Here is a 110,578-nt window from a genome sequence, read left to right on the forward strand (position 1 = left end):
TTTCATGGTCGAAAAGGAAGTTTCCTTCAACGACGGCACGACTTGGGACACCGCCGACAACCCGGACGGTCCCGAGGCGAGCGTGATGGATGCGCCCAAGTTCCGCATCACCGTCACCAACATGGGCAACGTAACGCTCACCGGCTACACGATCGCCGACGTGAACTACACGTTCAACACGGTGAACGGCGTTCCGATCGACCTTACCGGCGTGACGATCTCCGAGAGCCTCTCGGCCAACGGCGAGCTGGATGTGGGCGAGACCTGGACGTTGATCTACGACCAGCCGCTCGACGTCGGATACCATAAGAATACCGTGACAGTGGACTTCACCGAAACGGGCCCGCAGACCGACGACGCCTACTACTATGTGCTCGCCAACGACGGGCCAGGCGTGCGCACCCCGGGCTTTTGGCAGAACCTCAACAACGGCGGGAAGTTCTGGGACGGCATTGCGGGCAACGAGAAGCAGGGCGATACTTTCCCCGACGGCAACCCGAACGTCGATGGCAATCAGGATCTGCTCTACGCCGTCGACAGCAATAACGACGGGGTAATCAACGGATCCGACCAGAAGGGCCTCCTGATCGGCGACTACAATCGCGACGGGTTCACGGGTGACAATCCGAACACGGTCGAAATCGAAGGCGCCGAAGACACCCTCTTCATCTCGTATGTGGACGCTCTCAAGGTAGTCGGGAACGAGGCGAAGGGAGGCAACGACGGCATCTACACGATCGGCCGCGATGTGGTCGCCACGTGGCTCAACTATCTGGGCGGCAACAACATTGATCCGACCAGCTCGGACCCCGACAACATCGCCAATGCCCCAAAGCACTACATCGACGACGCAATCAACTGGCTGCAGGAGTTCGCAAGCTCGGCCGACAACGATGTGGCGCCCTTCGCGCGGTTCCAGTTCGATGCCGCAGTGAAATCCAGCAGCGCCTTTTGGAAGAACGCGTCGGGCAACCAAGGGGGCCACACCTGGAACACCCACCATTCCGGCGCGGAAATTCACAACGCCCTTGGCGGATACAACGAGAACGGCATCATCGATGGCATGGAATACGCCGGCGATGGAGACAGCGCGCTGCTGAAAGCCGCCTTGGCGGATTATCAGCAAGACCAGGCTAGCTTGCTGCAGTTCCAGAGCGCCTTCGTGGAGACCCCGGATTCCCTTCCGGCCGAAGTGATGATGTTTGCCCAAACCCTCGTGCCGACTTGATCTGGGCTGGGGGAACGTGCAGGGTCTGCTTGAAGCCAGCGAGCCAAAGGGCCGGATAGCCGAGTGGCTGTCCGGCCCCTTGCGCCGCAACCGTTCGCTCTACGTCAAGGTTGGCATAGCGGCGGCGATGATCAACTTCTTCTCGTTGATTGTCGCGGTGTTCACCATGACGGTCTACGACCGGGTGGTTCCCAACAACGCCACGGACTCGCTGATCGGCCTCACGATCGGGCTTGGCATTGTCCTGATCTTCGACTTCCTGCTCAAGCTTCTGCGTTCCTATTTCGTCGACGTTGCCGGCGCCGGGGTCGATCGCGACATCGGACGCGCAATTTTCTCGCGCATCCTCGCCATGCGCCTCGATCTGGGCCGCCGCTCGACGGGCGGGCTTGCAGGGCTCGTTCGCGAGATCGAGACGCTGCGCGATTTCTTCACCTCGGCTACGCTGACTACCCTCGTCGATCTGCCGTTCGTGCTCATCACCCTTGCGGCGATCGCATTGATCGGCGGCTCGCTGGTACTTGTGCCGCTCATCCTCATTCCGCTGGTCATCTTGTCCGCGCTGGCCTCGCAACCAGTGATGAAGCGGCTGGCCCACCGCACCCTCGGCGAGGCGCTGGGCAAACAGGCGGTGCTGGTCGAGACGATCGGTAGCCTGGAGACAGTGAAGTCGGCCAATGCGGGCAACATGCTCGCTCGCCGCTGGGACGAGGCGATGAAGGGCCATTCAGAAGCCTCCCTTCGACAGCGACTGACATCCAACCTGTCGATCAACGTGGCCGGCAGCGCGCAGACGATGGCATACACGGGGATCGTGATCTTCGGCGTCTTCGCCATCGCGGAGCAGCGGCTCACCATGGGTGGGCTGATCGCCTGCTCGATCCTCGCCGGACGGGCGGTGGCGCCGTTGGGAGCCATCGCCAATCTGTTGACCCGGATCAACGCCACGCGCACAGCCTACCGCCAGATCAATGAACTTATGGAGCAGCCGGCGGAAGGCCCGAACAGCGGAGTGGGCCTGACGCCGAGCAACGTTGACGGGGCGATTGAATTCCGCGACGTCGACTTTCGCTATCCCGGCGCCGCCGAGCTGGCGCTGACGGGCGTCTCCTTTCGCATCACGCCCGGCGAGCACGTTGCTCTCGTGGGCCCGGTGGGCTCGGGCAAGTCGACGATCGCGAAGCTGCTGATAGGTTTGTACCCGCCCACTAGCGGCCTCGTCATGATCGACGGGACCGACATCCGCCAGCTTTCGCCGGACGCGATGCGCTCGCGCATGGGCGCGCTGCTGCAGGACAACGTGCTGCTCACGGGCACCATTCGCGAGAACATTCTGCTCGGCCGCGAGGACGTGGACGACGACGAAATGATCCGGGCTGCCAGGGCTTCCTTGGCGCACGACTTCGTCGCTTCCATGCCGAACGGTTACGATGTCGTCCTGGCAGACCGCGGCGAGGGTCTGTCGGGCGGCCAGCGGCAGGCCATCGCCATGGCCCGGGCACTCGTCGGCAAACCGCCGGTGCTGGTGTTCGACGAGCCAACCAGCGCGGTGGATTCGGAAACCGAAGCCCGGCTGATGACCAACTTGCGCAAGGAGTTCGAGGGCCGGACGCTGATCGTCATCACTCACCGCCCCTCGCTCCTCAACCTCGTCAGCCGGGTCATCCTGATGTCGCGGGGGCGGATCGCGATGGACGGAAGCCCCGACAGCATAACGCGCAAAGTCGCGCGCATCGGCCCGAGGTAGTCCCATGCTGGAGTCAGCCCGCTCGTTCTTTCAAGACGACGACATCGCGATCGAGGACGAAGAGTTCCGCGCGCGCAAGTCGGCCAACATCGTCCTCTGGGCGCTCCTGGCGTTCGTTTTACTGTTCTTGGTTTGGGCAAGCCTGGCCTCGGTCGACCGCACGGTGCGCGGCATGGGGACGGTCGTGCCCAGTTCGAAGCTGCAGGTGGCATCCAACTTCGAAGGCGGGGTGATCGAGGAGATCCTGGTCAAGCCGGGCGACACTGTGAAAAAGGGCCAAGTGGTCGTCCGGCTAAGCCCGACCATCAGCAGTGCGGCCTTCGGCAGCTCGGAAGCGAATGTGGAAGCACTGGAAGCCAAGATCGACCGGTTGCAGGCCGAGGTCCGCGGCGGCAGTCCGTCCTACTCCACCGGCGCCGCGGCGCAGGTCGCGGTCGAGCAATCGCTGCATTCCGCACGGATGGCGGAGCTCGGTAGTCTTCAGTCCGCCGGACAGGCGCGGGTGATTCAGGCCGAACGCTCGGTCGCCGAAGCGCGGTCGATACTCGAGGCGCGGCAATCCAACCTGACCACAGCCAATCGAGAGTTGGAGATGCTTCGCCCGCTGGCCGAGCAAATGATCGTGCCCAAGATGGACCTCATCAAGGCCGAGAACGCGGCGCAGATCGCGCGCAATGAGGTTTCGGCTGCGCAAGCGGCGGTCGCTCGGGCGCAGTCGTCCGTCGCGGAAGCACGCGCGATGGGGGCGCAGCAGTTCAGCGACTGGAAGACCCGGGCCGGGATGGAGTTGTCGCAGGCGCAGGCCGAGCTGACCGTACAGCGGCAGAACCTGCCGGCGCTTTCGGACCGGGTCGACCGGACCGCCATACGCGCGCCGATGTCTGGCCGGGTCAACCGTGTGCTGGTGACCACCGTAGGCGGATCGGTCAGCGCCGGTCAACCGATCGTCGAGATCGTGCCCACCGCCGATACGCTGTTCTTCGAGGTCATGATCCGGCCGAGCGATATCGGCAATGTCGGCCTCGGCCAGAGTGCACGGATCGAGATCACTGCCTACAACTCGGCAGTATTCGGCACGCTCAAGGGCACCGTCACCTCGATTTCGCCGGACGCCGTCGCCAACGACAAGGGCGAAACCTTCTACACCGTCGAAGTGCAGGCCAACGGCACCCTCAAGGGAACCGACGGCAAGCCGCTCCGTATCGGACCCGGAATGACCGCCAACGTCAGCCTCCTGGGCGAGAAGCGCTCGATCCTGTCCTACCTGTTCACCCCGATTACCCGCCTGTCGGAGAACGCGTTCCGCGAGTAGATCAGGCCGCCTCGTCGCTCGCGTCGAGGCCGTAGGCGGTATGCAGCACGCGCACCGCGAGCTCGGTCTCGTCCTCGTCGATCATCACGCTGACCTTGATCTCCGAAGTCGAGATCGCCTGGATGTTGATCCCGCGCTCGGCGAGCGCCTTGAACATCGTCGCGGCAACGCCCGCGTGGCTCTTCATGCCTACGCCGACGACGCTGATCTTGGCGATCTTGCTGTCGGTGATGATGCGGTTGAACCCGATCTCCTCGCGCCTGTCCTCGAGCAGCGCCTGCGCGCGCGCGAGGTCGGTCATCGGCACGGTGAAGGTGACATCGGTTTCGCCTTTGTCGCGGCCGACATTCTGGATGATCATGTCGACATTGATCGAGGCGGCGGCGAGCGGCTCGAAGATGTGCGCCACCGCGCCCGGCCGGTCGGGGACGCGGGTCAGAATGATCTTGGCCTCGTTCTTGTCATGCGCGATGCCGGTGACGTGCTGGCGTTCCATTTCGCCTCTCTCCAAGATCTGTTCCATCTCCTCTTCGGAGACGATCATTGTGCCGGGTATCTCGTCGGCCGGAACCGCATCGTCGCCGATGAAGCTGGAAAGGACCTGCACCCGCACCCCTTCCTTCATCGCCAGCCCGACCGACCGGGTCTGCAGCACCTTGGCGCCGACGCTCGCGAGTTCGAGCATTTCTTCGTAGGTCACCGCCTTGAGCTTGCGCGCCTTGGCGACGATCCGCGGGTCGGTGGTATAGACCCCGTCGACATCGGTGTAGATATCGCAGCGGTCCGCTTCGATCGCGGCCGCCACCGCCACCGCCGAAGTGTCAGAACCGCCGCGGCCCAGCGTGGTGATCCGACCATCGTGCCCTACACCCTGGAAGCCGGGGATCACGGCGATCTCCCCTGCCGCCATGCTCGCGAGCAAGGCTTCGCTATCGATGTCCTCGATGCGGGCCTTGGCATGGGCCTCGATCGTACGGATCGGCATCTGCCAGCCGAGCCAGGAGCGCGCCTTGCAGCCGACTGCCTGCAGCGTGAGGGCGAGGAGACCGCTGGTCACTTGTTCGCCCGAGGCCACGACGACGTCGTATTCGGCGGGATCGTAGAGCGGGTTTGCTTCGCGGCAGAAATTGACCAAGCGGTCGGTCTCGCCGGCCATCGCAGAGACCACGACGGCGACCTCGTTGCCGCCCGCGGCCTGCTTGCGCACAATGTTCGCCACGCGCCGGATGCGCTCGGTGCCGGCCATCGAAGTGCCGCCGAATTTCATCACGATCCGCGCCACGCGTGCGAAGCTCCCGCTGGATAGGGCCAGCCCGCGCTGTTAGGGGGGCCGCATGGTCGATGCAACACGCCCCGGCGATACGAAATCTAGGGGCGGCTCAACGATCCGGCCCGATGAAGCCGCCCATTTCGGCCGGCTGGCTGCCGACTGGTGGGACCCGAAGGGTTCCTCGGCGATGCTGCATCGGCTGAACCCGGTTCGGCTGAGCTTCATCCGCGATGCCATCGACCAGCACTGGGGCGGCGATCCGGCGAGCGTGCGGCCGCTTTCCGGCAGGAGCGCGCTCGATGTCGGGTGCGGCGCAGGGCTGCTCTGCGAACCGCTCGCGCGAATGGGCGCGGAGGTAACCGGGATCGACGCCGCGGCCGAGAACGTGCTCGCCGCCGCCACTCATGCGGAGGGTGCCGGGCTCGAGATCCGCTACATGGCGGGCGAGGTCGGCTCGCTCGATATTGGCGCGTTCGATCTCGTGACCAGCATGGAGGTGCTCGAGCATGTCGCCGACAAGCGCGCGTTCGTGACGGCGTTGGCACAAAGGCTGGCACCGGGCGGACTGATGGTGCTGTCGACGCCCAACCGCACCACGCAGTCGCGCGTACTCCTCGTCGGCGCGGCTGAGGCGATCGGGATGGTGCCCAAGGGCACGCACCATTGGGACGATTTCGCCACGCCTGCCGAACTGCGTACGCTGTTGGCCGATGCGGAGCTGACGATGGGTGAGCCCGAAGGCATCGCATTCTCGCCGGCCAAGGGCATGCACCGCTCGCGCGACCTCTCGCTCAATTACATCGTCACGGCCGTGCGGAGCGCATGAGCGTTGCGGCGAGAGCGGGGTCGTCGGTGAAGATGGCATCGACACCCGCGCCGGCGAACAGGCTCCAGGCGGCGGCGTAGTCGCCCGTTTCGGCGTCACCCGCTCCCTTGCGCAGCGCGGCGGGCAGGAAGGCGTTCTCCTTGCGCAAGGTCCAGCCGTGCACCTGGAGGTCCGCCGCGTGAGCGGCCTCGACGAGCCCGGTCGGCTTCCCGTCCGCGCCCACAACCAGCAGCAGGTTGGGGCCGATCACGTCGGCGTACTCGGCGACATGGGCAAGGCCGCTCGGCGTCAGCATCTCGGCATAGGTCATGCCGGGCTCGTCCGCCGGACCGCCCTCTTCTGATACCAGCTGGACCAGCCGGGCATCGACGCGCTTGTCGAGCCGCTGCAGCGCGCCGACCTCGAAGCTCTGGATGAACAGCGGGGCGGTCGCTCCGTCGAGGTTGTGCTTCTTCAGCGCCGACACCAGCAAGTCGACGCTGTCGATACCCTGCTCGAGCAGGAAGGCCGGATGCTTGAGCTCGGGATACAGACCCACGCGGTAGCCGCGCTCGGCTTCCTTGGCCTTCACAAGGCTGACGATCTCGTCGAAGGTGGGCACCTGATAAAGACCGTCGTAACGCGCGTTGCCTGGGCGCAGCGAAGGCAGGCGCTCTTTCGCGCGCAGGGTGCGCAGTTCGGCCAGGGTGAAGTCTTCCGCGAACCAGCCGGCGACTTTCTGACCGTCGATCTCCTTGGTCCGGTTCCTGTCCTCGAACTCCTCGCGGGTAGCGACGTCGGTGGTGTCCGACAGCTCGTTCTCGTGCCGCGCGACGAGCACGAGGTCCTTGGTCACCACGAGGTCGGGCTCGATGAAGTGCGCGCCCGCGTCGATCGCGCGTTCGTACGCGGCAAGGGTGTGCTCAGGCCGCTCGCCGCTCGCGCCCCGATGGGCGATGATGAGCTGGGCCTGCACGGGCACGGCAAGGGCCGCGAGAAGTAGGGCGATCAGGATCCGCATGGGCCTCCCTTTGCTTCAGCCAAGCTGAATATCAGCCGAGCGCGGCGGCGATCGCCGCCCGGGTCTGCCGCTCGCGCGCCGCCCAGTTGCCCGATATAGTCTGGTAGCGCACGCCCGCGCGGCGGAGCATGTCTTCGGCGAGCTCCGCGAATTCGGCGCGCGCTTCGGGAAGGCCGAAGAAACGGGTGGCGTCGTATTCCCACGGCACGTCGGCGGCGAACAGCAGGTAGAGATCGGCCTTGTCGTATGCCATCAGCTCGTCCGGCACCTGGCCGAACAACATCTGCGCCCAGGCGGCGGTCATCAAGGGATCGGTGTCGAGCAGCACCAACTCTGGCTCGCCGGCATGCGCCTCGCGCGTCGCGCGGTCCTGCTGCGCTGCGATGGCGAGCAAGTCGTCGAGGGTGAAATCGGTGCCGACCGTCTCGGCATGGATCCGGCCGTATTCCGGGACCAGCGGACAGCCCCATTCGGCGGCGAGGGCAGCGGCCAGCGAGGTCTTGCCGGTGCTCTCCGCCCCGTGGAAACAGACTTTCATGCCGTTATCGCATCCTCTTTCGCAGCGCGGCTCCAGGCCCGCAGTCCGACTGCCGACAGCACCAGGAAGCCGCCGTAGAGCACCGCAAGCAGGTGCAGTTCGCGGTTCACGTAGAGCGCGATCGATACGATATCGATAACGATCCACGCCGCCCAGTTCTCGACCTTGCGGAAGCTCAGCAGGAACTGGGCCGCGACGCTCATCCCGGCAACCGCGCTGTCGGCCATCGGCAATGCCGCGTCGGTCCAGCGGGCAAGGCCGAGGCCGAGCGCCACGCTGATTGCCGCCGTGGCCAGCATCCAGGCAACGCGCGAGGGCCAGCCCATCCAGCGCACCGGCACTACCGCATCCCCAGCGCCTTTGGCGCGGGTCCACAGCCACCAGCCCCACGCGTTGACGACGAAGAAGAACGCCTGCAGCCCAGTCTCGGCGTAGAGCCTCGCTTCGAACAGCACGATGCCGATGCAGGTCACCATCGCCATCGCGACAGGGAAGTTCCACACCGATCGCCGGATCAGCAGGACGATGTTGGCGAAGCCGAGTACAAACCCGGCGATCTCGAGTGGGTTCACGCGAGCGCCGCTGCCCATTCGGCGGCGTCAAACCCCACCAGCAGCCCGCCCGGGTGATCGACCACCGGGCGCTTGATGCAGGAAGGTTGCGCGACCATCAGGCGGATGGCTTTCTCCGCGTCGAGGCCCTCCTTCTGCTCGGGCTCGAGCTTGCGGAAAGTCGTGCCGCTGCGGTTGAGCAGCCGCTCCCAGCCGAGCGCTTGCACCCAACCGCGGACCAGGTCCTGGTCGGCACCTTCCTTCTTGAAGTCGTGGAAGGTGTAGTCGATGTGCCTGTCCGCCAGCCAGGCGCGCGCCTTCTTCACCGTGTCGCAGTTGGGAATGCCGTAAAAGGTGATCATCGTCGGTCTTTCGAACTGAAGTGGTGAACGCGCGGCTCGGCGCAGGCGAACAGGGTGTAGTCGGCGTAGTATTCCGTCCGGCCCTTGTGCTGAACGGCGCGATGTTCGGCAAGCCGGCCCCAGGCGCGCGCCGAAGCCTCGTCGTCCCACTCGCTTATGGCGACTACCTCGCCGTCCTCGGCGGTGTACGACTTGAACGAGCGATAGCCCGGCTGCGCGGCGGCAAGCGCTTCCATCGCCTCGGCATCGGCCGCGTAGGCGGCGGCGTCCATCGCGGCGCGCTTGCGGTTGCGGAAGACCACCAGGAACATCAGCTGATCTGTGCCGCCGGCTTGTAGGACTTGGCACAGTTAGCACACAGTTCTGACGATGAAACTTTCGGCCTGCGCGGCAGGCGCGGCAAGCGGCAGGTGAAGGGGCCGGGGAGCGTCATTCGCGGCGTGCCTAGCAAGCGCTTGCGATGTAGGAAATCATTCTCGCAGGTGGGCGTCGGCGATCGCAACCGCGAGCGCATCGGCGGCGTCGGCTCCCGCCATCGCCACCCCGGGAAGCAGCACCTTGAGCATCGCCTGGACCTGCGTTTTCTCCGCCGCCCCCGTGCCGACCACCGCCTTCTTGACCAGCCGCGCCGCATGTTCGCGCACCGGCACGCCCGCCCGCCCGCACGCCGCGAGCACGGCGCCGCGCGCCTGCGCGAGCTTCAAGGTCGACTGCGGATTCTTGTTGGCGAACACTTCCTCCACCGCGACCCGGTCGGGCGCATGGACCGCAATCAGCGCGGCGACCGCGTCGTGCAAGTGATGCAACCGCTCGGCCATCGGCGCCTTGGCGTCGGTGGGCACCTGGCCATTGGCGAGGTGCGTGAGGCGCGAGCCCTCGCTGCGGATCACGCCCCAGCCGGTGCAGGAGAGCGAGGGATCGAGGCCGAGGATGATCAAAGGCGGAGGCCGAAGCGCGGTCCGACCTGGATCATAGCCAGATAGAGGACGACCGTCAGCACGCATCCGGCGAGGAGAGCGAGCCAGAAATTCATCCCGCTGCGCAGCAACACCGGGATCACGAGGAACATCGGCAGGCTCGGGAGCACGTACCAGAAGGTGGCCGCGGAATGGACCGCCATGTTCTCGGCGTCCGGACGGGCGTGCCACAGGAAGATCATCCCCAGCACCGAGACGAGCGGCAGCGAGGCCACGATCGCGGCGGTGGCCGGAAGGCGACGGCCGATTTCCGAAATGGTCGCGATCATCGCCCCGGCGAGCAGCGCCTTGGCGATGACAGCCCACATCAGCCGATCTTGTCCATGATCTCGTCGCTGACTTCGTAGTTGCCCCACACGGTCTGCACGTCGTCGTCGTCATCGAGCACATCGACCAGCTTGAGCAGGGTGGCGGCGTTGGCCTCGTCGAGCGCTACGGTGAGGTTGGGCTTCCAGGCGAGCTTTACGCTCTCGGGTTCGCCGAGCACTTTTTCGAGCGCGCCGGCGACTTCGTGCAAGGCCTCCATGTCGGTCCAGATGGTGTGGCCGTCTTCGCCGCTTTCGACATCGTCGGCCCCTGCATCGATCGCCGCCTCGAGCACCGCGTCTTCGCTACCGGCTTTCGCCGGATACTCGATCATGCCCTTGCGCTCGAACCCGTGGCTGACCGCGCCTGATGCCCCCAGATTGCCGCCGTTCTTGCTGAACGCGGTGCGCACGTTGGTGGCGGTACGGTTGCGGTTGTCGGTCAGCGCCTCGACGATCAGAGCGACCCCCCCCGGGCCGTAGCCTTCGTAGCGCACTTCCTCGTAGTCCTCGCCGCCCGCGGCGGCCGCCTTGTCGATCGCGCGCTGGATGTTGTCCTTCGGCATCGACAGCGCCTTGGCGTTGTTGACTGCCAGCCGCAGACGCGGGTTCATGTCCGGATCGGGCGTGCCCATCTTCGCCGCGACGGTGATCTCGCGGCTAAGCTTGGAGAACTGCGCCGAGCGCTTCTTGTCCTGCGCGCCCTTGCGGTGCATAATATTTTTGAACTTGGAATGGCCTGCCATAAGTCCGTTCTTGATGACGAGTTTTCGGAACGGGGGCGCATTAGCCGCATGAGCGGGCAACCGACAAGAGCCGGCTCGTCGCCGGAGCCGGACCAGCGCGGTCGATCGCTCCCCGTGCCGGGACCCTGGCGGCGGTGGGCCGGCTTCGTGCGCCGCCCGTCGCTGCCCGACAAGGCCGATCCTGCATTCCTGCGCGGCGTCAAGACCGTGCTGCCGCTGCTCGCGCTCGACCTGCTTCTGATGGCCGTGCTGCTAGGGGCGGTGGGCGCGGCGACGGCGCTCGGGTTCGAGATGCCCGAGCATATGCTCGGCGAGATGACGCTCTCGGCGCCACTGGTCGTCTTCTTCGTCGTCGGAGCGCCGAGCGGCGAAGAGATCTTATTCCGCGGATGGCTGTCGGGCCGCACCGGTCACATTCTCGGCGCGCTGGCCTTCGCGGCGGCGATCGCCCTGTTCCTTATGGGAGGGCGCAATGCGGCAATGGAAGGCGCCGAGTTGTGGTCGTTCGCCGCACTGGCGCTGCTGGTGGTTTCGGCCCTAGTAGTCTTCCTGTTGCGCGGGCGCCCTGCCCTGGCTGGCTTCAAGCGGCGCTTCGCCTGGTTCTACTGGATCAGCGCCGTTGCCTTCGCGGCCATCCACCTGACCAATTTCGCCGCCGCCGGGCCGTCCATGTTGCCGCTGGTGCTGCCGCAGTTCGCCCTGGCCCTGCTCTTGGGCTACCTGCGGGTCACCCACGGCTTGTGGAGCGCCATCATGCTCCACATGCTCCACAACGCGACCTTCATGGCCTTCGTGCTGATCGGGACTGCCGCGGCCTAGTCCTCGCGGACGACCTTCCCGCCCTTCATCACGAAATCGACGTCTTCCAGTTGCCGCACGTCGGCGAGGGGATCGCCGTCGACCGCGATGATATCCGCCGCCAGGCCCGGAGCGATGCGGCCGATGCCAGGCCGGCCCAGCGCTTCGGCGGCATCCACGGTGGCCGCCTTGATCGCCTGAGCCGCGCTCATCCCGGCATCGACCATCAGCGCGAATTCTTTGGCGTTGTCGCCGTGCTTCGAGACGCCGGTATCGGTCCCGAAGGCTATCTTGACGCCGGCGGCAATCGCGCGGCGGTGGCTCTCGCGCGCCGCCGCGCCGGCTTCCTCGGCCTTCGGGATCGTCGCCGGCGGCAGCATGCCTGCGCGGGCCTGCTCGAGCGCGGTGGCGGGCGCGAGCATCGTCGGCACGAGCCAGGTGCCCTTGGCCTTCATCAGTTGGACGGTCGCATTGTCGAGGAAGGTGCCGTGATCGATCGTATCGACACCCGCTTCGACCGCGGCGCGAGTCCCCTCGGCGGCGTGGCTATGCGCCGCTACCTTGCGCCCCAGCCCGTGCGCCGTGTCGATGATCGCTTTCATCTCCTCGGGCAGCATCGCTCGCCCGAGACCGCCCGAGACATTAGACAGCACGCCGCCGGTTGCCATGAACTTGATGACCTGCGCGCCGAGGCCGACCTGGCGGCGGACCGCGCGGCGGCAGTCGTCGGCGCCGTCGCAGGTGTTCTGAACTTTGCCGGCAACCGCATGTGCGAAGGGTTCGGCGATCCCGTTGAGCGGGTCGCCGTGTCCGCCGGTCACCGAGATCGGCTCCCCCGCGTTGACGATGGTCGGCCCGTCGAGGTCACCGCGCTCGATTGCGTCGCGCAGGGCGCGGATGCCGCGAGCAGGATCGCCGAGATCGCGCACGGTGGTGAAGCCCGCGCGCAGGGTCGTGCGGGCGTTGCCGGCGCCGTACATGACTTCGTCCTCCGGCTCGGTATTTATCGCTAGCAACCGCGCACGCATCGGATCGCCGCCGATGCCCAGCATGTGGACGTGCATGTCGATCAACCCCGGGAGGAGGAACTTTTCCTTGAGGTCGACGAGTTCCGCCCCCGCTTCGGGCGCGACATGTCCGTCGCGCAGTTCGGCGACCTTGCCGTCTCGCACGATTATCGTGGAGGGCCCGCGCGGCGCCTCCCCCGGCCGGTCCAGCACCCGCCCGGCGTGGATGTAAGTAACCCCGGAGCTCTGCGCCGCGGCGGCCGCGGGCATGAGCGCGAGCGCCGCGGCGGCGGCAAAAAGCACGGTTTTCATGATGGCGATTCTCCCCTGTCGGCCGGGTCTAACACGGGCAGAGCCCGCTGCAACCCGCCGCCGGGGTCAGATCGTGACGGCGGTCCCGCTGACGCTGACCATCAGCATCGACCCGGTCTTGCCCAGCACTTCATAGTCGAGATCCACGCCGACGACGGCGTTGGCGCCCAGCGCCATCGCCTCGGCCTTCATCTCGCTGATCGCCTGCTGGCGCGCGCGGCTGAGGACATCCTCGTACTGCCCCGAGCGGCCGCCGACGAGGTCTGTGATCGAGGCAAACAGGTCGCGGAACAGATTCGCCCCGACGATCACTTCGCCGGTTACGATGCCGTGATAGGCGCGCACCGGCCGCCCTTCGACGAGCGCGGTCGTAGTCACGATCATCCCGCCGCCGGGCGTGGACGCGCTGCCGCCGCCCCCGCCCTCTTGCGGCGCTTTCCACGGACTGGGCCGGCTAGCCATTGACGATCGTTCCCCCATTCGGATGCAGCACCTGTCCCGACATGTAGCTCGAATCCTGGCAAGCGAGAAAGAGGAATGCTGGGGCCACTTCGTTGGGTTGGCCGGGGCGGCCCATCGGGGTGTCCTCGCCGAAGGCTTTTAGCTTCTCCTTGCTCGCGCCGCCGAACGGATTGAGCGGGGTCCAGATCGGCCCCGGCGCGACCGCGTTTACGCGGATGCCGTCTTCGATCAGGTTCTCCGACAGCGAGCGGGTGAAGGCGGTGATCGCTCCCTTGGTGGCGCTGTAGTCGAGCAGCTCCTTGCTGCCCTTGTACATGGTGATGCTGGTGCAGTTGATGATCGACGCACCCTGCTTGAGGTGCGGGCGAGCGGCCTGGACCAGATAGAACATCGAGAAGATATTGGTCTGGAAGGTGCGCTGCAGCTGCTCGACCGTGATGTCGGTGATCTCCTTGTCGGGATGCTGCTCGCCGGCATTGTTGACCAAGACGTCGAGGCGGCCCCACTTGTCGATGGTTTGCTGGACTAAGTCTCTGGCCACCTCCGGATCGCCGAGATCGCCGCGATGGATCAGCGCCTCGCTGCCTTCATCGGCGATGCGGTCGGCGGTGAACTGCGCGTCGTCGTCTTCCTCGAGGTGCGAGATTGCGACCTTCGCACCCTCGCGCGCGAAGAGGATCGCGGTGGCCCGACCGATTCCGCTGTCACCGCCGGTGACTATCGCCACTTTGCCCGCGAGTCGCCCCGATCCGGGGTAGCGCGGCTCCCACTCGGGCTTGTCTTTCATCCGGGATTCGTGGCCCGGCATCCGGGGCTCTTCGCCGGTCTCCTCGACGAAAGCCTTCTCGACGGTCTCGGTATCTTGGGTCATCGGTGAACTCCTTCCACCGGACCCAACCGCGCGGGCGCGGGCGCGGTTCCGCGCTTAACCCAGGTCAGCCCAAGCCCAGCGCCGCCTTGTAGGTGTCGAGGATCGCTTCCATTTCGGCTCGGTCGTCGGGCTTCATCTTCCGCAGGCGGACGATCTGGCGCATGATCTTGGCGTCGTAGCCGACCGCCTTGGCCTCGGCATATACGTCGCGGATGTCGTCGCTGATGCCCTTCTTCTCTTCCTCGAGGCGTTCGACGCGCTCGATCAGCAGGCGCAGGCGATCATCTGTGGCGTTGGCCATTTCTAAGTTTGCTCCGGAAAAATGAGAATCGGGTGCCGGTCCGATAGCCAGCGCGCCAGAGCCTTTGAAGCGGGGTGGAAAACTATTCCGCTGCGTTGAGCTGGAGGCTCGCCTCCATCCGCGCAAGCTGCTCGGGGGTCGCCTCGCTCTGGTGGCGCGCCTTCCACTCGGCCGCCGGCATCCCGTGAATGAGAGCGCGCGCGGCGGCCTTGCCGCCTGGGTAGCCGGCGTCGGCGATCCAGTCAGCGAGACAATTGCGGCAGAAGCCGGCCAAGCCCATCAGGTCGATGTTTTGTGCGTCAGTCCGGTGGCGCAGGTGGCGGACCAGCCGGCGGAAGGCTGCCGCCGCCTGCGCATCGGGGAGGTGGTCGAGCGGATCGGGTGAATTCGTAGCCATTGCGGCATCAGTCCTTGTCTTGCCCCACGCGCTTGCCATAGGCGGCACGCATGCAAAAGCTCGAACCGCGCAAGCGCAAGGTCAAGGTCCTCGCCACCGTCGGCCCCGCGAGCCGCAAGCCGGAAATGCTGGCCAAGCTGTTGCGCGCCGGCGCCGACGCGTTCCGCGTTAACATGAGCCACGGCGAGCACGCCATCCATGCCGAGACGATCAAGGCGATCCGCGAGCTCGAGAAAAGCTCGGGCCGGCCGATCGCAATCCTCGCCGACCTACAGGGTCCAAAGCTGCGCGTGGGCTCGTTCAAGGGCGGGCAAGCGGTGATCCGGCACTCGGGGCACTTCACCTTAGACCGCAATCCCGAGCCCGGCGACGAGACCCGCGTCGAACTGCCCCACCCGGAACTGTTCGCCGTGCTCCGCAAGGGGCAACGGCTGCTAATCAACGACGGCAAGATCCGCCTCAAGGTGATCAAAGCCGAGGGCGACAGCATCCTCTGTTCGGCCGAGGTCGGCGGCGTGATATCGGACCGCAAGGGCGTCAACGTGCCCGACGCCGAGGTGCCGATCCCGGCGCTCACCGAAAAGGACCGGCGCGATCTCGCCTTTGCCATCGGCCAGGGGGTCGACTGGATCGGCCTCAGCTTCGTGCAGCGGCCCGAGGATCTTGCCGAAGCGCGCAAGCTGATGGGCGGCTACGGCGCGCTCTGCGCCAAGATCGAGAAACCGAGCGCGGTGCGCCGGCTGGACGAGATCATCGAGCTGTCCGATGGCATCATGGTCGCGCGCGGCGACCTCGGCGTCGAGCTGGAGCCCGAGGAAGTACCGCCACTGCAGAAGCGCATTGTCAATTGCGCGCGCATGGCGGGCAAACCCGTGATCGTCGCGACCCAGATGCTCGAATCGATGATCGAGAGCCCGACCCCCACGCGCGCCGAGGTCTCGGATGTGGCCAACGCGGTCTACGATGGCGCGGACGCGGTGATGCTTAGCGCCGAGACCGCTGCCGGCGATTGGCCCGAGGAAGCGGTGACCATCATGGACCGCATCGCCACCCACGTCGAACGCGACGAGGCCTATCTTGGCAGGGTGCGCTTCCTCGACACGCCGCCCGACCGGACCACCGCCGACGCGCTCAGCCACGCCTGCATGACGATTGCCGATACGGTGCCGGTCGCCGCGGTCATCGTCTTTACCGGGTCGGGCAGCACGGCACGGCGGGTCGCGCGAGAGCGCCCCAGCGTGCCGATGCTGGTTCTTACGCCGAGCGTGAAGACCGCAAGGCGCGTGGGTCTTCTATGGGGCGCGCATGCCGTGGCCACCAAGGATATCGGCAGTTTCGAAGAGATGATCGCCAAGGGCAAGCGCATGGCGCTGCGCCATGGCCTCGGAACTGCGGGCAGCAAGCTCATAGCCCTTGCCGGGGTTCCCTTCGGAACGCCCGGCAGCACCAACTTGCTTCACGTAGTAACTCTGACAGGCGACGAACTTTCCAAACGTACGCCCTAGAGATCAGGGGCTGCTGGGCTCGTCGTCGTCGGTGAGGAGCAAGAACGCCATCCCGGCCGCGGCAATCAGGATGATGATGATGGCAGGCCCGAAGCCGCCGGATAGTTCCGACTCCTCGGATGTAGAAGCCGCGGCGCGTGCCGCAGGGGCCGCCTGAACGGCTACGGGAGCAGCGACGAGCGTCGCTGCAGCAGTGGCGAACGCCAGCTTACGAAGAACCATTTGATTTAGACCCTTTTGTCGCGGTGGAACGGACAGTGCGACAACAGGGTGAAGGCGGCATTGTTCCCACGCAAAATTCGTCCGCGCCGAGCCGTGAGTCTGGAGCGGCGAGGTGTCGCCCCCTCCGCGCGCTAGGACGATGCTGCTGCCAGCCGCGCACGCACGCGATCCTCGCCGAGAACCGGCACAAGAGCCCGCATATCCGGACCGTGCTCACGCCCGGTCAACGCCAAGCGCAGGGGAAGGAAGAGGGCCTTGCCTTTTCGCCCGGTCGCCTCCTTCAGCGCAGAGGTGAGCGTCTGCCAGGGGTCGTCCCCCCATTCGAGGATCTCCGCCGCCCGCGTGAGGTAGGATCGATCCTCATCCGACAGGGCTGACCACTCTACCGGACCATCGATCACGCGCCACCAGTCTGCTGCATCGGAGACCTTCTCGAGGTTCGGGCGGATGGCCAGCCAGGCGTTCTCCCCCATTCCCTCGGGCAGGCGATCGGCGACCGCGAGATACGGTAGCTGGTGGACGATCGCATGGTTCAGCCGCTCGAGCTCGGCCTCATCAAACCGAGCCGGTGCCCGTCCGAAGGTCGCTAGGTCAAACCCTGCGATCAGCGTTTCGCGATCCGCGACCGGTTCGACCGGCTGGCTGGTGCCCAGTCGCGCGAGGAGAGCCACGAGAGCCTGCGGCTCGATGCCGGCTTCCCGCAGGCCCGAAACGGACAGCGAGCCGAGACGCTTCGACAGCTTTCCCTCGGCCCCCATCAGCAGGGCCTCGTGCGCGAAACCAGGAATGTTTCCTGCTGCACCGAAGCCTGCAGCATGAAGCGCGGTAAACATCTGAATTTGCGCGGCAGTGTTGCTGACGTGGTCCTCGCCCCGCAGCACGTCAGTCACGCCCATCTCGATGTCATCGATCGCGCTTGGAAGCATGTATAGCCAGGAACCGTCGGCCCGGCGCACAACTGGATCGGAAAGCTGAGCGGGATCGAAGTGCTGCCGGCCGCGAATGCCGTCGTGCCAATCGATGGACTCGCCGTGATCGAGCTTGAACCGCCAGTGGGGCGCGACGCCATCCGCTGCGAATCGCGCATGGTCGACGTCCGTGAGCGCCAGCGCCGCGCGGTCGTAAATCGGAGGCCGCCCGCGCCCGAGAAGCACCTTGCGTTTGAGGTCGAGCTCCTGCGCGGTTTCGTAGCAACGGTACACGCGGCCCGCGGTGCGCAACCGCTCGAAGGCGTCTTCATAGATCGCCAGGCGCGCCGATTGCCGCTCCTCGCCGTCCCATTCGAGCCCAAGCCAGGAAAGGTCGGCCCCGATCGCGTCGACGTATTCCTCACGGCTGCGCTCGGCATCGGTGTCGTCAATGCGCAACAGGAAGCGCCCGGCGGCCTTCTTGGCGAGCATCCAGTTGTGGAGCGCGGTGCGAATGTTGCCGACGTGAAGCAGGCCGGTGGGGGACGGAGCGAAGCGAGTGACGGTCATGCCCGCGCGCCGTTAGCGCAGCGGCGCGGCTATTGCGAGAACAGCGTGACCCGGCGATCGGTGGTGAAAATCTCCACCGCGTTCGATGGAACTCGGCCAAATCCAGTCGCCGCATCGATCGCCGCGACGATCGCTTTTTCCTGCGGGGTCATTCCGCGGCCGCAGCCCTCGACCGGTACCCGCTTGGTCTCGATCGTCCCGCTTTCGGCAGCGTAGGACCAGGCCACGTTGATGCAGTCAGCAACCATATGGATGCGGTCGGCGGTTATCGACGCGGTTATCCCGTAGGGGGCGTCGATCGCCTGGCCGTCGACCCCAGCGATGCGCCATTCACCAATCAATTCGCTCGCAGGGACCAACCTGGCTGGCTCGCGGGGCTCCACTTGAACAGTGGACGAAGGCGAACTCGCTGGGGCCGCTGCGGCCTTGCCGGTCGGGGTGGCTACGGGCTCCTCGGGCACCTCGGTGGCCGGGGCGCAGGCGCCGAGTGCTAGCAGGGCGGCTAACGCGGACGCTCGCATGGGCTGTCTCCTATCGGCTCAGCAGAAACACCGCGTGCTCGGCACGAAAGTTCGCCGCGAACGGGCCGAGGCTGCGCGTTCCGCTGAAGAACCAGGCCCGCTCGGTGCGGACGCCCATCCGGTCGAGAAGTTCCCGGAAGTCGGCGACGGTCACGTGGTGGATGTTCTGGGTCTCGTACCAGCTCACCGGCAGCGAGCGCGTCACCGGCATTCGGCCCCCCAGCGCCAACGCGGCGCGCATCCGCCAATGCGCGAAGTTGGGAAACGAGACGAACGCCTGTCGACCGACGCGCAGAAGATCGTCCAATAGGCGGTCGGGCCGCGCAGCCGTCTGCAGGGTCTGGCTCAGGATGGCGTAGTCGAAGGTCTTGTCGGGATAATCGGCCAGATCGCGGTCGGCGTCGCCCTGGACCACGCTAAGGCCGCGGGCGACGCTCCGCTCGACCAGAACCGGGTCGATCTCCATCCCCCGCGCATCGCATCCGTGGTCGCGCAAGGCCGCCATCAGCTCGCCTTCGCCGCAGCCGATGTCGAGCACGCGCGTGCCGGAGCGTACGTTGGCGGCGATGACCGCGAGGTCAGGACGCAACAGGGTCATCCGATGAAACCCTTGACCACCCGGTCGAGCGCGGCGTGCTCGAGCAGGAAGCTGTCGTGACCGTGGGGGGCGGATAGTTCGACAAAGCTCACCGCCGCGCCCGCCGCGTTGAGCGCGTGGACAACGTGGCGGCTCTCGGCGGTCGGATAGAGCCAGTCGCTGTCGAAGCTGACGAGGCAGAACCGCGCGGTGGAGCCCGCAAAAGCCTCCGCGAGCAGACCACCGTGTTCCTCGGCAAGGTCGAAATAGTCCATGGCGCGGGTGATGTAGAGGTAGCTGTTCGCGTCGAACCGCTGGGTGAAGCCGCTCCCTTGGTAGCGCAGGTAGCTTTCGACTTGGAAGTCAGCGTCGAAGCCGAACGACTTGGCCTCGCGTTCTTGCAGGTTCCGGCCGAACTTGTCGGTCAGGCCGGCCTCGCTGAGGTAGGTGATGTGCGCTGCCATCCGCGCAACGGAGAGGCCTTTGTCCGGCGAGCGGCCCGAGCCGTAGTAGTCCCCGCCCTGCCAGTCGGGATCGGCCATCACCGCCTGCCGGCCGACCTCGTGAAAGGCGATGTTCTGGGCGGAGTGACGCGCGGTGGTGGCGATCGCCAGCACGCGGGCGGCGCGGTCGGGGAAGTTCGCGGCGAAGCTGAGCGCCTGCATTCCGCCCATCGATCCGCCGACGACGGCGTGCAGCCGTTCGATCCCGAGTTCGTCGAGTAGGGCGACCTGAGCCCGCACCATGTCGCGGATCGTGATGACGGGAAAGCGCATCGCATAGGCCTTGCCCTCCTCGTCCAGGCTCGCGGGGCCCGTTGACCCCATGCACCCGCCGATTACGTTGGCGCAGATCACGTGATAGCGCGCCGTGTCGATCGGCTTGCCCGGCCCGACCATCCGCTCCCACCACCCCGGTTTGCCGGTGACCGGATGCGCGGAAGCGACGTACTGGTCGCCGGTCAACGCATGGCAGATGAGGATCGCGTTCGACTTGTCGGCGGCCAGTTCGCCGTACGTCTCGTAGGCGACTTCGACGCGCTCGAGCGAATGCCCCCCGTCAAGCGGCAGGGGGAGAGGCAGCGTATAGCTCTTCAACGCGGTCTGGGAGGCCATTGCCGCGCCGGTAAAGAGCAAGAGCAGGCATTGGGCAACCACCGCTTTTTCTTTGATGCAAGCGCGGCCCGCCTGCCATAAGCGCGCGGCAATGGCCGATGGACCGCAAATGAAGCCGTGGATCGAGGCGATCCATGCCTACGTACCGGGCAAATCCGCCGGGGCCGACGGGCGACCACTGGTCAAGCTCTCGGCAAACGAGAACCCTTTAGGTACCAGTCCCGCCGCGCTCGCTGCGCGCGGCGATGCCGCGGCGCCTAGCCGCTATCCGGACCCCGACAGCACCGCGCTGCGCGAGGCTCTCGGCGCCAAGCACGGAATCGATCCGGAACGGATCGTGTGCGGAACCGGCTCCGACGAGCTGCTTCACCTCGCAGCCAATGCCTTTGCCGGTCCCGGGGACGAGGTGCTGTTCCCGCGCTACAGCTTCGCCGTCTACGAGATCGCGACTCGAAAATGCGGAGCGACGCCGGTGGAGTCGGCGGACGCCGACTTCGGGTGCGACGTGGATGCGTTGCTGGCCCGCGTGACCGAGCGCACGAGAGCCGTCTTCCTCGCTAATCCCAACAACCCCACCGGTACCTATTTGCCCGCAAGGGATATCGCGCGGCTCCATGCGGGCCTGCCGAAGAACGTGCTGTTCGTTCACGACCAGGCGTATGCCGAATATCTCGAGCCGAGCGAAGACGATGGTGGGCTGGAGTTGGCCGCGGCGCACGACAACGTGTTGGTCACACGTACATTCTCCAAGATCCACGGGCTCGCCGGCGATCGGATCGGCTGGGCGACCGGCGCGCCCGGGCTGATCGACGCGCTCAACCGCATCCGGGGGCCCTTCAACGTGACCAACTCGGGTCAGGCGGCCGCGCTCGCGGCGCTAGCCGACGACGGGTTCGTGAAACGCAGCCGGATCGAGAATGCCGCTAACCGGGCGCATTTCGCCGGCGCGATGGAGCGGCTCGGCAACCACGGCGTCCGGCCGGTGCCGAGCAAGGGCAACTTCGTGCTGGTGCTGTTCGAAGGTGCGCTCACCGCCGAAGCCGCAATGGCGTCGATCGCCGAGGCCGGCTACGCGGTGCGGCACCTGCCCAGCCAAGGTCTGGGGCAAGGTCTGCGGATCACCATTGGTACGCGTGAGGACATGGATACCGTGGCCGAAGCGATCCGCCAGGCGGCCGAGCGCGCCCGGTGAGCTTCGCGCGGGTCGCAATAATCGGGCTTGGGTTGCTTGGGGGGTCGATCGGCCTCGCGGTCGCCGATAAGCTGCCGGGCTGCGAGACCACCGGTTACGATGCTGATCCCAAGGTACGCCGCCGGGCCGCCGAGCGCGGCCTGGTCGGCCGCGTTTGCGAGACCGCAGCGGACGCGGTCGCCGACGCGGAACTGGTCATCTTCTGCGTCCCGGTGGGCGCGATGGGTGAGGCCGCGCAGGCCATCGCGGGCGCCTTGCCGCCCGACGCGATCGTCAGCGACGTCGGCTCCTCGAAAGCTGCAGTGGGCGAGGCACTGCGGCGGGCGCTTCCCGGGGCTGCCGTCATCCCCGCCCACCCGGTCGCGGGGACCGAGAGGAGCGGGCCCGACGCCGGCTTCGCCCATCTGTTCCGCCACCGCTGGTGCATTCTCACCCCGCCCGCCGATGCTGACCCGGTAGCGGTCGCGCGGCTTTCGGCCTTCTGGGAAGCGCTGGGCGCCAATGTCGAGGTGATGGACGCCGCCCATCACGACCTCGTGCTGGCCGTGACCAGCCACATCCCGCACCTCATTGCCTACACCATCGTTGGTACCGCAAGCGATCTCGAAGGCGTGACCCAGAGCGAAGTGATCAAGTATTCCGCCGGCGGCTTTCGCGACTTCACCCGCATCGCGGCAAGCGACCCGGTGATGTGGCGCGACGTATTCCTGACCAACCGCGATGCGGTGCTCGAGATGCTTGGCCGCTTCACAGAGGATTTGAGCGCACTCCAGCGCGCGATCCGCAACTCCGACGGGCAAATGCTGTTCGACCTCTTCGCCCGCACCCGCGACATCCGCCGCTCGATCGTCGAGCAGGGACAGGACGACGCGCGGCCGGATTTCGGCCGCTCGGACCACGAAAGCTAGCGGTTCAGCGCGTTCATCGCGGCATGGACGCGCGCCTCGGCCTCCTCGCGCGGGAGACCGGGCGGAATGGGCTCGCCAAAACGATAGGTGATCACGCCGCGCCGCTTCCACCGCCGGTGGTAAAGCGGCCCGCTGTTCACCGCTACGGGCACGACCGGCAAACCGAGCATTTTGTAAAGGCCGGCGAACCCCGCCTGGAGCGGAGGCTCCGTGCCGTGCGGCACGCGGGTGCCTTCGGGAAAGATCGCCAGCGGGCGTCCATCCGCGGTCAGCGCCTTGGCCGAGGCGAGCATTGCTCGCAGCGCCTTGGCGCCCTGGTCGCGCGCTACTGGCACGACCCCGAACGCCTGGGCCGACGCACCCCACAAAGGGATGCGGAATAGCTGCTCTTTCGCAAAGACAACCGGGTTATGAAGCAACGCCGGCAAGTCGATCGCCTCGAAGAAGGATTCGTGCTTGATCGCGTACATCGCCGCTCCGATGGGCCGCGTTCCTTCCTCCCGTATTTCGATCCCGAGGATCGCGGTAACGCTCCAGCGTTGCCAGCGCGACCAGCCGCGGACGACTTTGCGGAAGGCAGCCGGGCTAAATGGAAGCACCGCCAGCGACCCGCTCGTGTAGAACAGCGAGCCGAAATAGAACACCAGGTAGAACGCGAGACTGCGGACGACATTCATCAGCTTAACCCGGGATAAGTTGGTCTGCCGCGCTCGCCAACAGTTTGTTGTATTCGAGGAACAGGATGCCCAGGCGTGGACGTGACGGCACCGCGTCGCGCACGATGGTGATCTCCGGCGGCAGCGCGTTGGCAAGCTCGCCCGCCGCGCGGCGCATGTGCCAATCGGTGGTCACCAACCGCAGCGATCCGTAGCCGCGCTGCTTCATCCAGTCGGCAGTCTCAGCCGCGTTGCTGCGCGTATCGACGGCGGCAAAGCCCAGTGTGACGCAACATTCCATCGTCCGTCCCGACACCTTGTACTCCGCAGCGAACTCCCCCGGCTTCACTTCCGGGTCCACCCCGGTGACCAGCATCGCCTCGGCCTGCTTGCTGGCGATCAGCTCAAGCCCGCGGGCTATCCGCCCCGGCCCGCCGGTCGGCACGACGACCGCGTCGGTCGTGTAATCGCCCGCCGGTTGCGGCAAAGCCGCGGCGAACCACAGAAAGCCGAAGGCGTAGACTATGGCGAGGAAGGCAGCGGCGCGGGCAATCACAGCATCTTCCTCAAGGCCCCGAGCACGGTCAATCTCGCCGTCAGCATGGCAATGGCCACGCCCGCAAGGGGGATTGCGGCAATCGAAAGCCAGTCGATAGTCCCCAGCCCCCCACCGGCCACCATCCCCGAGCCGAGGGCAGCGAACTGGCGGCCCAGCACGTAGACCGCCGTCATGCCGAGCGCCAGCCCAACCGCGCCGCCCACCGCCGCATCGAACCCAAGCGAGCGCTGGAAGATGCGGGCGATTTGGGCGTCAGTTCCGCCGAGTAGGTGGACAATCTCGATCGTGCCGCGATTGCCGCCGAGCGCGCTACGGGCGGCAAGCCAGACCGCGGCAGCGCTTGTGAGTGCGAGCAGCACTACTAGCGCCAGCGCCAGCAATTGAAGCGAGCGGATCGCGGCGAATACCGGTGCCAGCCAGCTGGATTGTGCGTCGACCCGGGCCGATGGCGCGACATGGGCCAGTACCGAGCGCAGTTCGCGCAGGCGGACACCATCGGCCGGGCCACGCAGCTCGACATCGATCAGAGCCGGGATGGGGACCGCGTCGCGCCCCGCTGCCCCGCCGCCCAGCCATGGTTCGAGTAATGCGCCGAGCTCCGCTTCCGGTACCACGCGGACGCTGGCCACGTCAGGCATCGCGGCAAGCGCCGCCTCGGCGGACCGCGCCTGACGGTCGCGCTCGACCGCCAGGGGTTCGACGATCTGCACGGTCGCCGCGCCGGACAAGTCGTTGCGCGCGCCGCTAGCGAGATTGCTCAGCGCAAGGCCTCCCGCCGCGGCAATCGTCGTCAGGGCCACCATGATGGCGATTACCCACGGCATCGGCCCGGCAAAGCGCGATTGCGGAATGAGCGCGGCGGCCCGCGTTCCGGCAAACGGCACGAGGCTGCGCGCCACCGCACGAGCAATAACGGGCGGCCGCTTCACAACGCGACCTGGCGTGATTCCCGGCGGGGGGGGAAGCGGAGGGCCCCGGTCGGGTCACTCAGCCGTCCCTTGTCCAGCCGCATGATCAATGAATCCGGCACCTTGCGCAGTAGATGGACGTCGTGCGTCGCCACCACCACCGTCGTGCCTAGCCGATTGAGTGCTTCAAACAACCGTAGCAGCTTCAAGGCCATGTCGGGATCGACGTTACCGGTCGGCTCGTCCGCAACTAGCATGTCTGGCCGGCCGATCACCGCACGGGCGATGGCCACCCGCTGCTGCTCTCCGCCGGACAGCGTCGCGGGTCTGGCGTCCAGGCGCTGGGCAAGCCCGACCCATTCGAGCATGTCGCTGACAGGCTGGCGGAGTTCGGCCTCGCGCACGCCGGACACCCGGAGCGGGAGCGCTACGTTGTCGAACGCCGACAAGTGCGGCACGAGACGAAAATCCTGAAACACCACGCCCAGCCGGCGGCGAAACAGCGGCAATCGATGGCGCGGCAGGGTGATTACGTCGGTGCCGAACATGCGGATGACCCCGCGCGATGGGCGTTGGGCAAGGTAGAGCAGCTTGAGCATGGACGTCTTGCCTGCGCCGCTCGCCCCGGTGAGAAAGTAGAACCCGCCGGGGTGAAGCGTGAAAGAGACGTCGCTCAGGACCTCCTTGTCGGCGCCATAGCGCAGCCCGACGTTGTCGAAAGTCACGATGTCCCCCCCCTCCCCGGTCATCGGAGGCGGCTCGTAGAAAGATCGGGGAAACGGGCAAATCGCATGGAAGCGACGGTTATAGCCGCGCTTCCATGTGGAAAAAAGCCGTCTGCAGCGCAAGATGGGCGCGGGGACTCTTGTTGCAACATGGCCGCCTGCGTAAGCAGTTATTTAGGATGATAATTGCCTGCCCCGCCTGCGCGACGCGCTACGTCGTGCCGGACAGCGCCATCGGCGCGGAAGGGCGGACCGTGCGCTGCGCGAAATGCCGTCACAGCTGGTTCCAGGATGGGCCGGCCTTCGAACTTCCTGAACCGGCCGTGGAGGCCCCCGAAACCCAGCCAGAGCCGCCGGCTGTCGGCACGGAGCCGGAAGTTCCTTCGGTCGAGACCGCGACCCATCAGCCTCCCGCGGCGGATCGCACCTTCGAAGATCCCGCCGCCAACGTTGCAAAGGAGCCGGCCCCGGAGCCGCCTCCCCCTCCCGCATTCGAGGAACCGCCGGTTCCGACTGTGATCGAAGCCGCGCCCGCGCCCTATGCGGAGCCTGACGACTACGGCCAGGAAGTCTCGCAGTTCGACTACGAGCCACCTTTCCGCCCGCGCCGCAACATGATGAAGGTGTGGACCGCGGCTGCCGCGCTGTTCGCGGTGCTGGCGATCGGGACGGTCGGTGCGGTCAGCTACTGGGGCCTGCCGGACTGGGTCCCATTGAGCCGCCCCACGTTCGCGCTCGGCCAGCCCGACCTGGTACTGGACTTCCCGCCCGGCCAGCAGGAGCGGCGGACACTACCCAACGGCACCGAATATTTCGGCGCCAGCGGCACCGTCAAGAACGTCGGACGCGAGACGCGCACCGTTCCCGCGATCCTCATCGTCCTGCGCGATGCGCGGGAGCGCATCGTCTATTCGTGGGAGATTGCGCCGCCCAAGCCGAGCCTGGCGCCCGGCGAAACTGTCACGATCAACGAGGCGATTGCTGACGTCCCTCGCTCGGCAAAGATCGTCGAGATCGGCTGGAAACCCGCCTGATCGCTCAGGCGGTCGCCTCGGCAACCGGCAGGTAATCGTAGCCCAGCTCGTCGGCGACTGCCTTGTAGGTAACCTTGCCCGCGTGGACGTTTAACCCTTCGGCCAGGTGAGGGTTGGCGCGCAGCGCTTCTTTCCAACCCATCTCGGCCATCCGCAGCGCATGCGGGAGGGTGACGTTGTTAAGCGCGTAGGTGCTCGTGCGGGCGACCGCGCCCGGCATGTTGGCGACGCAGTAGTGCACCACCTCGTCGACCACGTAGGTAGGCTCGGCGTGAGTGGTCGCGCGGCTCGTCTCGAAGCAGCCCCCCTGGTCGATCGCCACGTCCACCAGCACCGCGCCGGGTTTCATGCACTTTAGCATGTCGCGAGTAACCAGCTTTGGCGCGGCGGCGCCCGGCACCAGGACCGCACCAATGACCAGATCGGCCTCGCAGATCATCTGCTCGATGTTGGCCTGGTTGGAGAAGCGGGTCTTGGCGCGGCTCTCGAAATGGATGCCGAGCTTTTCGAGCACCTCGGGATCGCGGTCGAGGATCGTCACATCGGCGCCGAGACCGACAGCCATCTGCGCCGCGTTGAAGCCCACAACTCCCCCGCCGATCACCATCACGCGGCCCGGCAGCACACCGGGCACCCCGCCCAGCAGCACGCCGCGTCCGCCGTGCGCCTTCTCAAGCGCCGTCGCGCCGGCCTGGATGCTCATGCGCCCCGCCACCTGACTCATCGGCTTCAGCAGGGGCAGCGAGTTGCCGGGACCGGTGACCGTTTCGTAAGCGATCGCGGTGACGCCGCTGGCGACGAGTTCGCGCGTCTGGTCGGGATCCGGGGCGAGGTGGAGATAGGTGTAGAGCACCTGGCCCTCGCGTAACATCGCGCGCTCGACCGCCTGAGGTTCCTTCACTTTGACGATCATCTCGCAGCCGTCGAACACCGTCTTGGCGTCCGGTTGGATCTTCGCTCCGCAGGCGCGGTAATCGCTGTCGGTTGCACCGATCCCCAGGCCGGCCCCGGTTTCGACCCACACTTCGTGCCCGTGCGCGGTCAATTCCCGCGCGCTTTCCGGCGTTAAGCCGACGCGATATTCGTGGTTCTTGATTTCCTTGGGACAACCGACGCGCATTGGGGAACTCCTTCGAGCGGGCCGTTACAATTGCAACCAGTGCGCGGCAAGCGCGAAGGGCGCGCAGGGATATAGGGAATGTCACACGGCCGTCACACAAGGTGCATAGGGCGGCCACGAAAGCGACACGCAACTTTCACAGAGGAATCGCCGTGACCAGCATCCGCTTCATCGCCTCATCCGCGACCATGGCCTTCGCAGCGGCTTCGGGCATGCCGGCTTCCGCGCAGGATGCCGCCGCCGTCGCGCAGGAACTTGCGCAGATGCGCGCGCAGATGGCCGCCATGGCAAGCCGGATCGATACGCTGGAACACCGGCTGGCGACGGCAAAGGCTCAGGCGGATGCGGCGATTGCGGCTGCCGGATCCGCGACCGCCAGTGCAGGCGCAGCCAGCGACGCGGTCAAGAAGCCGGCGGAGACAACCCTGGCGTGGAAGGGCGCACCCGAATTCACCGCGCCCGGCGGTTGGACGTTCAAGCCGCGAGGGCGTCTCCAACTCGACGCGGGAATCGTCAGTAGCCCGCCGGGCTTCAGCGACACCGGCACGGGGTTTGGCACTGAGGTGCGGCGGGCCTATCTCGGCTTCGAGGGCAAGATCCCGGGTGGCTTCGGCTACCGCGCGGAGATCGACGTGGCCAACAGCGGCGTCGAGGTTGCCGATCTCTACCTCACCTACCAGGCTTCGAAAGCCTTGGGCTTTACGGTCGGACAGCAGAAGCCGTTCTGGGGCCTTGAGGAGTTGACCAGCGACCTGTTCACCTCGTTCACCGAGCGGGCGGCGGTCAACACCGCCTTCGGCTACGAGCGGCGGCTCGGGCTGTCCGCCAACTACGCGGCGGGCGACGTTCTAGTGCAAGGCGGGGTGTTCAGCGACAATGTCGCGGACCTCGGCGACGACGGAAACAACTCGTACTCTCTCGACGGCCGGGTGGCCTTTGCGCCCAAGCTCGGCAACGGCCGGCTCCATCTCGGAGGATCCGCGCACTATCGCGAGCTCAACGACGCTGCGTCGGCGGTACGATACCGTGTGCGCCCCTTCATCCACACTCCCGATATCCGCTTCGCGGATACCGGCAATATCTCGGCCACCAGCGAAACGGGCTACGGACTGGAAGCCGCGTTCATCCAAGGTCCGTTCCATGCCACTGGCGAAGCGCACTGGCAGAACGTCAACCGGCCCGGCGCCCTGGCCGACCCCACATTCTTCGGCGGCTACGCCGAGGTCGGAATGTTTCTCACACGCGGCGACACGCGCGGCTACAAAGGCGGCGCGTTCGACCGGGTGAAGCCTAAGAACCCGGTGGACAAAGGAGGCTTCGGCGCGGTCCAAGTCAACTTGCGCTACGACTACCTCGACCTGATCGACGCGGGCATCGTCGGCGGCCAGGAGGATGTTTACGCACTCGGCCTGGCCTGGACACCGACCGATTACACCCGTCTCATGCTTAACTACGGCCACGTCGTGTATGACCGAGCCGCGCTGCCTGCTGCAGGCGGCGACCGCTCCTATTCGGTCGATGCCGTGGGCATGCGCGCGCAGATCGACTTCTAGGCCGCCACGTTTCTGTCATCCACCTGTCACATCGTCCGGCTATCCGCGCGGTCATCAATTCAGAGGGCATCAAAACCATGACCAAGTTCAAGTCTCTCGCCGTAGCGGCCGTTTCGGCGCTCGCCCTGTCCGCCTGCGGCGGGGGTGGCAGTGCAGGGGGCGGCACGCGCGATTCGATCCGCGCGGTCGGTTCCTCGACCGTCTATCCGTTCGCCAAGAAGATCGCCGAAGAGTTCGTCGCGGCCTATCCCGACTTCAAGAGTCCGCTGATCGAATCGACCGGCACCGGTGGGGGCATCAAGCTGTTCTGCGCTGGTGTCGGCGCCCAGCACCCCGACATTGTCAACGCCAGCCGCCGCTTGAAGGCGAGCGAGTTCGAAGACTGCCAGAAGAACGGCGTGACCGACATCGTTGAGGTCCAGGTTGGGCTCGACGGGATCGCCTTCGCCAGCGCGAAGGACGGGATCATGCTGAACCTGACGCCCGAGATCGTCTACAAGGCGATCGCCTCCAAGCCGTTCGGCAAGGACCAAACCGCCAAGACCTGGAAGGACGTCGATCCGTCGCTGCCGGCCGAGCCCATTCTCGTATACGGCCCGCCTTCGACCTCAGGCACCCGCGACGCGCTCAAGGAGCTCGTGCTCCAGAAGGGCTGCGAGAGTGACCCGGCGATGAAGGCGATGAAGGACAGCGACAAGGAACAGTACGAGCAGATCTGCACCGAAGTCCGCACCGACGGCGCCTATGTCGACCAGGGCGAGCAGGACAACCTCATCGTCCAGAAGATCGAGGGCAACCCCAAGGCGGTCGGCGTGTTCGGCTACTCATACCTCGAAGAGAACATCGAGAAGCTGCAGGACCTGCCGATGAACGGCGTCGAGGCGAGTTACGACAACATCTCGAGCTTCAAGTACCCCGGCGCACGCCCGCTCTACATCTATGCCAAGAAGGCGCACATCGGCGTGATCCCGGGCCTCGCCGAGTTCCTGGAGCAATGGACCAAGAGCTGGGGGAAGGACGGCAGCCTGGCCAAGCTCGGCTTCATCGCCGCACCGGATGACGTACAGGCCGCGGCCGCCAAGGCCGCGACCGAGGGCACCGCGATCACTGGCGACATGCTCAAGTAATTCTGCCCATCGGCGCAACAATACGGGGCCCCGCCGGCGCAGACCGACGGGGCCCTGTCTTATTGGCGGTGTCAGGCGATCAAAACTCGATGCTGACCCGGCCGTAAACGAACCGCCCGTTGAAGCCCGAAGGCGAGAACTGGCTGAACGGGATGAAGTAGCCGTTAAGTCCGTAGTTTTGCCCGCCGTCGAGACCGACACGCACCCGATCCGGATAGCTGTCGAGCAGGTTGTTGGCGCCGACCGCGAATTCCAGCCTGTCCATGACCTTGGCGCGGACTTCGAGATCTGTGACCCATTGTTCGCCAAGCACCTGATCGCGCGCCACGTCGATACCGGGGATGAGGACGGTGCCGAACCGGTTGGCCCGGGCTGTCAGGCCGAAGATACCCGAGTCCCAGTCCAATCCGAGGTTGAGTTTCGTGCGGGGCTGGCCCTCGGTCAGACGAAGCGACTCCTGGCGGCCGAACAGCGTCAATCCCGGTAGCGTCGGCAGGGCAGCCCGTTCGGTGATCTCGGTCCGGTTGCGACTGAAGCCCGCGGTGAGGGACAGATTGCCGATCCCCATGTCCGGGACGCGATAAGTACCGACGATCTCGTAGCCCTTCGTTCGGGTGTCGATCCCATTGACGAAGAACCGGGCGGACGTGACGTTGTTGAAGCCGGCTGCCTGGAGCAACGCAATCACCGCGGCCCCACTGAGCGTTTCGGTCACCACAATGCGGTTCTCGATGTCGATGTTGTAGTAGTCGGCCGTGATGTTGAGGCCGGGAACCATCGAGAAGGTGGCGCCGAGCGACCAGTTTTGCGACTCCTCCGGCTCGAGCGGTTGCGATCCGAGCGCAATGGCGATCGGGTCGTTTACCGGCACGGTTAGGATTTCGAGCAAGGTGCCGTTGACGTTGTTGGTAGAGGTTGTCGAATAGTATTGCTGGTGCAGACTCGGGGCGCGGAAGCCGGTTGAGAACGAGCCGCGTAGCGCGAGCCCGTCGATCGGTTCGAGCCGGGCGGCGATCTTTCCATTCAAGGTATCGCCGAAGTCCGAATAGTCTTCGTAGCGCCCCGCGAGTTGCACTGTAAGCATCTCGCCGAAGTCGCTCTCCAGTTCGATGTAGGCTGCCTTCGAGTCTCGGCTTTCGTCCACTTCGTTCGCCGGACGGAAACCCGGGAAAACCTGGGCCCCGGCGGGCGCACCGTTGGCGATGAAAGGACCGCCCGCGTAGCTCTGGAAGTCGCCCGCCACGATTCGGAAGTTCTCGTCGCGATACTCGGCACCTACCGCGAACGAGAGCCCGTCCCCGAAGCCCACGTCGAAAGTGCGTTGGAGATCGGCGTTCACGGTGGTCTGGCCGAAGTTAAGCTGGCCCGCATCGAACTTGCGCTGGCTGCCTTGTCCGAAGCTGACGTTGAAGCTGTTCTCCACGCCGAACTGGAAGCGGTTGGTCCCGTAAACGACGCTGACGTCGTAGTTCCAGGCATCGGCGAACTGGCCGCGCAAACCACCGGCAACCGCGAAATCCTCGATCTCGCTGACGATCAGCGGCAGGAACCCGTCCGCATAGAAGGGCACGAACGTGGTGGTCGAAGCCGAGAAGTCGCGGTTGCGGGCGTCGTTCGCGCGGCGATAGAACCCCGCGCTCTCCGCATCGCGAACGTTGTAGCTGCTGAACGCGTAGAGTTCGGCGCCGGGAGAGAGCTCGTAACCGCCATTGAAGAAGATGGTGTAGTCATTCGTCGCCGCGTCGCCGTAGCGGTGGGTGTACCGGTCGATGGTCAGCTCGCGCGGATCGGCCAGCCCCCCGGCAAGCGCAGGGTACTGCTGCCGCGGATCGGCACCGGCCCGGTTGGTCGGATCGCGGTCCTGGAACTGCAGGGTAACGTTGGCGTAGCCGCCTTCGCCGACGGGCAGTCCGAAGTTGGTAGCCAGCGTGAGCGTTTGGCCGTCGCGGCGCTTGCGCTCGTCACCGGTGTTGGTCAGCTGGTAGACGCCTCCGGCGCCCGCAGTCGCATCGAGCACGGGCTGGCCGTTCGCACCGATTACCGGCCCACCCTGCTCGAGCACGTCATCCATCGTGGTGATGTACTTGCCGTACGTGACCTGCGCCCGATTGCCTTCCCGGCGCTTGAGCTGGACGTTGATGACGCCCGCGATCGCGTCTGAACCGTACTGTGAGGCTGCACCGTCGCGCAGCACCTCGATCCGCTCGATGGCGAGCGGCGGAATGGTGTTGAGATCGACTGCCGCGGAACCACGGCCGACGGACCCGTTGAGGTTCAGCAGTGCCGAGGGGTGCCGGCGCTTGCCGTTGACAAGAACCAGTGTCTGGTCGGGCGCGAGGCCACGCAGGGTCGCCGGCCGCAGCGCGTCGGTACCATCCGTGATCGACGGTTGCGGGAAATTGAAGCTGGGAACTAGCTGGTTGAGGATACGATTGGTGTCGGTGTAGCCTTGGTCCGCCAGTTGCTCGCCGCCAATCACGTCAATGGGCACGGGGCTGTCAGCGACGGTGCGATCGGTTCGGCGAGTGCCGGTGACGATGATTTGCTCTTGCGGGGTCGCCTCGCCTTCGGCGGAGGCCTGGGTTTCGCCTGGGATGTCCTGTGCGAAAGCGGGCTGCGCAAGCGCGACGGTGGCTGCCGCAGAGGCGAGCAAAAGATTGTGGCGGGGTGTCATGTTGGAAGCTCCCTGATTGCATAACGAAATTACAGGGATAGCTCTGGATAGAGCAACAATTAGTCCAACCTACGCCGAAGATGACCAGACTGTGTTGCTCTAGTGATACAAGCGGCACTCCGGATTTGCCCGGTGCGGCCGGGTGAAGCGGGCTAGAACTTCGCTCCCACCCTCAGCCCGACGACCCGCGGCGGCGAGACTGACGATACCAGTAGGTTGCTCGTCGGATGAAAGATAACGAAGTTTGGGTATCGTTCGCCCGAGATGTTGCGGACGAACGCAGCGATTTCGAACCTTTCGCCGCGTGGATGAAACTGCACTTGCGCATCTGAAGTCCAGTGCGCGCCGATGATTTGCTCGTCGAGCAGGGTGGCACCGACGTTTTGCGCCGATACGTAGCGGGTGCGTGCCATGAACTCCAAGTCGGCGCCCCCGAGCGACAATCGCTGCCGCGCGCCTATGTGCATGGTCCATCTGGGCGAGGCGAACGGCCGCTTACCGCTACAATCGACGCTATAGCGATTGGCGGTCGCGGTGAGTGTCGCCGCGCATCCGGTGAGAGGCGGATTGCCCGTACTGACCTGGACGAAGTCGAAATCGAGATACTTGGAGTCCAGGTACTGCACATCGGTAAATAACGTGCTTCCCGACGCCGGACGAAAGGTTGCCTCGACAGCCATTCCCCGGATGCGTGATCGGGCGGCGTTGCGCGTGAAGTTCACGTTGCGCGGCGGGCTCGATAGGTCCGGCTGGACGGAACTGACATGCTGATCCCGGTAGTCCCACCAGAAGAGTTCTCCCGTTATCGCCAGCCTTCGTTCGCGCCAACGGGCGCCCACCGTGTATGACGTGACGCGTTCTGGGGCGTACGTCTCGAAGCCGGTTGCGCTATTGAGCCCGCCCGGACGATATCCCGTTTGAATATCGGCATACGCCACACCGTCCAAAGCGATGTCAGCCTCGACACCTGCCCGCCATGTGGTCAAACCAAAATGGGCAGAGCGGCGCCCATCGGCGCGATCGGTACGAGAAATCGTTGCGCCGGTGGGCGCCCCGGCCACCAGAATCGGCAGAGGCATTCCAACCACCGGGACCGGCAATCCGCCCGTCGACGGGTCGGGCCCGAGTTGGAGAAGCGGAACGCTGGGGCAAGAAGGCTGGCCAGCAACCCTCACCGGACAGGCGAGATTAAAGCTGATCGACGAACCGCTGATCGACTTCTCATCCCATGAGCGTCGGGCGCCCGCCACAAGCCTCAGCCCTGACACCAGGGACAAGGTGCCGTTGGCGAAAAGTGCGCGGCTGCGAGTGGCGTAGCGGGTGTCGCTGATCCCCAGCTGGGTGGAGAAATTCGTGGTGTAACGAGCGCGAATATTCTCGTCTGAAAGGAGGCCACCGGCAAGCCATTTGAGCGGCCCCGCACTTCCAGTCAGCCGCGCCTCGATGCTGAGCTGGTCGTCATGCTCTTGGAACAGGTAACCGAAGGGGGCGCCGGCCGCGATCTGGTCAAAGTCGTTACGGCGCCACGCCGGAAGTACGGTCAGCGTTGCGAAACCTAGCTCGGCCGTAACTTCGGCATGCGCACCGTAAATCTCGTTATTCTGGTACGGCACCGCTGCCTGCGCGTCGAGGTTGCGCCCCAGCGAGGGTAGCGGCACGGTCTGTCGGAACGCCTGCGCTGCAGCGTCGCGATTACCGATCCCGATGGCGAGGTTCGAAGGAACTAGGCGGAAGCGGCCTGCCGCGGCGTCAAAGGCATAATATCCGAGGTAGGTCGTGCCTGCCCCGACCCCGCCTTGTTGCATGAAGTCGCTTGCCACACGAACCGTCAAGCCAGGGCGTAATTCCGCTTGCAACTGCATCCTAGCGGACTGCTGACTTGCACCCTCTGCGAAACCGGAGAGCAGGCTATCCTGCGCGAGGGCCTGTCCCGAAATGCGCAGCGCGCCCGACACCCCCAGAGACAGGTTAGCTGCCGCTTCAAAATTGAGCGTATCGTGCGTGCCATAGCTTGCAATGGCATAGCCGTCGGTGCGGCCAGGCTGAGGGTGCACGGGGATTAGGTTGATCGTGCCTGCTGAGGCATTGCGGCCGTAGAGAACCCCCTGCGGCCCCTTGAGGATCTCTACCCGTTCGAGATCAAAGAACTGCCCTTGGGTCGCATTGGGGCGGGCGACGAAGACCCCGTCGTAATTCCAGCCCACCGCCGGATCGGTCGATGGTGTCAGGGTGAAATTGCCGACGCCGCGCAGAAAGATGATGTTCGCGGTCGGATTGGGCAGGACCGTCAGCGCGGTCGAGAACTCCGCGAGCCGGTCGGCGGTCGTAATGGCCGCATCCCGCACGGTAGCGCCGCTTACGACACTGACGGGTGCGGCGACCGTTGCAAGGGGCTCGCTTTCGCGCATGGCGGTGACGACGATCTCGCTCGGAGCATGGGCGGTCCTTTCTTGCGCGGCGGCGCCCGTGGGCACCGCCGCGCATCCGGCGAGCAGGACGGAATGGGCCGCTCGCATCCGGATTCGTCGCATTCTGCCACCCCCCAGTAGTCTTGCTCCATGCCCGATCATTCTGACGGCGGTTCACGCGCTTGGCGAGGGGCTGCCGACCGATGATTTACCGATGATTTGACGAAGGAGAGTGTGAAACGCCTGAAGTGTGCGGCGAGCCTGCCTGACAATCGGCTAGACCAGCCGTGCGGGCTAGAGAGGGTTGCCGTCCTTATCGCGGTAGATGTCGCGGCGGCCGACGTGGTTGGCGGGGCCGACGAAGCCGTCCTCCTCCATCTTTTCGATCCACTTGGCGGCCGTGTTGTAGCCGACGCCCATCTGGCGCTGGAGCCAGGAGCCACTGGCCTTCTGGTGCTCGAAGACAATCTGGCAAGCCTGACGGTACTTGCGCTCTTCCGGGTTGTCGCTCGCTGTCAGCTCGTCGTCGAAGCTGAAGCCGTAACTATCCTCGGGCTCCTCGGTCACCGCGTCGACGTATTCGGGCTTGCCCTGTCCGCGCCAATGCTCGGCGACCGCCTCAACCTCCTCATCGCTAACGAACGGGCCATGGACGCGCACCAGCGCGCCTGTACTGGGCTTGTAGAGCATGTCGCCCTTGCCGAGCAGTTGCTCGGCGCCCTGCTCGCCCAGGATCGTGCGGCTGTCGATCCGACTGGTGACGTTGAAGCTGATGCGGGTCGGCAGGTTGGCCTTGATCACCCCGGTGATGACGTCGACCGACGGGCGCTGGGTAGCCATGATCAGGTGGATGCCCGCCGCGCGGCTCTTCTGGCTGAGCCGCTGGATGAGAACCTCGATCTCCTTGCCGACGGTGACCATGAGGTCAGCGAGCTCGTCGACGATCAGCACGATCTGCGGCAGCGGCGCGTAGTCGAGCTGCTCTTCCTCGAACAGCTCCTCGCCGGTGTCAGGATCGAACCCGGTCTGCACCCTTCGCCCCAGCGGCTTCCCCTTTGCCGCGGCAGTCTTCACCCGCTCGTTGAACCCGGCGATATTACGCGCGCCGATGCTGCTCATCATGCGGTAGCGGCGCTCCATCTCCTCGACTGCCCACTTGAGCGCGCGCACCGCTTTTGAGGGCTCCGTCACCACCTGGCTGAGAAGGTGGGGTATGTCGTCGTAGCTCTTCAATTCGAGGATCTTGGGGTCGATCAGAATGAGGCGAAGGTCATCGGGGGTGAACTTGTAGAGCAGGCTCAAGAGGATGCAGTTGAGCCCGACCGATTTACCGGAACCGGTGGTACCCGCGACGAGCAAGTGCGGCATCGCGGCCAGGTCGGCGACAATCGGCTCGCCGGCGATGTCCTTGCCCAGGATAATCGGCAGCGCGCCGCGCGCGTTCACGAACGCGTCGCATGCGGCGAGCTCCTTCAGCGCGACGGTCTGGCGGTCGGCATTAGGCAGCTCGATGCCCATCACCGTCTTGCCCGGAATCGAGGAAACGCGGGCGCTGATCGCGCTCATGTTGCGGGCGATGTCTTCAGCCAGGCCGATGACCCGGCTCGCCTTGATGCCCGGCGCGGGTTCCAGCTCGTACATCGTCACCACAGGCCCGGTGCGCACCGCGGTGATCTCACCCTTGACGTTGAAGTCGTCGAGCACCGTTTCCAGCAGTCGCGCATTGCGTTCCAGTGCGAGCTTGTCGAGCTTAGGAGCGGCGTGGGGTTTGGGCTCGGCCAGCAGTTCTAGGTTCGGTAGCTGGTAATTGGCGAACAGGTCGGTTTGCGCCTTCTTGCCGGCGGGCCTTGCGGCTCGCGGCGCAGTGGCAGGGTCGGCGATCGCCGGCGCGCGACGCTCGGCGATCTGCGGGGGCTCCTCTTCCGCGGTTTCCCGCACGTGGCGCGCTCGCTGCTTGGGCATGAACGGCGCATCTGCCAACGCGGGCGGAAGCTCGGGTACCCGCTTGAGAAAGCCCGGAAGCGTCAACAAGGCCACCCAGTCGAGCGCGAACACCCTGGTCACGCCCGCCACGCCGCCGGCCAACGCCAGCAGCGCCAGGCCAAGGATGACCCAGCCTGAAATGCCCTCACCAAGGCGCGCGGCGATTCCCTCGATCGCGCCGGCGCCAAGAAGGCCAGCGATCCCGCCCATCGAGGCCGGCAGCGAGCCGCCCGGGCGGTCGAAGATGAGCGCGAGCACAGTGCCGAGGAGCGCCATCGAGAACAACAAGAGCCCGAGCGGACGCCACCAACGGGTGCGCTCGTCCCGGTCCTCGCCCTCGACCTCGCGCCACAGCTTGCGCGAGGCAACGTAAAGCAGGGGCAACAGAAGGACCCCGGTGACGCCGAACATGAAGAACACGCGCTCTGCGAACCAAGCGCCGATTGGCCCCATCCAGTTCTTGACGTCGTCGCCTGCCGCCGCGGTGGAACTGCTGGGATCGGTCTGGGTGTAGCTGGCGAGCGCCAGCCCGAGGAACAGCATAGCCGCGAACAACGCGGCGGCGCCGGTTATCTGCCCGGCACGGCGCAAGCTGCGGCGAAACGCCGCGCGCCAGTCGGCCGCCGGCGCTTTGCCCGCCCCTACGCCGAGTGCTCGCGTGGCCATTGTTGGTTCCCCTATTCCGTCAGGGGCATACTATCGCAGGCCGGGGAGTCCGGCGTCAAGAATCCTTGACGTCAGGAATCCTGCTTGAGGGCGAGGCCGTCGATCGCCGCCCACCGCGTCCAGCCCAATTCCTTCGCCCGTTCGAAGGTCATGCCGCCGAGCGCGATCACGGGCATTTCGGCGAGCGCGGCGAGCGCATGGAATTTTTCCGGCCCCAACGGCGCGATATTGGGATGGGTGCGGGTGGCGAAGACCGGCGAGAGCATAACCGCGTCGGCCCCTGCCGCATTGGCGTGGGCGATCTCATGGCCGTCGTGTACGGCCCCGATCCGCAGCAGCTCGGGCGCCTCTCCGATGGCCTCCGGCGGGCCGTAGGAGCCGGCGGCACCCCAGGCCCGGGCCTGATCGTCGCTACCCGACAGGATCAGCAAGTGGCCGTGCTCCAGCGCGATCGGGGAGAGTTCGTCAAACCGCACGCGGCGTGCGCGCGGATCGAGGTGATAGTGCCGGAACACGAACGCCGAACGCTGCGGCAGCGCCCGAAGCGCGCGCGGCAGCAGCTCGTCGTTGCGGGCGTCCGATAGCAGCCAGAGATCGGGGAGTGACACGCCCATGACGGCGTTATAGCGCACCACGCGATGAATGCAGCGTTGCGCCTCTCCGCAATCCACGACCAAATTGCACGCGCCGCCGGGATCGCCCGTCGCGAGGGCGACGAAGTAACCCTCGTCGCCGTCAGCAAGACCCATCCGGCCGAAGCGATCGTGCCGCTGCTCGAAGCAGGCCAGCGCGTGTTCGGCGAGAACCGCGTGCAGGAGGCGGCCGCCAAGTGGCCGGCGCTGCGCGAACGCTGGCCCGATGCGAAGCTGCATCTCGTGGGGCAATTGCAGTCGAACAAGGCGGAAGACGCGGTGCGCCTGTTCGACTGCATCCATTCGCTCGACCGGTCGAGTCTGGTCACCGCGCTCGCCAGGGCGTTCGACAAGGTGGGACGCCGCATCGATGCATTCGTGCAGGTCGACGTCGGCGAGGAGCCCCAGAAGGGCGGCTGCGCGGTGCGCGACCTGCCCGCGCTGCTGGCAGAGGCCCGCACCGCCGAGGTGCCTGTGACCGGCCTCATGTGCGTCCCTCCCGCAGGGATCGAGCCGGCGCCGTTCTTCGCGCTGCTCGACAAGCTGGCGCGCGACAACGGCCTTGCCGGCCTCAGCATGGGCATGAGCGGGGACTTCGAAACCGCCATCATTCTCGGCGCTACCCACGTTCGCGTCGGCACGGCGCTGTTCGGCGAGCGCTAGGCGCTCTCCAGCTCCGCCTGCCGCTCGTCGCTCGCGGCAACCAGCAAAGCGGCCTCGATCGCCTTCAGCCGCGCCGACCCGGTGACCTTGCCGCCGGTCAGGTCGGTCACGTAGAACGCGTCCGCCGCCCGCTCGCCGTAGTTCGTGACATGCGCGCTGAACACGAGGAGGCGGCTTTCGAACAGCGCCCGGGCGAGACGGTTCAGCAGCGCCGGCCGGTCGCGCGCGTTGACCTCGATCACCGTGAAGCGGCCCGAAGCCTGGTTGTCGAAGCTGACCACGGGGCGGACATCGAAAGCGGCTGCCCGGCTGTGCGACAGCGGCCGCTTGGCCAGTTGCGGCACCAGCGCGCTGCGATTGGCGAGCGCATCGCCGATCGATCGCTCCAGCCGCTCCAATTGGTTCGCTTCGCTGAACGGCGCCCCGTGCGGGTCCTGGACGAGGAAGTTGTCGACCGCCCAGCCGGTGCGCGTCGTGTGGATGCGCGCGTCGATGATGTTCGCCCCGGCGAGGTGGATACCGCCGGCTATGCGATAGAACAGCCCGGGATGGTCGGCGGCGATGACGGTCACCAGCGTCGCGCCGCGCGACGGATAGACCTCGCAATGGACCGAAAGGTTGCCCGTGTCCTCGTGGCTCCTGCCGTATTGGACCAAATTGAGCGCGGCGATGTCTTCCGGTTCGGCGACCCAATAGCTGTCGTCGAAGCGATCGGCGTAAAGATTCAGCAACCCCGCCTTGTCGCCGAGCAGGGCCTGCACGGCCGCCTTCTTGGCCGCCACCCGTTCCTTGCGACCATGCCGCATATGGCCCAGCCGCAAGTGCTCCTCCGCCGCGTCGTAAAGCTCACCGAGAAGCTGTCCCTTCCAGCTGTTCCAGGTGCCCGGCCCCACCGCGCGGATATCGACCGCGGTGAGGATCATCAGGTGCCGGAGCCGCTCCAGCCCTTGCACCTCGGCGACGAAATCGTCGATCGTCTTGGGATCGGTGAGGTCGCGCTTGAACGCGGTGCGGCTCATCAGCAGATGCTGGCGCACCAGCCAGGCGACGAGCGCGGTTTCCCCGGCATCCAACCCGAAGCGCGGGCAGAGCTGCTCCGCCACGTCCCCGCCGAGGATCGAGTGGTCGCCGCCCCGGCCCTTGGCAATGTCGTGCAGCAGCACGGCGACGTAGGCCGCCCGCCGGCTGGCGACTTCGTGTATCAGCCGCGAGGAGCGCGGATGGTCGGCGGTCAGTTCGCCCTTCTCGATCCGGTTGAGCAACCCGATCGCCCGGATGGTGTGCTCGTCGACCGTGTAGTGATGGTACATGTCGAACTGCATCTGCGCGTTGACCCGCCCGAAATCGGGCACGAAGCGACCGAACACGCCCGCCTCGTTCATCCACCGCAGCACGCCTTCGGGATCGTTACGTCCGGCGAGCACCTCGAGGAACAGCGCATTGGCACGCGGGTCGTCGCGCGTTTCGCGGCGGATCAGCCCGGCATCGCGCCCGGCCTGACGCATGGTGTCGGGGTGAATATCGAGGCCGTTCGCCTCGGCTAGCTGGAACACCTCGATCAGCCGGACCGGGTCCTGTCCGAACCAGTCGTCGGACGGGGCGGCGATCCTGCCGCCGAAGACCCGGTAGCCTTTCAGCTCGCGCGCCCGCGGGGTGAAGCTCGCAAGCAGGCCCTTGCGCGGGCGGCTTTTCGCGAACTGCTCGTCGATGTGGGCGAGGAATACCCCGGTGAGCGCCCCGACCCGTTTCGCCTGCAGAAAGTAGAACTGCATGAAGCGCTCGACTGCGCTTTTGCCGGGCCGATCGGCGAAGTTCATGCGAGCGGCGACTGCGCGCTGCATGTCGAAAGTGAGCCTATCCTCGGGGCGGCCGGTCAGCGTGTGCAAGTGACAACGCACCGCGAGCATGAAGCCCTCGGCGCGGCGGAAGCTCTTGTACTCGGCGGGGCTGAACAGTCCCACTTCGACCAGTTCGGCGGCGCTGCGCACCTTGTGGATATACTTGCCGATCCAGTAGAGCGTCTGCAGGTCGCGCAGCCCTCCCTTGCCGTCCTTGACGTTGGGTTCGACGACGTAGCGGCTGTCGCCCATGCGCTTGTGCCGGGCGTTGCGCTCCTCGAGCTTCTCGGTGACGAACTGCTTTTCGGTACCCTTTACCACTTCGTCGGCGAAGCGCCGGGCGACTTCGTCATAGAGTGCCTGGTCGCCCCACACGTAGCGGCCCTCGAGGAGCGCGGTGCGGATGGTCAGGTCGGCGCGCGCCATGCGCATGGTCTCGTCGACCGACCGGCTCGAATGACCGACCTTCAGTCCCAGATCCCACAGGTAATAGAGCATCGACTCGATGACCTGCTCGCACCACGGTGCGTTGCCGGTGGGATGGATGAAGGCGATGTCGACATCCGAATGCGGCGCCATCTCCGCCCGGCCGTATCCCCCGACTGCAATCAGCGTCAGCCTTTCGCCGGTGGAGCGATTCATCGACGGATAGACGTCGGCGATCACGTGGTCGTGAATGGTCCGCACCAGCTGGTCGATGAGGAACGCGTGGCCCCCGGTGATCTCGTGACCGGCCGAGGGGCGTTCGCTCAATCGCCGGTCGAGTTCGGCGCGCCCGCGATCGAGCGCGGCCTTGAGCGCGGCGACGATGTCGGCGCGCGCTGTCCCGCCTCCCTGCGACCAGCGGGTGGCGATCATCTCGCTGAGCGCGCGGCGATCGATTACCTCGCGCTGGTTGGGAACCCGAACCTGGTTCATCGGCTGTGGCCTTGCGTGGAACGCCCAACCGGGGTGGAACGAAAGCTAGGTTGAGATCTAACTACTTGCTTCTCCTGAGTTTCTCCCGCTCGACCCGTCAACTTCCGGAGGCACGAAAACCGCACGCTTAAGGACATGCTCCGAAAGGACGCATGACCGGTCGCGGAGTCGCTCGGATCGCTGGCGCATGGACACGTCATCCCTTCAAGGTAACGCACCCGCAGGCCTGTAGGAAAACGGAAAACGAGCCGTTCGATCTAGGCGGCCTCTAGGAGCTCGGTGTATTTGGCGCGGAGCGCGCGCTTGTCGATCTTCTCGGTGCCGAGCCGGGGCAATGCTTCGTCGACCTGCCACAGGAACTGCGGAATTTTGAACTTGGCGAGGCGCTCGGCGAGGAATTCCTTCAAGTCCTCCGGATCGACATCGCGGCTATCCATGGTGACGTAGACCGCCGCGGGCACCTCGCCCAAACGTTCGTCGGGCAGCCCGAACACCGAGCATTCGGCGATGTTCGGATGGGCGTAAATCTCCTGCTCGACCTCGATGCAGGCGATGTTCTCGCCGCCGCGGATGATGATGTCCTTCTTGCGGTCGACGATGAACAGGTACTCATCCTCGTCGACGTAGCCGAGGTCGCCCGTGCGGAAGTAGGCGTCGGCGGTGTAGGCCGCTTCGGTCGCTTCCTCGTTCTTCCAGTAGCCGAGGAAATTGCAAGCGGAGCGCATGCTGATCTCGCCCACCTGCCCCTGCGGCAACGGCTTGCCCGCATCGTCCAGGATCGCGAGGTCCACCAGCGGCTTCGACGCGGTGCCGGTCGAGCCGGGTTTGGCCATGTAGTTCTCGTTGAGGTTGCCGCAGCCGACCCCGTTCGTTTCGGTGAGGCCGTAACCGAGCACCGGGTAGCCTTCGGCGAACGCCTCCTTGATCTGGGCGACATGCTCTGGCGGGCGCGGCGCGCCGCCACCGGCGAACGTCTTGCACGCCGAGAGGTCGTATTTCGCGCGGTCCGGGTGCGTGGCGAGTTCGTAACTCATCAGCGGCACCCCGACGAAATAGGTGATCTTCTCCCGCTCGAGCAGTCCGAGCGCCTCGGTCGCGTCCCATTTGGGCATCAGCACCAGCTTACGGCCCATCGCGAAGCTCTGGAGGAACACCGGCACTTCCCCGGTCACGTGGAACAGCGGTACGTTGACCAGCGCGCTCGGCTGCACGCTCGGCATCTCGTTTCGCTCGGTCAGCAGCTGCACGATGGTGGCGGTCTGCGCGATGTAGTTCATCACCGCGCTCACCTTTCCGAGGTGGTCGGAATAGGCGCCCTTGGGCGTGCCGGTGGATCCCGAGGTGTAGAGGATCGTCGCGAGATCGTCCGGCCCGAGCACCCCGAGCATCTGCATCGCGGTGTCGCCCTCGGCCCAGATCGGTTCGAGCCCCACGGCGGGCGGCCCGTCGTGATCGAACACGATGACCTTCGCGCCGTGGTCGATGCCTTCAAGGCGCGCCGCGCGCTGGCGATCGGCGAGGACCAGCGAGCATTCGCAAAGGTCGATGCCGAAGCCCATCTCCTCTCCGGTCCACCAGCCGTTGATGAGCGCGGCGCAGCCGCCGCCCATCAGCACGCCCATGTAGGCGGCGATCCAGTTGGCCGAATTGCGCGCGGCGATCCCCACCCGGTCGCCCCGCTTCATGCCGTGGCGTGTGGCCAGGCCATGGGCGACGCTGGCGGCCTCGGCATAGACCTCGCCGAAGGTCAGGCGCTGCTCGCCGTCGACGATGAATTCGGTGTCCTTATGCTGGTTGGCGAAGTGAGCGAAGTAGTGCGCGATGCTCGGCGGCGCGTTGACGAAGGCGGGCATCTCGACGCCGCGCCGCTCGATCATCTTCGTTTCGAACATCTGCCCGGCGCCCGTGAGAGCCTGGTTGATGCGCTGGATATCCCTGTCGAGCTCGGTCGGCATTCGTTCTTCCTCTGTCCTCTCCGTCGCCTGCCATCGGGGTTTCGCAGGCGCCCCGGCTATGCCAAAGACGCGCCCGAACGGCTGCAATTCCCTTCTTGGGGCGGCTCAAGCGTAAGGACCATTCGTGCTGCTGTCACTACTGGCGGAGACCGCTTCGCAGGCGATTCACTTCGAGGACCTGGGTCTGCGAAGAGGCATCGATCTGGGCTTCTTCGAGCTGCGCTATTACTCGCTGGCCTATCTCGGCGGGATCGTCCTCGGCTATTGGCACCTGACCCGGATGATCAAGGCGCCGGGCAGCCCGATGGCGCAGCGCCATGCCGACGACCTGTTCTTTTACTGCACGATCGGCATCATCCTGGGCGGGCGATTGGGCTACGCGCTGTTCTATTCGCCAGACTTCTACCTGCTCAAGAACCCGCTCGAGTTCTTCAAGCTGTGGGAAGGCGGGATGAGCTTCCACGGCGGTATCTTGGGGGTGGTCGTGGCGATCGCCTGGGTCTGCCGGCAGGGCAAGATCAGCTTCCTGCGCACTGCCGACTACATCGCGGTCAACGTGCCGTTCGGGATGCTGTTCGGGCGCCTGGCCAATTTCGTCAACGGCGAGCTGTGGGGCCGCCCGACCGACGTGTCGTGGGCGATGATCTTCCCCGACGACCCGCTGCAGTTGCCGCGTCACCCAAGCCAGCTCTACGAGGCGGGGCTGGAGGGAGCGCTGCTCATCGCGGTGATGCTCTGGCTGTTCTGGAAGACCAAGGCGCGCTGGCGGCCCGGCCTGCTCGTCGGGGTGTTCACCGCCGGCATCGCGCTCGGGCGGTTCACGGTCGAGTTCTTCCGCGAGCCGGACGCCCAGCTCAGCGAGTTCGCGCGCCAGAGCGGGCTCAACATGGGCCAGTGGCTGACGATTCCGCTGATAATTCTCGGCATCGCGCTGGTCGTGCGCGCGCTAACTCGTCCGCCGCTGGGGGGCCAGGCGGCGCAGCCCGCCGCCGCATGACGGGAGAAACGCCGCTGGCGGAGATTTTCCGCCGGCTGATCCGCTCCAGCGGGCCGATCAGCCTCGCCCATTTCATGGCCGAGTCCAACGCGCGCTACTACGCCTCGCGCGATCCGCTCGGGGCCGGGGGCGACTTCGTGACCGCGCCCGAGATCAGCCAGATGTTCGGCGAGCTGATCGGCCTGTGGTTCGCCGACATGTGGGTGCGCGCCGGCCGGCCGGAGCCGATCGCCTATGTCGAGCTCGGACCCGGACGCGGCACGCTGGCCAAGGACGCGCTCCTGACGATGAAGCGTTATGGCCTCGAGCCCGAGGTACACTTCGTGGAGGCTTCGCCGGCCCTGCGCGAAATCCAGACCGAAGCCGTGCCCCACGCCGTCGTCCACGCGGACCTCGACAGCCTGCCCTACGACCGCCCGCTGCTCATCGTCGGCAACGAATTCCTGGACGCCCTCCCTGTGCGCCAGCTCATCCGCGCCGCCGAGGGTTGGCGCGAGCGGATGGTCGGGCTCGACGGCGACCGCTTCATCTATGTCGGGGGCTCGCAACCGATGGATGCCGCGGTGCCGCACGAATGGCGGGGCGGGCGGCAGGGAACCATCATCGAGACCTCGCCCGCCGCGGCCGCCATCACCGGCGAGATCGCCGGCCGGCTGGCCGAGCAAGGCGGCTGCGCGCTGCTGATCGACTACGGCCACGTCGACATGCGCGCGGGCTCGACCCTCCAGGCGGTGCGCGCGCACCGCAAGGTCGACCCCTTCGAGGCCCCCGGCGAGGCGGACCTGACCGCTCACGTCGACTTCGCGACCCTCGCGCAAGTCGTCGGCGCACGGGGGGCGGCATGGATGGGAACCCGGACGCAGGGCGAGTGGCTTCGCACGCTCGGCATCGAGACGCGGACCGAAGCGCTTGCGCTGCGCACGCCGCAGCGGCGCGGCGAGTTCGTCACCGCGCGCGACCGGCTTATCGCCGACGACCAGATGGGCTACCTGTTCAAGGTGATGGGCATCGCCGCCCCGGGATGGCCCCGAGGCGTGGGGTTCGAACAGGAGTGAACGGCATGCGGCTATTCCCGGTTGCGTTCATCGCAGCGCTGGCCTGCACCCCGCTAGCCGCAGCCGAGCCGATCGACGGCCTGTGGATCACCGCCGAGAAGACCGGGCAGGTGCGGATCGGCGATTGCGGGTCCACGCGGTGCGGGCGCCTCGCGAAGTTCCTCGTCGTGCCGCCCCAGGGCCTCGACCAGCGCGACACCAACAACCCCGACAAATCGCTGCGCGCGCGCAAGCTGCTCGGCCTGCCCATTCTCACCGGGTTCAAGGCGGACGGCAAAGTCTGGCGCGGGACGATCTACGATCCCAAGGCGGGCAAGTCGTACCGCTCGATCCTGCGCCGGCTCGACGGCGGGCGGCTCGAGGTCAAGGGCTGCATCGGACCGTTCTGCCAGACCCAGATCTGGCGCCGGGCCGACTAGCTCCGCATCGACGCGAGCGGAATCTCGAGGTCGACCTCGAGCCCGTCGGCACTGAAGCGACGCTCCATCCTGCCGCCGAGCTGGCCCTCGATCGACATCTGCACCAGCCGCGAGCCGAAGCCTTCGACGCCTGGATCGGTTACCGCCGGCCCCCCGCGCTCGCGCCACGCGATGCGCGAGACGCCCTCTTCCTCGGGGCAATCTATCGTGATCGCGATCGAGCTGCCTTCGACCGAAAGCGCGCCGTACTTGGCCGAGTTCGTCGCCAGCTCGTGGAAGATGAGCGCCAAGGGGGTCGCGGCGCGCGGTCCGATCTCGCACTCTGCGCCGTCTACCGAGATGCGGCCGTTGTCGTCCGCATAAGGGGCCATCAGCTCGCTGAGCAGGCCGCGCAGGCTGTCGCCCTTTACGCCTTCGACCGGGCGGACGAAGTCGTGCGCCCGGCCCAGTGCGCGGATGGCATCGACGAGCTCGGCGGCGAATTCCTTGGCGGTGGGGTGGCGCCGCGCGCGGATCGAGACCAGCCCGGCGACCACGGCGAAGATGTTTTTGATCCGATGGGACAGCTCTTTCGCGAGCAGATCGCGGCTTTCCGACAGCCGGCGGCCGCTGTCGATGTCGGTGAGCGTGCCGTACCAGCGGACGACTTCCCCCGACGAGTCGGTCATCGGAAGCCCGCGCGACAGGGTCCAACGCCAGCTCCCGTCGGCCTGCCGAAGGCGGTACTCGCTCTCGAACGGCTCACCCTTCGCAAAGCTCGCGTCCCAATCGGCGAACGCGCGCTCGGCGTCCTCCTTGTGAATATGCGGCCGCCAATCGTCGGCCAACTTGGGCCGCGCGGCGCCGGTCACTTCGGACCAACGCTGATTAAAATAGTCGAAATTGCCCTGGCCGTCCGCCGACCAGATCACGCTCGGCAACAAGTCGGCAATCTCGCGCATGGTGCGCGCGCTTCCCGCGATGTGCTCGGCCGCGGCGCGTTGTTGGCGCAAGGCATTGAGGCGCTGCATGGCGGAACGGGCCAGCACCTGCAGGCCTTCGCGCTGGAGATCGGTCAACCCTTGTTCCCGAGGAACGGTATCGATCACGCACAGAGCGCCCAGCGGCGCGCCTTCGCGCGAAATGAGCGGGGCACCGGCGTAGAAGCGGATATGAGGATCGCCCACGACCAAGGGGTTGTCGGCAGACTGCGCGTCCTGCGCCGCATCGGTCACGACGAGCGGCTCAGCCCGGTGCATGGCGTGACTGCAGAAGCTGGTCGAACGCGGCGGCTCGACCATGTCGGAGCCGCTGCGGCCGACGAACTGCTGCGTTTCGCCCAGCACCAGCGAAACAAACGCGACGGGCGTCTCGCACAGCCGCGCCGCGAAGGCGGCGATTTCCGACAGCTCGGGATCGCCCTCCGGCCCGATCCCCTCGGCTCCGTGCGCGGCAAGGATCGACAGCCGTGCATCATCCGTGCGGAACTGAGGCGCAGGCGCCGCCCCGGCAGGCCAGGAGGATGGGTCAGTGGTTGGCACGAGGGATCCCTAAGCTGTCGCCCCGATAGTCGAGAATTCTCAAATTTTCAAACGTCTTGCGCCGGAAAACTAATTCGAAGGCAAGTTGTTGGCGCAGTTGAATTTGCCCGGCTCAAGCGGCTCGTCTATGCGCCTCGATACAGAGGAGTTCATCGTCTTGCGTGCCACCCCCCATTTCGATTTTCAGCTCGGCGAAAGCGCCGAAATGATCCGCGAGGCCGCCGCCCGCTTTGCCGACGCACAGGTGGCCCCGCTCGCCGAGCGGGCCGACCGGGAGGACTGGTTTCCGCAGGAGCTGTGGCCGGCGATGGGTGAGCTCGGGCTGCATGGTATCACGGTCGACGAGGAAGACGGGGGCTTGGGGCTCGGCTACCTTGAGCATGTCATCGCGGTGGAAGAGATCAGCCGGGCCAGCGCCAGCGTTGGCCTAAGCTACGGCGCGCATTCGAACCTCTGCGTCAACCAGATCCGCCGCTGGGGCAATCCCGAGCAAAAGGCCAAGTACCTCCCCAAGCTGATCAGCGGCGAGCATGTGGGCAGTTTGGCGATGAGCGAGGCGAGCGCCGGTTCGGACGTGGTGTCGATGAAGCTGAAGGCCGATGCGGTCCAGGGCGGCTACGTGCTCAACGGCACCAAGTTCTGGATCACCAATGCGACCTATGCCGATACGCTCGTGGTATATGCCAAGACCGACGGGCACGCCGGCTCTCGCGGGATCACCGCGTTCCTGATCGAGAAGGACATGCCCGGATTCTCGATCGGCCAGAAGATCGACAAAATGGGGATGCGCGGCAGCCCCACCGCCGAGCTGGTGTTCGACGACTGCGAAGTGCCCGACGAGAACGTCATGGGCCCGGTCAACGGCGGGGTCGGCGTGCTGATGAGCGGGCTAGACTACGAGCGCGTGGTGCTCGCGGGCTTGCAGCTCGGCATCATGCAGGCGTGCCTCGACACGGTCATCCCCTACCTCCGCGAGCGCAGGCAATTCGGCAAGCCGATCGGCGCCTTCCAGCTGATGCAGGCGAAGGTCGCCGACATGTACGTCGCGCTGCAATCGGCGCGGGCCTACACCTACGCGGTGGCCAAGAACTGCGATGCCGGCGCGACGACTCGTTTCGATGCGGCCGGCGCGATCTTGCTCGCCAGCGAAAACGCCTTCCGCGTCGCGGGCGAGGCGGTCCAGGCACTGGGCGGCGCCGGCTACACCAAGGACTGGCCGGTCGAACGCTACCTCCGCGACGCAAAGCTGCTCGACATCGGCGCGGGCACCAACGAGATCCGCCGCATGCTCATTGGCCGTGAGCTGATCGGGGCGGCGGGGTGACCTTCATCTATCTGGCAGCTGCCGCCATGATCATCACAGCGGCGATCCACTCGCTCGCCGGCGAGCGCATGGTCGTCAAGCCGTTGGTCACCGCCGACCACCCGGTTATCCGTGCAAAGGGCCGGCGCGCAATCATCCGCCCGGCCTGGCATCTGACTAGCCTGTTTATGCTGACGAATGCTGTGGTGGTGACGTGGCCGGACGCACCGGGTGGGCTCGTCGGGTTGATCGGAGCGTTCTGGCTGGTCGTCGGCATCTTTGCCTTGGTCAGCTCTCGCGGGCGGCACGTGGGATGGCCTTCGCTTACGGCATCCGGGGTTCTGGCTTTGCTGGGGGCCAACCTATGACGGGTCCCACCCTCACCACCAAGCTCGACCGCGAGAGCGCCGAGGCCAAGGCTCGGTTCGCGCATAACAAGCGCCTCGCCGACGAGTTGCGCGCCAGAGTGGCCGAAGCCGCGCTCGGGGGCCCCGAGAAGCATCGCGAGCGGCATGTCAGCCGGGGCAAGCTGTTGCCGCGCGAGCGGGTCGAGCGGCTGCTCGATCCCGGATCGCCGTTCCTCGAGATCGGCCAACTCGCCGCCAACGGGATGTACGAAGGCGACGTCAGCGGCGCCTCGATGATCTGCGGCATCGGACGGGTTAGCGGGCGGCAAGTGATGATCGTCGCCAATGATCCGACGGTCAAGGGTGGCAGCTACTACCCGATGACGGTCAAGAAGCACCTGCGCGCTCAGGAGATCGCGACCGAGAACCGCCTGCCGTGCGTCTATCTGGTCGACAGCGGCGGGGCCAACCTGCCCTACCAGGCCGAGGTGTTCCCCGACCGCGATCACTTCGGGCGGATATTCTTCAATCAGGCGAACATGAGCTCGCTCGGTATCCCGCAAATCGCTTGCGTGATGGGCTCGTGCACCGCGGGCGGCGCCTACGTCCCGGCCATGTCGGACGAAACGGTGATCGTGCGCGAGCAGGGGACGATCTTCCTCGCCGGTCCACCGCTCGTGAAGGCGGCCACGGGCGAGGAGATCTCGGCCGAGGATCTGGGCGGGGGTGACCTCCACGCCAGGAAATCGGGGGTGGTCGACCATCTTGCCGAGAACGACGAGCATGCGCTGACCATCGTGCGGGATATCGTCAGCCACTTGGGCGCCAACACCGGTGCAGCGAAAGACGTGGCGCTGAAGGACCCGCGCCCGCCCAAATTCGACGCGGAAGACCTCCATGCCCTGATCCCGGACGACGTGCGCGCACCCTACGACGTGCACGAGGTCATCGCCCGGATCGTTGACGGCAGCGAGTTCCACGAGTTCAAGGCGTTTTACGGTTCGACGCTCGTCTGCGGCTTCGCGCACATCTGGGGGATGCCGGTGGCGATCCTCGCCAACAACGGCGTGCTGTTCTCCGAGAGCGCGATGAAGGGGGCGCATTTCATCGAGCTCGCCTGCCAGCGGCGCATTCCGCTGCTGTTCCTGCAGAACATCTCAGGCTTCATGGTCGGCGGCAAGTACGAGGCCGAAGGCATCGCCAAGCACGGCGCCAAGCTCGTCACAGCGGTCGCCACCGCCACCGTGCCCAAGATCACCGTGCTGATCGGCGGCAGCTTCGGCGCGGGCAACTACGGCATGGCCGGCCGCGCCTATGGGCCGCGCTTCCTGTTCACCTGGCCCAACGCCCGCATCTCGGTGATGGGCGGTGAGCAGGCGGCAAGCGTCCTCGCGACGGTGCATCGCGATGCCGACAGCTGGACGCCCGAGCAGGCGGAGGCATTCAAGGCGCCGATCCGCCAGAAATACGAGGACGAGGGCAACCCCTACTACGCCACCGCGCGGTTGTGGGACGATGGGGTGATCGATCCGGTGCAGACCCGCGACGTGCTCGGCCTCGCCTTCGCCGCGACGCTCGAGGCGCCCATCCCCGAGCGTCCCGCCTTCGGCGTCTTCCGCATGTAGCCTCGTCCTTTTGCTTTTCTAACATAAGTTGCTAGCCTCCCCTCGGAGAGTGGGATGAGCAACCGGGTTCCGAAAGTGTCGCTGTTGTCGCGCTTCGTGAGGCGCGCGCTGCTGGCTCTGTACCGGTCGAAAGGCTGGCAACTCGAGGGCGTGCACCCGGGGGTGCCGAAGTTCGTCATCACAGGTGCGCCGCACACCTCCAACTGGGACTTCGTGTTCTTCCTGGGGGCAACAAATCAGCTCGGCATCCGACCGAGCTTCATGGGCAAGAAAGCGCTGTTCCGCTGGCCGATGAAGCGCTTCATGCGCGACATGGGGGGCGTTTCGATCGACCGTTCGAAGCGCGGATCGAACTACGTCGACCAGGCCGCACGCGCCTTCGCCGAAGCAGACGAACTCGCTCTGGTCGTCGCCCCCGAGGGCTCGCGTCGGTCCGATGGCGCGTGGCGCTCGGGCTTCTGGCATATCGCCCGCGCGGCCGGCGTGCCGATCGTGCCGGCATGGGTCGACAACGCGACGATGCGCGGCGGCATTGGCGCGCCGTTGTGGCCCAGCGACGACTACGCCGCCGACCTCGCCTGCCTCGCGGCCTACTACCGCTCGGTGCGCCCCGACTGCGCACGGTTCGACATGCTCGAAGCCTCGCTCGCGCTTCCGCAGGATCTCGCCGCATGATCGAGGCGCTGGCCGCCAACGCGGCGATCCTGCTCGGGGCGGTGCTGGTCCTGTGGCTGGTTGCGGTGCGTATTGACGACGTCTCGTTCATCGACGCCTTCTGGGGCGGCGGCATGGCGCTGCTCGCCGGGGTGAGCTGGCTGCGGCTGGCCGAGCCCGGGCCGCTGGCGACCCTCATCGCCGCAATGGCTGTCCTTTGGGGTTGCCGCCTGGCGATCTACCTGTTCCGCCGCTGGCGGCGCGACGGCGAGGATGCGCGTTACGCCCGCATGCTCAAAAAGGCGCGCGAGCAGGGCCGGTTCGCCAGCGCCGCGCTGACGAAGGTATTCCTCGGCCAGGCCGTGCTGCTGTTCCTCGTCAGCAGCCCGGCCCAACTGGGCATTCTCGCCGCGGGCGGTAGCGAGCCCATGGGTGTCCTTGCATGGCTGGGTCTCGCCTTGTGGCTCGTCGGGGTCTTCTTCGAGTGGGTCGGCGACTGGCAGCTCGCCCGCTTCCGCGCCGATCCGGCCAGCAAGGGCCAAGTCATGGACCGCGGCCTGTGGCGCTATACCCGGCATCCCAACTATTTCGGCGACGTATGCGCGTGGTGGGGCATCTGGCTCGCCGCCGCATCCGCCGGCTGGTGGGTTGCCGCATGGACCGTAGCCGGGCCGGTGTTCCTCACCTTCACCCTCACCCGGTGGTCGGGCAAGCCGCTGCTGGAGGCGGGCCTCACCAAGCGACGGCCGGGCTACGTGGTTTACGTCGCGCGCACATCGGGCTTTTTCCCCCTGCCCCCCAAGAGCCACTGACACGCGACCCCTTCACGCCGCGCCAACGGTTCCCTAGATTGCGGTTCATTAGCATTCGACGGGAGCGATTCATGGGCGGCGCCGGGACGGAACCCGACAGCGAGAAGGCGCGGTTGATCCGCTTCGCCATGCGGCTGATCGAGGAGCGCGGCCACGAAGTGACGCGGAGCGCGCTGGCCTCCGCCGCCGGCGTTTCAAGAGCGCGCGTCGAAGTGCTGTTTCCCGAGGAGACCGACCTCTTCGACGGGGTGGTCGAAACCTGGTTCGCCGAACCGACCGCGATCATGGAAGAGGTCCTCGCGAGCGACCTGCCGCCCAATCGAAAGATGTTCGAGTTCTTCGCCCGGCGCTTCGCCCTGCAGCGCGCGCGCTACCGGGCCGATCCCGCCGCCTTCAAGGTCTATTGCGAGCTCGGCACGACCCATTTCGAACGGGTCCGCAGCTATATCGATCTCGCCGACCACTATCTGTGCGAGCTGATCGCCCAGGCCCAAGCCGAAGGCGCCTTTGCCGGCCTGGCGATCGACGAGGCACTGAGCCTCATCAACCAGATGACCCACCCCTATACAATGGCCGAAATCCTCACGTACCTCGACGAGCGGCTGAGCGAGGAGAAGCTGGGCCGGATCGTCGACACGATCTTCACGGGTCTCAGCGCCGAGGAGCGCGGTGCGCGGGGCGTGACGGGGTTGCGGGCGGCCTAGCCGGCGATCAGCGTGACGCGCCCGGTCGCGGGCACCTTCACCATGTCGCTGGCCCGCAGGTAGGTTTCGATCGCATCGAGATCGAGCGGGCCGACGGTCACGTCGGTGCCCTCCTTCAAGACCGCGAAGTTGTCGCCGCCCGAGGCGATGAAGTTGTTCACCGTCACCCGGTAGGTTGCGGCGGGATCGATCGGTTTGCCATCGAGCGTCGCCGCGATCACCCGCTCGCCGGAAGGCTTGGACGGGTCGAGCGTCATGGCAAAGTTGCCGCTGGCCGCTAGCACGTTGGGCTCGTTGAGATTGGCGAACTGCTGGTCGAGCAGGCGCAGGATCTGCGCCCCGGCCAGCGTCATCGTGACCAGCGTGTTGCCGAAAGGCTGAACCGCGTAGACATCGCCGAAGGTGACCATGCCACCTTCTCGCGCGGAGAGGTCGCTGCGCACCCCGCCGGGGTTCATGAAGGCGACCTGGGCGCCGGCAGCGCGGGTCGCGGCCAATTGCGAGTCCGCGATAAGGTTGCCGAGCGCGCTTTCGGGCCGCCCGCGCGTGGCCGTGCCCGAGATGCGGCCAACCGGACGATTGGCGACCTCCGCAGCGGCCGCTACGTAGCCAGCGACGTAGGCGGCTACCGCGGGGTCCGCGGCCACGCTCTCGAAGGCCGGATTGGCGGGCCTGCCCTCGCCGGCGCTTTGCACCGGTACGTTGCGCGCGGTGACGCCGCTGACGTCGCTGGCGCGCGGGTCGATCGTCAGCGCGATGTCGGTCAGCATCGTCCCGAACGAACCCGCGCTCGTGACCGTGAACCGCCGCGCGGGATCTACGGTGGCGAAATCGCAGACGTAGGCGCGATGCGTATGCCCCGAGATGACCAGGTCGACGCGGGGATCGAGCCGCTCGAGTATCGGACGCAGGTCCCCGGCGATGGCACCACAGCCGGTGAAGCTGGCCCCCGGCTCGGGCACGAGGCCCTGGTGGATCGCCACGACCACCGCGTCGGCCCCCTCGGCAAGCACCTTAGGCACGAGCGCATTGATTGAATCCGCTTCGTCCTCGAACGTCACTCCGGCGATGCCCACCGGGTCGACAATCTGCGCGGTTCCTTTCAGCGTCAGGCCGATCACCCCCACCGCAACGGCCCCGGCGCCGCTGCCGAAGCGCTTGATGCCGTAGCCGGGGAACAGCGTCGTCCCGTCGGGCATGCGCACGTTGGCGGCGAGCATGGGGTAGTCGCTGCCCTTGTAATCACGCTCGACCGCGCACGGTTCGCGCAAGGTCAGTTTTTCGCAGCCGCCCTCGCGCAGCCGCTTCAGCTCCTTCCAACCGCGATCGAACTCGTGATTGCCGACGCTGGTGAAGTCGATCTTCGCGCGGTTCATCACGCCCACGGTCGGCTCGTCGAGAAACAGCGAACTGACGAGCGGACTCCCGCTGATGAGGTCCCCGGCACCGATAGCCATGCTATGTTCGTTCTGCGCGCGGATCTTGGCCATCGCGGATACGAACCAGGCCGCACCGCCGGCGTAGACCTCCTGCTTCCCCCCTTGGCCATCGTCCAGCACGACCGGACGGCGCACCGGCTCGAGATTGCCGTGAAAGTCGTTGAACCCCGCGATACGCACGATGACCGGCGCGGTCGCGGCGGGCGGAACGGTGGCGCAGGCGGCAAGGCCGAGCGCAAGCGAAGACGCGAGAAGCGGGCGAAGCATAGTCCGCAGGTGCCAGCCCCGGAACGCGTCAACAAGGCAAAATTGCGCGCCTTTCCGAAGCGATTGGGGGGAACGGCCCCTCTCCGCCGCCGTTCAGGAGGCAAAGGCGGGAGTGCCAGAACATAGGAGGTCTCCATGCAGACCGATCAGACCGCTGTAATTGCCATTCTCGCGCTCATCGTGGTCGCCGCGCTGGTGCTGTGGTTCCTCTACCGATCGCGCCGGACCGCCGCTTTGCGCGAGCGCTTCGGCAAGGACGAATACGATCGCACCCGGCAGACACTCGGCGGGCGCAGCAAGGCCGAGGAAGCGTTGATCGAACGAGAGAAAAGGGTCGCCGCGCTTGACCTGAGGCCCTTAGGTCCTGCCGAGCGTGAGCGGTTCAGCGGAGAATGGCACGCGGCCAAGGCCCGCTTCGTCGACGACCCCGCCACCGCCGTGCTCGAGGCTGACCGGGCGATCGGCGGCGTGATGGGCGCGCGGGGGTACCCCGTGGACGACTTCGACGCTCGCTATGAAAGCCTGACGGTCGATCACGGCGAAGTGGCGCGCCACTACCGCGCCGGGCATGACATCGCCGACAAGCAGAAGGCCGGCCAGGCGACGACCGAGGATCTGCGTCAGGCTATGATTCACTACGAGGCGCTGTTCGACGAACTCGTCAACGAAGAGCCCGAGCGCCCGGAGGGAGCGGTGACCCGCCAGGCGCAGCCAGTCTAGAAGACGCTACACGTCGAGATTGGCGACGTTGAGCGCATTCTCCTGGATGAACTCGCGGCGCGGCTCGACGACATCGCCCATCAGGCGGGTGAAGATTTCGTCGGTAACGTCGGCGTCCTCGACCTTGACCTGGAGCAGCGCGCGGTTCTCCGGGTCCAGCGTCGTCTCCCACAACTGCTCGGCGTTCATCTCGCCGAGGCCCTTGTAGCGGCTGATCGACAGGCCCTTGCGGCCGGCGGCGAGCACCGCATCGAGTAGTTGAGACGGACGGCTGATCGCGCCGTCGAACGTGACCGGAGCGCTTGGCGCCTGCGCGTCGTTGGCGGCCTCAGTCTCTTCCTCTGCAATCTCGGGTTCGGGTTCCGGCTCGGCGCCGGTGAGGGCGAAGCGGCTCGGCGTCAGGAACGCGGAGGCATGTTCCGCTGCCAGCTTGTGCAGCTTGCGGGCTTCGGCGCTGTCGAGGAACTTGGCCTCGATCTCGTGCGCATCAGTCACGCCCCTCCACGCGCGGGCGAAGGCGATCGAGCCGTCGTCGCGGCGCACGACGCTCCACACCGCCTCGGGATCGCCGCGCCCCAGTAGGCCGGCTGCCCGGTCGAGCGCGGCCATGCGACCCGCCGCGTCGAGCTTGGGATCGAACACGCCGGCGAGCGCCATCTGTTCGATGATAGCGGGATCGTATTTGCGCGGAACGAAGGCGAGCAGGCTGCGCAGTCGCAGCGCGTACTCCACCAGCGCGGCAAGATCGGCGCCAGAGCGGGCGCCTTCGGACGTCTCGAGCGTGCGCCCGGCTACTCCCGCCTCGACGAGGTAGCGATCGAGCGCAGGCTGATCCTTGAGGTAGACCTCGCTGCGGCCTTTGCTCACCTTGAACAGCGGCGGCTGGGCGATGAACAGGTGCCCCGCCTTGACGATGTCGGGCATCTGGCGGTGGAAGAACGTCAGCAGCAGCGTGCGGATGTGTGCGCCGTCGACGTCGGCGTCGGTCATGATGACGATCTTGTGGTAGCGCAGCTTTTCGAGGTTGAACTCGTCGCGCAGGCCCGTGCCCATCGCCTGGATCAGCGTGCCGACTTCCTTTGAGCTGATGATCCGGTCGAAGCGCGCGCGCTCGACGTTGAGGATCTTGCCCCGCAGCGGCAGGATCGCCTGGTACTTGCTGTCGCGGCCGGACTTGGCCGAGCCGCCGGCGCTGTCGCCCTCGACCAGAAACAGCTCGCACTTGGCGGGGTCGCGCTCGCGGCAGTCGCTGAGCTTGCCGGGCAGCGAAGCCACCGACATCGCGCCCTTGCGGCTCATCTCGCGCGCCCGGCGGGCGGCCTCGCGCGCGGCGGCGGCGTCGACGATCTTTTGGATGATCTGCTTGGCGTCGGCCGGGTTTTCCTCGAGCCACTCGCTCATCTTCTCGCCCATCAGCGCTTCGAGCGGCTGGCGGACTTCGGAAGAGACCAGCTTGTCCTTGGTCTGCGAGCCAAACTTGGGATCGGGCAGCTTGACCGAGACGATCGCGGTCAGCCCTTCGCGCATGTCCTCGCCGGTCAGGCTGACCTTTTCCTTCTTCATCAGCCCGGTGCGCTCTGCGTAGTTATTGATCGTCCGCGTAAGCGCGGCGCGGAACGCCGCGAGGTGGGTGCCGCCGTCACGCTGGGGGATGTTGTTGGTAAAGCACAGCACGTTCTCGTAATACGAATCGTTCCATTCGAGCGCGACGTCGATGCCGATGCCGTCCTTGTTCGCGCTGACCGAGATCGGCTCGGGCACCAGTGGCGCCTTGTTGCGGTCGAGGTACTTCACGAAGGCGGCGATCCCGCCTTCGTAGTAGAGGTCGTGCTCGAGCGGCTCCTCGTGCCGTAGGTCGCGCAGCTTGATGCGCACACCTGAATTGAGGAACGCGAGTTCGCGATAACGGTGCTCGAGCTTCTCGAAATCGTATTCGGTGACGTTCTTGAACGTGTCGGTCGAGGCCATGAAGGTCACGCGGGTGCCGTTACGCTCTCGCCCCGGACCCTTGACGATCAGCGGGCCCACCGCGTCGCCGTGCTCGAAGCGCATCCAGTGCTCCTTGCCGTCGCGCCAGATGGTCAGCTCGAGCCATTCGCTAAGCGCGTTGACGACGGACACGCCCACGCCGTGGAGACCGCCCGACACTTTGTAGGCGTTGTCGTCGCTGGTGTTCTCGAACTTACCGCCCGCGTGCAGCTGGGTCATGATAACCTCGGCCGCCGAGACCCCCTCTTCCTTGTGCATGTCGACCGGGATGCCGCGGCCGTTGTCTTCGACCGAGACCGATCCGTCGGGGTTCAGTTCGATCAACACCAGGTCGCAATGCCCGGCCAGCGCCTCGTCGATGGCGTTGTCGGAAACCTCGAACACCATGTGGTGCAGGCCCGATCCGTCGTCGGTGTCGCCGATGTACATGCCGGGGCGCTTGCGCACCGCGTCGAGGCCTTTCAGCACCTTGATGCTGTCGGCGCCGTACTCGTTCTGGTTGGGGGTATTTTCGGGGGTATCTTCCATGCCCATCATATAGGCATCGAAGGTCGATTTAGGAACCTTCCACAGCCCCTTCCATCCACAGCCGATTGGTGCTGAAACGCAACCAGACGAGGCTGGCAGACGAGGCTGGGAGATTCCGATGAAATTCGCGTTGCTTGCGGCGACCGCCGCTGTGCTGGTCGCCGCCCCTGCGGCGGCTCAGATGAAGATCGAGCCGATGGGCCCGCTGCGGGCCGACCAGCAGCGCTTTTTGGAGCTTTACAAAGAGCTGGTGGAGACCGACACTTCGCCGACCACCGGCAACTGCACCCAGGCGGCCGCGCAGATCGCTGCGCGGATGAAGGTTGCCGGCTTCACCGACGAGCAACTGGTCCAGTTCAGCGTGCCCGAGCATCCCAAGGATGGCGGCCTGGTGGCCATCCTTCCTGGCAGTTCCACGACGCTCAAGCCGATGCTGCTCCTCGCGCACATCGACGTGGTCACCGCCAAGCGCGCCGACTGGGAGCGCGATCCCTACAAGCTCGTCGAAGAGGATGGGTACTATTACGCCCGCGGCGTGGTCGACGACAAATTCCAGTCGGCTGTGTTCGCCGACTCGCTGATCCGTCTCAAGGAGAGCGGCAAGACCCCCAAACGGACGATCAAGCTGGCCCTGACGTGCGGCGAGGAAACCTCGGGCGCGTTCAACGGCGCAGAGTGGCTTGCCGCCAACCGCAAGGACCTGATCGAAGCGGAGTTCGCCTTGAACGAGGGCGGCGGCGGCCGCACCGACGGCAAGGGCACGCTCATGGTGCAGACCCTGCAGGTCGGCGAGAAGGTCTACCAGGACTACACGCTCGTCACCACCAACCCCGGCGGGCACAGCTCGCAGCCGGTGCCGCAGAACGCGATCTACGACATGGCCCGCGCGCTCGACCGGATCTCGGCACACAAATTTCCGATCGAGTTCAGCGACACCACCCGAGCGTTCTTCTCCAAAGCGGGCGCGATGCGGGCGGACGATATCGGAAGGGCAATGGTCGCGCTGGTCGCCAACCCGGCCGACACCGCGGCGCTTGCGGTGGTGGAACAGGACAAGGCGCTCAATTCGATGCTTCGGACGACTTGCGTGGCGACCTTGATCGACGGGGGGCATGCCCTCAATGGCCTGCCCCAAAGAGTAGAGGCGAACGTGAATTGCCGCATTTTCCCTGGACACACCCCGGCTGAGACCAAAGCCACGTTGACCAGGTTGATCGACAACGAACGGGTCTCCATCGCCTACCAGAAGGAGGGCAAGCCGCTCGCGACCCCGCCGCCGCTCGATCCCAAGATCGTCGGCCCGGTGGAGAAACTCGCGGCGAAGCACTTTCCGGGCGTTCCGGTGATCCCGGCGATGTCCACCGGGGCGACCGACGCGGTCTACACCGGCGGCGCGGGCATTCCGACCTATGGCGTGCCGAGCGCGTGGGGCAATCCCGACGGAAACGGCACGCACGGCCTGAATGAGCGGATCGAGGTGCGCGGCGTGTACACCGGCCGCGACTACCTGCACGATCTGGTGCAAACCCTGGCCAACCCATGACCGCCGAGGAAATTGCAGGCAGGCTGGCCGAGCCCTTTGGCTCTTTCCCTCAGGTGCTGGCCCAATGGGCATCGGCCCAGCCCCACGAAGCCGCGTTGCGCGACGATACGGGCGAGCTGACCTGGGGCGAGCTGGCGGAGCGGATCGAGCGAATTGCGGCGCGGTTGCAGGGGGATGGCCTCGAGCGCGGTCAGTCGGTCGCGATCCTGGGGACCTCGACAATCCCCTACGCCCTGGTGTTTCTCGCCGCCGTCCGCGCCGGCGGAGTGGCGGCTCCGCTGACGACCAGCGCGAGCGCCGACCAGCTCGCCGGCATGGCTGCGGATAGCGGCGCGAGGCACATCTTCATTGATCGGGCCAAGCTTACCGAATTGGGGGACGACTGCTTTCCCGGCCTGACGCGGATCGTGCTTGACGAAGAGCTTGATGGCTGGATGGCCGAGCCCGGCACGCGGGCTGCCCCGTTCGAACCGGCCGAGAGCGATCCGTTCAACATCATCTACTCGAGCGGCACGACTGGTATTCCCAAGGGCATCGTGCATTCGCACCTGATGCGCTGGCGCCAGTTCTCGCCCACCGCCGCCTCCCTGCTCGCGCCCGGGCTCCCCGTGACGAGCCTTGCCTCAACCCCGCTCTATTCCAACACCACCATGGTCGCGTTCCTCGCACCGTTGCTGGCGGGCGGAATGGTACGCGTAATGGGCAAGTTCGACACCAAGCGCTGGCTGGCCCATTGCCAGGCCGATCGCACCGCGGTGACGATGCTGGTCCCGGTCCAGTACCAGCGGCTGATGGACGAGCACTCGTTCGACGAATTCGACCTGTCCTCGCTCAAGCTGAAATACTGCACGTCCGCGCCGTTCTCGGCCGAGCTCAAGCGCGAGGTGTTGCGGCGGATGCCCGGCGGGCTGATCGAGATCTACTCGATGACCGAAGGGGGCGTGGTCTGCCTACTGCCGGCGCATGAGTTCCCCGACAAGCTGCACACAGTGGGCCGGCCCGCGCCGGGCAGCGAACTCAAGGTGCTCGACGACGAAGATCGCGAGGTGCCGCCGGGAACCCCGGGCAATCTCGTCGGACGCTCCGGCACGATGATGTCGGGCTACAAGAACCAGCCGGGCAAGACCCGCGAGGGGTATTGGACCGACCCCGCCACGGGCGAGACCTGGCAGCGGATGGGCGACATCGGCCGGATCGACGAGGACGGCTTCGTGGAACTCGTCGGGCGGGCGAAGGACATGATCATCTCGGGAGGATTCAACATCTTCCCGAGCGATCTCGAGGCCGTGCTCGAAGCCGATCCCCGCGTCGCCGAAGCGGCGGTGATCGGCATGCCGAGCCGGCGCTGGGGCGAAACTCCGGTGGGGTTCGTCAGGCTCCAGCCTGGCTTCACCGAGGCCCACCTCGCTTCGATCATGAGCGAGTGCAACGCCAAGCTGGGCAAGACTCAGCGCCTCGCCGCGCTTCATCCGATCGAGGAAATGCCCCGAAGCCACATAGGCAAGCTGCTCAAGACCGAGCTTCGTGCGCTTGCGGACACGCTGGATCCGGTCGCGTGACCGGACCCGGCAGTTAGCTGATCGCCGCAGTGAGCGTCAGGCCGCTGACGGCCGTAGCAACGAAGAAGGCGAACACGTGCGATAGGATGCGCATGACTTGGTTTTCCCTGTTGTTTGCCCAGCCGCAACCGACCGGGATACTTTGATGGCGGAGAAATAATATTCCACGTCGCTTTCCACAAATGCCAAGAACTACATCCATGTTGCGCTCCGCGCAACACGGGGTTCACTCGAATGCCATTGAGCAACCGCAGGGTTTCATGGCGGCTTGGAGGGCGAAAAAGACGGGGCGACGGCTGGGAGGGAGAGGGTTGCCGCCGCCCCGCTTTTACTTCGCGGCCGTCGCAAGGGACGGGGGCGAGGGCGCCTCGGGACCCGGGGGGACGTGGCCGGAGGCGCGATGACGGGGGCGCTTTTTTCTTGGGGAGAGCACCGCGCCGCTCGTCTCGGAGCGAGAAATATTATTGCGCCCCGCTTTCCACAAATGAGAAATTCGCGCGAGGTGTTGCGCCGGGCGCAACTATCGCCGCAACTGCCTATATCCGTTCAGGAAAAGGGCGACGGCGACCACCGCAAACGACGCCGCAACCACCAGTGGCATGGCGGGAAAGTGCACCGCCGCGCTCGGCCCGGCGAACTGCCCGAACACCGCCGCATAGAGAGGCGGTCCGACGATCTGCGCGATCGAGCCGATCGCCTGCGTGGCGCCCTGCAATTCGCCTTGGCTCGAGGCGTCGACCGCGCGGCTGTTGAGCGCGTTCAGCGATGGATAGATCAGACCCTGCAAGCCGTTGACCATGATCGCGGCGTAGATCAGCGGCTCGGCGCTTACGAACGAGAACAGCGCGGTCGCGGTCAGTAAGCCGGCTAGGCCCACCAGTACCGCGCCGACCTCGCCGATACGCGGCACCAGCTTGCCCAGCAGCACTCCCTGGACCAGCGCACTGCCCAGACCGACCGCCGCCAGCGAAAGCCCGATCTGCCCCGGGCTCCAGCCGTAGGCCTCGATCGCGAAATAACTCCAGATCGACGGATAAACGATGTGCGCCAGCATCCAGATGCCGATCGCCGCGACGAACCACAGCACCGTCGTGTTCTGCTTGGAAAGCACCCGCAGGGCGGAAAAGGCATTGGCCCGGGCCGGTTCGAACGGCCGACGGCTCTCGGCAGGCAGACTTTCCTTCAGCACGAAGAACCCGAACAGCACGTTCGCGAAGGCGAGCCCCGCGGCAGCGAAGAACGGCAGCCGCGGGCTAATCTCGCCAAGTAGCCCGCCGAGCGCCGGCCCGATGATGAACCCGAAGCCGAACGCCATGCCCATCAGACCGAAGCTCGCCGCGCGCTTCTCCGGATCGGTGACGTCGGCGAGGTAGGCGTAGGCGGCGCTGTAGCTCGCCCCGGTGATCCCGGCGATCATCCGGCCGGCGATCAACCAGCCGAGGGTCGGCGCCAGGCCTTGCAGGAGGTAGTCGAGACCGAAGGCCGCGAGGCACGCGAGCAGCACCGGTCGCCGCCCGAACCGGTCCGACAGGTTGCCGATGATCGGCGCGAACACGAACTGCATTGCGGCGTAACCGGCCGCGAGCCAGCCGGCCCACACCGCCGCGGCATCGACCGGCATGTGCCCGAGCTCCATGATCAGTTGAGGCAGGACGGGCATGACGATGCCGAAGCCGATCATGTCGATCAGCACGACCGCGAACAGGAACCAGACTATCCTGCGCTGCTTCAATGCGCCCCCTCCCTGCAGGCCAAGTAGTATACCGCCCCGGCAGCATCGGCAAATCGGGGTCGCTGGACCTGCGCTGCGCGCTGCATTAACGGCCCACGATGGACGACAGCGCACTTCCCGATTCCATCCTCATCGTCGATTTCGGCAGCCAGGTGACCCAGCTCATCGCCCGCCGGGTGCGCGAGGCGGGGGTCTATTCGGAGATCGCCCCCTTCACCCAGGTCGAGGCGGCGTTTGCGCGGCTGAAGCCCAAGGGCATCATCCTGTCCGGCTCGCCGGCAGGGGTTCCCGAGGAGGGCAGCCCCCGCGCGCCCCAGGCGCTGTTCGACAGCGGGCTGCCGATACTCGGCATATGCTACGGCCAGCAGGTGATGAGCCACCAGCTCGGCGGTCGGGTCGAGGCGGGCAACCAGGGCGAATGGGAGGGCGAGTTCGGCCGCGCATTCCTTACCGTCACCAAGAGCTGCGCGCTGTTCGACGGATTGTGGGAAGTCGGCGAGCGGCATCAGGTCTGGATGAGCCACGGCGACAAGGTCACCGAGTTCGCTCCCGGGTTCGAGATCGTCGCCACCAGCGACGGGGCGCCTTTCGCGGTCATCGCCGACGAAGCGCGGCAGTTCTACGGCACCCAGTTCCACCCCGAGGTGGCGCACACCCCCGACGGCGGCAAGCTGATCGCCAACTTCGTCCACCGCGTCTGCGGGCTGGCCGGGGACTGGACGATGGCCGCCTACCGCGAGACCAAGATCCGCGAGATCCGCGAGCAGGTCGGCAAGGGCCGGGTGATCTGCGGCCTATCGGGCGGCGTCGATAGCTCGGTCGCGGCGATTCTCATCCACGAAGCGATCGGTGAGCAGCTCACCTGCGTGTTCGTCGACCACGGGCTGCTGCGATTGAACGAACGCGAGCAGGTCGAGCGCATGTTTCGCGATCATTATAACATTCCACTCGTCGTTGTAGACGCGGAGAAGCGCTTCATTGACGGCCTCGCGGGGCTCACCGATCCCGAGGCCAAGCGCAAATTCATCGGCTCGGAGTTCATCACCGTGTTCGAGGAAGAGGCCCGCAATATCGGCGGCGCCGATTTCCTTGCCCAGGGCACTCTCTATCCCGACGTCATCGAAAGCGTCAGCTTCACCGGCGGCCCCTCGGTTACGATCAAGAGCCACCACAACGTCGGCGGCCTGCCCGCGCGGATGAACATGGCGCTCGTCGAACCCTTGCGCGAACTGTTCAAGGACGAAGTGCGCGAGCTCGGCCGCGAGCTGGGACTGCCCGACGTGTTCGTCGGCCGTCACCCCTTCCCTGGCCCCGGCCTCGCGATCCGCATCCCGGGCGAAGTCACCAAGGAGCGCTGCGACATCCTCCGCAAGGCCGACGCAGTCTACCTCGAGGAAATCCGCGCGGCGGGGCTCTACGATGCGATCTGGCAGGCTTTCGCGGTGCTGTTGCCGGTGCGCACGGTGGGCGTCATGGGCGACTACCGGACCTACGATTACGTGCTTGCGCTTCGTGCGGTCACCAGCGTGGATGGTATGACCGCCGACATCTACCCGTTTGACGCGTCCTTCCTTAGCCGCGTCGCGACGCGGATCGTCAACGAGGTGAAGGGCGTCAACCGGGTTGTCTACGACTACACGAGCAAGCCCCCGGGCACGATCGAGTGGGAGTAAAGACAAGGGGCGGAGAGGATACTACCGATGATCCGCTCTTCCTTGTCTTCGGCCTGGGATCGGGCTGACTCAATTACTGTCGCAGCGATCGCCGAGTCGCACGCACAGGCCGAGCACGCGATCGTGGTCGGGCTCGCCGGCGCGCAAGGCTCGGGCAAGTCGACGATGGCGCCCCGGCTGCGCGAAGGGTTGGCTCGGCAAGGAATCAACAGCGTAGTTCTCGCGCTGGACGACTTCTACCTGACCAAAGCGGAGCGGCTGGTCCTTGCTCAAGCCGTGCATCCACTGCTCCGCACCCGCGGTGTTCCGGGCACGCACGACCTGGCGCTGCTGCAGACGGCGCTCGACGGTTTGCTCGGCGGCATACGTGAAGTGTCGGTCCCCCGGTTCGACAAGGCTGCCGACGATCGGGACACGCAGCCGGCCCTGCTCCGCGTCGATACTCCCCTCGACGTCATCATCCTCGAAGGTTGGTGCATCGGCGCTCGGGCGCAGCCCGAACAAGACTTGGCCGCCCCGATTAACGCGCTTGAGCGCAGTGAAGACGCTGACGCAAGCTGGCGCCGCTGGGTGAACGCGCAATTGGCGGACGGCTATGCCCGGCTGTTCGATCGTCTGGCGCTACGCATTTACCTCCGCGCCCCCGACTTCTCGGTCGTCGAGCGATGGCGGGCCGAGCAGGAAGCGGAGTTTCCCGTGCCCGGGATGACTCGCGGTGAGCTCACCCGTTTCGTGGCGCACTACGAGCGCATTACCCGCGCGATGCTGGCCGACCCGCCCGCCAACGTCGTGATCCGGCTCGACGATGCTCGACTGCCACAGCTCTAGGGGCGAAACTCGACTCCCGTCATCCTCTCGGATTCGATCCATAGTCGCTCGGCCAGGGCCTCGTCGCGGACATGCGCTTGAACGCCGCTCGTCCGGTCTTCGCGCGTCGCCGGCGAAGCCACCTCGCAGTTCTCGCAGTAGACCCCGCCCTTTCCCTCGAGGAGCGGCGAAGTGGCAGCCCAGACGGTGGTCGAGGCGCCTTGCTCTTCGGTCTTGAAACGCTCGTTGACATTACCCTCGGCATCCACCCAGCCCATCGCGATCTGTTCCTCGTTGGTGAGGTGCCGCTGAAGCGGAGTCATGATGCCGCCCGGGTGGACCGCGAACGCGCGCACGCCGTGCGGCGCGCCCACCTTGTCGAGCTGCAACGCGAACAGCGCGTTGGCGCTCTTGGCTTGACCGTAGGCGAGCCACTTGTCGTAGTCGCGCCGCTCGAAATGCGGATCGTCGAGGTCGAGGCCGTTCAATCGGTGGCCGATCGATGACAGCACCACCACACGCGCACCTCCGTGCGCCTCGAGCAAGGGCCATAGCCGCGCGGTCAGCTGGAAATGCCCGAGGTGATTGGTAGCAAACTGCCCCTCGTAACCGCGCGCATCGCGGATGAGCGGGCTCGCCATGACCGCGGCATTGGCGATCAGGAGGTCGATCGAATCCCATCGCGCGGCGACCGCCTTGGCGAACATATCGATCGATGCCGGATCCGATAGATCGAGCGGCAGCACCCCGACCGAGCCCTGTACCTGCTCCAGCACCTTCTCGGCCTGCTCGACCCGGCGGGCACCGACCACAACGTCGGCCCCGGCACCCGCCAGCGCGCGGACCGTCTCTGTGCCGATACCCGAATAACCGCCGGTCACCACCACACGCCGGCCGGCAAGATCGATGCCTTCGAGCACCTCGCGTGCGGTGGAGCGGTAGCCGAAGGGCGAGCCCACGGGTTGCTGCTGGGTTGCCATGTGCAGGTCTCCTGAATCCTGAGGTCCGGAACGGACCACTCTTATCGAATGTTATCATTTGGCGAGCCCGTATTTATGGCCCGCCTACACCACAATGGAGAGGTCGTATGTACAATGCACGCTGCGCCATGATGGCGGCCGCCGCCGCGGCTGCCCTCGCCGGCTGCGCCACGCTTGAGGAAGAAGCGGTCGACGCCACTTCAGACACTTACACCGCCACGCTGACCGGCGCCAACGAGGTTGGCGGCGGCGATCCCGACGGCTTCGGCCGCGCCGAGATATCGGTCACCGACGGGTTCGGGCAGGTCTGCTGGGAGATCAAGGATGTCGCGGGCATCGATCCGCCGACGGCCGCGCACATCCACTTCGGCCGCGCGGGGGTCAATGGCCCGCCGGTGTTCACGCTCGAACGCTCGAACGAAGGTCGCTGGCAGGGTTGCAAGGACGCCCGCGAATGGACCCAGAACCGCCTCCAGGGCAATCCCTCGGACTTCTACGTGAACGTCCACAACGCGGCGTATCCGAACGGCGCGATCCGCGGACAGCTGGTCGATTGAGCCCAAAAAGCAGGGCCGGCGCGCATCGCTGCACGCCGGCCCCGCTTCAGGTTGGCAGCCTACTCAGTCTACTCGGGTATAAGGCACGAAGTCGCCCAGGAACACGTTGCCGGAATACATCCGCGAACCGGTATCGAGCGTGGTGACGATGTCCTGCCGGCAGAGTTGAGTGCCGTGCATCCGCACCACCATCGCGTCGCGGTCGTCGAGGTCTTCGGCATTGTGCGGGACGTTGACCCAGATTGTCCGCCCACTTCCGTAAACGACCGCGGTCTTGTCGATCACGCGCTGGCTCTGATTTACCCGGGTGTTGATGCAGTTCTTGGGCTTGCCGGCCACACGTCCCTTCAGCAGCTTGGCTAGCTCCTGCTCGCCGGTGAGGCGTTCGCGTGCGACCGTCGGCGCGGCGGTCACGGTCATCGCGGCGAGGGCGGCCAGCGCTAGTGCAGGCTTGAACATGGACGGTCTCCTCTTTTTCTTCACGGGATTTGGGCGTTCCCTACCATGATGCAAGTGAATGGACGCTGACTTGCGTCAGGCCGTCCCTCCCACGGTCAGTCCTTCAATGAGCAGGGTCGGCTGGCCGACGCCGGCCGGCACCGACTGGCCCCCCTTGCCGCATACGCCGACGCCCTCGTCGAGAGCCATGTCGTCGCCAATCCCCGTTACTCGGGTGAGCACGCTCGGCCCGTTGCCGATGAGCGTCGCCCCCTTGATCGGCGTGCCGAGCCTGCCGTTCTCGACGAGGTAGGCTTCGGTGCACGAGAAGGTGAAATTGCCGCTGACGATGTCGACCTGACCGCCGCCGAAGCTCTTGGCGAAGATGCCCTTCTTGACGCGGCCGAGCAGTTCCGCGGGATTGTCGTTGCCGCCGCGCATGAAGGTATTGGTCATCCGCGGCATCGGCGCGTGGGCATAGCCCTGGCGGCGACCGTTCCCCGTAGGGGCCACGCCCATCAGTCTGGCGTTCATGCGGTCCTGCATATAGCCCTTCAGGATGCCGTCTTCGATCAGTACGTTCTCCTGCGTCGGGGTGCCTTCGTCATCGATCGACAGCGAGCCCCGGCGATTCATGATGCTACCGTCGTCGACCACGGTGACTCCGGGCGCTGCGACGCGGGTGCCGATGCGCCCGGAAAACGCGCTCGTGCCCTTGCGGTTGAAGTCCCCCTCGAGCCCATGGCCGACCGCCTCGTGCAGCAACACACCGGGCCAGCCAGGCCCCAGGAGCACGGTCATCTCGCCGGCGGGAGCAGCGACGGATTCGAGGTTGGTCAGCGCCTGGTCGACCGCCACATCGATCGCCCGGCGCCAAGTCTCAGAGTCGAACAGGTCGTTGTATAGATAGCGCCCGCCGATGCCGAAGCTGCCAGTCTCGCGGCGCCCGTTATGTTCCGCGACTACCGACACGTTGAGCCGCACCAGTGGCCGGATGTCCCGCGCGACGAAACCGTCGGGGCGGACAATCTCGATGGCGCTCCAACTGCCCGACAAAGACGCGGTCGCCTGCACAATCCGCGGATCCCGTGCGCGAGCGGCGGCATCGATCTCCTCCAGCAGGCGAATCTTCTTCTCGAGCGGCACGCCGTCGAGCGGGTTGGCATCGGTGTAAAGATGGCGGTTCGATCGTGGGGGAGGCGCTGCGAGCGCGTTCCTCGCCGGATCGAGTAGTCGCAGCGTCTCGCCGGCCCGTCGGATCGCCGACGCGCTGATTTCGCTGGCGTGCGCGAAGCCCGTCATCTCCCCGGAAACGCCGCGAAGGCCGAACCCCGCATCACGGGAATAGTCGCATGTCTTCAACCGGCCGTCGTCGAACACGAAGCTCTCGCTGGCAACAAACTGGAGATAAAGCTCGCCGTCCTCGCAGTTGCGCAGCGTCTCGGCCGCAAGGACTTTGGCCTCCTCGGGATCGAGCAGGCCGGCGGCGTAGAGGAGGGCATGGGGATCAGCGGTCATGCCGCCGATATGGGCCCCGGACGGGCGAAAGGCTAGGGGGCGGCGCCGCTCGCGATATCGGGCAGGCTGGCCTGATCGGCGCCATCGGCGGCGCCACCGGCGAGCACGAAGCGGCGGTCGCAATAGCCGCAATCGACATAGCCGTGCTCGTCGATCTCCAGCCAAACCCGGGGATGGCCGAGCGCGCTAGGCGTATAGCCCGGGCCCGAACGGATCGCATCGGCCCCGTCGCAGGCAACGCGGCGGTCGGTCACTCTGATAACTTCGGGCGGGGGTATGCTCATGAGTGGCGCGGTTACCGATATTGCGGGCGGCGTGCAACGGCCCTACGTGCCCCCCGCATGACCACGCCGCCCGCGATCCGCATCGACAACCTCGTCAAGCGCTATGCCGGAGTAAGGGGAGAGGAAGGCAAGCTGGCGCTCAAGGGCGTGAGCTTCGACGTTCCACAGGGCCAGATCTTCGGCCTCCTCGGCCCCAACGGCGCAGGCAAGTCGACCATAATCAATATCCTCGCCGGGCTCGTTACAAAAACCAGCGGGAGCGCTGAGGTGTGGGGCTTCGACATCGACGACCATCCGCGCAACGCCAAGCGCTCGATCGGCATTGTGCCGCAGGAGATCGTCTTTGATCCGTTCTTCACTCCGTTCGAAGTGCTGGAGAATCAGGCGGGTTTCTACGGTGTGCCGAAGTCCGAGCGCCGCTCCGAAGCATTGCTCGCGGCGGTGCACCTCAGCGACAAACGCGACGCCTATGCCCGCACGTTGTCCGGCGGTATGAAGCGCCGCCTATTAGTGGCGAAGGCGATGGTCCACTCGCCGCCGATCCTCGTGCTCGACGAGCCCACCGCGGGGGTCGACGTCGAGCTGCGCCGCCAGCTGTGGGAGCTCGTCACCCGGCTCAACCGCGAGGGAGTGACGGTGGTGCTGACCACCCACTACCTCGAGGAAGCCGAGCAACTCTGCGATCGGATCGCCATCATCAACCACGGTGAGCTCATCGCCGACAAGCCGACCCGCGAGCTCGTCGGAATGATGGGCGAGAAAGTGGTCGAAATCACAGTCGACCGCGATCTCGCCGCGCCTCCCCTCCACTCCGCCTTCAAGAAGAGCGAGAAGAAAGGCGACCGCACGGTCGAGATCACCTACGACAAGGACACGATCACCGCCGGGCAGGTGCTCGGCTTGGTGCAGGATCAGGGTTTCGTGATCGAGGACGTAACGACGCGCGAGGCGGACCTCGAGGATGTCTTCGTGAGCCTGACCAGTTCGGCCTAGCGGAGCATTCGGTCGCCGAGCCCGGCATCGCGCACATACTGCACAGTCCAGTGGTGCGGCATGCTTTCCTCCATCGGCGTTGAACAATGCCGGCAACGGCTGACCGTCCCACCGTGGATATGGCGCACGGCCTTGGTGTCGACGCTATGCCGACCCAACGCGCACGCGAAATGCGCAATCTTCATATGTCACGACCCTTCCCGTCCCTGTCCCCTGCCAGTTGCTCGCTAACCTTCAGAACGAGAGCGTAAAGATCGTGTCGGCGAACCGTTCATTTATTGCCGCACGTTGATGAATTTGGCAGCCCTTGCGGCCTGTCGAGCGCAAGGGCATGAGGCCGCATGACCGTTCCCCACGATGTCATCGTGATCGGCTCAGGCGCCGCGGGCCTTACGGCCGCGCTGGCGCTTGCCGAGACGCGCAAGGTGCTGGTGCTCGCCAAGGGCTCGCTCACCGGCGGCAGCACCGCGTGGGCGCAGGGCGGCATCGCCGCGGTGCTAGACGCTGGCGACACCTTTGAAGATCATATCCACGACACCATGGTGGCCGGCGCAGGTCTCAACCGCCGCGAGACGGTCAAGCACGTGATCGAGAATGCCCCGGCGTCGATCGCCCGCCTGGTGGAACTGGGCGTGCCGTTCAACGAAGCCAGCGGAGCGCTGCACCTGACCCGCGAGGGCGGGCACAGCCACCGGCGCATCGTCCATGTGAACGATGCGACCGGCTGGGCGGTGCAAGAGGCGCTGCTGAGGGCGGCCGAGGCCAGCCCCAACATCACCCTGCTCGCACACCGTGCCTGCATCGACCTCATCACCGGCCGCAACGCGGAGAAATACTCTGGCTCGGGCCGGGTATGGGGCGTTTATGCGCTCGACGAGTCAACCGGCCAGGTGGAAGCGCATGTCGCGCGTGCGACGATCCTCGCCACCGGCGGCGCGGGGCGGGTGTACCAGTTTTCGACCGCGCCGCGCGGGGCGACCGGCGACGGGATCGCGATGGCGTGGCGGGCCGGCGCGCGCGTCTCCAACATGGAGATGATGCAGTTCCACCCCACCTGCCTCTATAATCTCGAGACCAAGAACTTCCTCATCACCGAGGCGGTGCGGGGGGAGGGCGGTCTGCTCAAGCACCCCGAGACCGGCCATCGCTACATGCCGGACTACGACCAGCGCGCGGAGCTCGCCCCGCGCGACGTGGTCGCCCGCGCCAACGACGACCAGATCAAGCGCTTCGGCCTCGACTACGTGCACCTCGACATCAGTCACCAGCCGCCTGAGTTCGTGCGCGAACACTTTCCAATGATCCACGAGAAGCTGCTCGGCCTCGGCATCGACATGACCGCTGGGCCGATCCCGGTGGTCCCGGCTCAGCACTACACTTGCGGCGGGGTGCTCATCGGGCTCGACGCGCGTACCGATCTGCCGGGCCTGTGGGCCGCGGGCGAGTGCACCGAGAGCGGCCTCCACGGCGCCAACCGGCTCGCCTCAAACTCCCTGCTCGAATGTTTCGTCTTCGGCGAGGCGGCGGCGGAGGACGTCCTCGCCCAGTGGGATAACCTCGACCGTCCGCCCCCCATTCGCGAATGGGACGAAAGCCGGGTGACCGATTCCGACGAGGAGGTGGTCATCAAGCAGAACTGGACCGAAATCCGCCGGATGATGTGGAACTACGTCGGCATCGTACGCACCACCAAGCGGCTGGAGCGCGCGCGCAACCGTATCGAGCTGCTAGGGCAGGAGATCGAGGACTACTACGGCAGCTTCCGTGTCACCACCGACCTCATCGAACTCAGAAACCTGCACCGGTGCGCCGACCTCATCGTCCGCAGCGCGCTCGCCCGTCACGAGAGCCGCGGCCTGCACTTCACGCTCGATTATCCCGAGACCGATCCAATCGCCCGCGACACGGTGCTGGTTCCCTAACTGTTTGACTTGAGCCGACGCGGCTCTAGCCTCGCCGCCGAGGGAGAGGGCAATGGCTACTGCGATACCGGCGGGACAAACCGCGGGCGAGACCTTTCTCGGGCAGCCGAAAGGCGTCGCCTTCCTCGCGATGACCGAGGCGTGGGAGCGGTTCAGCTTCTACGGCATGCGCGGGCTGCTCGTGCTCTACATGGTGCAGGAGCTGCTGCTCCCCGGACGGATCGAGAACGTCGCCGGGATGGGCGCCTTCCGCACATGGGCCGAGGGGTTCTTCGGCCCGATGAGCACGCAGGCCTTCGCCAGCCAGACCTTCGGCCTCTATTCGGGATTCGTCTATTTCACCCCGATCTTCGGCGGGCTGATCGCGGATCGCTGGCTCGGCGCGAAGAAGACCGTGATGATCGGCATCCTGCTGATGACGCTCGGCCACTTCGCGATGGTGTTCGACGCCAGCTTCCTGCTCGCGCTGGTGCTGCTGGTGCTCGGCTCGGGCTGCCTCAAAGGCAACATCGCCGCGCAGGTCGGTCATCTCTATCGGCCGGACCAGGAAGCCGAACGAACCCGCGGCTACACGATCTTCTCGACCGGCATCAACATCGGCGCCACGCTCGGCCCGCTCGCCTGTGGTCTGGTAGCCCAGATCTACGGCTGGCACGCGGCGTTCGGGCTTGCAGGCGTGATGATGGTGGTCGCCGCCGGGTTCTACTTTGCCGGCTGGCCACATTTCATGGACGATCGCCCCGACGGTAAACGCAAGGTCCATCCGCCGATGCAAGGGGGAGATTGGACCACGGTCGTGCTGATCGCCTTCGTCCTGTTGCTCAGCTTCGGGCAATTCCTGTCGTACGATCAAACAAGCAACGTCGGGCTCATTTGGGTGTCGGAGCAGGTCAATCTCGTGACGCCGTTGGGCAAAGTGCCCGAGGCATGGTTCACTGCCGAAGACGCGTTCGCATCGATCGTGATCGTCCCGGTCCTCATCGCGCTTTGGCGCTGGCAAGCCAAGCGCGGGGGCGAGCCGCATGACACTGGGAAGATGGCGACCGGGGCGGTGGTGATGGCCGGTTCGGTGCTGGCGATGGCGGCGGGTGCCTGGCAGGCGGAAACCGCCGGCAAGGCGTCGATCCTGTGGCCGACGCTGGCGTTCTTCCTCTCCGGTGTCGCCTTCATGTTCTCGTGGCCGGTCATGCTCGCACTGGTCTCGCAGCGCGCGCCTGCGGCGGTCGGCGGCGTGCTGATGGCTTCGGTCTATCTGACCGGATTTCTCACCGGGATCATCTCGGGCTGGATGGGCCGTTTCTACGAGCCCATGGGCGCGACGCGATTCTGGCTGATGCACGTGGCGATCAGCCTGGCGGGAGCGGCCCTGTTATGGTTTCTCGGCCCGATACTGCGACGAAGAATGGATGCGCTCGATGCGCGAGCGAAGGAGGCATTGGCATGACGCAGGTCCAGGCGAACGGAATCACCATCGAGTACGACGACCACGGCGATCGCGCCGCGCCGCCGATCCTGCTGGTGATGGGTCTCGGCGCGCAGATGACGCTGTGGCCGCAGGAACTGGTCGACGCGCTGGTCGAGCGCGGTTTCCGGGTGATCCGCTACGACAACCGCGACATCGGTTTGAGCCACAAGTTCGAAGGCGCCAAGGCGCCCGGTATGGTGAAGATGCTGCTGCTCAGCCGGATTGGTTTCAAGCCGCGCGTGCCGTACACTCTCGCCGACATGGCCAAGGATGGCATCGGCCTGCTCGACGCGCTTGGTATCCAGAAGGCGCATATCGTCGGCGCCAGCATGGGCGGGATGATCGCGCAGCACATGGCCTTCAGCCATCCCGAGCGGGTTCTCAGCCTCACCTCGATCATGTCGACCACCGGCAACCACAAGCTTCCCGGGGGGACCAAGGAAGCGATGTCGGTGCTGACTAAGCGTCCCGAATCGATGGATGAGGATGTGCTGGTCGAGCACGGGCTCAAGGTATCCCGCGCGATCGGCAGCCCGGGTTACGCCATGGATGAGGACAAGGCGCGCGAGCGGACCCGTGCCTTGCTCAAGCGCAGCTTCTACCCCGCCGGAATGCCGCGCCAGTTCGCCGCGATCGTCGCCGACGGCGACCGCCGCGAGCGGCTGCGCAGCGTCAAAGCGCCGACGCTGGTGATCCACGGCGAGGCGGACCCGCTGGTGCCGCTACCGGGCGGTGAGGACACCGCGAAAAGCATTGCCGGTGCGAAGCTCAAGACCATCCCCGGAATGGGCCACGACCTTCCGCTCGAGCTGGTCGACGAGATCGCCGATGCGGTCGCCGAACACGCCCGCGCGGCCAGTACGCTACCCGCCTGAGCTAGCGTTCGACGATGCCGGCGATCAGGCCGCGCTCGAGCGCTTCCCCGGCCGGAACGTACCAGTTGTAGAGCGCCTTCTCGAGCAGTTCGTCCATCTTGACCGAGGTCCCTTCGATCAAACGCTCGAAGTTGCCTTTCTCGAGCTCGATGCCGCTTTCGAACTGATGGATCATCGACTGCAGCTTGGGCAGATGCGCGCGGATCGGTCCATCCAGCTCGATCGTCTGCTGCAACTGGCGGCAGTGGATCAGCAGGGTGGTGTCGGTATCGAGATAGCGGTCCTCGGGCGGGAAGGCGGCCATGAAAGTGCACCCCGCTGAATAGACCACCGTCTTTCCCACGAACACGATTCGCCGGCCCTTCAGTCGTTCGCGGGCGGCGTCGACCTCGACAATCATCCGCCGCGCCATCTCTGGGTCGCCGCCCAGCGTGGTCATGTCGATGATCAGCGGACCATCGGCTTTCTCCGCATTTTCGAGCGCTTCGCGCAGCTTGCAGGCCATGGCCTCGTCGACCGGGCCGACGAGGGATATGTCCGCTTTGGCTGTCACCTCGGGTTTTTCTTTTTTACGATCGTCGCGTGCCATCGGTCCTACCACTGATTGACTGTCAGGGACTCAAGGCAGGGCGCCGCGGTTCGTTCCGCTTCTCACCTTTGTTGCCACGGCAAGAGAGTTGGCCTGCCCTCCCCCGCAAAATATTTTTCACCGGGTCCATTTTGACTCTTGCGCACCTCGCGAGTGGTGAGTTTCCGGCGCGTCGCGGCGTTGCAGCAAGCTAATACAGCGGCTCTCAATCAGGCCGATCAAGGTTAATCGCCCGTTGACCCTATTGCGCCGGAGTCGTTGTTGATTCACTATCCATATGGTTGGTGACCGAGGGGGACCCACAAGACCTAGTTTTCGCGCCTCCGCGTACCCATATGCGGCGGGCAGGAAACTGCGGCCCTGTGACTCGCGAGTAGGCCCGTCTGGGGAGCGATCTGGGGAAAAGTAATCCCCCCTCGTTCGCCGGAAAATGATAGTCCGGGTGCTTCGGCCCCGAATCGAACGAATGCGGAACATCGGGGTCGGGAGCCCCGGCCTTCCCAAAGCGAAAGATGGACGGGGCAAGATGGATTTCAGAACTGGGGACGAGGCGGCCATGGGGCTCGAAGAGACGACTGCGGAAGCGATCGAGACCAGCGAAACGGTACCCTCCAAGCGCGCGGCGGTGAAGATGGAACGAGCGGACAAGGGCAGCGAGGCGCTGGTCGCCGACATGGCAAGTCAGGCGATGGGTGCCGCGATGGTCGAGGCGGTGAAGGCCGCGTCGACTAAGGACGACGACAGCAAGAAGATCGCCGATCGGCGCTTCAAGGTCGTCACCGACGAGTCGCGCGATGTGCTCCTCACCGACTTCGGCAAGGAAACGCTCGACGACCGCTACCTGCTGCCCGGGGAGACGTACCAGGACTTGTTCGCCCGCGTCGCCGATGCCTACGCCGACGACCAGGATCACGCCCAGCGGCTCTACGACTACATCTCCAAGCTGTGGTTCATGCCGGCGACCCCGGTGCTGTCCAACGGCGGCACCAATCGCGGCCTGCCGATCAGCTGCTACCTCAACTCGGTCTCCGACAGCCTCGAAGGCATCGTCGGCACCTGGAACGAGAACGTCTGGCTCGCCAGCCGCGGCGGCGGCATTGGCACCTACTGGGGCAACGTGCGCGGGATCGGCGAGCCGGTCGGCCTCAACGGCAAGACCAGCGGCATTATCCCGTTCGTCCGCGTGATGGATTCGCTGACATTGGCAATCAGCCAAGGCTCGCTGCGGCGCGGCTCAGCGGCGTGCTACCTCGACGTCAGCCACCCCGAGATCGAAGAGTTCCTCGAGATCCGCAAACCTTCGGGCGACTTCAACCGGAAGGCGCTGAACCTCCACCACGGGGTGCTGATCAGCGACGCGTTCATGGAAGCGGTGCGCGCTGGCGACGAGTGGAAGCTCACCAGCCCCAAGACCGGCGAAGTGCGCGCCACGGTCGACGCTCGCAGCCTGTTCCAGAAGCTGGTCGAAACCCGCCTCGCCACCGGCGAGCCCTACATCGTGTTCTCCGACACGGTGAACCGGGCGATGCCGCGCCACCACCGCGAACTCGGGCTCAAGGTCTCCACCTCGAACCTGTGCAGCGAGATCACCCTGCCGACCGGCGTCGACCACCTCGGCAACGACCGCACCGCCGTGTGCTGCCTGTCGTCGCTCAACCTCGAAACCTGGGAGCAGTGGGAAGGCGACAAGACCTTCATCGAGGACGTCATGCGCTTCCTCGACAACGTGCTACAGGACTACATCGACCGCGCGCCCGACGAGATGGGCCGCGCCAAGTACTCGGCCATGCGCGAACGCTCGGTGGGCATGGGCGTGATGGGCTTCCATTCCTTCCTCCAGATGAAGGGCATCGGTTTCGAAAGCCCGATGGCGAAAGTGTGGAACCTGAAAATGTTCAAGCACATCGCCGCCAAGGCGGAGGAAGCAAGCATGGTGCTCGCCGAGGAGCGCGGGCCCTGCCCCGACGCCGCCGACGCGGGCGCGATGGAGCGCTTCAGCTGCAAGATGGCGATCGCGCCGACCGCTTCGATCAGCATCATCTGCGGCGGCACCAGCGCCTGCATCGAGCCGATCCCGGCGAACATCTACACCCACAAGACCCTGTCGGGCAGCTTCGTGGTGAAGAACCCATACCTGGAAAAACTGCTCGACGCGAAGAGCAAGAATTCGACCAACGTGTGGAACTCGATCCTCGAGAAGGGCGGCTCGGTCCAGCACCTCGACTTCCTCACGCCCGAGGAGAAGGCGGTCTACAAGACCAGCTTCGAGATCGACCAGCGCTGGCTGCTCGAATTCGCGGCCGACCGCACGCCGTTCATCGACCAGGCGCAAAGCCTCAACCTGTTCATCCCGGCCGATGTCGACAAGTGGGACCTCGCGATGCTCCACTTCCAGGCGTGGGAGAAGGGCATCAAGAGCCTCTACTACCTGCGCTCCAAGAGCGTGCAGCGGGCCGGGTTCGCCGGCGGAGTGGAGGCGGACAACACCGCCGAGCCCGCCAAGTACGAGCTGCCGACCACCGACTACGACGAGTGCTTGGCCTGCCAGTAAGCTAGCGTGGAAAACGACAGTAAAGGTGAGCCGCCGACAATCGTGATCGGCTGGACCGGCTTGCTAATAGCTTTCGCCGTTATGGGCACCGCAATCGCTGGCATCGTTCTTCTGCCCGAGATGCTCGGGCTGGATTTGAGGTGCGGCAACGGCGAGTTGGCCGGACGGCGCACGCGCTTTGCCGAGCTCGTCGGATGTTCGCTCGCCGCCGGTCCCAAAGGTTGGTTCTACCTCGGGGTGGAATGCGGCGCCGCTGATAATCTTCGCCATCTGGTTGCGCGGCAAGCTTAACGCGCCGCGCGGTTAGCCGCCGCACATGCCGATATCGGCTGCGCGGCGACCAAAGAGGGGGAGGCCTACTCCGCTTCCTCGACGAAGTTGGCCGCGTTGGCGGCAGTTGCACTCAGCCGCACCTGATCGCCCTCGACCTCGGCCACCAACCCCAGCGGGATCGTGTGGTGGTGGCCCGAGTGCGCGCCGCCTTCGGCGCCTTCGATCTCGACCGACGAATCGGCCTTGGTGAGCTTGATGTGATCGCCTTCGACCCGATCAACGGTGCCGACGTGGACGCCGTCGGCGCCGATCACTTCCATGTGTTCGCGGATATCGCTGCGTTCGGTCATGTTACTTCCCTTCCGGCGTGTAGGTTTCGCGGTCGGCCGACTGGGCCCAGCGGTCGGGGCGCTGCTGCGCCTCTTCCTGCTCCATCTGCTCCTGCCCGCCGTTCGCGGTCTCGCCGGCGAAGGCGCCCATGCGGTCGGGGTGCTCGGGAGCGTCGCCTTCGATCGCGCGATCGCCGCCGGCCTCGGCCGCCTGGCCCTGCTCCTGCTGCCCGCGCGACGGCAACTCGCCCTGCTCGGCCTGGGCGCGCAGGCGGGCGCCGTCTTCGCGGAAGCCGGTGCGCGGCGGCTCGCCGGGGGCGCGGTGGCTGCTCTGGGTGACGTCGCGAGAATCGTCGGGTTCGTATTCGGACATGGCTGGTCTCCTTGTGAAGGAAAAGCGGCCGGCGCGCGCGAAGGTTCCGCGAAACCAATACGCCCCTCCGGATGGCCGGAGGGGCGCGAGGGTGCGGGACGGTGCCCCGCGAAAAGGGGAAAAACGGAAGCACCGCCCCGCGTTTTCCCTCACTGCGACCGGGTGGGCTCGATCCGGTCCCGGCCGTTAACGTTTCAACGCCTTGCCGCGCGCGCGGTTCCCCCGTGGCGCAGCGGAACAAAAAGCGATCATCGACAGCGTTATCCCCGCATGAATCGGCCGATTTGCCTTCGGAATTCGGGGCCTATCGCTTATATCGGAGGTTCGCGCGGATTGGCTGCGCGTCAGGCCAGGAACACAAGATGTCGCTGCTCGAAGCCCGCAAGTCATACAAGCCCTTCGAATACCCGTGGGCCTACGAGTTCTGGAAGCGCCAGCAGCAGGTCCACTGGCTGCCGGAAGAAGTGCCGCTGGGCGAGGACTGCCGCGACTGGGCGCAGAAGCTCTCCGATCACGAGCGCAACCTGCTCACGCAGATATTCCGTTTCTTCACGCAGGCCGACATCGAGGTGCAGGACTGCTACCACGACAAGTACGGCCGGGTGTTCAAGCCGACCGAGATCAAGATGATGCTGACCGCCTTCTCCAACATGGAGACGGTGCACATCGCCGCCTACAGCCACCTGCTCGACACGATCGGCATGCCGGAGAGCGAGTACGGCATGTTCCTCGAGTACGAGGAGATGAAGGCCAAGCACGATTACCTGCAGCAGTTCGGCGTCGACAGCGACGAGGATATCGCCCGCACGCTCGCCATGTTCGGCGGCTTCACCGAAGGGCTGCAGCTGTTCGCCAGCTTCGCGATGCTGATGAACTTCCCGCGCTTCAACAAGATGAAGGGCATGGGCCAGATCGTCAGCTGGTCCGTGCGCGACGAGAGCCTCCACTGCGAAGGCATCACCCGCCTGTTCCACGCGTTCGTCGCCGAGCGCGGCTGCCTGACCAAGGCGGTGCGCGAGGACATCATCGACTGCTGCCAAAAGACCGTGCGGCTGGAAGACGCCTTCATCGACCTCGCGTTCGAGCAGGGGCCGGTGCCCGGGATGAGCGCCAAGGAGATCAAGCGCTACATCCGCTACATCGCCGACTGGCGGCTGGGCCAGCTCGGCTTCCAGCCGATCTACATGGTCGAGGACCACCCCCTTCCCTGGCTCGCCCCGCTATTGAACGGGGTGGAGCACGCCAACTTCTTCGAAACCCGCGCGACCGAGTATTCGAAGGCCGCGACCAAGGGCAACTGGGGCGAGGTGTGGAACACCTTCGACACCCGCCGCAAGGCCAAGGCCGGCGAAGGCGCGAACGACGTGGGCGCCGCGGGCGACGAGGGGCCGGGGCTGTTCGGGGATGACGCCGGGAGCGTGGCGGCGGAGTAGCTCTAATCTAGTGCTTCTCTTAATAGCTCTAGGTGGCGCATTAAGCGGTCGTATGAAACTGACGTGACCTCGCCAACAAACCTGAGCTCTGCCCTACAGTTTTGCCCGAGGGGCAGCGTAATTATCTCGCCTGGTCCATCGTGCATCCGCTCAGGCTGAGTGTCACGTGTCTCGGGCTTGGGAACTCTTACCTCTGCACTATCAGTCTCATCATCCCCGCGCTGAGGTTCAGAAGCCATTGTTGGCCTCGATAATTCCGGAAGTGACGACAGAGTCTCCCTCAACACGCTAACGAGTTCGCTGGCTCCTGTCTGTGAAAAGCCTAGTTGCCGCACTAGGAATGCATGGACGGGAGCATCTGACTTCGGAAGCTCGCCGTCGAATGGGAAAGCACTTGGGAGAAGGCTTCTGGCTGGTTAGCAGCCCGATGAACCGCTTCGACGTACTCCTCATCATTCATCGGCTGCAAAATGCGCATCGCCAAATCGCTTATGCGCATGTCGCCTCGCAACCCATCGACCAATCCAAACTGCCTAAGCGATCCTAGGGAGCTTGCCGCAGCGCCACTGGAGCTATTAGAGTAGCCTAGGACCTCTGCAGCGGTATCGACATCAATCTGGCGCGCTGCCGGGGGCTTACATCCAGTCGGAGCCGCTCCTCATCGCCGTCGGGGCGGATGCGATTCACGATGGCGAGAGTGCCGCCGTAGTGGATTTGTGGCTCCCGCGCCGACGCGCGCGCTTGGGGCTTGTAAGCACTTTCCGCCATTTGAGGCGCATGGCCTCCTTTTGCATTCGCGGCCGATCACCAAGATGCTTGTTACAGTGCTGATGGCAGACGACGAGATTGTCGTCGCAATCGCCCCCACCAAGGCATCGCGGGGTCAAATGCTCGATGCTCCGACGTTTGTTGGGCCGCTTCGGCGAGTCAGGCATTGCCCTTCCGCACATCCAACAATCTGTCCCATCGCGCAGGAGAAGCCGCGCGATCGTCGCGCGTTTCCACCTACCTGATCGTCGCCACAGGCCCATGAGCCGCAGTATGCGCACCAAAGGTTGCCTGTAGGAAAACGCTTTCTTGCTTCCTCAACACCACCCACCCCTGAACCCGCCGTCATAGCCCCGCGCGCCGCCGTGGGCGGTCATCCAGTCGGCCAGCCGGTCCTCGCTGCCACCCGGCGCGGCGCGTTTGACGATGGCGAGGGTGCGGCCGTAGCGGTCGGTGGGCTCGTCGAGGCGGGTGGTGATGCGGAACGGACCGCGGTTGAGCCAGGCCTGTAGCGCGGCGGTCGAGGCTTCGGCCTGGGCAGCCTCGGCGGGGCAGCGGGCGTCGACCTCGGCGGTGTCGATGCCGGTGACGCGGAACTTCTCGGCGCCGATCTTGAAGGTGTCGCCGTCGATCACGCAGTGCCCGAACCGGCCGCGCCCGCAGCGGTTGAATGCCCCTGCCACTTCCTCCGGATCGCTCTGCAGGAAGCCGGGCGGCTCGTAGAACCCGGCGCTCTGGTGGATCGCCACCACCGTGCCGAACGCGATCAGCAGGAGGAACGGGCGCGTCTCGCTGAACGCCTGGCCCCAGCTCTTGCGCCGCTGGCGGAAGCGCGCCGGGCGCACCCGAGCGAACCGTGGCCGCGCCGCCAGTGGAAACAGCGCGAACGCCACCTGCCCCGCCAGCCCGATCGCGCCGGGCGGCCGCGCGAGGCCGGCGAGCCATTCGCGCGGGGCTTGCCCCGTCGCCAGGCCCAGCAACAGCTCGGCCCCGAGCAGCATCGCGAAGGCCAGCGCCCCCATCGCCAGCGCGGCGGGAGCGGACCTGATCGCGCGGCGGTGGGTCTGCCAGTGCGCCGCCAGCCAGCTCGCCGTCAGCATCACCGGCAGCTCGGCCAGCACCGCCGCCGTCTCGCCCACCCGCGGGGCGAGCCACAGCACGCGCACCGTCCCCAGCGCGAAGCCGAGCACGAAGATCGCGGCGAAATAGACCGCGGCGGCCCGGGCGATGCGCAGTGCTACACTCACCCGCGCGGCCTAGCATGGCCTCAACCATTTTTCTCCGCCGCGCTTCGTGCCATACCCCGCGCGGGTCGCGTGGGAGAGGGAGGTTTCCCGCATGACCGCAGGCCTGAAGCAAGGTGGGCTCGGCCGCCGCGCGCGCAATGTCGAGGAGACGGTGATCAACTTCACCGCGCTCGGCGACTTTCCGCCCGTCCGCTTCCGCCCGCTGGAAAGCGCGCCGGGCGACGTGTTCATCACCTGCTGGGCCAAAAGCGGCACCACCATGATGCAGCAGATGTTCCACCAGTTGCGGATGATCGCCGCCACTGGGGCGGGCGACATGGATTTCGACGACATCAGCCGGATGACCCCGTGGGAGGACACCGCGCCGGTGATCGATTACGATCCCAACGGCCCGCAGCGCGCCGATCCACGCGGGTTCAAGAGCCACCGCGAGTACGAGCGGCAGCCCGCCGGGCGGCGCTACGTCGTCACCCTGCGCGACCCGAAGGAGACCTACGTCTCGTTCCACCGCTTCTTCGATGGCTGGCATTTCGAGCGCGGCGCGGTGACCCTCGAAGAGTTCTTCCCGCTGTGGATGACCGGCGGCCCGGGCGGGTGCGACTATTTCACCCACCTCTTGAGCTGGTACGCGCGGCGCGACGAGCCCGACACGCTGCTCGCCACCTATCGCTGGGCGGTGAAGAACCGGCCGGCGATGATCCGGCGGCTCGCGGCGTTCATGGGGATCGAGCCGAGCGAGGCGATGGTCGCCGAGGTCGAGCGGATGACCGCCCGCGAATTCATGTACGCGCACAAGGACAAGTTCGACGACGCGATGGTCTCCGCCGCGCTCGAGGCCAAGCTCGGCATTCCCGCCGACAGCGATTCGACCAAGGTCCAGGCCGAAGCCAGCCAGGCCGCCGCCCTGCCCGCCTCGATCGCCGCGCAGATCGACGCGCTGTGGGCCGAGCGCGTGGCGCCGGCGACCGGGCACGCCGACTTTGCCTCGCTCGCCGCGAGGTGGACCGGGCGGCCGCCGGCTAGGCCCAAACCGTTTTCCTACAAGCGGCAAATCTGCTCCATCCTCGTCGATGGACAAGACACCCAAGCCCCACCGGCACCGCCGCCGCCGCATCCCGGCCTTCCACCCCGTTCCCGTTCGCCCGCGCGGCGACGGGTGGACGCACGAGCGGCAGGCCCAATTTATCGGCATGCTGGCGCAGACCGGATCGGTAGCCGCTGCGGCCGAAGCGGTCGGGATGCGGCGGGAAAGCGCCTATCGCCTGCGCCGGCGCCCCGGCGCGGCGGGGTTCGCGGCGGCGTGGGACGCGGCGCTGGGCAAGGACCATAAACGCGTAAATCTGGCCTCGGAGAAAGCCACAGGGATCGATCCCGCGCGGCGCTTCGCCAGCGGGCTGCTCCAGGTCAAAGTGTACTGCGGCCGGTTCCGCGCCATCCGCCGTAAAGCGGACGACAACGCGCTGCTGCAGCACCTCGCCCGGCTCGACCGCGCCAAGATCGACTGGTGAGCCGGGCGCGAACTTTAAACCGGCATCGAGCGGTGCACGGAAAGCCTCACCGGTCGAAGCCGATCGCTTCCTCGAACCGGGGCACCAGCGCTTCCCAGAATTCCACGTTGTCGATGAATAGCGCGCGGCTGAGCCCGCCATCGTCGAGGTCGAGATCCATCTCGAGAATCGGATCGTCCTCCTTGTCGAGGAAGGCGCGGCCGAAGCGCTGGCTGCGGTTCCACTCGTTGATCGCGTTCAGCGAGACGCCGTCGTGGTCGTAGCCGGCGTGGAATTGCACCGTGGCGCACTCGCGGTTGTCCTTGCAGTTGTAGAACAGCACCTGGAAAGCGGTGCCGTCGACCGCGCTGCCGATCATCGGATCGCCGACTTTGTCGGTGCCGAGCTCGGCGCGCAGCCCGTACGCCTGCAGCGCCGCGACGACGCTCGCCGGATCCTGCGCCCGGACCATCGCGGAAGCTGCCGTCTGCGCCTGCGCCGCCGCCGGCAGCGCCAGCCCGATCGCCGCGGCCGCGAGGGCCGCCGTGGTTCTGCTCATATCCTCCTCCCCCGTCTTTTGGCGCGAGTGTGGCGCAAGCCGCGCGCCTGTCAACGGCGGCGCGGCACGGCCGGCGCGCTCGGGCGTTGGACCGGCGTCATGCCGTCCGCCGTCGTCCGCCGCTACGCCTACCGCCGCGAGCTGGCCGCGCTCGATGTCGAGTTCGTCAGCGGGCGGGTCTATCGCTACCTTGGCGTGCCGCCCGACCTGGCGGAGGAGATGCGGCAATGGCGCGCCAAGGGCGTGTTCCTCAACCGCACGGTGCGCAACCGCTTCGCCTTCGAGCATTTGCCCGAGTGGCCCGGACCGGACGACCCGCCGCTCGCCTGATACTTGGCAAGTTTGCGGGTGGTTACAGCGGTTTGGCGCAAACGAGTCCCGATATGGCGCACAGTTCGGAACCGGCGTCCCGCCCCGCCGCTCTCCCCCTGCGCCCGCCAACGAGCGGGCACAGGAAACCAAGGAAGAGGATAGCGACATGAACGAGCGCAACGATAACAACCGCAGCCAGCAGCAGGGCCAGCAAGGTCAGCAGGGCAACCAGTTCGCCCAGGTCGGCCAGGGCGGCTCACAGGGCGGCGGCCAGTTCGAACAGGGCGAAGGCCAGTCGGGCTCGCTGCAGGACCAGCAGGGCGGCAGCACCGGCCAGTCGGGCTACGGCTCGGGCAGCGAAGGCGGCGCCGGCAGCCAGGGCGACTTCGGCGAGGACCAGGGCGGCATGGGCGACGGCAGCCGTCAGTACGAGCAGGACCAGTCACGCGAGCAGCGCTCGCCGGGCGCCAGCGACGAAGATGACGAGCTTGGCACCGCGCGTGACGATTCATTCGGTGGCGATCGGCAGGGCGGCTCCGGCGCCTGAGCCTCGCACGGACCATCCGGCGCGGCCGCTCTTCCTCACGGAAGGGCGGCCGTTGCGCATGCGCGGCGTGCGCCCCATCTGAGGCGCCAGATCAACAGGAGTACCCGATGCGCACCGAAGCCGAAGTCGCCGCCATGCAATGCCCCGTCTGCCGGGTTCCGCTCGCGATGAGCGACCGCCAGGGGATCGAGATCGACTATTGCCCGCAGTGCCGCGGCGTGTGGCTCGACCGCGGCGAACTCGACAAGATCGTCGAGCGCAGCGCGCCGCAGGCGGTCGCGCCGGCGCCGGCGCCGAACTACACGCAGCACGGGGGCCATTCGCACGGCGGCTATGGCCACGGCAGCCATTCCAAGCCCTACAAAAAGAAGCGCAGTTTTCTCGACGAACTGTTCGACTGAGCGTGCCGCGCGGTTGCCGGATGGCCGGAACAACCGCGCGCGCCGTTCGCTCTACGGGCACCCAAACATTTGTAACCCAAGGGACGCCCACATGGACAACGACGACTACACCCGCACCGGCACCAGCCAGGGCTCGAGCAACTTTTACGACAACGACACCGCGAGCACCGGCGACACCGCGACGCTCAACACCCTCACCGCGACGCTGATCGATTCGATCGACGGCTACCAGAAGGCTGCCGCCGACACGACCAACCAGCGCTTCGCCGAGATGTTCAACGCCCGCGCGCAGGAGCGCCGCCAGGCCGTCACCCAGCTGCAGGCGGTGGTCGCCCAGCTTGGCGGCAACCCGGAAGCCGACGGCAGCACGACGGCTGCCATCCACCGCGGCTGGATCAACCTCAAGGAAGCGGTCGTCGGCCGCGACGACGAGGCGATCGTCAACGAAGTCGAGCGCGGCGAGGATTACCTCAAGGCCAAGTTCGAGGCCGCCCGCAACAACGCCGACCTGCCCGCCGAAGCGCGCGCGGCAGTCGAGGAAGCGTGGACCTCGGTCCGCGCCGGGCACGACGAGATGAGCCAGCTCAAGCACGCCATCAGCTGATCGGTTGACCGTTCAGGAGGGCGGCGCGTCGCAAGGAGCGCCGCCTTTTCCTATGCCGCTCAGGCTTCGACGGGCGGCGGATCGGTAAGGCCCGCCACCCGCGCATAGGATGCGCTGTCGAACATCTCGAGGTAGCGGATCGCGCGCCCTTTCCACACCGTCCAGACATCCACCTTGGGCGTGCTCATCTCGCGCAGCGTCCGGCGGTGACGCCAGCGCACGCGGCCGACCCATACCACACGGTCCCCATCGGCGAGCACCGCTTCAGTGCGGGTGGTCAGCAGCTCCCAGCTCTCCGCGATCGCCGCCCAGTAGCCGATCACCGCGCCCTTGCCGTAGAACGGTCCGCTCAAGCGGTCGGCCGGGAACTCGCGCTCGAGCACCGAGTGAAACTCGATGCCGTCGTCCATCAGTTCGAAGAATGCGGCGGGCGTAGTGCCCCCGCTCGCGCCCCATGCGTCGTAGGCAGCCTCAAGGCGCTGCCGGAAATCAGTGTTCACTCGCGACCCGTCTTGTTGCCGGTTATGCCAATCGCCTAGCCGCGAACCTGACTTTCAGCAACCGGCAGCAGGCGCTTTCCACCTGATCCCGCGCGCGCTAAGCGCCGCGGCCACCGCTACGAGGAACTCCGATGGACGCCGATACCCAGGCGATGCTGGCTAAGGCCGAAGTGCTGATAGAGGCGCTGCCGTATCTTCAGCGCTATGCCGGTCGCACTTTTGTGGTGAAGTACGGCGGCCACGCGATGGGCAATGCTGACGCGGCGCGGGACTTCGCACAGGACGTCGTCCTGCTCCAGGCGATCGGCATTAACCCGGTCGTGGTCCACGGCGGCGGGCCGCAGATCGGCGCCATGCTCAAGCGCCTGGGCGTGGAAAGTACCTTCATCGACGGCCTCAGAGTGACCGACAAGAAGACCGCGGAAATCGCCGAAATGGTCCTGTCCGGAGCGATCAACAAGGAACTGGTCGGCTGGATCGCCCAGGCGGGCGGCAAGGCGCTCGGCGTCTCGGGCAAGGACGGCGGAATGGTCACCGCCACCAAGGTCGAGCGGACGGTCAAGGACCCCGAGAGCAATATCGAGCAGGCGATCGACCTCGGGTTCGTGGGAGAGCCTTCTGTTATCGACGTGACCCTGATCGACACCGCGGTCGCCGCCGGCATGATCCCGGTGATCGCGCCAATCGGGGCGGGTGACGACGGCCACACCTACAACATTAATGCGGACACGATGGCCGGCGCGCTGGCGGCAGCGCTCGGCGCGGCGCGGCTGTTCCTTCTCACCGACGTGCCGGGAGTCCTCGGCAAGGACGGTGCGTTGCTGACTGCCCTCAACCCCGCGGACATCGCCGCCCTTCAGGCCGACGGGACGATTAGCGGCGGGATGATCCCCAAGCTCGAGACGTGTGTCCACGCGGTCGAGGCCGGGTGCGAGGCGGCGGTGGTGCTCGACGGCCGCGTCCCCCACGCCATGCTGCTCGAGTTCTTCACCACACGCGGGGCGGGCACGCTCATCCGTGCCGAGTGACGCGTATTATCTGATTGATACACCGCCCGGCGCTCGGCTAGAGGCGGGCTGACCAGCAACCCGAGGACACGATGGACGCCCTGATCCAGATTTTCATCATGCTCGCGAACACCGCGAACATGCTCGTCATCATCTGGTTCATCATCGGGCTGTTGTTCAGCTTCAACGTGATCGGGCGCGACAACACTTTCTTCGTGGCGGTGCACGACGCTATCGCCCGGCTGTTCGAGCCGCTGCTGCGGCCGATCCGCCGGGTGCTGCCCGATACCGGCGCGATCGACTTCTCGCCCATGGTCCTGCTCTTGCTGATCTACGCGGTGATCATCGTCCTCGAAAGCCTGCGGCCGATCTGATGAGCGCGGAGATTATCGACGGAAAGGCGTTCGCCGCGCGGCTGCGGGAGCGGGTCGGGACCGCCGCGGCAGAGTTCGAGCGTGCTGCGGGCCGAAAAGCAGGCCTCGCGGTGGTGCTGGTCGGTGACGATCCGGCCAGCCAAGTCTATGTGGCGTCAAAGGGTAAGGCGACGATCGCCGCGAACATGGCGAGCTTCGAGCACAAGCTGCCCGGCGACACCGCGCAGGAAGATCTCGAAGCGCTGGTCCGTCAGCTTAACGCCGACCCGGCGGTCGATGGCATCCTGGTCCAGCTGCCCCTACCGTCGCACCTCGACGACAAGGCGATTATCGCACTCATCGATCCGGTGAAGGACGTCGACGGGCTGACCGACGCTAACATTGCCGCACTTGCCAACCAGCGGGCGGGACTGTTTCCGTGCACGCCGTTCGGCTGCATGATGCTGCTCCAAGAGCGGCTGGGCGACTTGTCCGGCAAGAACGCGGTGGTGATCGGCCGCTCGCAGCTCGTCGGGCGGCCGATGGCGCAACTGCTGGTCAACGCCAACGCCACCGTCACGATAGCGCACAGCCGCACGCGCGACCTTCCCGAGGTCGTAAGCCGCGCCGACATCGTGGTGGCAGCGGTTGGCCGGCCAGAGATGGTCAAGGCCGATTGGATCAAGCCCGGCGCAGTCGTGATCGACGTCGGCATCAATCGTCTCGAGCCCGAACCGGGCGCCGCCAAGGGCCGGCTGGTCGGCGACGTAGCGTTCGAAGAAGCGCGTCAGGTCGCCGGAGCGATAACCCCGGTCCCCGGCGGCGTGGGCCCGATGACCATCGCGGTGCTGCTGCGCAACGCGCTGGTCGCCGCGCACCGGAATGCCGGGGTCCCGCTTGCGGCGGACGCACTCTAGGCTAGAACGGCGGGCATGATCCGTTTCGCCGCCGCCGCTCTTGTCGCTGCCACTCTCGCCGGGTGCGCCTCCACGCCACGGGAACCTAGCGACCCGCGAGCCCGCCGACTGGTCTCGCGCGGAGAGCCGAGCACGGTGATCGCCGCCGAGCTCGCCTTCGCTCGGGAGGCGCGCGAGAAGGGAACCTGGACGGCGTTTCGCAAGTGGTCCACATCGGACGCGATATTTCCCGAGCCCAAACCCGTAAACGTTCAGGCCTCGCTTAAGGGCGTGCCCGACCCTGCGCAGCCGATTGTCTGGGGACCCGACGCGGTGTGGGTCAGCTGCGACGGCAGCTTTGCGCTTTCGACCGGCCCGGCATCGTATCCCAGTGGCCGCAAAAGCCGCTTCGCGACGATTTGGCAGCGGCAGGACGACGGCGAGTACCGCTGGGTGATCGACCAGGGCTTCGACCTCGAAGCCGACTATGCGACGCGCGAAATGATCTCCGGCCGGAGCGCAGACTGCGCCGCCGGCAGCCGCTCGTTCCGTGACCGCCGCGCTCGGCGTGCCCGCCGGGGGGAGGCCTGGCAATCCGGCCGCTCCGACGACGGCACGTTAACGTGGACGACCCAGTTCGCGAGCGATTGCCGCCGCACGCTTACCGTCACCGCGCTGCAGGGCGGCACGATGACCGAGGTCTTCCGCCGCACTTCGAGCGCGCCGCCCGTCCCCGCCGGGGGCACAGCGCCCACCTGCTGACATGGTCGAGCTGTTTCTCTCTGCCTTCGTCACGCTGTTCGTAGTGATTGACCCGCCGGGGTGCGCGCCGATCTATGCCGGGCTGACCAAGGGCGCGACCCCGGCGCAATCCCGCGCGATGGCGCTGCGGGCATGCCTGATCGCGGGCGCCATCCTCGTCGTCTTCGCGCTGTTCGGCGAGGACCTCCTCAACGCGCTCCACATCGAGCTCGACAGCTTCCGCATCGCAGGCGGCATCATGCTGTTCCTGATCGCCCTCGACATGGTGTTCGAGAAGCGCACCCAGCGCCGCGAGGCGCGCGCCGAGAAAGTGGCAGCCGAAAATGCGCTGACCGCGGAGGTCGACGACGTTTCGGTATTCCCGATGGCGATGCCCATGCTCGCCGGGCCGGGCGCGATCGCTTCGGTCATGCTGCTCACCGCCAAAGCGCAAGGCTGGGAGGGTACGCTCGTCGTTCTCGGCGCATTGGGCGCGGTACTGGTGCTGACCCTACTCGCGCTCGTCGCTGCCAGCCCGCTGATGCGGCTGTTCGGCGCCAGGGTCGAGGCCGTCATCACCCGGCTTCTCGGCGTGCTGCTCGCGGCACTCGCGGCGCAGTACGTGATCGACGGCTTGCGCGAGAGCTTCGGTCCCTAATCAGCCCGCCGTAGGACGATCGAGCGCACGCAGCAGCACCATGAACTTCTCGTCGACAATGACGGGAAATACGCGCTTCAGGTCGCGCCCGAGAGTGGCGCGGGCTTCCGGCCTTCCAGACTGGACCGGCGCTTCCCACTCGTAGATCGTGCAGTCCATTAGCCCCCGCTTGCGCGCCGCGTTGCGCGCTATTGCAGCGTTACCCGACCTTCGACCGGATCGGAGCGGCCGAAGAATTGCATGAGCTGGATGAGCAGCTCGCATCGTTCCGAAAGGGTGCCGGCCTCGAGCAGCGCCTGCTTGGCTGCGGGGTCGAACGGGGCGATCTGGCTCACTCCGTCGATCAGGGTGCGGTCGTCGAGCCGGGCCACCGAGTCCCAGTCGACGAGGTATCCCTGCGCTTCGGCAAAGGCGCGAGCCTCTTGTTCGAACCCAGCGCGTTCGACGCTCGCGAGCGCGGCATGCTCGTCTTCCAGCAGCAGGTCGGCCTCGACCTGCCGGAACGGCGTCACCACTTCTAGCTCACGCCGCACCCGGAAGCGCGCTTCGCCGGCGAGAACGATGTTGTAGCGCCCGTCGTCGAGCGCCTCGACCTCGTCGATCTTGCCGACGCAGCCGACGTCATAAAGCGGTGCTCCGTCCGCCGCGGTCTGCGGCTGGATCATCGCGATGCGCCGGTCGCGCGCGAGCGCGTCACCCACCAGCGCGCGGTAGCGCGGCTCGAAGATATGCAGCGGCAGGTGCAATCCCGGAAAGAGGATCGCACCGGGCAGGGGGAAGATGGACAGCCGCGTCGGCATCGTCAGCCGAACAGCACCGTCGACAGCTTGCGGCGCATGGCGACGGTCCACGGATCCTCAAGGCCGACGGCTTCGAACATCTTCACCAGGCGAGCCCGCGCGGCTCCCCCGTTCCATTCGCGGTCGGCGCGGATCATGGCGAGCAGGGTTTCCGCCGCGGCATCGCGCTCGCCGGCGGCGAATGCTGCCTCCGCGAAGGCCATTTGCGCGTCCATGTCAGCCGGGCGTTCGGCGGCCGCGGCGCGCAGGGCCTGCAACTCGCTATCGTCGACCTTGTCGCCCGCTAGCTCGAGCGCGGCCAAGGCTGCGGTCAATGTGGGGTCGGCCGCGAGCTTCTCATCGAGCCCCGCGGCATGGGCCTTCGCCTCGTCGGTCCGCCCCGCGGCGAGTAGCGCGCGGATCAAGCCGGAATAGGCGGCCGCGTGCTCGGGCACCATCTCTATGACCTGCTGGAAGATCCCAGCGGCGCGCTCGCCGTCGCCTTCCGCGAGAATTCCTTCGCCCATCGCCACGAACTCGCTCACGTCGGGACCAGCCTCCTCGCCGGCGCCCAGGGGCAGTTGCGCGAGAAGCTGGTCGAGCATGGCCTTCAACTGCGATTCGCTCCGCGCATTGGTCAGGTCGGCAACCGGTTGGCCCTGGTACATCGCATAGACCGTCGGGATCGAGCGCACCTGGAACTGCGCCGCGATGAACTGTTCCTCGTCGACATTGATCTTGGCCAGCACCACGCCCTTGTCGGCGTATTCCGCCGTGACTTTCTCCAGCACTGGGGTGAGCGCCTTGCACGGACCGCACCATTCGGCCCAGAAATCGAGCACGACCAGCTTGGTCATCGACGGCTCGACGACGTCGGCACGGAAGCGGGCGACCGCCTTTTCTTCTTCGAGGTTCAGCCCCATGCTGGCCACGTATCGGTCCCCTTGTGCGTTGTTGAAGTGCGGTTGCGCACTGCCCAATGTGGGCGTTCGCAGGCGTTTGTGAAGCGAAAAGGGTGCCGCGCGTTTTGCGCTTGCGGCGCATCTGCGCTGTTGCTAGTTGGCCGCCTCCCCGGCTCGGCCCTGTGCCCGGCCGAACGCCAGTGAGCGGGCGTAGCTCAGGGGTAGAGCACGACCTTGCCAAGGTCGGGGTCGAGGGTTCGAATCCCTTCGCCCGCTCCATTTGCCTGTTCCGACGTGCAAGTCCCTGGTGTCGGGGTGCGCCGGCTCTCCCATTGCAGCTTCTCGAGTCCCCGGTAGCGGTTCGTCGACAAGGCCTCTCGGCTCGACGAACCGCGCGACATGAACACTTGCGCGGCTCACACACAAGGCTAAACGGCGCGACGTGACTATATATCATGATGCGTCCCGCCGAGGGCTCGCTCTCCTTCTGGCCACGTCGGCGTTCACCGCCGCGACCGCGGTCAACGCGCAGCAGGAGGCGCCCGCCCCGGCTCCGGAGCGCGACGACGACTATCACAACCGATCCGGTACCGAAATCGTCGTCACCGCCGACGGACTTACGCAGCTCGACACGCTTGCTGGCACATCGGTGGTCGAAGGTGTCGAGCTGCAGCGCAACCTTGCGGGCCAACTCGGCGATGTCCTGGCAAAGGAGCCCGGGGTCACCGCGACAAGCTTCTCGCCCGGCGCCTCGCGGCCGGTGCTGCGCGGGTTTGCCGGCGAACGGGTGAAAGTGCTGATCGACGGGATCGGCGCGATCGACGCTTCAAACACTTCGGCCGACCACGCCGTCAGCATCGACCCGCTCACCGCCGAGCGGATCGAAGTGCTGCGCGGACCGGCGGTGTTGCTCTACGGCAGCCAAGCGATTGGCGGCGCCGTCAACGTAATCGACAAGCGCATCCCCCAGCGGCCGCTCGACGAGCCCTTCCATTTCGATGGGATCGCCGCCGCCGACACGGCCTACGACTTGCGCGAGGCCGGTGCTTCGCTCGACGCGCGGCTCGGTGGCGGCTTCGTGGTTCACGCCGATGGCACCTGGCGCGAAACCGACGACATGGAGATCCCCGGCTTCGTTCTCTCCGAATCGCTGCGCGCCCAGCTGCTAGAGACCGCCGACGAGGAGGAGAATGAAGGCCACCTCGACGAGGCGGAAGAGCTACGCGAGACGGCCGGCCAGAGGGGCGTGCTACCGAACAGCTCGACCAAAACCTGGAGCGCCAACACCGGAATCGCCTTCTTCCAGGGGAGCAGCAATCTCGGCATCTCGGCAGGCGTGTATGACACGCGCTACGGCGTACCCTCGCGGCCGGGCGCGGGGCATCATCACGAAGAAGGCGAGGGGGCCGAAGGCGAGGAGGAACAGCACGGAGACGTGCCGGTCTCGATCGGCCTCCGGCAGTACCGCGCCGACCTGCGCGGGCGGGTCGCGCTGGGCAATGGCCTGTTCGAGGCGCTGACCGTGCGCGCCGGGTACTCGGATTACGTCCATACCGAATTCGAAGGCGACGAAGTCGGGACCGAATTCGACGTCGAAGGGCTGGAAAGCCGGGTCGAGCTCGTGCAGGCGCGCCGCGGCAGTTGGCAGGGCCAGATCGGCGCGCAGTACTACACCCGCGATTTCCGCGCGGCCGGCGCCGAGGCCTATGTCCCGCCCAACCTGACCGACCAGTGGGCGCTGTTTGCGCTGCAGGAGTTCGCCGCCGGCCCGCTCCAGGTGGAGCTCGCTGGACGGTACGAGCGTACCACCGTCGACGCGAACACCCTCGGCATCGAGCGGCGCTTCAATGCCGCTTCGGGCGCCGTCAGCCTGGCGCACGAAACCGAAGGCGGGCTGCGGGTCGGCGCTACCCTCAGCCGGGTGGCCCGCGCGCCGGGCGCCGAAGAGTTATTCGCCGACGGACCGCACATCGCCACCCAGGCTTACGAGATCGGCAATCCGGACCTTGGGCTTGAGAGGGCCTGGGGCCTTGAGGGCTACGTGCGCGGCCGCATCGGGCCGGGGACGATCAGCGTCGCGGCCTATCGCAACTGGTTCACCGGCTACGTCTACCAGCAGGAGACCGGCGCCGAGCTCGATGGGCTACCGGTGTTCCAGACCCTTCAGCGCGACGCGACCTACAGCGGGATCGAGGGCGAGATCAGCTATCCCATCGTCGACAGCGGGCCCTTCACGTTGATCGCCGACCTGCGCGGCGACTACGTGCGCGCCTCGCTCGACGACGGTAGCCCGGTACCACGCATTCCGCCGCTCTCGCTGCTCGGCGCGCTCGAAGCCCGCACCGAGCGCTTCGACTTGCGCGGCGAGGTGAAGTGGACCTCGGCGCAGGATCGCGTGGCGGCCAACGAAACGCCGACCGACGGCTTCACTTTCTTCAACGCCTCGATCGCTTGGAAGCCCGTGCGCGGCGACGACACCGTCACCGTGATGCTGCAGGGCGAGAACCTGTTCGACGTCGAGGGCCGCCGCCATGTGAGCTTCACGAAAGACTTCGTCCCGCTGGCGGGCCGCAACGTGAAGCTGAGCGTGCGGGCGAGCTTCTAGCCGGGGTGGCCGTCTCCGTCACGGTCGAGCACGGTCGCCCGGCCTTCCGCGCGAGCGGCCCGCAGTTCGGCGTCATGCGCGCGGGCTTCGGCCTTGGCCGCCGCCACCTCGCCCTTGCGCGAGGCGCGCATGTGGTCGTAGCTCCAGCGCATGTGGCCGTAAGCGAAAACCACCAGCAGCCCGCCGGTGATCGCCACGTTCTTAAGCGCCATCGCCGCCTGCAGCGGGTCGCCAAACTGGTTGTGGAAGAAGAACGTCGCCAGCAGCGTGAAACCGGCCAGCAGGATCGACACCAGCCGCGTCATGAACCCCAGCGCCAGGAGCAGGCCGGCGACCACCTCGAAAATCCCCGCGGGCTGCGCAAGGCTGCCCGGCAGATTGGCCGATTGCAGCATGGCCGCCGCGCCCGACGGGTCGATTATCTTCGGTATGCCGGCGAGCACGAACAGCGCGGCAAGCATCAGGCGGCCGAAAAATGCGGCAATGGCGGACATTGGCTGGCTCCTTCCCCGTTTGACCCATAACGCGCGACCGCAATCAAAAGTGCCAGAGGATCAGTCTTCGACCTCGAAGCTGATCTCGCCGTGTTCGCGGAGGCGCTCGACGAGCGCCTCGCCCAGGATCGAGCCCGGCGTGCCGATCCCGCCGGGCGCGTCGCTCGCAAGCAGCGCCATGCCGGTCTCGGCCAGCATGCGGCTGGTCGATCCGTATCCGGGATCGTAGCGGCCTTTGACGGCGTAGCGCAGCTTTTCGCCGCCCGGCATCTCGCCGATGAACAGCACATCGTAGAAGCCGTTTTGACGCTCTTCGGCGCTCGGGCCTTCGCCGGGCGAGGGCGGCTTGGCGCCGAACGGGTTCTTGAGCAGGTCGACCACCGCGTTGGCCGCCGCCTTGCCCGCCTCGCCCGGACTGGTGAGCATCATCTCGTCGTAGCGGAAATCTTCGCCGTAAGGGAAACCGAGCAGGTAGTTGGTGCGGTGGACGTTCTTGACGTTGATCGTCGCCATGATGAACGGCGCGGCCCAGCGGCCAACGTCCTCTTCGTAGTGCGGGACGAGGCCCATCGGCTGGTCGGGACCCGCGAAGTCCTCGGTCAGCGCGAACGGGCTCTGCAGCACGGCGACGAGCTTGGGGTTCTTCGCCACCGCCTTCATCGTCGCGGTAAGGCTGGCGGCGGTTCCGCCGGAGAACGTGCCCTTCATGTCGCGGACCCGCCCGCGGACGCGCGGCGCCGGCTCGCCGAAGCGCGCCACGGCTTCCTTCTGCAGCATGAGCACGCCGAGATCGAAGGGGATGGAATCGAAGCCACTGGAGAACGCCAGCCGCGCGCCGCTCGCCTTGGCGTGCTCGTGATGCGCCTCGATCATCTCGCGCATCCAGGCGGGCTCGCCGCAGAGATCGGCGTAGTCGGTGCCGCTGCGCGCGCAGGCGGCGACGAGCTCGCTGCCGTAGAGCTGGTACGGGCCGACCGTGGTCAACACCACGCGGGTGCGATGGCACATCGCGTCGAGGGTGCCGGGATCGCTCGCATCGGCGACCACCAGCGGCGTCGCGGCCGGCGCGCCGATGGCATCCCGCACCTCGGTCAGCTTGTCGAGGCTGCGCCCCGCCATCGCCCACTTGGGCGCATCGGGCTTGCCGCCGTACTCGCGCACGAAATGCTCGGCGACAAGCCGCCCGGTGTAACCGGTCGCACCATAGACGACGATGTCGAATTCGCGGTCAGCCATGCATCTCTCCCTTTGGAGTGAAGATGCGCCGCCGCGCCTCGCGTGTCAAAGCCGCGGCAGCGTCACCCCGCGCTGGCCCATGTATTTGCCCGCCCGGTCGGCGTAGGTGACTTCCGGCCGCTCGTTGCCCGCGAGGAACAGGAACTGGCACGCGCCCTCGTTGGCGTAGATCTTGGCGGGCAGCGGCGTGGTGTTGGAGAACTCCAGCGTCACGTGGCCTTCCCAGCCCGGTTCGAGCGGGGTGACGTTAACGATGATCCCGCAGCGGGCATAAGTGCTTTTGCCGAGGCAGATGACCAGCACGTCCTCCGGCACGCGGAAGTATTCGACCGTCCGGGCGAGCGCGAACGAGTTGGGCGGAATCGTGCAGACGTCCACCTTGCGGTCGACGAAGCTGGTGTCGGCGAAGTTCTTCGGGTCGACGATGGCGTTGTCGACGTTGGTGAAGATCTTGAATTCGTCGGCCACTCGAGCGTCGTAGCCGTAGGACGACAGGCCGTAGCTGATCACCCCGTCGCGCCGCTGGCTCTCGACGAAAGGTTCGATCATGCCGCGGGTGGTCGCGGCCTCGCGGATCCAGCGGTCGGAGAGAATCGCCATGGGGCCGTGATTCCCGACAGGCCCCCGCGCGGCAAGCGGCCGGCGCGGCTTATCCGCTACAACTGCTTGGCGCCGAGCTGCGGATTGAGCTTGGAGACGCGGTTGAGCCAGGCCTTGGGCTTGCGCAGCAGCTCCTTGGGATAATCCACCTTGAGCCCCGCGAGCTCGGCCATCCGCCCCACGAAGTGGATGCAGTTGCGCGTGTCGAGGTCGTAGTATTTGCCCGGCGCGTCGCGCCAGCGGGCGACCTCCTTGACGATCGCGTGATACTCGGCGTCGCTGAGCTCGATGGTGAAATGGCGGTTCGTGCTCGTGATGTACTTGGCCTTCTCGGTCATGATCGCGTGGACCACCGGACCGTTGAGGACGGCCGGACTCACCGTCTTGGCGGTGAAGCCGTAGTTCTCGTTGACGCTGCGCCCGGTCGCCTCCTCCGTACCGTGCAGAACGATGAAGGTATGCGGGAAGCGGCCGAACAACGCCGAGCCGTTGAAGCTGTGGAAGCTGACCGAGACTTTGGCCACAGCCGCCGGCGACCACGCGAGGGCCACAGCGGCGATCAGGGCAACCCACAGGCGAACGAAAAGGGCGCGACGCATTGCACCGCGCTCTATCATTGCTGCCCGCCCGATTGAACCCGCGAATTCAGCCGGTTGATGCAATCAGAACCGGGCACCCACCGTGAGCTGCCAGGTACGGGGATCGCCGAAGTAGACGGTCTGGATGTTGGCTACGGCGCTGAATTCCTGACCGTCGGTCTTGTAGAGCTCGCCGGTCACATTCTTGATCATGCCGCGCAGGTAGAACTTCTCGAAGTCGACCTGGGCGTAGACATTGCCGAGGAAGTATCCGTCCTCCGTCAGGCCCTGGCGGTTGTCGACCGACAAGAAGTGCTTGTCGACGAACCGGGCGTCGCCGCCGAGGCTGAGCGATGCGCTTCCGATCGGGACTGTGTAGTCGACCCCGATTCGGGCGGTGATCGGTGGCGCGAAGGCAGGCTCGCAAACGATCTCGTTGCCGGTCGGGTTGCAGCTGAAGGCTGGCGCCCGGCGGCCGTCGGTGAACTCGTCGTAGTCCGCGTCGAGGTAGCCGAGCGAGGCCATGATCGTCAGCGGCTGCGAGGGCTTGACCGTCGCTTCGAACTCGAAGCCGTCGATGCTCAGCGCGCCCGCGTTGATCACCGGGAAGCTGCCGCCTGTGATACCGGTGTTGCCCCCGCCGACCCGGGCCTGAAAATCCTGATAGTCCGAGTGGAACGCGGCGAGTGCCAGCGTGACCCGGCCATTGAGGAAGCTACCCTTGGCGCCCGCCTCGTAGGTCCAGACTTTCTCCGGGGCGAAGTACGGCACCAGCGTGGTCACGCCGTTCACCTCGAGGGTGACGTCCGACAGCGCGTTTACACGACCGTTGAATCCGCCCGACTTGAAGCCGCGGCTGGCCGACGCGTACAGCAGGGTGTTGGTGGTCGGCTTGAAGCTTGCCGAAACCATCGGCGTCCACGCTTCGAAGTCCACCGTGTCTACCGTGTTGAAGGGCGCGGGCAGATTGTTGGGAAACTGGAAGCTGCTCGGGATCACCAGCGTCGGGAACACCGGGCTGGCGAGCAGTGCGGTGGTCAGTCGGTTATACCGCTTGGTCTCCTTGGTGTAGCGCAGCCCCGCGGTGAGCGAGAATGCATCCGAGAAGTCGTAGGTCAACTGGCCGAACGCGGCGTAGCTGTCGAGTTCCTGCTCATCGTCGATGGTGCGGCTGAAGTTCAGCGGGGTACCGAGATAGCGCAGGTAGCTTCTGGCATCGGCGTCCTGATGCGAGGCGACCTTTTCGTTGAGGTAATAGAGACCGAACACACCGGCCAGCGCATCGGCATCGATCTTGAGCTGGAGTTCCTAGCTCAACTGCTTCTGGTCAACGCCGACGAATACGTCGCCGGTACGGGCAGTGGTCGCGTCGATGTCGATGAAGAACTCGGGCGTCAGTTCGCGGTAGGCGGTGATCGAGGTCAGCGAGAGCGGACCGCCAAGCTCGACGTTGACGGTGCCCGACACGCCCCAGTGGTCTAGCTTTTGGCCCTTGTCGCCGGTCAGGCTGGTCGAAGTGCGGTAATCGTAGTTCGCGCAATTGCCGGCAGGAGCGATGACAAATGGCGTGACTGCGGTGAGCGTAGCGTTGTAGTTGAGCCCGATCTGATCGGTAGTGGCGCAGCCCAGCGTCAGCCCGGTGCGCTGGCGGGTGTAGTCGCCCGAGAGGATGACCTCGACCGCATCGAAGCTGCCGCGCAGGATAGCCCGGCCGGCCAGGTTGTTCCGGTCGTTGTAGTCCCGCCCCGTGATCGGATCGATCACGAAGCCGTCGCGGTCATCGTAGATACCGGCCAAGCTCAGGGCGAGGGTGCCCGGGACCAGCGGCGCGGAGACATAGGCTTTGGCGGTCGTCTCGTCGAACCGGCCGTAGGTGAAGCTCGCTTCGCCCTTGAGGTCGTTGAGGTTCGGCTTCTTGCTGACGACGTTGACCGCGCCGCCGATGGTGTTCTTGCCGTAAAGCGTGCCTTGCGGTCCGCGCAGCACTTCGACCCGCTCGACATCGAACAGGTTGAGCAGCGCGCCCTGGATGCGGCTGAGATACACGCCGTCGACATAGACTCCCACGGCAGGGTCGAAGGTCTGCAGCGCATCCGGCTGGCCGATGCCGCGGATGAAGAAGTTCGCGCTGGCGGAAGAGCCGCGGCCCTGGACGATGTTGACGTTGGGAACCGCGCCCTGAACGCCCGAAAGGTCGTTGGCGCCGAGCGCCTCGAGCTGTTCGTCACCCAGCGCCGTCACTGCGATCGGCACGTCGAGCAGGCGCTCTTCGCGCTTACGCGCGATGATGACGATCTCTCCGCTGTCCGCCGCTTCCTCGGCCACGGTCGTATCCGTATCGGTGTCGGCGGCGTCTTGCGCCGTGACCGGGGCGCCCATGAGGGCGGCGATCGAGGCGGAGGCAGCCAGGAGGCTGCGGACGGCAAGCGGCGTGCGGGTGATCATCGGTCTCTCCTGAGCGGCGCGCTTGGCCGCATTGCCAATGCTCCATATTGAAACCTGAACCACCTTTCAACTTTTTTTGTTGCGTGTTGTCGATGGCGCGCATATCCGTTGCCCAATGGCCACAATTCCACAGCAAGCGAACAACGCCGCCAGCCCCGGCAAGGAGCCGCGCACCGCACGCGGGCGCGCGACGCTGCGCAAGCTGCTCGACGCCGCTGCCAAGGAGTTCGGCGAGCTCGGTTTTCACGCCGCCTCGATCAGCGGCATCACCCGCCGCGCCGGCACCGCGCTCGGCAGCTTCTACACCTACTTCGACAGCAAGGAGGCGATCTTCTCCGCGCTGGTGAAGGACATGAGCCGCGCGGTCGCCGAGGCTGCGGTAGGGGCGACGCCCGACGGTATTTCCGGGCTCGCTCGCGAACGGGAAATCCTTACCGCGTTCCTCGGCTTCGCCCGCGAGCACAAGGAAATCTACCGCATCATCGACGAGGCCGAGTTCATCGATCCGGCCAGCTACCGCGCGCACTACGAAGACGCGGCCAAGCGCATCACCGCCCGGCTCGATCAGGCGGTCGGGCGCGGCGAGGTCGCCCCTGGCGACAACGAAGTGCGCGCCTGGGCCATGATGGGGATGAATGTCTTCCTCGGCATGCGCTTCGGCGTGTGGGACGAGAGCCGGCCGCCGGCCGACATTACCGAGGCGATCGCCGCCCTGCTGCGCGACGGGCTCGCCGCGCGCTAGCTCGCCAGCAGGCTGGCGTTGCCCCCGGCCGCGGTAGTATCGATCGTCACCACCCGCTCGGTCGCGAAGCGCAGAACATAGTGCGGTCCACCGGCCTTGGGCCCAGTCCCCGACAAGCCTTCGCCGCCGAAGGGCTGGCTCTCGACCACCGCGCCGATCTGGTTGCGGTTGACGTAGAGGTTGCCGACCTTGGCCAGCCGTTCGACTGTCCGGCGGGTGTCCGCGATGCGGCTGTGGAGGCCTAGGGTGAGGCCGAAGCCCGAGGCGTTGATGTCGGCGATCACCTGCTCGAGCTGGTCACCGCGGAAGCGCGCGACATGCAGCACCGGGCCGAAGTTCTCCCTGGAAAGCTCGCGGATCGAGCCGATCTCGATAATCGTCGGGGCGACGAAGCAACCCTTCTCGGTGCCCGGCGGCAGATCGCGTCGCCAGACCTTGGGCGAGGCAGCGACATGGGCTTCGAGCGAGGCCTTTGCTTCCTCGTCGATCACCGGGCCGACGTCGGTTGCGCTGTCGCGCGGGTCGCCGATCACCAGCGCCTCGAATGCGCCCTTGATCATCTCGAGCATCGCGTCGGCGACGTCGTCCTGCAGGTAGAGCACCCGCAGCGCGCTGCAACGCTGGCCCGCGCTCTGGAAGGCGGAGGCGACGACGTCGCGCGTTACCTGCTCGGGCAGCGCCGAGCTGTCGACGATCATCGCGTTTTGCCCGCCGGTCTCGGCGACCAGCGTGGCGATCGGACCTTCGCGGGCTGCAAGGCTGCGGTTGATCGCCTGCGCAGTCGCGGTCGAGCCGGTGAACGCGACCCCGGCGATGCGCTCGTCGGATGTGATCGCCTGGCCCACCTCACCCGCGCCTGGGAGCAGCTGCAGCACCTCGGGCGGGATCCCCGCTTCGTGGCACAAGCTGATGGCCAGCGCGGCGATCAATGGCGTCTGCTCGGCCGGCTTGGCGACCACGGTGTTGCCGGCGGCAAGCGCGGCGGCGGCAGGGCCGATGAAGATCGCCAGCGGAAAATTCCACGGGCTGATCGTCGCGAACACCCCGCGCCCGGCGAGGCTCAGGCGGTTCTCCTCGCCCGTGGGCCCGGGCAGCGCGATCGGCGCCGAAAACAGCCGCCGCGCCTCGCCTGCGTAGAACCGCAGGAAGTCGACCGCCTCGCGCAGTTCGAGCACGCCGTCGACCATGGTTTTGCCCGCCTCGCGCTGGCACAGCGAGATAAACTCGGCGGTATGCGCCTCGAAAGCATCGGCCGCCGCTTCGAGCAGCACCGCGCGCTTCTCCCCGCCTAGCGCGTTCCAGCCGGGCTGGATTGCCTCGGCGCGGCCTATGGCATTGGCGACTTCCGCCGCGGTCGCGTCGCGGCAGGTGCCGACCATGCTGCCGTCAGTCGGTGAGCGAACAAGCGCTCCAGCTTCCCCTTCGTCCGCCAAAGTCGGCAAGGCGTGCCACTTCCGATCCGCCAGCTGATCCAGTTCGCGGAGCAATGGCTCGCGCACCAGCGCGTCGGCAAGATCGACTCCGGCGCTATTGGCGCGATTGCCGAAGATGTCCCCCGGTAGCGGAATCGTCGGATTACGCTTGGGCTGCAACCCCGCCAACTCCGCAACCGGATCGCTGGTCAGCGCCGCGACTGGAACATCGGCATCGGCCATCCGGTTGACGAAGCTGGAATTCGCCCCGTTCTCGAGAAGCCGCCGAACGAGGTAGGCCAGCAAGTCCTTATGGCCACCGACCGGCGCATAGATCCGCACCGGGGTCCGGGCATTCCCCTCGATCTTGGCGAGCTCCTCGTAGACGTCCTCGCCCATCCCGTGAAGGCGCTGGAATTCGAATCTACGCCCGTTCGCCAAGGCTTTGATGGCCCCGATCGTATAGGCATTGTGAGTGGCGAAGGCTGAGTAAATGACGTCCTCCGCTTCCAGCAGCTTGGCCGCGCACGCGAGATAGGAGACATCGGTCGAGACCTTGCGGGTGAACACCGGATAGTCGCCGTAGCCGCCCACTTGGCTCAGCTTGATCTCGCTGTCCCAATAGGCGCCCTTGACCAGCCGCACGAACAGCCGCCGGCCATGTCGCCGGGCGAGCTTGGCTACCCAGTCGCACATGTGCACGGCGCGCTTCTGATAGGCTTGCACCGCCAGCCCGAAGCCGCTCCAATCGCCGTCGAACAGGCTGTCGTCCGCCACCAGCGCCTCGATGATGTCCATCGACAGTTCGAGCCGCTCGGCCTCCTCGGCATCGATGGTGAAGTGCATGCCGCCATCACGGGCCTTACCGGCAAGGTCGCGAATCATCGGCACCAGCGCGGCCTGAGCGGCGTCGGCGTGGAGGAAGTCGTAGCGCGGATAGAGCGCCGAGAGCTTGACCGAGATTCCGGGTGATTCCGCCCATCCCCGCGCGGTCTCGCGCGATAGCCGCCCAATCGCCGCCTCGTAGCTCGCGCGGTAGCGCTCGGCGTCGGCGAAGGTCATCGCCGCCTCGCCGAGCATGTCGAAGCTGTGCTGCAGGCCACGCGCGCGCTCGGGCGCGGCGCGTTTCAGCGCCTCGTCGATCGTCCGCCCAAACACGAACTGGCCGCCGAGGATCTTCATCGCCTGGAGCGTCGCGGTGCGGATGACGGGCTCGCCCATGCGCCCGATCGCCCGCCTGAGCGCCTTGCCCGCCCCGCGCTGGTGCGCCTCGGGCGGGTCGAGCACCTGGCCGGTGAGCATCAGCGAGAAGGTCGCCGCATTAACGAAAGTCGAGCTCGATTCGCCGAGGTGCTCGCCCCAGTCGATGGTGCCGATCTTGTCTTTGATCAGCGCGTCGGCGGTGGCGGCGTCGGGCACCCGAAGCAGCGCTTCGGCGAGGCACATCAGCGCGATGCCCTCTTCGGTGTCGAGGCCATAGGTCTGCAGGAAAGCGTCGAGGCCGCTGGCCTTGCGCGCCCGCGCGCCCTCGATCAGCCTCGCGGCGATCCGCGCCCCATCGCCATGCACGGCCTGCGCCGGCGCAGCCATCCGCACGCGCTCGGTGGCGCACGCCTCTTCCTCCATCCGGTAAGCAAGGCGGAAGGTCTGGCGATCAAGCGGGGCGGGGGTTGGCATGCGCGCGCCCCTGCACCCGGTTTCAGCTGCAATCAAGCGGGCTCAATTGACCTGCCGCTCGCGCCCTTCCCAGTACGGTGCCCGCAGCTCGCGGCGGAGGATCTTGCCCGAGGGATTGCGGGGCAGCGCGTCGATGAAATCGACGCTCTTGGGGCATTTGAACCCGGCGATCTTAGCCCTGGCGTGGGCGATCACGCCATCGGCATCGAGCGCCGCGCCGGGCCGCCGCACCACCACCGCCTTGACCGCCTCGCCCCACTTTTCGTCGGGCACGCCGATGACCGCCACGTCGGCGATGTCGGGATGGCCGTAGATGGCGCTCTCGACCTCGGCCGGATAGACGTTCTCGCCGCCGGTGATGATCATATCCTTGATGCGGTCCTGGATGTAGAGATAGCCATCCTCATCGAGGATCCCCGCGTCGCCGGTGCGCAACCAATTGTCCGGCGACAGCACCCGAGCGGTCTCGTCCGGCTTGTTCCAGTAGCCGGCCATGTTGGTGGGGCTGTTGATCGCCACTTCGCCGATCTGGCCAGGCGGCAGGACGTTACCCTCTTCGTCCAGTATTCGCAGGCCGACCGAGGGCAATGCCTGGCCCGCCGAGCGCATGACCTTCTCCTTGCCCGGCCCGTGATCCTCGGGCTTGAGGCAGACCACCGTGCCAAAGGTCTCGGTCATCCCGTACATCTGGGCGAAGTCGCATTGGAGGCGCTCGACCCCGCGCTGGAGCAGGTCGAGCGGGATTGGGCTCGCGCCGTAGCCCATGCCCTGCAGGTTGGAGAAATCGGCGTCCTTGGCGTCGGGATGGTCGAGCATCATTGCCAGCGCCGCGGGCACGAGAAACGCCTGCTTGGCGTTATGCCGCTGGATGTCGCGGATGATCAGGCCCGGGTCGAACTCGGTGTGGATGATCAGGTGCTGCCCGGAATTGGCCGCGCCGACCACCGAGCCGACCCCGGCGATATGCCCGAACGGCATCGCGTGGATCAGCGCGTCGCCGGGCTCCGAGGTGAACCAGCCAAGGCCGGTCTGCTGCACGATCGGCCGCAGCACGGTGGCGTTGCGGTGAGTGAGCATGACGCCCTTGGGCATCCCTGTGGTGCCGGAAGTGTAGAGCATCAGGAACACGTCGCCGCGGTCCACCGGGGTAGTGATGGGCGCATCCGATTGAGCATCGCGCCAAGCGTCGAAGCTTTTGTCCATCGCGACCCGCGGCCCGTCGAAAGGCTGCTTTTCGAACATTGGCTCGACGAACAGCGCGGCCGCGTCGCAGTCCTTGAGAATGTATTCGATTTCCGCCGGGGCCAGCCGCCAGATCACCGGGACCAGCACCATCCCGGCGCGCGCGCAGGCCATGACGAGTTCGGCCGCGCGATAGGAGTTCTTGCCCAAATAAGCGACCCGGTCGCCGGACTTGAGGCCCATCGCCGCGAGGCCGTTGGCGATCTGGGTTACGTGACGGTCGTAGGTCGCCCAGTCGATGGCGACGTCATCGTGGCGCAGCGCGATGTTCGTCGGGGTTTCAGCCGCCCACTCGGCGATGGCCTCGCCCAATACACGCGACTTGTCTTTGTAATCCATTCGCCTCTCCTCGCCCGCTGTCTGTGCAGCGGATGCGGGGGGCAGGTTGCCGACAGCAACCCTTCTAGGCAAGCCGCTTAGTCGAAACCGTGTTCGAGATAGCGCAAGGCGCACCCGGCCAGCAGCGCCGAGCCGCGCGGCAGCACGCTTTCGTCGACCATCATGCGCGAGGAATGGATCGAGCAACAGCTGCGCCAGTCGTCGCCCTCGTGCGCCACCCCAAGGAAGAACATCGCGCCGGGCACTTTCTCGAGCACGTAGGAGAAATCCTCCGCGCCCATGATCGGTGCGGGCAACGGCGTCCAGGCAGCCTCGCCGAACAGCTCGCCTGTCACCGAGCAGCCGAGCGTTACCGCGCGCTCGTCGCAGACGGTGACCGGGAAGCCGGCGGTGAGATTCACGTTGGCCTCGACCCCGTAACCCGTCGCCACGCCCTTCGCGGTCTCCTCGACCAGCGCGCGGACCTTCTCGCGGTTGCGCGGAGTGAGCGTGCGAATCGTGCCGCCGAGCGTGACCCGGTCGGGGATGACGTTGTTGGCCGTGCCCGCCTCGATCATCGTCACCGTCACCACCACCGCGTCGGCGGCGTTGAAGCGGCGCGTCACCATCGCTTGCAGCGCGGTGACGATCGCGCAGGCCGCCGGCACCGGATCGAGCGTGTCGTGCGGCATCGAGGCGTGACCGCCCTTGCCTTCGACGACGATCTCGAGCGTGTCGGTCGACGCCATCAACGCGCCCGCCCTCCCCGCCACCGCGCCGTGACGCGCGTTGGGCATGATGTGGAGCGCGAACGCCGCCTCAGGGAGCGGGTCGATCAACCCGTCGTCGAGCATGTGCCGTGCGCCGTGGAACCCCTCCTCGCCGGGCTGGAACATGAACTGCACCTCGCCCGCCAGTGCGTCGCGGCGCGCCGTCAGCAACTCGGCGGCACCGGCGAGCATCGCGGTGTGCGCGTCGTGCCCGCAGGCGTGCATCCGACCGGGAATCGTCGATGCGAAGTCGAGGCCGGTGCGCTCGTCCATCGGCAGCGCATCCATGTCGCCGCGCAATAATACACGGCGGCCGGGCCGCGCCCCCTTGAGACTGGCGACGGCACCTGTCGTCTTGCCGCCCTCGCGCCAGTCCAGCGGCAGGTGGGCCAGGGCGGCCCGAACCTTGGCGAGCGTCATCGGGGTCTCGAGCCCCAGCTCAGGCTCGGCATGAATGGCCCGGCGCAAGGTGACGATGCGGTCGGCGATCGAACGGGCCGAATCGAGCAGATCGGGGTGCAGCATGGCCTGAGAGTAACCGAGAGTCCGGTGCATTGCTCAAAAACTTGTGGCCCCCCTGCCCGCGCTCCATCTAAAGCCCCACTGACCATGGCCGCCTTTCCCGCCCTCGCAAACGTAGCGCTGCCTGACCCCGAGCCGGTTGTGGGCGTGGTGTTCAATCCGCGCAGCCATCGCAACCGGCAGCTTCAGGCATCGATCGACGGTCTCACCGGCGTTCATGTCGTGTCGCCGGAACGGCGAGCGGATCTGCGGCCCGCGCTCGAGGACTTCGCCGCCAAGGGCGTGACCTGCATCGCCATCAGCGGCGGCGACGGGACCGTGCGCGATGTGCTCACAGCGGGCCTGGGCCTGTTCGGGTCGGAGTGGCCGGCGCTGGCGGTCCTTCCGGCGGGCAAGACCAACGCGCTCAACGTCGACCTCGGCGCCCCCAAGGATTGGACCCTCGAAGGCGTCATGGCGGCGCTCGCGGACGGCAACCGGGTAGCCCGCCGGCCCCTGCTGGTGCGCGATCTCGACGGCGGCGGCGAACTTGCCGGCTTCGTGCTGGGCGCGGGTATCTTCACCACCGCGATCGCCGCGGGGCAGGACGCGCACCGGCTGGGCGCGTTCGACAGCCTGGCGGTCGGCGCCACCGCGGCCTGGGGCATAATCCAGGCTCTGCTGGGGAGCGACCGCAACCGCTGGCGGCGCGGGGCCCGGCTGACGATTCGCACCGGCCCCGAAAGGCGAGAATTGCCCCGCTCCCGCTGGGGGGACCCGGCGCGGCGGACCATGCTCCTGGCCGCCACGCTCGAGCGCTTTCCCCTCGGACTGCAGCCGTTCGGCGAGCTTACGGGCCTGAAGCTCGCGGTGCTGGACCACCCGCGCCGACGGGTAATGCTGGCGATCCCGGCCCTCGCCGCCGGGTGGAACAGCGACTGGCTGGACCGGAACGGCGTGCACCGCTGCGCGACCGATCGCTTCGAGCTGGAGACGGACGACCGCTTCATCCTCGACGGCGAAGCATTCCCCGCGGGCCGCTACGAGATCGTGGCGGGGCCCGAACTGTCCTTCGTCGTCCCGTGACATCGCCGCTCGAGGCGCGGATCGCGGACTCCCTCGACGCGCCCATCGCGCCGCAGGTGCGGGCCCTCGCCGCGGAGCTCGGTTGCGAGGCCGGCGCGCGCGCAGTGCTGTTCTACGGGTCCAACTTGCGCACCGGTTCGCTGGACGGTGTGCTGGACTTTTACGTCCTTATGCCCGGCGAACAGGCCGAAAGAATCTGGCCGCGGGTCTCCTATCGCGAATGGGAAACGGCGGCGGGCACCCTCCGGGCCAAGATCGCGACGATGGCGCTGAACACCTTTGCCCGGGCGGCCCGGGGCGAATCCCGCGACACGACCATCTGGGCACGCTTCGTCCAGCCCGCGGGCCTGGCCTGGGCGGAGGACGACGAGGCGCGGCGCGAGGTAGCGGCGGCCGTGGCCGATGCCGCGCGGACCGGCGCCCGCCTTGCCGCGGTGCTTGGACCTTCACAGGGTAGTCCGGAAGATTATTGGCGCGCGCTGTTCCGCGCCACCTACCGCGCCGAGTTCAGGGTCGAGAAGCCTGGCCGCGAGAACGACATTCTCGCGGTCAACGCCGCGCATTTCCAAGGACTGCTACCGCTCGCCTGGGAGGCCGAGGGCATCGCCTTCGACAGCGATGGCGAACGCCTCGCGCCGCGGCTCGATGGCGACGCACGAGCGCGCGTGATTGCCTGGTGGCGCACCCGGCAGCGTCTCGGGAAGCCGCTCAACCTATTGCGGCTGGTGAAGGCCAGCACGACCTTCGAAGGCGCCGCGCGCTACGCCGCGTGGAAGATCGAGCGCCACACGGGCGTCGCCGTGCGGCTTTCCCCTTGGCGCGAGAAGCACCCCGTGCTGGCCGCCCCGGGGGTGTTGTGGCGGGTCTGGCGCGAGCGTAAGTAGCCGCCGCTACCGCCTCAGCGGTAGCGCATGCGGATGCTGATCGACTTTGGGCCGGAGCCCACTGCGAAGCTCGTCTTGGTCACGCTGGGCCGGCCGAGATTGAAGATGTTGATCGACGGGTTGTTCGACATGCCGCCACCGTCCCCCATCAAATCGGTCTCGCCGTCCCCATCGAGATCGTGGCGCACCGCGACAGCATAGTTGCCGCCGGAGGGAACCGGCAGACAGAAGCTCATCGACCCCGCCCTGGCCGGGATGTCGATGCGATTGAGCCAGCGGCCCTTCTTGAGCCAGTCCGCGGCGGTCGCGCGATAGACCTGCGCCCTGACGCGGCCGGTGGAAGCCTTGATGCCATCGACCGTCACCAGCACGGCCGGGCCGCTTCCCCCGCGGCATTCGCCCATGTCGTTGTCGATCTTCTGGCGGTATTGCGCCTGTACGGGGACGGCCGCACCGAGCGACAGCGCGGCCAGCGCAAGCAGGGGGGCAGAGAGTAACGAGTTCTTCGATTGCATGAGAAAGCCCTATGGCTGGGCGGTGCGCCGGGCTCAACCCGCATGCGCCATTGCCCTTCGATCGAGCGCGTATGTGGCGCAGCGGGCCTTAATCTGTTCTGAATTGGGAAGCGCAAGCAGGCAATCGCCTCCCCGCGCAAAATCGGGGCGGGGGTGTGTGGAAAAGGGGGAGGCTTCGCTTGTCTGCGCTCGGCGACGATGGTTAAGCGGACGGCAGGCATCAGGAGCCCTTACGCGGCATGGCCAGCCCGCTGATTTCACCGTCGATCCTTTCCGCCGACTTCTCTCGGCTGGGCGAAGAGGTGCGCGCGATCGACGCGGCGGGTGCCGACTGGATCCATGTGGACGTGATGGACGGCCATTTCGTCCCCAATCTGACTATCGGCCCGGGCGTAGTGAAGGCGCTGCGCCCGCATACCGCCAAGCCCTTCGACGTCCATCTGATGGTCAGCCCGGTCGACAACTGGCTCGAGCCTTTCGCCGAGGCGGGGGCGGACGTGATCACGGTCCACCCAGAGGCGGGCCCCCACGTCCACCGCACCGTCCAGGCGATCAAGGCGCTCGGCAAGAAAGCGGGCATCAGCCTCAATCCGGCAACTCCGGCCAAGATGCTCGATTACCTGATCGACGATATCGACCTCGTGCTGGTGATGAGCGTCAACCCCGGGTTCGGCGGCCAGAGCTTCATCGCCAGCCAGCTTCGCAAGATCGAGGCGGTCCGCAAGATGATCGACAAGACGGGGCGGCCGATTCACCTCGAAGTCGATGGCGGGGTCGACGCCGTCACGGCGAGGCAGTGCGTCGATGCCGGCGCCGACGTCCTCGTGGCGGGTTCGGCAACCTTCAAGGGCGGCCCCGGGTGTTACGCCGCCAATATCTCCGCCCTCAAGGGCCATGCTCAATGAGCCCGGCCGCGCTCGATCAAGTCCGCGAGCGCGCCCCCGGAGTGGAACGCCGCGCGATGGCGCTCGGCCCGGGCGAGGAGCCCCACGTTCTCGACCGGGCGCCGGGCGAAGTCATCGAACCCGGCCGGGCGCTCGCCATCGCCGATTTTTCGCGACCCTCGCTCGGCGCCGGCGAGGCCTTGATCCGGCTCGCCTACCGCCTGGGCGTGTCGGGCGCGACGCTTGCGCGGCCGTTCGGCAAACCGGCCAAGCCGCGCTTGCTGGGCACTGTCGATAGCCCGGTGAGCGGGGACCGCGCCGCGGGCGTGGCGCTGCGCGCCGGGCATTTCCTGGTTCATGGCGTCAAGGCGCCCATCGCCCAGATGGACTTCGCCGCAGCGGCCCGGTTGACGCCGCCGTTCGAGCGCACGGTGCATGGATTCACTTGGTTGCGGGACCTGGCCGCCTGCGCCCACCGCGAGCAATGTACGGCGACGGCCGAGCGCGTGCTGGCCGCTTGGCTGAAAGCCAATCCCAAGCCTGGCAAAGGGGCGGCGTGGCAAGTCGAGAATGCCGGTCTGCGGCTGCTCGGCTGGCTGGTTCATGCG

At 66.4% G+C, this 110,578-nt stretch carries 108 protein-coding genes and 1 tRNA gene (1 of these 109 cut by a window edge); 50 read left to right on the forward strand and 59 right to left on the reverse strand.

The window, feature by feature from the left end; all coding sequences use genetic code 11:
• The 3 genes from ACWPM1_RS00005 to ACWPM1_RS00015 form a co-directional block, all read left to right on the forward strand.
• On the forward strand, positions 1–1,228 hold a 1,228-nt coding region (locus tag ACWPM1_RS00005), incomplete at its 5' end, for a hypothetical protein (RefSeq protein WP_455692799.1).
• A gap of 16 nt (positions 1,229–1,244) precedes the next feature.
• Positions 1,245–2,975, forward strand: coding sequence for a type I secretion system permease/ATPase (locus ACWPM1_RS00010; RefSeq protein ID WP_455692800.1), 1,731 nt, complete (start codon positions 1,245–1,247; stop codon positions 2,973–2,975).
• Positions 2,976–2,979: 4 nt separating this feature from the next.
• Entirely contained in the window at positions 2,980–4,287 is a 1,308-nt protein-coding gene (locus ACWPM1_RS00015; RefSeq protein ID WP_455692801.1) for an HlyD family type I secretion periplasmic adaptor subunit, read from the forward strand.
• A 1-nt stretch (position 4,288) separates the two neighbouring features.
• Here ACWPM1_RS00015 and ACWPM1_RS00020 read toward each other — a convergent pair whose 3' ends face one another.
• Positions 4,289–5,569, reverse strand: a complete 1,281-nt coding sequence (locus ACWPM1_RS00020) for an aspartate kinase (RefSeq protein ID WP_455692802.1) — start codon at positions 5,567–5,569, stop codon at positions 4,289–4,291.
• Between the two features lie 52 nt (positions 5,570–5,621).
• Here ACWPM1_RS00020 and ubiG point away from each other — a divergent pair, with 52 nt between their 5' ends.
• Positions 5,622–6,383 (forward strand): bifunctional 2-polyprenyl-6-hydroxyphenol methylase/3-demethylubiquinol 3-O-methyltransferase UbiG, encoded by a 762-nt coding sequence (gene ubiG / locus ACWPM1_RS00025; protein WP_455692803.1) that lies wholly within the window; start codon positions 5,622–5,624, stop codon positions 6,381–6,383.
• On the opposite strand, the gene ACWPM1_RS00030 is transcribed toward ubiG, so the two are convergent.
• From ACWPM1_RS00030 to ACWPM1_RS00065, 8 genes are all read right to left on the reverse strand, one after another.
• Positions 6,361–7,383: a glycerophosphodiester phosphodiesterase family protein gene (locus tag ACWPM1_RS00030; RefSeq protein ID WP_455692804.1), complete on the reverse strand. Its 1,023-nt coding sequence runs from the start codon at positions 7,381–7,383 to the stop codon at positions 6,361–6,363. The two genes, ubiG and ACWPM1_RS00030, sit on opposite strands and share 23 nt — an antisense overlap.
• Before the next feature lie 31 nt (positions 7,384–7,414).
• A complete protein-coding gene (locus tag ACWPM1_RS00035) occupies positions 7,415–7,921 on the reverse strand; it encodes an AAA family ATPase (protein WP_455692805.1) in 507 nt (168 codons plus the stop codon).
• Positions 7,918–8,511 (reverse strand): nicotinamide riboside transporter PnuC, encoded by a 594-nt coding sequence (gene pnuC / locus ACWPM1_RS00040; RefSeq protein WP_455692806.1) that lies wholly within the window; start codon positions 8,509–8,511, stop codon positions 7,918–7,920. Before pnuC ends, ACWPM1_RS00035 begins: the two co-directional genes overlap by 4 nt.
• Positions 8,490–8,834, reverse strand: coding sequence for an ArsC family reductase (locus ACWPM1_RS00045; RefSeq protein ID WP_455692807.1), 345 nt, complete (start codon positions 8,832–8,834; stop codon positions 8,490–8,492). The genes pnuC and ACWPM1_RS00045 overlap by 22 nt, the downstream gene beginning before the upstream one ends.
• Complete coding sequence (locus ACWPM1_RS00050; RefSeq protein ID WP_455692808.1) at positions 8,831–9,145, reverse strand: antibiotic biosynthesis monooxygenase family protein; 315 nt, start codon at positions 9,143–9,145, stop codon at positions 8,831–8,833. Before ACWPM1_RS00050 ends, ACWPM1_RS00045 begins: the two co-directional genes overlap by 4 nt.
• A 159-nt stretch (positions 9,146–9,304) precedes the next feature.
• Positions 9,305–9,772 (reverse strand): crossover junction endodeoxyribonuclease RuvC, encoded by a 468-nt coding sequence (ruvC, locus tag ACWPM1_RS00055; RefSeq protein ID WP_455692809.1) that lies wholly within the window; start codon positions 9,770–9,772, stop codon positions 9,305–9,307.
• Positions 9,769–10,119 (reverse strand): DUF3147 family protein, encoded by a 351-nt coding sequence (locus ACWPM1_RS00060; RefSeq protein ID WP_455692810.1) that lies wholly within the window; start codon positions 10,117–10,119, stop codon positions 9,769–9,771. Before ACWPM1_RS00060 ends, ruvC begins: the two co-directional genes overlap by 4 nt.
• Positions 10,119–10,862, reverse strand: a complete 744-nt coding sequence (locus ACWPM1_RS00065; RefSeq protein WP_455692811.1) for a YebC/PmpR family DNA-binding transcriptional regulator — start codon at positions 10,860–10,862, stop codon at positions 10,119–10,121. Before ACWPM1_RS00065 ends, ACWPM1_RS00060 begins: the two co-directional genes overlap by 1 nt.
• Positions 10,863–10,976: 114 nt before the next feature.
• Between ACWPM1_RS00065 and ACWPM1_RS00070 the strand changes: the two genes are divergently transcribed.
• Positions 10,977–11,681 (forward strand): CPBP family glutamic-type intramembrane protease, encoded by a 705-nt coding sequence (locus ACWPM1_RS00070; protein WP_455692812.1) that lies wholly within the window; start codon positions 10,977–10,979, stop codon positions 11,679–11,681.
• Here ACWPM1_RS00070 and ACWPM1_RS00075 read toward each other — a convergent pair.
• The 5 genes from ACWPM1_RS00075 to ACWPM1_RS00095 form a co-directional block, all read right to left on the reverse strand.
• Complete coding sequence (locus ACWPM1_RS00075; RefSeq protein WP_455692813.1) at positions 11,678–12,979, reverse strand: amidohydrolase family protein; 1,302 nt, start codon at positions 12,977–12,979, stop codon at positions 11,678–11,680. The genes ACWPM1_RS00070 and ACWPM1_RS00075 overlap by 4 nt on opposite strands.
• A gap of 66 nt (positions 12,980–13,045) precedes the next feature.
• Complete coding sequence (locus ACWPM1_RS00080) at positions 13,046–13,363, reverse strand: heavy metal-binding domain-containing protein (protein WP_455695085.1); 318 nt, start codon at positions 13,361–13,363, stop codon at positions 13,046–13,048.
• A 70-nt stretch (positions 13,364–13,433) separates the two neighbouring features.
• Positions 13,434–14,312, reverse strand: coding sequence for an SDR family oxidoreductase (locus tag ACWPM1_RS00085; protein WP_455692814.1), 879 nt, complete (start codon positions 14,310–14,312; stop codon positions 13,434–13,436).
• A gap of 64 nt (positions 14,313–14,376) precedes the next feature.
• Positions 14,377–14,613: a DUF2312 domain-containing protein gene (locus ACWPM1_RS00090; RefSeq protein ID WP_455692815.1), complete on the reverse strand. Its 237-nt coding sequence runs from the start codon at positions 14,611–14,613 to the stop codon at positions 14,377–14,379.
• Between the two features lie 82 nt (positions 14,614–14,695).
• Positions 14,696–15,010, reverse strand: a complete 315-nt coding sequence (locus tag ACWPM1_RS00095; protein WP_455692816.1) for a DUF1244 domain-containing protein — start codon at positions 15,008–15,010, stop codon at positions 14,696–14,698.
• Positions 15,011–15,060: 50 nt separating this feature from the next.
• Between ACWPM1_RS00095 and pyk the strand changes: the two genes are divergently transcribed.
• Positions 15,061–16,515, forward strand: a complete 1,455-nt coding sequence (gene pyk / locus ACWPM1_RS00100) for a pyruvate kinase (RefSeq protein WP_455692817.1) — start codon at positions 15,061–15,063, stop codon at positions 16,513–16,515.
• A gap of 3 nt (positions 16,516–16,518) precedes the next feature.
• Here the strand turns inward: pyk and ACWPM1_RS00105 are convergent, their stop codons facing one another.
• From ACWPM1_RS00105 to metX, 5 genes are all read right to left on the reverse strand, one after another.
• On the reverse strand, positions 16,519–16,737 hold the full coding sequence (locus tag ACWPM1_RS00105) for a hypothetical protein (protein WP_455692818.1): 219 nt from the start codon (positions 16,735–16,737) through the stop codon (positions 16,519–16,521).
• A gap of 131 nt (positions 16,738–16,868) precedes the next feature.
• The gene (gene gltX / locus ACWPM1_RS00110; protein ID WP_455692819.1) at positions 16,869–18,215 is read right to left on the reverse strand and encodes a glutamate--tRNA ligase; all 1,347 of its coding nucleotides are present in this window, start codon (positions 18,213–18,215) and stop codon (positions 16,869–16,871) included.
• A 29-nt stretch (positions 18,216–18,244) separates the two neighbouring features.
• Positions 18,245–18,736, reverse strand: coding sequence for a hypothetical protein (locus ACWPM1_RS00115; protein ID WP_455692820.1), 492 nt, complete (start codon positions 18,734–18,736; stop codon positions 18,245–18,247).
• A 10-nt stretch (positions 18,737–18,746) separates the two neighbouring features.
• The gene (metW, locus tag ACWPM1_RS00120; RefSeq protein ID WP_455692821.1) at positions 18,747–19,334 is read right to left on the reverse strand and encodes a methionine biosynthesis protein MetW; all 588 of its coding nucleotides are present in this window, start codon (positions 19,332–19,334) and stop codon (positions 18,747–18,749) included.
• Complete coding sequence (gene metX, locus ACWPM1_RS00125) at positions 19,331–20,428, reverse strand: homoserine O-acetyltransferase MetX (protein WP_455692822.1); 1,098 nt, start codon at positions 20,426–20,428, stop codon at positions 19,331–19,333. Before metX ends, metW begins: the two co-directional genes overlap by 4 nt.
• Before the next feature lie 91 nt (positions 20,429–20,519).
• On the opposite strand from metX, the gene hisC reads away from it, so the two are divergent.
• Positions 20,520–21,620 carry a histidinol-phosphate transaminase gene (hisC, locus tag ACWPM1_RS00130; protein WP_455692823.1) on the forward strand — a complete coding sequence of 367 codons (1,101 nt, stop codon included), beginning with the start codon at positions 20,520–20,522 and terminating at the stop codon, positions 21,618–21,620.
• Positions 21,617–22,528: a prephenate/arogenate dehydrogenase family protein gene (locus tag ACWPM1_RS00135; RefSeq protein WP_455692824.1), complete on the forward strand. Its 912-nt coding sequence runs from the start codon at positions 21,617–21,619 to the stop codon at positions 22,526–22,528. The genes hisC and ACWPM1_RS00135 overlap by 4 nt, the downstream gene beginning before the upstream one ends.
• On the opposite strand, the gene ACWPM1_RS00140 is transcribed toward ACWPM1_RS00135, so the two are convergent.
• The 4 genes from ACWPM1_RS00140 to ftsE are packed head-to-tail and all read right to left on the reverse strand — an operon-like array spanning position 22,525 to position 25,400.
• A complete protein-coding gene (locus tag ACWPM1_RS00140) occupies positions 22,525–23,205 on the reverse strand; it encodes a lysophospholipid acyltransferase family protein (RefSeq protein WP_455692825.1) in 681 nt (226 codons plus the stop codon). The two genes, ACWPM1_RS00135 and ACWPM1_RS00140, sit on opposite strands and share 4 nt — an antisense overlap.
• Before the next feature lie 4 nt (positions 23,206–23,209).
• Positions 23,210–23,740, reverse strand: coding sequence for a YdcF family protein (locus ACWPM1_RS00145; RefSeq protein WP_455692826.1), 531 nt, complete (start codon positions 23,738–23,740; stop codon positions 23,210–23,212).
• Entirely contained in the window at positions 23,737–24,642 is a 906-nt protein-coding gene (locus tag ACWPM1_RS00150) for a cell division protein FtsX (protein ID WP_455692827.1), read from the reverse strand. Before ACWPM1_RS00150 ends, ACWPM1_RS00145 begins: the two co-directional genes overlap by 4 nt.
• A gap of 26 nt (positions 24,643–24,668) precedes the next feature.
• On the reverse strand, positions 24,669–25,400 hold the full coding sequence (gene ftsE / locus ACWPM1_RS00155; RefSeq protein ID WP_455692828.1) for a cell division ATP-binding protein FtsE: 732 nt from the start codon (positions 25,398–25,400) through the stop codon (positions 24,669–24,671).
• Between the two features lie 155 nt (positions 25,401–25,555).
• Between ftsE and ACWPM1_RS00160 the strand changes: the two genes are divergently transcribed.
• Entirely contained in the window at positions 25,556–26,410 is an 855-nt protein-coding gene (locus tag ACWPM1_RS00160) for a zinc-ribbon domain-containing protein (RefSeq protein ID WP_455692829.1), read from the forward strand.
• Between the two features lie 4 nt (positions 26,411–26,414).
• Here ACWPM1_RS00160 and ald read toward each other — a convergent pair whose 3' ends face one another.
• Positions 26,415–27,530 carry an alanine dehydrogenase gene (ald, locus tag ACWPM1_RS00165; RefSeq protein ID WP_455692830.1) on the reverse strand — a complete coding sequence of 372 codons (1,116 nt, stop codon included), beginning with the start codon at positions 27,528–27,530 and terminating at the stop codon, positions 26,415–26,417.
• Positions 27,531–27,682: 152 nt separating this feature from the next.
• Between ald and ACWPM1_RS00170 the strand changes: the two genes are divergently transcribed.
• Entirely contained in the window at positions 27,683–29,083 is a 1,401-nt protein-coding gene (locus ACWPM1_RS00170) for an OprO/OprP family phosphate-selective porin (protein WP_455692831.1), read from the forward strand.
• 77 nt (positions 29,084–29,160) lie between these two features.
• Complete coding sequence (locus tag ACWPM1_RS00175) at positions 29,161–30,210, forward strand: substrate-binding domain-containing protein (RefSeq protein ID WP_455692832.1); 1,050 nt, start codon at positions 29,161–29,163, stop codon at positions 30,208–30,210.
• Positions 30,211–30,289: 79 nt separating this feature from the next.
• Here the strand turns inward: ACWPM1_RS00175 and ACWPM1_RS00180 are convergent, their stop codons facing one another.
• The 4 genes from ACWPM1_RS00180 to ACWPM1_RS00195 form a co-directional block, all read right to left on the reverse strand.
• Positions 30,290–32,884: a TonB-dependent receptor plug domain-containing protein gene (locus ACWPM1_RS00180; RefSeq protein ID WP_455692833.1), complete on the reverse strand. Its 2,595-nt coding sequence runs from the start codon at positions 32,882–32,884 to the stop codon at positions 30,290–30,292.
• A 152-nt stretch (positions 32,885–33,036) separates the two neighbouring features.
• Positions 33,037–35,415 (reverse strand): TonB-dependent receptor, encoded by a 2,379-nt coding sequence (locus ACWPM1_RS00185; RefSeq protein WP_455692834.1) that lies wholly within the window; start codon positions 35,413–35,415, stop codon positions 33,037–33,039.
• Between the two features lie 171 nt (positions 35,416–35,586).
• Positions 35,587–37,941, reverse strand: coding sequence for a DNA translocase FtsK 4TM domain-containing protein (locus tag ACWPM1_RS00190; RefSeq protein ID WP_455692835.1), 2,355 nt, complete (start codon positions 37,939–37,941; stop codon positions 35,587–35,589).
• 71 nt (positions 37,942–38,012) lie between these two features.
• Positions 38,013–38,573 carry a thiamine phosphate synthase gene (locus ACWPM1_RS00195; protein WP_455692836.1) on the reverse strand — a complete coding sequence of 187 codons (561 nt, stop codon included), beginning with the start codon at positions 38,571–38,573 and terminating at the stop codon, positions 38,013–38,015.
• Between the two features lie 6 nt (positions 38,574–38,579).
• On the opposite strand from ACWPM1_RS00195, the gene ACWPM1_RS00200 reads away from it, so the two are divergent.
• Complete coding sequence (locus ACWPM1_RS00200) at positions 38,580–39,236, forward strand: YggS family pyridoxal phosphate-dependent enzyme (RefSeq protein WP_455692837.1); 657 nt, start codon at positions 38,580–38,582, stop codon at positions 39,234–39,236.
• Here the strand turns inward: ACWPM1_RS00200 and ACWPM1_RS00205 are convergent.
• Positions 39,233–41,992: a [protein-PII] uridylyltransferase gene (locus ACWPM1_RS00205; protein WP_455692838.1), complete on the reverse strand. Its 2,760-nt coding sequence runs from the start codon at positions 41,990–41,992 to the stop codon at positions 39,233–39,235. The genes ACWPM1_RS00200 and ACWPM1_RS00205 overlap by 4 nt on opposite strands.
• Before the next feature lie 257 nt (positions 41,993–42,249).
• Positions 42,250–43,947, reverse strand: coding sequence for a class I adenylate-forming enzyme family protein (locus ACWPM1_RS00210; protein WP_455692839.1), 1,698 nt, complete (start codon positions 43,945–43,947; stop codon positions 42,250–42,252).
• A gap of 124 nt (positions 43,948–44,071) precedes the next feature.
• On the opposite strand from ACWPM1_RS00210, the gene lgt reads away from it, so the two are divergent.
• From lgt to ACWPM1_RS00225, 3 genes are read left to right on the forward strand one after another with little or no spacing between them, the layout of a single operon-like run.
• Positions 44,072–44,944, forward strand: coding sequence for a prolipoprotein diacylglyceryl transferase (gene lgt, locus ACWPM1_RS00215; protein ID WP_455692840.1), 873 nt, complete (start codon positions 44,072–44,074; stop codon positions 44,942–44,944).
• Entirely contained in the window at positions 44,941–45,999 is a 1,059-nt protein-coding gene (locus ACWPM1_RS00220; RefSeq protein WP_455692841.1) for a class I SAM-dependent methyltransferase, read from the forward strand. The genes lgt and ACWPM1_RS00220 overlap by 4 nt, the downstream gene beginning before the upstream one ends.
• Before the next feature lie 5 nt (positions 46,000–46,004).
• Positions 46,005–46,418, forward strand: coding sequence for a DUF2147 domain-containing protein (locus ACWPM1_RS00225; protein WP_455692842.1), 414 nt, complete (start codon positions 46,005–46,007; stop codon positions 46,416–46,418).
• Here ACWPM1_RS00225 and ACWPM1_RS00230 read toward each other — a convergent pair.
• Positions 46,415–47,938, reverse strand: coding sequence for a sensor histidine kinase (locus ACWPM1_RS00230; RefSeq protein ID WP_455692843.1), 1,524 nt, complete (start codon positions 47,936–47,938; stop codon positions 46,415–46,417). The genes ACWPM1_RS00225 and ACWPM1_RS00230 overlap by 4 nt on opposite strands.
• Positions 47,939–48,095: 157 nt before the next feature.
• On the opposite strand from ACWPM1_RS00230, the gene ACWPM1_RS00235 reads away from it, so the two are divergent.
• The 6 genes from ACWPM1_RS00235 to ACWPM1_RS00260 all read left to right on the forward strand — a co-directional run bounded on the left by ACWPM1_RS00235 (position 48,096) and on the right by ACWPM1_RS00260 (position 53,383).
• Positions 48,096–49,262, forward strand: a complete 1,167-nt coding sequence (locus ACWPM1_RS00235; RefSeq protein ID WP_455695086.1) for an isovaleryl-CoA dehydrogenase — start codon at positions 48,096–48,098, stop codon at positions 49,260–49,262.
• Entirely contained in the window at positions 49,259–49,609 is a 351-nt protein-coding gene (locus tag ACWPM1_RS00240) for a hypothetical protein (RefSeq protein WP_455692844.1), read from the forward strand. Before ACWPM1_RS00235 ends, ACWPM1_RS00240 begins: the two co-directional genes overlap by 4 nt.
• Positions 49,606–51,213 (forward strand): carboxyl transferase domain-containing protein, encoded by a 1,608-nt coding sequence (locus ACWPM1_RS00245; RefSeq protein WP_455692845.1) that lies wholly within the window; start codon positions 49,606–49,608, stop codon positions 51,211–51,213. The genes ACWPM1_RS00240 and ACWPM1_RS00245 overlap by 4 nt, the downstream gene beginning before the upstream one ends.
• Positions 51,214–51,267: 54 nt before the next feature.
• Positions 51,268–51,888, forward strand: coding sequence for a 1-acyl-sn-glycerol-3-phosphate acyltransferase (locus ACWPM1_RS00250; protein WP_455692846.1), 621 nt, complete (start codon positions 51,268–51,270; stop codon positions 51,886–51,888).
• A complete protein-coding gene (locus ACWPM1_RS00255; RefSeq protein ID WP_455692847.1) occupies positions 51,885–52,679 on the forward strand; it encodes a DUF1295 domain-containing protein in 795 nt (264 codons plus the stop codon). The genes ACWPM1_RS00250 and ACWPM1_RS00255 overlap by 4 nt, the downstream gene beginning before the upstream one ends.
• Before the next feature lie 71 nt (positions 52,680–52,750).
• Positions 52,751–53,383 (forward strand): hypothetical protein, encoded by a 633-nt coding sequence (locus ACWPM1_RS00260; RefSeq protein WP_455692848.1) that lies wholly within the window; start codon positions 52,751–52,753, stop codon positions 53,381–53,383.
• On the opposite strand, the gene ACWPM1_RS00265 is transcribed toward ACWPM1_RS00260, so the two are convergent.
• Positions 53,380–55,089 (reverse strand): bifunctional metallophosphatase/5'-nucleotidase, encoded by a 1,710-nt coding sequence (locus ACWPM1_RS00265; RefSeq protein ID WP_455692849.1) that lies wholly within the window; start codon positions 55,087–55,089, stop codon positions 53,380–53,382. The two genes, ACWPM1_RS00260 and ACWPM1_RS00265, sit on opposite strands and share 4 nt — an antisense overlap.
• A 135-nt stretch (positions 55,090–55,224) precedes the next feature.
• Between ACWPM1_RS00265 and ACWPM1_RS00270 the strand changes: the two genes are divergently transcribed.
• Positions 55,225–55,809, forward strand: coding sequence for a hypothetical protein (locus tag ACWPM1_RS00270; protein ID WP_455692850.1), 585 nt, complete (start codon positions 55,225–55,227; stop codon positions 55,807–55,809).
• A gap of 6 nt (positions 55,810–55,815) precedes the next feature.
• On the opposite strand, the gene gyrB is transcribed toward ACWPM1_RS00270, so the two are convergent.
• Positions 55,816–58,326: a DNA topoisomerase (ATP-hydrolyzing) subunit B gene (gene gyrB, locus ACWPM1_RS00275; protein WP_455692851.1), complete on the reverse strand. Its 2,511-nt coding sequence runs from the start codon at positions 58,324–58,326 to the stop codon at positions 55,816–55,818.
• Positions 58,327–58,444: 118 nt separating this feature from the next.
• Here gyrB and ACWPM1_RS00280 point away from each other — a divergent pair, with 118 nt between their 5' ends.
• Positions 58,445–59,869, forward strand: coding sequence for a M20/M25/M40 family metallo-hydrolase (locus ACWPM1_RS00280; RefSeq protein ID WP_455692852.1), 1,425 nt, complete (start codon positions 58,445–58,447; stop codon positions 59,867–59,869).
• Positions 59,866–61,428: a class I adenylate-forming enzyme family protein gene (locus tag ACWPM1_RS00285; protein WP_455692853.1), complete on the forward strand. Its 1,563-nt coding sequence runs from the start codon at positions 59,866–59,868 to the stop codon at positions 61,426–61,428. The genes ACWPM1_RS00280 and ACWPM1_RS00285 overlap by 4 nt, the downstream gene beginning before the upstream one ends.
• 520 nt (positions 61,429–61,948) lie before the next feature.
• Here the strand turns inward: ACWPM1_RS00285 and ACWPM1_RS00290 are convergent.
• Entirely contained in the window at positions 61,949–63,160 is a 1,212-nt protein-coding gene (locus tag ACWPM1_RS00290; RefSeq protein ID WP_455692854.1) for a TCR/Tet family MFS transporter, read from the reverse strand.
• Between the two features lie 98 nt (positions 63,161–63,258).
• Here ACWPM1_RS00290 and guaA point away from each other — a divergent pair, with 98 nt between their 5' ends.
• On the forward strand, positions 63,259–64,833 hold the full coding sequence (gene guaA, locus ACWPM1_RS00295) for a glutamine-hydrolyzing GMP synthase (protein WP_455692855.1): 1,575 nt from the start codon (positions 63,259–63,261) through the stop codon (positions 64,831–64,833).
• 27 nt (positions 64,834–64,860) lie between these two features.
• The gene (locus tag ACWPM1_RS00300) at positions 64,861–65,661 is read left to right on the forward strand and encodes a kinase (RefSeq protein ID WP_455692856.1); all 801 of its coding nucleotides are present in this window, start codon (positions 64,861–64,863) and stop codon (positions 65,659–65,661) included.
• On the opposite strand, the gene ACWPM1_RS00305 is transcribed toward ACWPM1_RS00300, so the two are convergent.
• Positions 65,658–66,620 carry an oxidoreductase gene (locus tag ACWPM1_RS00305; protein ID WP_455692857.1) on the reverse strand — a complete coding sequence of 321 codons (963 nt, stop codon included), beginning with the start codon at positions 66,618–66,620 and terminating at the stop codon, positions 65,658–65,660. The two genes, ACWPM1_RS00300 and ACWPM1_RS00305, sit on opposite strands and share 4 nt — an antisense overlap.
• A 107-nt stretch (positions 66,621–66,727) precedes the next feature.
• Between ACWPM1_RS00305 and ACWPM1_RS00310 the strand changes: the two genes are divergently transcribed.
• The gene (locus ACWPM1_RS00310; protein WP_455692858.1) at positions 66,728–67,177 is read left to right on the forward strand and encodes a CHRD domain-containing protein; all 450 of its coding nucleotides are present in this window, start codon (positions 66,728–66,730) and stop codon (positions 67,175–67,177) included.
• 63 nt (positions 67,178–67,240) lie between these two features.
• Here the strand turns inward: ACWPM1_RS00310 and ACWPM1_RS00315 are convergent, their stop codons facing one another.
• The 3 genes from ACWPM1_RS00315 to ACWPM1_RS00325 form a co-directional block, all read right to left on the reverse strand.
• Positions 67,241–67,636 carry a hypothetical protein gene (locus ACWPM1_RS00315; RefSeq protein WP_455692859.1) on the reverse strand — a complete coding sequence of 132 codons (396 nt, stop codon included), beginning with the start codon at positions 67,634–67,636 and terminating at the stop codon, positions 67,241–67,243.
• 75 nt (positions 67,637–67,711) lie between these two features.
• Complete coding sequence (gene tldD, locus ACWPM1_RS00320) at positions 67,712–69,133, reverse strand: metalloprotease TldD (protein WP_455692860.1); 1,422 nt, start codon at positions 69,131–69,133, stop codon at positions 67,712–67,714.
• 32 nt (positions 69,134–69,165) lie between these two features.
• Positions 69,166–69,417: a zinc-finger domain-containing protein gene (locus ACWPM1_RS00325; protein WP_455692861.1), complete on the reverse strand. Its 252-nt coding sequence runs from the start codon at positions 69,415–69,417 to the stop codon at positions 69,166–69,168.
• Between the two features lie 57 nt (positions 69,418–69,474).
• On the opposite strand from ACWPM1_RS00325, the gene ACWPM1_RS00330 reads away from it, so the two are divergent.
• Positions 69,475–70,410, forward strand: coding sequence for an ABC transporter ATP-binding protein (locus tag ACWPM1_RS00330; RefSeq protein ID WP_455692862.1), 936 nt, complete (start codon positions 69,475–69,477; stop codon positions 70,408–70,410).
• Here ACWPM1_RS00330 and ACWPM1_RS00335 read toward each other — a convergent pair.
• On the reverse strand, positions 70,407–70,595 hold the full coding sequence (locus ACWPM1_RS00335) for a hypothetical protein (RefSeq protein ID WP_455692863.1): 189 nt from the start codon (positions 70,593–70,595) through the stop codon (positions 70,407–70,409). The two genes, ACWPM1_RS00330 and ACWPM1_RS00335, sit on opposite strands and share 4 nt — an antisense overlap.
• A gap of 156 nt (positions 70,596–70,751) precedes the next feature.
• Between ACWPM1_RS00335 and nadB the strand changes: the two genes are divergently transcribed.
• Genes nadB through ACWPM1_RS00350 form a run of 3 tightly spaced genes read left to right on the forward strand, consistent with a single transcriptional unit; the run spans position 70,752 to position 74,672 of the window.
• Positions 70,752–72,332, forward strand: coding sequence for an L-aspartate oxidase (gene nadB, locus ACWPM1_RS00340; RefSeq protein WP_455692864.1), 1,581 nt, complete (start codon positions 70,752–70,754; stop codon positions 72,330–72,332).
• A 52-nt stretch (positions 72,333–72,384) separates the two neighbouring features.
• The gene (locus ACWPM1_RS00345) at positions 72,385–73,776 is read left to right on the forward strand and encodes a peptide MFS transporter (RefSeq protein ID WP_455692865.1); all 1,392 of its coding nucleotides are present in this window, start codon (positions 72,385–72,387) and stop codon (positions 73,774–73,776) included.
• Positions 73,773–74,672: an alpha/beta fold hydrolase gene (locus tag ACWPM1_RS00350; protein WP_455692866.1), complete on the forward strand. Its 900-nt coding sequence runs from the start codon at positions 73,773–73,775 to the stop codon at positions 74,670–74,672. The genes ACWPM1_RS00345 and ACWPM1_RS00350 overlap by 4 nt, the downstream gene beginning before the upstream one ends.
• A gap of 1 nt (position 74,673) precedes the next feature.
• Here ACWPM1_RS00350 and ACWPM1_RS00355 read toward each other — a convergent pair whose 3' ends face one another.
• Positions 74,674–75,225 carry a peptidase S14 gene (locus ACWPM1_RS00355; RefSeq protein ID WP_455692867.1) on the reverse strand — a complete coding sequence of 184 codons (552 nt, stop codon included), beginning with the start codon at positions 75,223–75,225 and terminating at the stop codon, positions 74,674–74,676.
• A 562-nt stretch (positions 75,226–75,787) separates the two neighbouring features.
• Between ACWPM1_RS00355 and ACWPM1_RS00360 the strand changes: the two genes are divergently transcribed.
• A complete protein-coding gene (locus ACWPM1_RS00360; protein WP_455692868.1) occupies positions 75,788–77,812 on the forward strand; it encodes a ribonucleoside-diphosphate reductase subunit alpha in 2,025 nt (674 codons plus the stop codon).
• A gap of 63 nt (positions 77,813–77,875) precedes the next feature.
• Here ACWPM1_RS00360 and ACWPM1_RS00365 read toward each other — a convergent pair whose 3' ends face one another.
• The 3 genes from ACWPM1_RS00365 to ACWPM1_RS00375 all read right to left on the reverse strand — a co-directional run bounded on the left by ACWPM1_RS00365 (position 77,876) and on the right by ACWPM1_RS00375 (position 78,787).
• A complete protein-coding gene (locus tag ACWPM1_RS00365; protein ID WP_455692869.1) occupies positions 77,876–78,097 on the reverse strand; it encodes a hypothetical protein in 222 nt (73 codons plus the stop codon).
• A gap of 71 nt (positions 78,098–78,168) precedes the next feature.
• On the reverse strand, positions 78,169–78,435 hold the full coding sequence (locus ACWPM1_RS00370; RefSeq protein WP_455692870.1) for a DUF2171 domain-containing protein: 267 nt from the start codon (positions 78,433–78,435) through the stop codon (positions 78,169–78,171).
• 1 nt (position 78,436) lies between these two features.
• Positions 78,437–78,787 carry a hypothetical protein gene (locus ACWPM1_RS00375; RefSeq protein WP_455692871.1) on the reverse strand — a complete coding sequence of 117 codons (351 nt, stop codon included), beginning with the start codon at positions 78,785–78,787 and terminating at the stop codon, positions 78,437–78,439.
• Positions 78,788–79,149: 362 nt separating this feature from the next.
• Between ACWPM1_RS00375 and ACWPM1_RS00380 the strand changes: the two genes are divergently transcribed.
• Complete coding sequence (locus ACWPM1_RS00380; RefSeq protein WP_455692872.1) at positions 79,150–80,220, forward strand: ribonucleotide-diphosphate reductase subunit beta; 1,071 nt, start codon at positions 79,150–79,152, stop codon at positions 80,218–80,220.
• A 1,085-nt stretch (positions 80,221–81,305) separates the two neighbouring features.
• Here ACWPM1_RS00380 and ACWPM1_RS00385 read toward each other — a convergent pair.
• The gene (locus ACWPM1_RS00385) at positions 81,306–82,235 is read right to left on the reverse strand and encodes a thermonuclease family protein (RefSeq protein ID WP_455692873.1); all 930 of its coding nucleotides are present in this window, start codon (positions 82,233–82,235) and stop codon (positions 81,306–81,308) included.
• A gap of 91 nt (positions 82,236–82,326) precedes the next feature.
• On the opposite strand from ACWPM1_RS00385, the gene ACWPM1_RS00390 reads away from it, so the two are divergent.
• On the forward strand, positions 82,327–83,565 hold the full coding sequence (locus tag ACWPM1_RS00390) for a sulfotransferase domain-containing protein (RefSeq protein WP_455692874.1): 1,239 nt from the start codon (positions 82,327–82,329) through the stop codon (positions 83,563–83,565).
• A 224-nt stretch (positions 83,566–83,789) separates the two neighbouring features.
• On the opposite strand, the gene ACWPM1_RS00395 is transcribed toward ACWPM1_RS00390, so the two are convergent.
• A complete protein-coding gene (locus ACWPM1_RS00395) occupies positions 83,790–84,281 on the reverse strand; it encodes a YbjN domain-containing protein (protein WP_455692875.1) in 492 nt (163 codons plus the stop codon).
• A 99-nt stretch (positions 84,282–84,380) separates the two neighbouring features.
• On the opposite strand from ACWPM1_RS00395, the gene ACWPM1_RS00400 reads away from it, so the two are divergent.
• The 4 genes from ACWPM1_RS00400 to ACWPM1_RS00415 all read left to right on the forward strand — a co-directional run bounded on the left by ACWPM1_RS00400 (position 84,381) and on the right by ACWPM1_RS00415 (position 86,145).
• Entirely contained in the window at positions 84,381–84,611 is a 231-nt protein-coding gene (locus ACWPM1_RS00400) for a KTSC domain-containing protein (protein WP_455692876.1), read from the forward strand.
• Positions 84,612–84,759: 148 nt separating this feature from the next.
• Entirely contained in the window at positions 84,760–85,140 is a 381-nt protein-coding gene (locus ACWPM1_RS00405) for a hypothetical protein (RefSeq protein ID WP_455692877.1), read from the forward strand.
• Positions 85,141–85,247: 107 nt separating this feature from the next.
• Positions 85,248–85,541, forward strand: coding sequence for a TFIIB-type zinc ribbon-containing protein (locus ACWPM1_RS00410; protein WP_455692878.1), 294 nt, complete (start codon positions 85,248–85,250; stop codon positions 85,539–85,541).
• Between the two features lie 91 nt (positions 85,542–85,632).
• Entirely contained in the window at positions 85,633–86,145 is a 513-nt protein-coding gene (locus ACWPM1_RS00415; RefSeq protein WP_455692879.1) for a ferritin-like domain-containing protein, read from the forward strand.
• Positions 86,146–86,204: 59 nt separating this feature from the next.
• On the opposite strand, the gene ACWPM1_RS00420 is transcribed toward ACWPM1_RS00415, so the two are convergent.
• Positions 86,205–86,645: a nuclear transport factor 2 family protein gene (locus ACWPM1_RS00420; RefSeq protein ID WP_455692880.1), complete on the reverse strand. Its 441-nt coding sequence runs from the start codon at positions 86,643–86,645 to the stop codon at positions 86,205–86,207.
• 131 nt (positions 86,646–86,776) lie between these two features.
• Between ACWPM1_RS00420 and argB the strand changes: the two genes are divergently transcribed.
• The 5 genes from argB to ACWPM1_RS00445 all read left to right on the forward strand — a co-directional run bounded on the left by argB (position 86,777) and on the right by ACWPM1_RS00445 (position 90,300).
• Positions 86,777–87,673 carry an acetylglutamate kinase gene (gene argB, locus ACWPM1_RS00425; RefSeq protein WP_455692881.1) on the forward strand — a complete coding sequence of 299 codons (897 nt, stop codon included), beginning with the start codon at positions 86,777–86,779 and terminating at the stop codon, positions 87,671–87,673.
• A 71-nt stretch (positions 87,674–87,744) separates the two neighbouring features.
• Complete coding sequence (locus ACWPM1_RS00430) at positions 87,745–88,026, forward strand: YggT family protein (RefSeq protein ID WP_455692882.1); 282 nt, start codon at positions 87,745–87,747, stop codon at positions 88,024–88,026.
• Positions 88,026–88,922 carry a bifunctional methylenetetrahydrofolate dehydrogenase/methenyltetrahydrofolate cyclohydrolase FolD gene (gene folD, locus ACWPM1_RS00435; RefSeq protein ID WP_455692883.1) on the forward strand — a complete coding sequence of 299 codons (897 nt, stop codon included), beginning with the start codon at positions 88,026–88,028 and terminating at the stop codon, positions 88,920–88,922. The genes ACWPM1_RS00430 and folD overlap by 1 nt, the downstream gene beginning before the upstream one ends.
• Positions 88,923–88,937: 15 nt before the next feature.
• On the forward strand, positions 88,938–89,663 hold the full coding sequence (locus ACWPM1_RS00440; RefSeq protein WP_455692884.1) for a hypothetical protein: 726 nt from the start codon (positions 88,938–88,940) through the stop codon (positions 89,661–89,663).
• 1 nt (position 89,664) lies between these two features.
• Complete coding sequence (locus ACWPM1_RS00445) at positions 89,665–90,300, forward strand: MarC family protein (RefSeq protein ID WP_455692885.1); 636 nt, start codon at positions 89,665–89,667, stop codon at positions 90,298–90,300.
• On the opposite strand, the gene ACWPM1_RS00450 is transcribed toward ACWPM1_RS00445, so the two are convergent.
• Genes ACWPM1_RS00450 through ACWPM1_RS00460 form a run of 3 tightly spaced genes read right to left on the reverse strand, consistent with a single transcriptional unit; the run spans position 90,301 to position 92,002 of the window.
• Positions 90,301–90,459 (reverse strand): hypothetical protein, encoded by a 159-nt coding sequence (locus ACWPM1_RS00450; RefSeq protein WP_455692886.1) that lies wholly within the window; start codon positions 90,457–90,459, stop codon positions 90,301–90,303.
• A gap of 29 nt (positions 90,460–90,488) precedes the next feature.
• The gene (locus ACWPM1_RS00455) at positions 90,489–91,100 is read right to left on the reverse strand and encodes an LON peptidase substrate-binding domain-containing protein (protein ID WP_455692887.1); all 612 of its coding nucleotides are present in this window, start codon (positions 91,098–91,100) and stop codon (positions 90,489–90,491) included.
• Positions 91,101–91,102: 2 nt separating this feature from the next.
• The gene (locus ACWPM1_RS00460) at positions 91,103–92,002 is read right to left on the reverse strand and encodes a tetratricopeptide repeat protein (protein WP_455695087.1); all 900 of its coding nucleotides are present in this window, start codon (positions 92,000–92,002) and stop codon (positions 91,103–91,105) included.
• 183 nt (positions 92,003–92,185) lie between these two features.
• Between ACWPM1_RS00460 and ACWPM1_RS00465 the strand changes: the two genes are divergently transcribed.
• Positions 92,186–92,260 (forward strand) — tRNA-Gly (locus ACWPM1_RS00465).
• A gap of 163 nt (positions 92,261–92,423) precedes the next feature.
• Positions 92,424–94,586 (forward strand): TonB-dependent receptor, encoded by a 2,163-nt coding sequence (locus ACWPM1_RS00470; RefSeq protein WP_455692888.1) that lies wholly within the window; start codon positions 92,424–92,426, stop codon positions 94,584–94,586.
• On the opposite strand, the gene ACWPM1_RS00475 is transcribed toward ACWPM1_RS00470, so the two are convergent.
• The 6 genes from ACWPM1_RS00475 to ACWPM1_RS00500 all read right to left on the reverse strand — a co-directional run bounded on the left by ACWPM1_RS00475 (position 94,583) and on the right by ACWPM1_RS00500 (position 99,939).
• Positions 94,583–95,080, reverse strand: a complete 498-nt coding sequence (locus ACWPM1_RS00475; protein WP_455692889.1) for a DoxX family protein — start codon at positions 95,078–95,080, stop codon at positions 94,583–94,585. The two genes, ACWPM1_RS00470 and ACWPM1_RS00475, sit on opposite strands and share 4 nt — an antisense overlap.
• A gap of 60 nt (positions 95,081–95,140) precedes the next feature.
• On the reverse strand, positions 95,141–96,316 hold the full coding sequence (locus tag ACWPM1_RS00480) for a saccharopine dehydrogenase family protein (RefSeq protein WP_455692890.1): 1,176 nt from the start codon (positions 96,314–96,316) through the stop codon (positions 95,141–95,143).
• Between the two features lie 45 nt (positions 96,317–96,361).
• Entirely contained in the window at positions 96,362–96,916 is a 555-nt protein-coding gene (gene dcd / locus ACWPM1_RS00485; RefSeq protein ID WP_455692891.1) for a dCTP deaminase, read from the reverse strand.
• 56 nt (positions 96,917–96,972) lie between these two features.
• Positions 96,973–97,515, reverse strand: a complete 543-nt coding sequence (locus tag ACWPM1_RS00490; RefSeq protein WP_455692892.1) for a hypothetical protein — start codon at positions 97,513–97,515, stop codon at positions 96,973–96,975.
• Positions 97,516–97,578: 63 nt separating this feature from the next.
• Positions 97,579–98,763, reverse strand: a complete 1,185-nt coding sequence (locus ACWPM1_RS00495; protein ID WP_455692893.1) for a TonB-dependent receptor — start codon at positions 98,761–98,763, stop codon at positions 97,579–97,581.
• A gap of 39 nt (positions 98,764–98,802) precedes the next feature.
• Entirely contained in the window at positions 98,803–99,939 is a 1,137-nt protein-coding gene (locus ACWPM1_RS00500) for a TonB-dependent receptor (RefSeq protein WP_455692894.1), read from the reverse strand.
• A gap of 115 nt (positions 99,940–100,054) precedes the next feature.
• Here ACWPM1_RS00500 and ACWPM1_RS00505 point away from each other — a divergent pair, with 115 nt between their 5' ends.
• Positions 100,055–100,681 carry a TetR/AcrR family transcriptional regulator gene (locus ACWPM1_RS00505; RefSeq protein ID WP_455692895.1) on the forward strand — a complete coding sequence of 209 codons (627 nt, stop codon included), beginning with the start codon at positions 100,055–100,057 and terminating at the stop codon, positions 100,679–100,681.
• Here ACWPM1_RS00505 and putA read toward each other — a convergent pair.
• The 3 genes from putA to ACWPM1_RS00520 form a co-directional block, all read right to left on the reverse strand.
• Positions 100,678–103,770 (reverse strand): bifunctional proline dehydrogenase/L-glutamate gamma-semialdehyde dehydrogenase PutA, encoded by a 3,093-nt coding sequence (gene putA, locus ACWPM1_RS00510; RefSeq protein WP_455692896.1) that lies wholly within the window; start codon positions 103,768–103,770, stop codon positions 100,678–100,680. The two genes, ACWPM1_RS00505 and putA, sit on opposite strands and share 4 nt — an antisense overlap.
• A gap of 42 nt (positions 103,771–103,812) precedes the next feature.
• The gene (locus ACWPM1_RS00515; protein WP_455692897.1) at positions 103,813–105,351 is read right to left on the reverse strand and encodes a long-chain-fatty-acid--CoA ligase; all 1,539 of its coding nucleotides are present in this window, start codon (positions 105,349–105,351) and stop codon (positions 103,813–103,815) included.
• 77 nt (positions 105,352–105,428) lie between these two features.
• Complete coding sequence (locus ACWPM1_RS00520; RefSeq protein WP_455692898.1) at positions 105,429–106,625, reverse strand: M20 metallopeptidase family protein; 1,197 nt, start codon at positions 106,623–106,625, stop codon at positions 105,429–105,431.
• Positions 106,626–106,709: 84 nt separating this feature from the next.
• Between ACWPM1_RS00520 and ACWPM1_RS00525 the strand changes: the two genes are divergently transcribed.
• Both ACWPM1_RS00525 and ACWPM1_RS00530 read left to right on the forward strand, forming a co-directional pair.
• A complete protein-coding gene (locus ACWPM1_RS00525) occupies positions 106,710–107,687 on the forward strand; it encodes a diacylglycerol/lipid kinase family protein (protein ID WP_455692899.1) in 978 nt (325 codons plus the stop codon).
• Positions 107,684–108,571 carry a hypothetical protein gene (locus ACWPM1_RS00530; protein ID WP_455692900.1) on the forward strand — a complete coding sequence of 296 codons (888 nt, stop codon included), beginning with the start codon at positions 107,684–107,686 and terminating at the stop codon, positions 108,569–108,571. Before ACWPM1_RS00525 ends, ACWPM1_RS00530 begins: the two co-directional genes overlap by 4 nt.
• Before the next feature lie 14 nt (positions 108,572–108,585).
• Here the strand turns inward: ACWPM1_RS00530 and ACWPM1_RS00535 are convergent, their stop codons facing one another.
• The gene (locus tag ACWPM1_RS00535; protein ID WP_455692901.1) at positions 108,586–109,086 is read right to left on the reverse strand and encodes a DUF2141 domain-containing protein; all 501 of its coding nucleotides are present in this window, start codon (positions 109,084–109,086) and stop codon (positions 108,586–108,588) included.
• A 239-nt stretch (positions 109,087–109,325) separates the two neighbouring features.
• Between ACWPM1_RS00535 and rpe the strand changes: the two genes are divergently transcribed.
• Together rpe and ACWPM1_RS00545 are read left to right on the forward strand one after the other, a co-directional pair.
• The gene (gene rpe, locus ACWPM1_RS00540; protein WP_455692902.1) at positions 109,326–109,991 is read left to right on the forward strand and encodes a ribulose-phosphate 3-epimerase; all 666 of its coding nucleotides are present in this window, start codon (positions 109,326–109,328) and stop codon (positions 109,989–109,991) included.
• A 56-nt stretch (positions 109,992–110,047) separates the two neighbouring features.
• Positions 110,048–110,578 carry the start of a heparinase II/III family protein gene (locus ACWPM1_RS00545; protein WP_455695088.1) on the forward strand. Its footprint extends 1,251 nt past the window's final position, so the window shows 531 of its 1,782 coding nt (coding positions 1–531); its start codon is at positions 110,048–110,050; its stop codon lies beyond the right edge, outside the window.

The sequence above is a fragment of the Tsuneonella sp. HG249 genome, from assembly GCF_053819205.1.

What these genes read in the sequence shown, in the direction of transcription:
- ACWPM1_RS00015 (WP_455692801.1), top strand. Translation starts at nt 2,980, where the DNA reads ATGCTGGAGTCAGCCCGCTCGTTCTTTCAAGACGACGACATCGCGATC.
- ubiG (WP_455692803.1), top strand. Translation starts at nt 5,622, where the DNA reads ATGGTCGATGCAACACGCCCCGGCGATACGAAATCTAGGGGCGGCTCA.
- ACWPM1_RS00030 (WP_455692804.1), bottom strand. Translation starts at nt 7,383, where the DNA reads ATGCGGATCCTGATCGCCCTACTTCTCGCGGCCCTTGCCGTGCCCGTG.
- ACWPM1_RS00035 (WP_455692805.1), bottom strand. Translation starts at nt 7,921, where the DNA reads ATGAAAGTCTGTTTCCACGGGGCGGAGAGCACCGGCAAGACCTCGCTG.
- pnuC (WP_455692806.1), bottom strand. Translation starts at nt 8,511, where the DNA reads ATGGGCAGCGGCGCTCGCGTGAACCCACTCGAGATCGCCGGGTTTGTA.
- ACWPM1_RS00045 (WP_455692807.1), bottom strand. Translation starts at nt 8,834, where the DNA reads ATGATCACCTTTTACGGCATTCCCAACTGCGACACGGTGAAGAAGGCG.
- ACWPM1_RS00050 (WP_455692808.1), bottom strand. Translation starts at nt 9,145, where the DNA reads ATGTTCCTGGTGGTCTTCCGCAACCGCAAGCGCGCCGCGATGGACGCC.
- ACWPM1_RS00060 (WP_455692810.1), bottom strand. Translation starts at nt 10,119, where the DNA reads ATGTGGGCTGTCATCGCCAAGGCGCTGCTCGCCGGGGCGATGATCGCG.
- ACWPM1_RS00065 (WP_455692811.1), bottom strand. Translation starts at nt 10,862, where the DNA reads ATGGCAGGCCATTCCAAGTTCAAAAATATTATGCACCGCAAGGGCGCG.
- ACWPM1_RS00075 (WP_455692813.1), bottom strand. Translation starts at nt 12,979, where the DNA reads ATGAAAACCGTGCTTTTTGCCGCCGCCGCGGCGCTCGCGCTCATGCCC.
- ACWPM1_RS00080 (WP_455695085.1), bottom strand. Translation starts at nt 13,363, where the DNA reads ATGATCGTGACTACGACCGCGCTCGTCGAAGGGCGGCCGGTGCGCGCC.
- ACWPM1_RS00085 (WP_455692814.1), bottom strand. Translation starts at nt 14,312, where the DNA reads ATGACCCAAGATACCGAGACCGTCGAGAAGGCTTTCGTCGAGGAGACC.
- ACWPM1_RS00090 (WP_455692815.1), bottom strand. Translation starts at nt 14,613, where the DNA reads ATGGCCAACGCCACAGATGATCGCCTGCGCCTGCTGATCGAGCGCGTC.
- ACWPM1_RS00095 (WP_455692816.1), bottom strand. Translation starts at nt 15,010, where the DNA reads ATGGCTACGAATTCACCCGATCCGCTCGACCACCTCCCCGATGCGCAG.
- pyk (WP_455692817.1), top strand. Translation starts at nt 15,061, where the DNA reads ATGCAAAAGCTCGAACCGCGCAAGCGCAAGGTCAAGGTCCTCGCCACC.
- ACWPM1_RS00105 (WP_455692818.1), bottom strand. Translation starts at nt 16,737, where the DNA reads ATGGTTCTTCGTAAGCTGGCGTTCGCCACTGCTGCAGCGACGCTCGTC.
- gltX (WP_455692819.1), bottom strand. Translation starts at nt 18,215, where the DNA reads ATGACCGTCACTCGCTTCGCTCCGTCCCCCACCGGCCTGCTTCACGTC.
- ACWPM1_RS00115 (WP_455692820.1), bottom strand. Translation starts at nt 18,736, where the DNA reads ATGCGAGCGTCCGCGTTAGCCGCCCTGCTAGCACTCGGCGCCTGCGCC.
- metW (WP_455692821.1), bottom strand. Translation starts at nt 19,334, where the DNA reads ATGACCCTGTTGCGTCCTGACCTCGCGGTCATCGCCGCCAACGTACGC.
- metX (WP_455692822.1), bottom strand. Translation starts at nt 20,428, where the DNA reads ATGGCCTCCCAGACCGCGTTGAAGAGCTATACGCTGCCTCTCCCCCTG.
- hisC (WP_455692823.1), top strand. Translation starts at nt 20,520, where the DNA reads ATGGCCGATGGACCGCAAATGAAGCCGTGGATCGAGGCGATCCATGCC.
- ACWPM1_RS00140 (WP_455692825.1), bottom strand. Translation starts at nt 23,205, where the DNA reads ATGAATGTCGTCCGCAGTCTCGCGTTCTACCTGGTGTTCTATTTCGGC.
- ftsE (WP_455692828.1), bottom strand. Translation starts at nt 25,400, where the DNA reads ATGACCGGGGAGGGGGGGGACATCGTGACTTTCGACAACGTCGGGCTG.
- ACWPM1_RS00160 (WP_455692829.1), top strand. Translation starts at nt 25,556, where the DNA reads ATGATAATTGCCTGCCCCGCCTGCGCGACGCGCTACGTCGTGCCGGAC.
- ald (WP_455692830.1), bottom strand. Translation starts at nt 27,530, where the DNA reads ATGCGCGTCGGTTGTCCCAAGGAAATCAAGAACCACGAATATCGCGTC.
- ACWPM1_RS00175 (WP_455692832.1), top strand. Translation starts at nt 29,161, where the DNA reads ATGACCAAGTTCAAGTCTCTCGCCGTAGCGGCCGTTTCGGCGCTCGCC.
- ACWPM1_RS00180 (WP_455692833.1), bottom strand. Translation starts at nt 32,884, where the DNA reads ATGACACCCCGCCACAATCTTTTGCTCGCCTCTGCGGCAGCCACCGTC.
- ACWPM1_RS00185 (WP_455692834.1), bottom strand. Translation starts at nt 35,415, where the DNA reads ATGCGACGAATCCGGATGCGAGCGGCCCATTCCGTCCTGCTCGCCGGA.
- ACWPM1_RS00190 (WP_455692835.1), bottom strand. Translation starts at nt 37,941, where the DNA reads ATGGCCACGCGAGCACTCGGCGTAGGGGCGGGCAAAGCGCCGGCGGCC.
- ACWPM1_RS00200 (WP_455692837.1), top strand. Translation starts at nt 38,580, where the DNA reads ATGAATGCAGCGTTGCGCCTCTCCGCAATCCACGACCAAATTGCACGC.
- ACWPM1_RS00205 (WP_455692838.1), bottom strand. Translation starts at nt 41,992, where the DNA reads ATGAACCAGGTTCGGGTTCCCAACCAGCGCGAGGTAATCGATCGCCGC.
- ACWPM1_RS00210 (WP_455692839.1), bottom strand. Translation starts at nt 43,947, where the DNA reads ATGCCGACCGAGCTCGACAGGGATATCCAGCGCATCAACCAGGCTCTC.
- ACWPM1_RS00220 (WP_455692841.1), top strand. Translation starts at nt 44,941, where the DNA reads ATGACGGGAGAAACGCCGCTGGCGGAGATTTTCCGCCGGCTGATCCGC.
- ACWPM1_RS00225 (WP_455692842.1), top strand. Translation starts at nt 46,005, where the DNA reads ATGCGGCTATTCCCGGTTGCGTTCATCGCAGCGCTGGCCTGCACCCCG.
- ACWPM1_RS00245 (WP_455692845.1), top strand. Translation starts at nt 49,606, where the DNA reads ATGACGGGTCCCACCCTCACCACCAAGCTCGACCGCGAGAGCGCCGAG.
- ACWPM1_RS00250 (WP_455692846.1), top strand. Translation starts at nt 51,268, where the DNA reads ATGAGCAACCGGGTTCCGAAAGTGTCGCTGTTGTCGCGCTTCGTGAGG.
- ACWPM1_RS00255 (WP_455692847.1), top strand. Translation starts at nt 51,885, where the DNA reads ATGATCGAGGCGCTGGCCGCCAACGCGGCGATCCTGCTCGGGGCGGTG.
- ACWPM1_RS00260 (WP_455692848.1), top strand. Translation starts at nt 52,751, where the DNA reads ATGGGCGGCGCCGGGACGGAACCCGACAGCGAGAAGGCGCGGTTGATC.
- ACWPM1_RS00265 (WP_455692849.1), bottom strand. Translation starts at nt 55,089, where the DNA reads ATGCTTCGCCCGCTTCTCGCGTCTTCGCTTGCGCTCGGCCTTGCCGCC.
- ACWPM1_RS00270 (WP_455692850.1), top strand. Translation starts at nt 55,225, where the DNA reads ATGCAGACCGATCAGACCGCTGTAATTGCCATTCTCGCGCTCATCGTG.
- gyrB (WP_455692851.1), bottom strand. Translation starts at nt 58,326, where the DNA reads ATGGAAGATACCCCCGAAAATACCCCCAACCAGAACGAGTACGGCGCC.
- ACWPM1_RS00280 (WP_455692852.1), top strand. Translation starts at nt 58,445, where the DNA reads ATGAAATTCGCGTTGCTTGCGGCGACCGCCGCTGTGCTGGTCGCCGCC.
- ACWPM1_RS00285 (WP_455692853.1), top strand. Translation starts at nt 59,866, where the DNA reads ATGACCGCCGAGGAAATTGCAGGCAGGCTGGCCGAGCCCTTTGGCTCT.
- guaA (WP_455692855.1), top strand. Translation starts at nt 63,259, where the DNA reads ATGGACGACAGCGCACTTCCCGATTCCATCCTCATCGTCGATTTCGGC.
- ACWPM1_RS00300 (WP_455692856.1), top strand. Translation starts at nt 64,861, where the DNA reads ATGATCCGCTCTTCCTTGTCTTCGGCCTGGGATCGGGCTGACTCAATT.
- ACWPM1_RS00305 (WP_455692857.1), bottom strand. Translation starts at nt 66,620, where the DNA reads ATGGCAACCCAGCAGCAACCCGTGGGCTCGCCCTTCGGCTACCGCTCC.
- ACWPM1_RS00310 (WP_455692858.1), top strand. Translation starts at nt 66,728, where the DNA reads ATGTACAATGCACGCTGCGCCATGATGGCGGCCGCCGCCGCGGCTGCC.
- ACWPM1_RS00315 (WP_455692859.1), bottom strand. Translation starts at nt 67,636, where the DNA reads ATGTTCAAGCCTGCACTAGCGCTGGCCGCCCTCGCCGCGATGACCGTG.
- tldD (WP_455692860.1), bottom strand. Translation starts at nt 69,133, where the DNA reads ATGACCGCTGATCCCCATGCCCTCCTCTACGCCGCCGGCCTGCTCGAT.
- ACWPM1_RS00325 (WP_455692861.1), bottom strand. Translation starts at nt 69,417, where the DNA reads ATGAGCATACCCCCGCCCGAAGTTATCAGAGTGACCGACCGCCGCGTT.
- ACWPM1_RS00330 (WP_455692862.1), top strand. Translation starts at nt 69,475, where the DNA reads ATGACCACGCCGCCCGCGATCCGCATCGACAACCTCGTCAAGCGCTAT.
- ACWPM1_RS00335 (WP_455692863.1), bottom strand. Translation starts at nt 70,595, where the DNA reads ATGAAGATTGCGCATTTCGCGTGCGCGTTGGGTCGGCATAGCGTCGAC.
- nadB (WP_455692864.1), top strand. Translation starts at nt 70,752, where the DNA reads ATGACCGTTCCCCACGATGTCATCGTGATCGGCTCAGGCGCCGCGGGC.
- ACWPM1_RS00345 (WP_455692865.1), top strand. Translation starts at nt 72,385, where the DNA reads ATGGCTACTGCGATACCGGCGGGACAAACCGCGGGCGAGACCTTTCTC.
- ACWPM1_RS00350 (WP_455692866.1), top strand. Translation starts at nt 73,773, where the DNA reads ATGACGCAGGTCCAGGCGAACGGAATCACCATCGAGTACGACGACCAC.
- ACWPM1_RS00360 (WP_455692868.1), top strand. Translation starts at nt 75,788, where the DNA reads ATGGATTTCAGAACTGGGGACGAGGCGGCCATGGGGCTCGAAGAGACG.
- ACWPM1_RS00370 (WP_455692870.1), bottom strand. Translation starts at nt 78,435, where the DNA reads ATGACCGAACGCAGCGATATCCGCGAACACATGGAAGTGATCGGCGCC.
- ACWPM1_RS00375 (WP_455692871.1), bottom strand. Translation starts at nt 78,787, where the DNA reads ATGTCCGAATACGAACCCGACGATTCTCGCGACGTCACCCAGAGCAGC.
- ACWPM1_RS00380 (WP_455692872.1), top strand. Translation starts at nt 79,150, where the DNA reads ATGTCGCTGCTCGAAGCCCGCAAGTCATACAAGCCCTTCGAATACCCG.
- ACWPM1_RS00390 (WP_455692874.1), top strand. Translation starts at nt 82,327, where the DNA reads ATGACCGCAGGCCTGAAGCAAGGTGGGCTCGGCCGCCGCGCGCGCAAT.
- ACWPM1_RS00395 (WP_455692875.1), bottom strand. Translation starts at nt 84,281, where the DNA reads ATGAGCAGAACCACGGCGGCCCTCGCGGCCGCGGCGATCGGGCTGGCG.
- ACWPM1_RS00400 (WP_455692876.1), top strand. Translation starts at nt 84,381, where the DNA reads ATGCCGTCCGCCGTCGTCCGCCGCTACGCCTACCGCCGCGAGCTGGCC.
- ACWPM1_RS00405 (WP_455692877.1), top strand. Translation starts at nt 84,760, where the DNA reads ATGAACGAGCGCAACGATAACAACCGCAGCCAGCAGCAGGGCCAGCAA.
- ACWPM1_RS00410 (WP_455692878.1), top strand. Translation starts at nt 85,248, where the DNA reads ATGCGCACCGAAGCCGAAGTCGCCGCCATGCAATGCCCCGTCTGCCGG.
- ACWPM1_RS00415 (WP_455692879.1), top strand. Translation starts at nt 85,633, where the DNA reads ATGGACAACGACGACTACACCCGCACCGGCACCAGCCAGGGCTCGAGC.
- argB (WP_455692881.1), top strand. Translation starts at nt 86,777, where the DNA reads ATGGACGCCGATACCCAGGCGATGCTGGCTAAGGCCGAAGTGCTGATA.
- ACWPM1_RS00430 (WP_455692882.1), top strand. Translation starts at nt 87,745, where the DNA reads ATGGACGCCCTGATCCAGATTTTCATCATGCTCGCGAACACCGCGAAC.
- folD (WP_455692883.1), top strand. Translation starts at nt 88,026, where the DNA reads ATGAGCGCGGAGATTATCGACGGAAAGGCGTTCGCCGCGCGGCTGCGG.
- ACWPM1_RS00440 (WP_455692884.1), top strand. Translation starts at nt 88,938, where the DNA reads ATGATCCGTTTCGCCGCCGCCGCTCTTGTCGCTGCCACTCTCGCCGGG.
- ACWPM1_RS00445 (WP_455692885.1), top strand. Translation starts at nt 89,665, where the DNA reads ATGGTCGAGCTGTTTCTCTCTGCCTTCGTCACGCTGTTCGTAGTGATT.
- ACWPM1_RS00450 (WP_455692886.1), bottom strand. Translation starts at nt 90,459, where the DNA reads ATGGACTGCACGATCTACGAGTGGGAAGCGCCGGTCCAGTCTGGAAGG.
- ACWPM1_RS00455 (WP_455692887.1), bottom strand. Translation starts at nt 91,100, where the DNA reads ATGCCGACGCGGCTGTCCATCTTCCCCCTGCCCGGTGCGATCCTCTTT.
- ACWPM1_RS00460 (WP_455695087.1), bottom strand. Translation starts at nt 92,002, where the DNA reads ATGGGGCTGAACCTCGAAGAAGAAAAGGCGGTCGCCCGCTTCCGTGCC.
- ACWPM1_RS00475 (WP_455692889.1), bottom strand. Translation starts at nt 95,080, where the DNA reads ATGTCCGCCATTGCCGCATTTTTCGGCCGCCTGATGCTTGCCGCGCTG.
- ACWPM1_RS00480 (WP_455692890.1), bottom strand. Translation starts at nt 96,316, where the DNA reads ATGGCTGACCGCGAATTCGACATCGTCGTCTATGGTGCGACCGGTTAC.
- dcd (WP_455692891.1), bottom strand. Translation starts at nt 96,916, where the DNA reads ATGGCGATTCTCTCCGACCGCTGGATCCGCGAGGCCGCGACCACCCGC.
- ACWPM1_RS00490 (WP_455692892.1), bottom strand. Translation starts at nt 97,515, where the DNA reads ATGCGTCGCGCCCTTTTCGTTCGCCTGTGGGTTGCCCTGATCGCCGCT.
- ACWPM1_RS00500 (WP_455692894.1), bottom strand. Translation starts at nt 99,939, where the DNA reads ATGATCACCCGCACGCCGCTTGCCGTCCGCAGCCTCCTGGCTGCCTCC.
- ACWPM1_RS00505 (WP_455692895.1), top strand. Translation starts at nt 100,055, where the DNA reads ATGGCCACAATTCCACAGCAAGCGAACAACGCCGCCAGCCCCGGCAAG.
- putA (WP_455692896.1), bottom strand. Translation starts at nt 103,770, where the DNA reads ATGCCAACCCCCGCCCCGCTTGATCGCCAGACCTTCCGCCTTGCTTAC.
- ACWPM1_RS00515 (WP_455692897.1), bottom strand. Translation starts at nt 105,351, where the DNA reads ATGGATTACAAAGACAAGTCGCGTGTATTGGGCGAGGCCATCGCCGAG.
- ACWPM1_RS00520 (WP_455692898.1), bottom strand. Translation starts at nt 106,625, where the DNA reads ATGCTGCACCCCGATCTGCTCGATTCGGCCCGTTCGATCGCCGACCGC.
- ACWPM1_RS00525 (WP_455692899.1), top strand. Translation starts at nt 106,710, where the DNA reads ATGGCCGCCTTTCCCGCCCTCGCAAACGTAGCGCTGCCTGACCCCGAG.
- ACWPM1_RS00535 (WP_455692901.1), bottom strand. Translation starts at nt 109,086, where the DNA reads ATGCAATCGAAGAACTCGTTACTCTCTGCCCCCCTGCTTGCGCTGGCC.
- rpe (WP_455692902.1), top strand. Translation starts at nt 109,326, where the DNA reads ATGGCCAGCCCGCTGATTTCACCGTCGATCCTTTCCGCCGACTTCTCT.